This window comes from Nostoc sp. PCC 9305 (assembly GCF_963920915.1).
Taxonomy (GTDB): Bacteria; Cyanobacteriota; Cyanobacteriia; order Cyanobacteriales; family Nostocaceae; genus Nostoc.
In genome coordinates this window covers 1-115,343 of sequence record NZ_CAWUDN010000002.1, presented here as the reverse complement: position 1 = coordinate 115,343, position 115,343 = coordinate 1, and the positions used below count along the sequence as shown (strand labels likewise).

At 41.6% G+C, this 115,343-nt stretch carries 84 protein-coding genes, 1 tRNA gene and 5 pseudogenes (1 of these 90 running past the window's edge); 36 read left to right on the top strand and 54 right to left on the bottom strand.

Going from position 1 to position 115,343, the window contains the following annotated elements; all coding sequences use genetic code 11:
- The 4 genes from ACM0OX_RS01290 to ACM0OX_RS01275 form a co-directional block, all read left to right on the top strand.
- Positions 1-225 carry the end of an HAS-barrel domain-containing protein gene (locus ACM0OX_RS01290; protein ID WP_292735362.1) on the top strand. It extends 432 nt beyond the left edge of the window, so the window shows 225 of its 657 coding nt (coding positions 433-657); the start codon falls outside the window, past its left edge; the stop codon is at positions 223-225.
- Positions 226-374: 149 nt separating this feature from the next.
- Positions 375-2,513 (top strand): cation:proton antiporter, encoded by a 2,139-nt coding sequence (locus ACM0OX_RS01285; protein WP_414512408.1) that lies wholly within the window; start codon positions 375-377, stop codon positions 2,511-2,513.
- 534 nt (positions 2,514-3,047) lie between these two features.
- Complete coding sequence (locus tag ACM0OX_RS01280) at positions 3,048-3,998, top strand: UDP-glucuronic acid decarboxylase family protein (protein ID WP_414512406.1); 951 nt, start codon at positions 3,048-3,050, stop codon at positions 3,996-3,998.
- Positions 3,999-4,146: 148 nt separating this feature from the next.
- Positions 4,147-5,538: a UDP-glucose/GDP-mannose dehydrogenase family protein gene (locus ACM0OX_RS01275; protein WP_334895845.1), complete on the top strand. Its 1,392-nt coding sequence runs from the start codon at positions 4,147-4,149 to the stop codon at positions 5,536-5,538.
- A 324-nt stretch (positions 5,539-5,862) separates the two neighbouring features.
- On the opposite strand, the gene ACM0OX_RS01270 is transcribed toward ACM0OX_RS01275, so the two are convergent.
- The gene (locus ACM0OX_RS01270) at positions 5,863-6,657 is read right to left on the bottom strand and encodes a DUF2993 domain-containing protein (protein WP_334720526.1); all 795 of its coding nucleotides are present in this window, start codon (positions 6,655-6,657) and stop codon (positions 5,863-5,865) included.
- Between the two features lie 148 nt (positions 6,658-6,805).
- Between ACM0OX_RS01270 and ACM0OX_RS01265 the strand changes: the two genes are divergently transcribed.
- Positions 6,806-7,204: a hypothetical protein gene (locus ACM0OX_RS01265; RefSeq protein WP_414512404.1), complete on the top strand. Its 399-nt coding sequence runs from the start codon at positions 6,806-6,808 to the stop codon at positions 7,202-7,204.
- Positions 7,205-7,284: 80 nt separating this feature from the next.
- Positions 7,285-7,500 carry a hypothetical protein gene (locus tag ACM0OX_RS01260; RefSeq protein ID WP_414512403.1) on the top strand — a complete coding sequence of 72 codons (216 nt, stop codon included), beginning with the start codon at positions 7,285-7,287 and terminating at the stop codon, positions 7,498-7,500.
- Positions 7,501-7,539: 39 nt separating this feature from the next.
- Here the strand turns inward: ACM0OX_RS01260 and ACM0OX_RS01255 are convergent, their stop codons facing one another.
- The gene (locus ACM0OX_RS01255) at positions 7,540-8,043 is read right to left on the bottom strand and encodes an N-acetyltransferase family protein (protein WP_414512401.1); all 504 of its coding nucleotides are present in this window, start codon (positions 8,041-8,043) and stop codon (positions 7,540-7,542) included.
- Positions 8,044-8,612: 569 nt separating this feature from the next.
- On the opposite strand from ACM0OX_RS01255, the gene ACM0OX_RS01250 reads away from it, so the two are divergent.
- Positions 8,613-9,557: a hypothetical protein gene (locus ACM0OX_RS01250; RefSeq protein WP_414512489.1), complete on the top strand. Its 945-nt coding sequence runs from the start codon at positions 8,613-8,615 to the stop codon at positions 9,555-9,557.
- Between the two features lie 34 nt (positions 9,558-9,591).
- Here ACM0OX_RS01250 and ACM0OX_RS01245 read toward each other — a convergent pair whose 3' ends face one another.
- Complete coding sequence (locus ACM0OX_RS01245; RefSeq protein ID WP_414512399.1) at positions 9,592-11,262, bottom strand: dipeptide ABC transporter ATP-binding protein; 1,671 nt, start codon at positions 11,260-11,262, stop codon at positions 9,592-9,594.
- Between the two features lie 181 nt (positions 11,263-11,443).
- Between ACM0OX_RS01245 and ACM0OX_RS01240 the strand changes: the two genes are divergently transcribed.
- A complete protein-coding gene (locus ACM0OX_RS01240; RefSeq protein WP_414512398.1) occupies positions 11,444-11,815 on the top strand; it encodes a hypothetical protein in 372 nt (123 codons plus the stop codon).
- A 13-nt stretch (positions 11,816-11,828) separates the two neighbouring features.
- Here ACM0OX_RS01240 and ACM0OX_RS01235 read toward each other — a convergent pair whose 3' ends face one another.
- Entirely contained in the window at positions 11,829-12,611 is a 783-nt protein-coding gene (locus ACM0OX_RS01235) for a TrmH family RNA methyltransferase (protein WP_414512396.1), read from the bottom strand.
- A 94-nt stretch (positions 12,612-12,705) separates the two neighbouring features.
- Positions 12,706-12,786, bottom strand: a tRNA-Leu gene (locus ACM0OX_RS01230).
- Between the two features lie 406 nt (positions 12,787-13,192).
- Here ACM0OX_RS01230 and murA point away from each other — a divergent pair.
- On the top strand, positions 13,193-14,560 hold the full coding sequence (murA, locus tag ACM0OX_RS01225; RefSeq protein WP_414512487.1) for a UDP-N-acetylglucosamine 1-carboxyvinyltransferase: 1,368 nt from the start codon (positions 13,193-13,195) through the stop codon (positions 14,558-14,560).
- Between the two features lie 409 nt (positions 14,561-14,969).
- Here the strand turns inward: murA and ACM0OX_RS01220 are convergent.
- From ACM0OX_RS01220 to ACM0OX_RS01180, 9 genes and pseudogenes are all read right to left on the bottom strand, one after another.
- A pseudogene (locus tag ACM0OX_RS01220) lies at positions 14,970-15,131 on the bottom strand (Uma2 family endonuclease); the annotation flags it as partial.
- Between the two features lie 516 nt (positions 15,132-15,647).
- Positions 15,648-15,983 (bottom strand): type II toxin-antitoxin system HicB family antitoxin, encoded by a 336-nt coding sequence (locus ACM0OX_RS01215; protein ID WP_414512485.1) that lies wholly within the window; start codon positions 15,981-15,983, stop codon positions 15,648-15,650.
- Positions 15,983-16,204 (bottom strand): hypothetical protein, encoded by a 222-nt coding sequence (locus tag ACM0OX_RS01210; RefSeq protein WP_414512395.1) that lies wholly within the window; start codon positions 16,202-16,204, stop codon positions 15,983-15,985. The genes ACM0OX_RS01215 and ACM0OX_RS01210 overlap by 1 nt, the downstream gene beginning before the upstream one ends.
- A gap of 157 nt (positions 16,205-16,361) precedes the next feature.
- Entirely contained in the window at positions 16,362-16,622 is a 261-nt protein-coding gene (locus ACM0OX_RS01205) for a hypothetical protein (protein WP_414512393.1), read from the bottom strand.
- Positions 16,622-16,822, bottom strand: a complete 201-nt coding sequence (locus ACM0OX_RS01200) for a hypothetical protein (RefSeq protein WP_414512391.1) — start codon at positions 16,820-16,822, stop codon at positions 16,622-16,624. Before ACM0OX_RS01200 ends, ACM0OX_RS01205 begins: the two co-directional genes overlap by 1 nt.
- Before the next feature lie 309 nt (positions 16,823-17,131).
- On the bottom strand, positions 17,132-17,428 hold the full coding sequence (locus tag ACM0OX_RS01195; RefSeq protein WP_414512389.1) for a type II toxin-antitoxin system RelE/ParE family toxin: 297 nt from the start codon (positions 17,426-17,428) through the stop codon (positions 17,132-17,134).
- Positions 17,428-17,649 carry an addiction module protein gene (locus ACM0OX_RS01190; protein WP_414512387.1) on the bottom strand — a complete coding sequence of 74 codons (222 nt, stop codon included), beginning with the start codon at positions 17,647-17,649 and terminating at the stop codon, positions 17,428-17,430. Before ACM0OX_RS01190 ends, ACM0OX_RS01195 begins: the two co-directional genes overlap by 1 nt.
- Before the next feature lie 66 nt (positions 17,650-17,715).
- Positions 17,716-18,045 (bottom strand): type II toxin-antitoxin system PemK/MazF family toxin, encoded by a 330-nt coding sequence (locus ACM0OX_RS01185; protein WP_414512385.1) that lies wholly within the window; start codon positions 18,043-18,045, stop codon positions 17,716-17,718.
- Positions 18,029-18,247, bottom strand: coding sequence for a hypothetical protein (locus tag ACM0OX_RS01180; protein WP_414512383.1), 219 nt, complete (start codon positions 18,245-18,247; stop codon positions 18,029-18,031). Before ACM0OX_RS01180 ends, ACM0OX_RS01185 begins: the two co-directional genes overlap by 17 nt.
- Before the next feature lie 245 nt (positions 18,248-18,492).
- Between ACM0OX_RS01180 and ACM0OX_RS01175 the strand changes: the two genes are divergently transcribed.
- From ACM0OX_RS01175 to ACM0OX_RS01165, 3 genes are read left to right on the top strand one after another with little or no spacing between them, the layout of a single operon-like run.
- Positions 18,493-18,714 carry a hypothetical protein gene (locus ACM0OX_RS01175; protein ID WP_414512381.1) on the top strand — a complete coding sequence of 74 codons (222 nt, stop codon included), beginning with the start codon at positions 18,493-18,495 and terminating at the stop codon, positions 18,712-18,714.
- A complete protein-coding gene (locus tag ACM0OX_RS01170; RefSeq protein ID WP_414512379.1) occupies positions 18,702-19,145 on the top strand; it encodes a type II toxin-antitoxin system VapC family toxin in 444 nt (147 codons plus the stop codon). Before ACM0OX_RS01175 ends, ACM0OX_RS01170 begins: the two co-directional genes overlap by 13 nt.
- A gap of 26 nt (positions 19,146-19,171) precedes the next feature.
- Positions 19,172-19,327, top strand: coding sequence for a hypothetical protein (locus tag ACM0OX_RS01165; protein WP_414512377.1), 156 nt, complete (start codon positions 19,172-19,174; stop codon positions 19,325-19,327).
- An 82-nt stretch (positions 19,328-19,409) separates the two neighbouring features.
- On the opposite strand, the gene ACM0OX_RS01160 is transcribed toward ACM0OX_RS01165, so the two are convergent.
- From ACM0OX_RS01160 to ACM0OX_RS01130, 7 genes and pseudogenes are all read right to left on the bottom strand, one after another.
- Entirely contained in the window at positions 19,410-19,985 is a 576-nt protein-coding gene (locus tag ACM0OX_RS01160; RefSeq protein WP_414512375.1) for a Uma2 family endonuclease, read from the bottom strand.
- A 33-nt stretch (positions 19,986-20,018) separates the two neighbouring features.
- Complete coding sequence (locus ACM0OX_RS01155; protein WP_414512373.1) at positions 20,019-20,150, bottom strand: hypothetical protein; 132 nt, start codon at positions 20,148-20,150, stop codon at positions 20,019-20,021.
- Between the two features lie 149 nt (positions 20,151-20,299).
- On the bottom strand, positions 20,300-21,865 hold the full coding sequence (locus tag ACM0OX_RS01150) for a hypothetical protein (RefSeq protein ID WP_414512371.1): 1,566 nt from the start codon (positions 21,863-21,865) through the stop codon (positions 20,300-20,302).
- A gap of 244 nt (positions 21,866-22,109) precedes the next feature.
- The gene (locus ACM0OX_RS01145; protein ID WP_414512369.1) at positions 22,110-26,096 is read right to left on the bottom strand and encodes a magnesium chelatase subunit H; all 3,987 of its coding nucleotides are present in this window, start codon (positions 26,094-26,096) and stop codon (positions 22,110-22,112) included.
- A gap of 665 nt (positions 26,097-26,761) precedes the next feature.
- Positions 26,762-27,619, bottom strand: a complete 858-nt coding sequence (locus ACM0OX_RS01140; protein ID WP_414512483.1) for a sensor histidine kinase — start codon at positions 27,617-27,619, stop codon at positions 26,762-26,764.
- Between the two features lie 24 nt (positions 27,620-27,643).
- Positions 27,644-28,054: pseudogene (locus ACM0OX_RS01135) on the bottom strand (response regulator); the annotation flags it as partial.
- A 119-nt stretch (positions 28,055-28,173) separates the two neighbouring features.
- Complete coding sequence (locus ACM0OX_RS01130) at positions 28,174-30,564, bottom strand: ATP-binding protein (RefSeq protein ID WP_414512367.1); 2,391 nt, start codon at positions 30,562-30,564, stop codon at positions 28,174-28,176.
- A 566-nt stretch (positions 30,565-31,130) separates the two neighbouring features.
- On the opposite strand from ACM0OX_RS01130, the gene ACM0OX_RS01125 reads away from it, so the two are divergent.
- Complete coding sequence (locus tag ACM0OX_RS01125; RefSeq protein ID WP_414512365.1) at positions 31,131-32,411, top strand: lipid-A-disaccharide synthase; 1,281 nt, start codon at positions 31,131-31,133, stop codon at positions 32,409-32,411.
- Positions 32,412-32,696: 285 nt separating this feature from the next.
- Complete coding sequence (locus ACM0OX_RS01120) at positions 32,697-33,581, top strand: ankyrin repeat domain-containing protein (RefSeq protein ID WP_414512363.1); 885 nt, start codon at positions 32,697-32,699, stop codon at positions 33,579-33,581.
- A gap of 71 nt (positions 33,582-33,652) precedes the next feature.
- Here ACM0OX_RS01120 and ACM0OX_RS01115 read toward each other — a convergent pair whose 3' ends face one another.
- Both ACM0OX_RS01115 and ACM0OX_RS01110 read right to left on the bottom strand, forming a co-directional pair.
- Positions 33,653-34,039: a hypothetical protein gene (locus ACM0OX_RS01115; RefSeq protein WP_414512361.1), complete on the bottom strand. Its 387-nt coding sequence runs from the start codon at positions 34,037-34,039 to the stop codon at positions 33,653-33,655.
- 141 nt (positions 34,040-34,180) lie between these two features.
- A complete protein-coding gene (locus ACM0OX_RS01110; protein ID WP_414512481.1) occupies positions 34,181-34,870 on the bottom strand; it encodes a Uma2 family endonuclease in 690 nt (229 codons plus the stop codon).
- A 205-nt stretch (positions 34,871-35,075) separates the two neighbouring features.
- Here ACM0OX_RS01110 and ACM0OX_RS01105 point away from each other — a divergent pair, with 205 nt between their 5' ends.
- Positions 35,076-35,309, top strand: coding sequence for a hypothetical protein (locus ACM0OX_RS01105; protein WP_414512359.1), 234 nt, complete (start codon positions 35,076-35,078; stop codon positions 35,307-35,309).
- A 47-nt stretch (positions 35,310-35,356) separates the two neighbouring features.
- Here the strand turns inward: ACM0OX_RS01105 and ACM0OX_RS01100 are convergent, their stop codons facing one another.
- The 20 genes and pseudogenes from ACM0OX_RS01100 to psb34 (ACM0OX_RS01005) form a co-directional block, all read right to left on the bottom strand.
- A complete protein-coding gene (locus ACM0OX_RS01100; RefSeq protein ID WP_414512479.1) occupies positions 35,357-35,854 on the bottom strand; it encodes a DUF427 domain-containing protein in 498 nt (165 codons plus the stop codon).
- Positions 35,855-35,963: 109 nt separating this feature from the next.
- Entirely contained in the window at positions 35,964-37,547 is a 1,584-nt protein-coding gene (locus ACM0OX_RS01095) for an HlyD family efflux transporter periplasmic adaptor subunit (RefSeq protein WP_414512357.1), read from the bottom strand.
- A gap of 87 nt (positions 37,548-37,634) precedes the next feature.
- Positions 37,635-40,646: a peptidase domain-containing ABC transporter gene (locus ACM0OX_RS01090; RefSeq protein WP_414512356.1), complete on the bottom strand. Its 3,012-nt coding sequence runs from the start codon at positions 40,644-40,646 to the stop codon at positions 37,635-37,637.
- Between the two features lie 825 nt (positions 40,647-41,471).
- A complete protein-coding gene (locus tag ACM0OX_RS01085; protein WP_414512354.1) occupies positions 41,472-43,949 on the bottom strand; it encodes a putative Ig domain-containing protein in 2,478 nt (825 codons plus the stop codon).
- A gap of 156 nt (positions 43,950-44,105) precedes the next feature.
- Positions 44,106-44,234 (bottom strand): hypothetical protein, encoded by a 129-nt coding sequence (locus ACM0OX_RS01080; RefSeq protein WP_414512352.1) that lies wholly within the window; start codon positions 44,232-44,234, stop codon positions 44,106-44,108.
- 159 nt (positions 44,235-44,393) lie between these two features.
- The gene (locus tag ACM0OX_RS01075; RefSeq protein ID WP_414512350.1) at positions 44,394-46,832 is read right to left on the bottom strand and encodes a beta-propeller fold lactonase family protein; all 2,439 of its coding nucleotides are present in this window, start codon (positions 46,830-46,832) and stop codon (positions 44,394-44,396) included.
- Between the two features lie 267 nt (positions 46,833-47,099).
- Entirely contained in the window at positions 47,100-51,416 is a 4,317-nt protein-coding gene (locus ACM0OX_RS01070) for an amino acid adenylation domain-containing protein (protein ID WP_414512348.1), read from the bottom strand.
- On the bottom strand, positions 51,413-54,679 hold the full coding sequence (locus ACM0OX_RS01065) for a non-ribosomal peptide synthetase (RefSeq protein WP_414512346.1): 3,267 nt from the start codon (positions 54,677-54,679) through the stop codon (positions 51,413-51,415). The genes ACM0OX_RS01070 and ACM0OX_RS01065 overlap by 4 nt, the downstream gene beginning before the upstream one ends.
- A 66-nt stretch (positions 54,680-54,745) precedes the next feature.
- Positions 54,746-55,888, bottom strand: a complete 1,143-nt coding sequence (locus ACM0OX_RS01060; RefSeq protein ID WP_414512344.1) for an acyltransferase family protein — start codon at positions 55,886-55,888, stop codon at positions 54,746-54,748.
- Between the two features lie 240 nt (positions 55,889-56,128).
- Complete coding sequence (locus ACM0OX_RS01055; RefSeq protein ID WP_414512343.1) at positions 56,129-57,127, bottom strand: cupin-like domain-containing protein; 999 nt, start codon at positions 57,125-57,127, stop codon at positions 56,129-56,131.
- An 82-nt stretch (positions 57,128-57,209) separates the two neighbouring features.
- Positions 57,210-62,141 carry an aminotransferase class III-fold pyridoxal phosphate-dependent enzyme gene (locus tag ACM0OX_RS01050; protein ID WP_414512341.1) on the bottom strand — a complete coding sequence of 1,644 codons (4,932 nt, stop codon included), beginning with the start codon at positions 62,139-62,141 and terminating at the stop codon, positions 57,210-57,212.
- Positions 62,142-62,144: 3 nt separating this feature from the next.
- Positions 62,145-64,172, bottom strand: coding sequence for a non-ribosomal peptide synthetase (locus ACM0OX_RS01045; RefSeq protein ID WP_414512339.1), 2,028 nt, complete (start codon positions 64,170-64,172; stop codon positions 62,145-62,147).
- Positions 64,173-64,786: 614 nt separating this feature from the next.
- Positions 64,787-67,462, bottom strand: a complete 2,676-nt coding sequence (locus tag ACM0OX_RS01040; RefSeq protein WP_414512338.1) for an alkaline phosphatase family protein — start codon at positions 67,460-67,462, stop codon at positions 64,787-64,789.
- Between the two features lie 387 nt (positions 67,463-67,849).
- On the bottom strand, positions 67,850-72,622 hold the full coding sequence (locus tag ACM0OX_RS01035; RefSeq protein ID WP_414512336.1) for an esterase-like activity of phytase family protein: 4,773 nt from the start codon (positions 72,620-72,622) through the stop codon (positions 67,850-67,852).
- A gap of 608 nt (positions 72,623-73,230) precedes the next feature.
- Positions 73,231-78,645, bottom strand: coding sequence for a phytase (locus ACM0OX_RS01030; RefSeq protein ID WP_414512334.1), 5,415 nt, complete (start codon positions 78,643-78,645; stop codon positions 73,231-73,233).
- A gap of 111 nt (positions 78,646-78,756) precedes the next feature.
- Positions 78,757-82,863, bottom strand: coding sequence for a choice-of-anchor I family protein (locus ACM0OX_RS01025; protein ID WP_414512332.1), 4,107 nt, complete (start codon positions 82,861-82,863; stop codon positions 78,757-78,759).
- Positions 82,864-83,254: 391 nt separating this feature from the next.
- Complete coding sequence (locus ACM0OX_RS01020) at positions 83,255-84,037, bottom strand: COP23 domain-containing protein (RefSeq protein ID WP_414512330.1); 783 nt, start codon at positions 84,035-84,037, stop codon at positions 83,255-83,257.
- A gap of 409 nt (positions 84,038-84,446) precedes the next feature.
- Positions 84,447-84,820: pseudogene (locus tag ACM0OX_RS01015) on the bottom strand (hypothetical protein).
- Between the two features lie 205 nt (positions 84,821-85,025).
- Complete coding sequence (gene psb34 / locus ACM0OX_RS01010; RefSeq protein WP_143873969.1) at positions 85,026-85,196, bottom strand: photosystem II assembly protein Psb34; 171 nt, start codon at positions 85,194-85,196, stop codon at positions 85,026-85,028.
- 233 nt (positions 85,197-85,429) lie between these two features.
- Complete coding sequence (gene psb34 / locus ACM0OX_RS01005) at positions 85,430-85,600, bottom strand: photosystem II assembly protein Psb34 (protein WP_334842080.1); 171 nt, start codon at positions 85,598-85,600, stop codon at positions 85,430-85,432.
- 420 nt (positions 85,601-86,020) lie between these two features.
- Here psb34 (ACM0OX_RS01005) and ACM0OX_RS01000 point away from each other — a divergent pair, with 420 nt between their 5' ends.
- Entirely contained in the window at positions 86,021-86,731 is a 711-nt protein-coding gene (locus ACM0OX_RS01000) for a pYEATS domain-containing protein (protein ID WP_414512328.1), read from the top strand.
- A gap of 46 nt (positions 86,732-86,777) precedes the next feature.
- On the opposite strand, the gene ACM0OX_RS00995 is transcribed toward ACM0OX_RS01000, so the two are convergent.
- The 9 genes and pseudogenes from ACM0OX_RS00995 to ACM0OX_RS00955 all read right to left on the bottom strand — a co-directional run bounded on the left by ACM0OX_RS00995 (position 86,778) and on the right by ACM0OX_RS00955 (position 94,678).
- A complete protein-coding gene (locus ACM0OX_RS00995) occupies positions 86,778-88,409 on the bottom strand; it encodes a mucoidy inhibitor MuiA family protein (RefSeq protein ID WP_414512326.1) in 1,632 nt (543 codons plus the stop codon).
- Between the two features lie 121 nt (positions 88,410-88,530).
- Entirely contained in the window at positions 88,531-89,472 is a 942-nt protein-coding gene (locus tag ACM0OX_RS00990) for a LysR substrate-binding domain-containing protein (RefSeq protein ID WP_414512325.1), read from the bottom strand.
- A gap of 246 nt (positions 89,473-89,718) precedes the next feature.
- Complete coding sequence (locus tag ACM0OX_RS00985) at positions 89,719-90,507, bottom strand: BMC domain-containing protein (protein ID WP_414512323.1); 789 nt, start codon at positions 90,505-90,507, stop codon at positions 89,719-89,721.
- Positions 90,508-90,564: 57 nt separating this feature from the next.
- The gene (locus tag ACM0OX_RS00980) at positions 90,565-91,344 is read right to left on the bottom strand and encodes a transferase (RefSeq protein WP_414512321.1); all 780 of its coding nucleotides are present in this window, start codon (positions 91,342-91,344) and stop codon (positions 90,565-90,567) included.
- A 169-nt stretch (positions 91,345-91,513) separates the two neighbouring features.
- Positions 91,514-91,759 (bottom strand): annotated as a pseudogene (locus tag ACM0OX_RS00975) (ribulose bisphosphate carboxylase small subunit); the annotation flags it as partial.
- Positions 91,760-91,864: 105 nt separating this feature from the next.
- A pseudogene (locus ACM0OX_RS00970) lies at positions 91,865-93,520 on the bottom strand (ribulose bisphosphate carboxylase small subunit); the annotation flags it as partial.
- 102 nt (positions 93,521-93,622) lie between these two features.
- Positions 93,623-93,925: a EutN/CcmL family microcompartment protein gene (locus ACM0OX_RS00965; protein ID WP_094327600.1), complete on the bottom strand. Its 303-nt coding sequence runs from the start codon at positions 93,923-93,925 to the stop codon at positions 93,623-93,625.
- 6 nt (positions 93,926-93,931) lie between these two features.
- Complete coding sequence (locus ACM0OX_RS00960) at positions 93,932-94,276, bottom strand: carbon dioxide-concentrating mechanism protein CcmK (protein ID WP_010995041.1); 345 nt, start codon at positions 94,274-94,276, stop codon at positions 93,932-93,934.
- 93 nt (positions 94,277-94,369) lie between these two features.
- Positions 94,370-94,678 (bottom strand): carbon dioxide-concentrating mechanism protein CcmK, encoded by a 309-nt coding sequence (locus tag ACM0OX_RS00955; protein ID WP_012410633.1) that lies wholly within the window; start codon positions 94,676-94,678, stop codon positions 94,370-94,372.
- 657 nt (positions 94,679-95,335) lie between these two features.
- Here ACM0OX_RS00955 and ACM0OX_RS00950 point away from each other — a divergent pair.
- The 4 genes from ACM0OX_RS00950 (at position 95,336) to ACM0OX_RS00935 (ending at position 100,925) form a co-directional block, all read left to right on the top strand.
- On the top strand, positions 95,336-97,192 hold the full coding sequence (locus tag ACM0OX_RS00950; protein WP_414512318.1) for an NAD(P)H-quinone oxidoreductase subunit F: 1,857 nt from the start codon (positions 95,336-95,338) through the stop codon (positions 97,190-97,192).
- A 132-nt stretch (positions 97,193-97,324) separates the two neighbouring features.
- A complete protein-coding gene (locus ACM0OX_RS00945) occupies positions 97,325-98,830 on the top strand; it encodes an NADH-quinone oxidoreductase subunit M (protein WP_414512316.1) in 1,506 nt (501 codons plus the stop codon).
- Between the two features lie 137 nt (positions 98,831-98,967).
- A complete protein-coding gene (locus ACM0OX_RS00940) occupies positions 98,968-100,098 on the top strand; it encodes a CO2 hydration protein (protein ID WP_414512314.1) in 1,131 nt (376 codons plus the stop codon).
- Positions 100,095-100,925, top strand: coding sequence for a class I SAM-dependent methyltransferase (locus tag ACM0OX_RS00935; protein WP_414512312.1), 831 nt, complete (start codon positions 100,095-100,097; stop codon positions 100,923-100,925). Before ACM0OX_RS00940 ends, ACM0OX_RS00935 begins: the two co-directional genes overlap by 4 nt.
- Positions 100,926-100,965: 40 nt before the next feature.
- On the opposite strand, the gene ACM0OX_RS00930 is transcribed toward ACM0OX_RS00935, so the two are convergent.
- The gene (locus ACM0OX_RS00930) at positions 100,966-101,436 is read right to left on the bottom strand and encodes a GNAT family N-acetyltransferase (protein WP_414512310.1); all 471 of its coding nucleotides are present in this window, start codon (positions 101,434-101,436) and stop codon (positions 100,966-100,968) included.
- Positions 101,437-102,082: 646 nt separating this feature from the next.
- Between ACM0OX_RS00930 and ACM0OX_RS00925 the strand changes: the two genes are divergently transcribed.
- The 7 genes from ACM0OX_RS00925 to ACM0OX_RS00895 all read left to right on the top strand — a co-directional run bounded on the left by ACM0OX_RS00925 (position 102,083) and on the right by ACM0OX_RS00895 (position 108,097).
- Positions 102,083-102,586, top strand: coding sequence for a hypothetical protein (locus ACM0OX_RS00925; RefSeq protein WP_414512308.1), 504 nt, complete (start codon positions 102,083-102,085; stop codon positions 102,584-102,586).
- Between the two features lie 228 nt (positions 102,587-102,814).
- Positions 102,815-103,138: a DUF6464 family protein gene (locus ACM0OX_RS00920; protein WP_335182658.1), complete on the top strand. Its 324-nt coding sequence runs from the start codon at positions 102,815-102,817 to the stop codon at positions 103,136-103,138.
- A gap of 291 nt (positions 103,139-103,429) precedes the next feature.
- Entirely contained in the window at positions 103,430-104,692 is a 1,263-nt protein-coding gene (locus ACM0OX_RS00915) for an ABC transporter substrate-binding protein (RefSeq protein ID WP_414512306.1), read from the top strand.
- Positions 104,693-104,699: 7 nt separating this feature from the next.
- A complete protein-coding gene (locus ACM0OX_RS00910; RefSeq protein WP_414512304.1) occupies positions 104,700-105,650 on the top strand; it encodes a branched-chain amino acid ABC transporter permease in 951 nt (316 codons plus the stop codon).
- A 14-nt stretch (positions 105,651-105,664) separates the two neighbouring features.
- Positions 105,665-106,267 carry a Uma2 family endonuclease gene (locus ACM0OX_RS00905; RefSeq protein ID WP_414512302.1) on the top strand — a complete coding sequence of 201 codons (603 nt, stop codon included), beginning with the start codon at positions 105,665-105,667 and terminating at the stop codon, positions 106,265-106,267.
- Between the two features lie 53 nt (positions 106,268-106,320).
- Positions 106,321-107,253, top strand: coding sequence for a branched-chain amino acid ABC transporter permease (locus tag ACM0OX_RS00900; RefSeq protein ID WP_414512300.1), 933 nt, complete (start codon positions 106,321-106,323; stop codon positions 107,251-107,253).
- A gap of 52 nt (positions 107,254-107,305) precedes the next feature.
- Positions 107,306-108,097, top strand: coding sequence for an ABC transporter ATP-binding protein (locus ACM0OX_RS00895; RefSeq protein WP_414512298.1), 792 nt, complete (start codon positions 107,306-107,308; stop codon positions 108,095-108,097).
- A gap of 2 nt (positions 108,098-108,099) precedes the next feature.
- On the opposite strand, the gene ACM0OX_RS00890 is transcribed toward ACM0OX_RS00895, so the two are convergent.
- On the bottom strand, positions 108,100-108,951 hold the full coding sequence (locus ACM0OX_RS00890; RefSeq protein ID WP_414512296.1) for an Rpn family recombination-promoting nuclease/putative transposase: 852 nt from the start codon (positions 108,949-108,951) through the stop codon (positions 108,100-108,102).
- A 161-nt stretch (positions 108,952-109,112) separates the two neighbouring features.
- Here ACM0OX_RS00890 and ACM0OX_RS00885 point away from each other — a divergent pair, with 161 nt between their 5' ends.
- The 9 genes from ACM0OX_RS00885 (at position 109,113) to ACM0OX_RS00845 (ending at position 115,193) form a co-directional block, all read left to right on the top strand.
- Positions 109,113-109,844 (top strand): ABC transporter ATP-binding protein, encoded by a 732-nt coding sequence (locus ACM0OX_RS00885; RefSeq protein ID WP_414512294.1) that lies wholly within the window; start codon positions 109,113-109,115, stop codon positions 109,842-109,844.
- 11 nt (positions 109,845-109,855) lie between these two features.
- Positions 109,856-110,176 carry a hypothetical protein gene (locus ACM0OX_RS00880; RefSeq protein ID WP_414512292.1) on the top strand — a complete coding sequence of 107 codons (321 nt, stop codon included), beginning with the start codon at positions 109,856-109,858 and terminating at the stop codon, positions 110,174-110,176.
- Between the two features lie 103 nt (positions 110,177-110,279).
- Positions 110,280-110,519 carry a type II toxin-antitoxin system Phd/YefM family antitoxin gene (locus ACM0OX_RS00875; RefSeq protein ID WP_414512290.1) on the top strand — a complete coding sequence of 80 codons (240 nt, stop codon included), beginning with the start codon at positions 110,280-110,282 and terminating at the stop codon, positions 110,517-110,519.
- A 53-nt stretch (positions 110,520-110,572) separates the two neighbouring features.
- On the top strand, positions 110,573-110,908 hold the full coding sequence (locus ACM0OX_RS00870) for a type II toxin-antitoxin system VapC family toxin (protein WP_414512288.1): 336 nt from the start codon (positions 110,573-110,575) through the stop codon (positions 110,906-110,908).
- A 34-nt stretch (positions 110,909-110,942) separates the two neighbouring features.
- Complete coding sequence (locus ACM0OX_RS00865; protein WP_414512286.1) at positions 110,943-111,506, top strand: Uma2 family endonuclease; 564 nt, start codon at positions 110,943-110,945, stop codon at positions 111,504-111,506.
- Positions 111,507-111,587: 81 nt separating this feature from the next.
- Positions 111,588-112,631 (top strand): endonuclease NucS domain-containing protein, encoded by a 1,044-nt coding sequence (locus tag ACM0OX_RS00860; protein ID WP_414512284.1) that lies wholly within the window; start codon positions 111,588-111,590, stop codon positions 112,629-112,631.
- 156 nt (positions 112,632-112,787) lie between these two features.
- Positions 112,788-113,435 (top strand): histidine phosphatase family protein, encoded by a 648-nt coding sequence (locus tag ACM0OX_RS00855; protein ID WP_414512282.1) that lies wholly within the window; start codon positions 112,788-112,790, stop codon positions 113,433-113,435.
- 84 nt (positions 113,436-113,519) lie between these two features.
- Positions 113,520-114,545, top strand: coding sequence for a glucokinase (locus ACM0OX_RS00850; RefSeq protein ID WP_414512280.1), 1,026 nt, complete (start codon positions 113,520-113,522; stop codon positions 114,543-114,545).
- Positions 114,546-114,590: 45 nt separating this feature from the next.
- Positions 114,591-115,193 (top strand): hypothetical protein, encoded by a 603-nt coding sequence (locus ACM0OX_RS00845; RefSeq protein ID WP_414512278.1) that lies wholly within the window; start codon positions 114,591-114,593, stop codon positions 115,191-115,193.
- The last annotated feature ends 150 nt before the right edge of the window (positions 115,194-115,343 follow it).

Here is a 115,343-nt window from a genome sequence, read left to right as displayed (position 1 = left end):
CCAGAAGCTATCATTAAATTTACTGAAGAACTAGATTTTTTACGGACACTGCTGTGTATAAATGGTGCGCCAATAGAGTCTTTAACCGCAGCTGCCATTCGAGATGTATACCAGTTACGCAAAGCTGACCGACAATGGCTAATTAAAGCTGGACGTAGCTTAAGTGTGCTACTTAAAGACGACTACGATCGCTTACGGTTCATTTTGAGTCAAATCCACCCGTAGGTAGTTAATTCTTGAATAATTGCCTAGTTAGTGTAAATTAAGAAGATTTTTGATTTTTCGTCAGGTGGCTTCTCTATTTATTCATATTGATCGGGCGATCGCCCCCAAGGTAATCGCTGTTTTACCATAGCCCCTTCAATTCCTAATATATGGAACTAATATCACAAGTTCTTGTTCTGGAACCAACTTCCCAAGTTCTTGGCAAAGAACCAATTGTTCCCTTTGCTATTTTACTGGTGGTCATCTTAGTTATACCCATCATGTTTGAGCGGCTAAGATTACCAGGATTAGTGGGTTTGGTTTTCTCAGGGCTAGTACTTGGGCCTTCAGGTTGGAATCTTTTTCAGTCTGACTCACCGATGATTAACCTACTATCAGACATTGGGTTAATTTATTTGCTGTTTGTCGCTGGGCTAGAAATTGATTTAGAACAGTTTCGCCGAAAAAAAAGTCGTGCTTTTGGGTTTGCTAGCTTTACTTTCTGTGTACCTCTACTCATGGGAACCTTAGTAGGGCTGATTTTAGGCTATGGCTGGAATACTTCAATCTTAATTGGCTCTTTATTTGCTTCCTATACCCTTTTGGCATACCCCATAATCAGCCGTTTGGGAGTAATAAACAACGAAGCTGTTACTGTCACCATTGGAGCTACGATTTTTACAAACATTGGCGCAGTACTAATATTAGCTATTTGTGTAGCTGTCTCTCATACTGAAGCATTCAGCTTTGCGAAACTACTCACTTTGTCGGGTTGGTTAATTATTTACTCTGTGGCCGTTGTGACAGGCTTTGATTGGGCAGGCAAAGAATTTTTCAAACGGTCTGGAGACGATGAAGGAAACAAGTTTTTATTTGTGTTGCTTTCTGTGTTTCTGGCAGCTGTGGGCGCTCAATTGATTGGAGTAGAAAAAATTGTTGGTGCTTTTTTAGCGGGTTTAGCAGTGAATGAAGCTGTGGGTGAAGGCCCAGTCAAAGAAAAGGTGGTATTTATTGGCAGTGTGCTGTTCATTCCCATTTTCTTTGTTGACCTTGGCTTACTGATCGATCTACCCGCTTTTGCGAACAATCTGAACACGCTCAAGTTAACGCTGTTAATCGTAGTTGGTTTGATTATCAGTAAATTGATCGCCGCTTTGTTGACAAAACTGGTTTACCGCTATAAATGGCAAGAAATGCTAACGATGTGGTCGCTGTCACTTCCCCAGGTTGGTACAACGTTAGCAGCAACGTTAGTGGGATATCAGGCTGGTTTGCTGCCACTGGAAGTATTACACAGTGTGATTATTTTAATGCTTGTCACATCAACCTTGGGGCCGTTGATAACCAGTCGAATAGCTGTTGGTTTGAATTCTCCACCAGATGAAGATCCAGCACCACTCTTAGCTGAGGAGAACACATCAGAAGCAGACAGTGCTTTTACTATAGTCGTGCCTATATATAATCCTCAGACCCAGCAGTATTTGATTGAAATGGCAGCGTTATTAGCACGTCAGTCTCATGGCAAAATTATACCCCTGGCGATCGCTACTGCTGCTGCTCACATGGATGCGCCCCAGTTAGAAGCGTCTCTACAACGGAGTGAGTGGTTATTGAGTAAAGCCACGACACAAAGTCGAACCTTGGGCGTAGCCGCAGAACCAATGCTGCGAATCGATGATGCTTTTGCTCAAGGAATTAGCAGAGCAGCTCGCGAACAAAAGGCTAATTTAATCGTTATGGGTTGGGGTAAACGGACTGGGTTACGAGCGCGTTTATTTGGGAATGTGATTGATGGTGTGCTTTGGGCATCTCATTGTCCAGTAGCAGTGACACGTCTAGTAGAATCACCGAAAAAAATTCAGCGGATCTTAGTACCAATAGAAAATTTAACAGCGCCGACATTACAGCCTGTACAGTTTGCCCAGATGTTGGCAGAGGCAAATCAGAGCCATATTACTGTGCTAAATGTGTGCGATCGCCGCACTAGTTCTAGTAAAATCGCTTGGAGGCGATCGCATCTTTCCCTATTGGTATCTAAATTGGCTTTGTCCAATGCCCCAGAAATTCAAATCATCGCTCACGAAAATGTTGCCCAAGCAATTTTGCAGGCAGCAAGATTATATGATTTAGTAATTTTACCTTTTATACGTAATCGTACCAGTCCTGGAGGGTTAGCTATTAGCGATGTCACAACCCAGTTAGCCAGACAACTCACCTGCTCAATTATCATGCTTGGAGAACCGCAACGCACTCAAAGCACAAATTTAATTATGTCTACCACGGTTAGCAGCATTACATCTGCTGTATGATGTAAGGCAGAATACAGTTCAAGTAAGTGGACTTGGGCTGCGTTAGCGTAGTCCGCACTTCTCTTACGAGACGCTGCGCGTAGCTTGCTTCCCCGGAGGGGTACGACAAGCTCAGTGACCGTCGGTGGCATCAAATTTCCAAAAATATTCGCAATAAATGAATCGGCTGTAGGGATTTACATGTGTATTATTTGCATATATCTGTAGCGCGAGTGTCAACCCGATCTCGACTAATTTTTAGTATCCAAGTAAAAACTCAATACCCGTAAAAATACTTTATATTTTTGAAGATTTGATAAAGATCGGCTGAACAACAAACAATTTTTAAACAATTTTTGTTATTTTGCTAATTGAATTCTTAAGAAAACAGGTAAAAATATAACAAAACTACAACTGTGAAAAAATAAGTAAGTTCAACAACAATTTTTGATTGAGCCTTGTTCTTTTTTTTGTTTTGTATTTTTGTACCCAAGCTGGGTAATCTAAAAGTAAGTGCAATAGCTACTGAAAATATTTGTAAGTAACTGGGAAACTATGAGAATTTTGGTGACGGGCGGTGCTGGGTTTATTGGTTCCCATCTCATCGACCGACTAATGGCTGCTGGGCATGAAATAATATGCTTGGATAATTTTTACACTGGTCATAAACGCAACATTTTGAAATGGTTAGGCCATCCGTACTTTGAATTGATCCGTCACGATATTACCGAACCAATTCGGTTAGAAGTGGATCAAATTTATCATTTAGCTTGTCCTGCTTCACCAGTACATTACCAGTACAACCCAGTTAAAACCGTTAAAACTAACGTGATGGGAACACTGAATATGTTGGGGCTAGCTAAACGTGTGAAAGCAAGGTTTTTCTTAGCTTCTACTAGTGAAGTATACGGAGATCCAGAAGTTCATCCCCAAACTGAAGAGTATAGAGGTAGCGTCAATCCCATTGGAATACGCTCATGCTATGACGAAGGTAAAAGAATTGCTGAAACTCTAGCATTTGATTACTACAGGCAAAATAAAGTTGATATTCGAGTTGTGCGGATATTCAACACCTACGGGCCGAGAATGTTAGAAAATGATGGTCGGGTAGTGAGCAACTTTATAGTTCAAGCCTTGCAGGGTAATCCTTTAACCGTGTACGGTGATGGTTCGCAAACTCGTAGTTTCTGCTACGTTTCCGATTTGGTAGAAGGATTCATCCGCCTAATGAATAGCGACTACATTGGCCCAATGAACCTGGGTAATCCTGGTGAATACACGATTTTACAATTGGCACAAACTGTGCAAAATATGATCAATCCAGGCGCGCAGATTAAGTTCGAGGCACTACCTTCGGACGATCCCCGACGTCGCCAGCCTGATATCACAAAGGCAAAAACTTGGTTAAATTGGGAACCTACCATTCCTCTGCAAGAGGGTTTAAAACTAACAATAGAAGATTTTCGCGATCGCATTCAAAGCGATGTCAATAATTCAACCACCTGAGTGGCGTCTAGCGTCGCTCTGAATTTTTATGCAGGCTAATACCATCGGTAGCTAGTATATTTAGTTGCTGAGTTTTCCCAAATGTGTAAGTGTAAAGTTGAGAACTTCTTTTTGAAGATTAAGCCCAAATAAGTGAGGAGTTAAATAAATGCGTGTTTGCGTTATTGGTACTGGTTACGTTGGTTTAGTTACAGGTGCTTGCTTGGCTCATATTGGGCATGATGTAATTTGCGTAGACAACAACGAAGAAAAAGTTAAGTTAATGAAGTCTGGGCAGTCTCCAATTTTTGAGCCGGGACTCTCAGAAATTATGCAGTCTGCCATTCAAACAGAGAAGATTCATTTTACTAGCGATCTTGCTGCTGGAGTTTCCCACGGAGAAATTCTGTTTATCGCTGTGGGAACGCCACCTTTACCCACTGGTGAAAGTGATACTCGTTACGTCGAAGCTGTAGCCCGTGGGATTGGGGAAAATCTCAACGGTGGTTATAAAGTCATAGTGAATAAATCTACAGTACCCATTGGCTCAGGTGACTGGGTACGGATGCTTGTTCTAGATGGTGTTGCAGAGCAGCAGAAAAAACTGATACCCGCAGGTGGAGTGCCAAGTGATGAGAAATTACCTGAATTTGTAGCCGAGTTTGATGTAGTCAGCAATCCAGAGTTTTTGCGCGAAGGTTCGGCAGTTCACGACACCTTTAACCCCGATCGCATCGTACTAGGAGGCAATAGCCAAAGAGCAGTAGCCTTAATGCAACAACTCTATGCCCCAATTGTGGAACGCAAGTACGCTGAAGATCAATCTTTACCCCCAGTGCCAATTTTGGCAACAGACCTGAGTTCGGCGGAGATGATTAAATACGCCGCTAATGCCTTTTTAGCCACTAAGATTAGTTTTATTAACGAAGTTGCTAATATTTGCGATCGCGTTGGTGCTGATGTCACCCAAGTAGCCAAAGGTATCGGCCTAGATTCACGCATTGGTAACAAGTTTTTACAAGCTGGTATTGGTTGGGGTGGTTCTTGTTTTCCCAAAGATGTCTCAGCTCTGATTCACACTGCTGATGACTATGGTTATGAAGCCCAGCTACTGAAATCCGCTGTTAGTGTCAACGAACGTCAGCGGTTGATTGCTTTGGAAAAACTCCAACAAGTTCTGAAAATTCTCAAAGGCAAAACAGTCGGACTACTCGGACTGACTTTCAAGCCAGATACCGACGACTTGCGAGACGCCCCAGCACTCATCCTAATTGAGCAGCTAAACAGACTGGGAGCCAAAGTCAAAGCCTACGACCCCATTATTTCCCAAACAGGTATGCGTCATGGTCTTTCTGGGGTGTTAGTAGAAACCGATGCTGAAAGACTAGCTGATGGCTGTGATGCTTTAGTACTCGTCACCGAATGGCAGCAGTTCAGCACTCTGGATTACGTGAAGATGGCGAAACTTATGGCCCACCCCGTTATCATCGATGGTCGTAACTTCCTCGACCCCGAAGCAATGATCCGCGCTGGATTTCAATATGTAGGTGTGGGAAGATAGAAAGTTAGGAGTTAGGAGTGACAAACAAAAATTAATTACAATCTATAGTTAACAACTCCTAACTCCTTTCCTTTCACAACCTAAAGATTTAAACTACCGCCTAGATGATTCTAGGCGGTATTTAATTTGTTTAAAGCTTCTTTTTACATTAACGTGAGTTCGATGAACCTCTCCCTCCCAGCCTCCCTCTCCGAAACGGAAAGGGAGGAGCAACGAAAAATTCAGCTTTTTGCTCCCCTCTCCGACACGGAGAGGGGTTGGGGGAAAGGTCAAATAAGACTTGTCGAACTCACGTTACATTAAATTTTTGTGTGTAATCTTGCATCAAGCGCTATGTGGAATACGTTCAATTTCAGCATATCCACTGAAAATAATTTTTTGACCTTCAGTTTCTAATCGATTGAGACGCATTTTCACTCCATCAAGGTCAAAACGATCCAAATCGACCATATTATCTAAAATTTCTACCAGCGCTACGCTCAAGGTTTGCGAGATTTCCCGTTGTGCTTCTGGCACTTGGTCAAGTTGAATTTTCGGATCTTTGAAAGAAACTCGCCGCCGTCTTTCAATACCTACAGTTAAAATCATGCTCAGGGGTACGAGTTCGCCATTATTTAAATCTGCTTTTGCTACAAGCTGTAAGCGATTTTCTGGCAATAGCTGTATCTGGACATCTGTAAACGAGACTGGTTCACCGCCAGATAATTCTGTCAGTGATGGTACGGTGAGGTTAAGCAGGCGCTTTTTCACCAGTTCCGCATTAAAGGCTTGGTTTATGCCTGCTTCTGATAATATGACTTGAGCGATCGCTTGAGTGGGCTGTTTCAGGCTGAGTTTGCCACTTAAAACCGAGCCGAAGTCAATGGCCACCGCGTCAGTTTCAAACGACATCTCCTCAACCGCGAAATCTCTCCGAATCACCAAGCCACGACCGCTCATTTTGAAGCTATCAATGCTGCCTTGCAAGAGCTTGCTGGAGGGGTAGCAGCGCACAAAGACTTCTACTGACTCGCTTTGGGTAAACAGGTGGCGAATCGTTTGGCTGGCGACTGTGTTGAGCATCCGCTCTCCCCAATCTGTGCCTTTAGGATCTTGTAAACCAGTAAGTCCGCCGAACATGTGGTTTTGGGTCTCTAGAAGTTCTTTGTACTTTTGTAACAAATCGTGAAGAATACAGCAAGCGATCCCGTGATTAATTGTGCTGATGGGTAGGAGTTGGATAACTGATGATTAGAAGTCAAATGTGTTAAATATTACTTTGTATCTCATGAGTGGGAATAATCAAACTAAGTTATTGCTAAAATTCTCACCAGTACTAAATATCATACAGCTAAATATTCTAGAACTTGCCAAGCAGGGTGATACAAATGCGATTAACACTCTGGTAAGTCAGTGGTTAAATTTACCCAGAATTACACCAAAAACTAGTTTAAAACAAAATTGTCTCCAGATAATGCTGGAATCAATTGAAGTTCCAGTACAACAGTTAGTAGTCCCAGTTATTTGTGATGGATTAATTAATTTAGGCATCCAATCTTTAAAAAATGCCAAAATATACGGTAGAGTCACAGGTGAAGATTTACCAGATTGGCAACAAGAAATTGAGTTAGAAGTGCTAGTAAATTTAGCTGTACTAACACCTGAAACAAATTACGATGTGAAATAAGAAGAGCGAGAAAAAAGCGATCGCTAACCCATCCTCTAAGAATTATCTGAGAATCATTGTAATGGTTACACAGTTACCAAATGGTTGGTTGGGTGAGTCCTCGATTGGGGGTGCGTTTTGAGTTGACTGAGGAAGAACTGCAAATTTATCGTCCTGATGGCGATCGCTTTCTGACCTTTTTGGAACTAGATCAACAACGACAGCAAGAAAGACAACGAGCAGAGCAAGCTGAGGCGCAGTTAGAAGCTCTCCGTGCTTTACTACAAGAACGAGGAATTAATCCAGACCAATTGTGAGCGAATTTAATTTACAAGTCTCAGAAAATAGCGATCGCTTTAAACAAAAGGTTTACTAATTCGCAGTCCCACGATCACTAAGTCCCGTTCAACGCTGTCAAGTTCGGCAATGTTAGGCAAATGTCCCCAGCGTTCAAAACCAAACGTTTCAAAGAGTTTTAGACTGGGCTGATTGTGGGCAAAAATGAAGCATACTAAGCTCTTTATACCTAAACTAGGACTTTCGCTAATTGCTTGTGCTAAGAGTTGCCGTCCCAAGCCGCACCGATGAAAGTTAGGGGCTATGTAAATACTAATTTCGGCAGTCTTACTATAGGCGGGTCGCCCATAAAAGGATTGGAAACTAAGCCATCCAGCGATTATTCCATCTATTTCAATTACCCAAAGTGGGCGTTGCGAAGGCGATCGCCCCTTAAACCAAGCAAGGCGACTTTCCACAGATACTGGTTCTAAGTCAGCAGTTGCCATGCGGCTGGGAATTGCAGTGTTGTAAATTGCCACAATTGCAGGCAAGTCAGTTTCAATCGCATGGCGAATAGTCATTGATACCGTCTCGGAAAAAATCTTCAGAAAATATTCAAAAATAATACAGTGTTAACAGTAGCAATTCTACGGATTCTATCGTGATTGTCACAGATACTTTACCAGGTAAGGGCCTTGTACCTTACATAAGATAATGGCTAAAGTATGCGATGGGCACTACGAAAGACACCACCGTTGCTATAACTAGAGGAAAATTCCAACGCACTACCTACTGTATTTCGTGTAACAGAGAGATTTTATAACTCCTTACTTTTAAAGTATAAGTTTTTATTCCTAACGCATTGTTCAGCATTCATCCTAAAGAAATAAGTAGTTTTATTATTTAATTTCGTATTAATTAGTACAAATTTTATATATAGCTAAAGATAGAGGTTGCTACCATATATAAGTCCTTAAAATTAATAAATATAAATATAAGCATACGCATAAGTATCAAATCTATATAGGACTCATATTTGATTTCTGAAAAACCAAATTTGTTAGAAGCTTGCCATACAAAAGTTTGTTTCTCAGTACACTTAGCAAGATTCAAGTACGATTCCTATAGATTAAAGTTAAGTGAAGTTATTATGTCTATTAATTGTTTCAAAAATAATGAGAATTTTACTACCCGTCAAGATAGTAATATTTCAAATATTGTCGAAATAGCACTTTTTATAGATCAAATCAAAAGTAGTATTTGGCTTTTTGGTATTCCATCTTGGCTTTTCGGAATAACTGATAGAAGCATAGCTGCATTTAGCGATGGGTATTTATCTCCTATAGAAATATTTCAGCTATTTACAGCCTCTTTCTTTTTTATGAGTTGGCTATATTTAAAGCCGGAAGAAAGCTTCAATAGCAATGATTTAGAGCCTAGACAATATCAAGAATATCTTGCCCGTACTCAAGCTAACAAGCTTCAATTAAGAAAGCTACACATGATTAGCCAGGAGTATATTTTACCTTTCCCCTATATTTGCCAAATTTATCATCTATTGAACTTAAAACATTTAGAAACAGTTCATAGATTTAGCCTTAATAATCTTAAAATTCTTAATATCAGCCAGTTTCAAACTACAAATGTTGGTGGTAAAATCACATTTCAAACAATATTGGATTCACCAGCTAATCCTTTGAGAATTTGGCGACAGCCAACTGTGGAGGTAGATTTAATATTACATACTCCCTACACTGTTGAACTGAGCATTCCAGTTTATAATCACAAAAGGATAATTGTTATATTTCATGCTTTCCCTTTAAATGACTCAGAACATCAGTTGTTTATAGATATTTATAGTGACTTAGAGTGGCCAAAGCCATTATTACAAATAATATTGCATTTTGCTTCTTGTTTGACACTTTTTGAAGATTTGCCGTATCTAAGAGTTTTAGCTGAGAAAAAAATAGAACGTTTATTCAACTTAAGTAGGACTTCAAATCACGAGAGTGCGTTGCTGTTTAAAAGGTTTGTTGAGCTATATGGACTGAGTGGAGAAGCAACTAAATTACTTGAGGGAAAGGAAGAGAATTAGGAGTTTAAAACTTCTAACTCCTAATTTTATTTGGTTAAGCGCGTGCTAGTAAGGGAGCAGCAGCTAGTAAGGTTTTGGTATAAGGGTGCTGAGGATTGGCAAAAATCTTTTTTGTAAGACCAAGTTCAACAATTTTACCGCCATTCATTACGGCAATACGATCGCACAAAAATCGAGCTAACCAAAGATCGTGAGTGATGAATAGATAAGTTAACTCAAACTCTTCCTTTAATTGCAACATCAAATCCAGTACTTGCGACTGCACGCTGGCGTCTAACATACTCACTGGTTCATCGCAGATTAAGAGTTTAGGGTGAGTAATCAAAGCACGAGCGATCGCTACTCTTTGCTGTTGTCCACCAGACAAATCCGACGGATAACGCTCATAATACACTTCTGGCGGTGTTAAGCCAACTTTATTCAACATCCACAAAACCTGTTCTTTTGCTTTGGCAGGATTGGCTAAATTGTGGATAAATAAAGGATCTGCAATACTTTGTCCCACTGTCATAGCTGGATTGAGACAAGCATGAGGATCTTGAAAGACCATTTGTATTTGTCGCCGCGAGGAACGAATTTCTTGACGTGATAGTTTAGTTAAATCCTGTCCTAAAAACTCAACTTTGCCACTAGTGGGACGAATTAGTTGCAATATTGTTCGTGATAGTGTGCTTTTACCACAACCTGATTCCCCGACTAAGCCAAGAATTTCTCCTGAATAAAGATCCAGGTTGATTCCATCTACTGCTTTAATTGTCTGCACTTGTGTGTTAAGCAGTCGTTCGATAAAGTTAGGTTCTATAGTGTAGTGTTGCTTGAGTTCTGTAACACTCAAAATTGGAGATTGATGATTAATAATGGGTAATTGCTTTTCTTCGTCATTGGCAATTATCAATTCTCCACTATCAGTTACTGCTTGAATATGTAATGCTGCTTTTAAAAGCGATCGCGTGTATTCGTGTTGAGGTTGCCTAAATACGGTTTCTGTAGAACCCATTTCGACCATCTTGCCGTTGTACATCACGCCAATGCGATCGCAATACTCAGCCACCATTGCTAAATCGTGAGAAATCAGCAACAATCCCATATTTTCTTCACCGCACAGGCGAGTTAATTCTTGCAATATCTGCGCGGAAACGGTGACATCTAAACTGGTAGTGGGTTCATCGGCAACAATTAATTTAGGGTTGAGAAGTAAAGCTAAGGCGATCGCTACCCGTTGGCGCATTCCACCACTAAACTCGTGAGGATACTGATGCCAACGACTAGCAGGAATATTCACCTTTGCTAAGGTAGCAAGTGCTTTTTCTTTAGCTTCCCGCGTTGATAATTCTGGTGAGTGCGCCTGGAGAGTTTCGATACAATGCTTGCCAATGGTCATCAACGGATCGAGGCGTGTCATAGGATCTTGAAAAATTAAGGCGATCGCCTCTCCCCGAAATTTCCGCAACTGGTTAGGTGTCAAGTCAAACACTGACTGTCCTTGAAATGTCACCCGTCCCTCAATCCCACTAGAGGCTGGTAGTAAACGCATTACTGCCCGTCCAATAGTTGATTTACCACAACCCGACTCTCCCACCAATCCCATTCTTTCACCTGGTTGCAAGGTGAAAGATACATCATCAACCGCCCAGGTTGCTTCTTCTCCACTCCTAGCAGGATAGGCAACTCGCAGATTTTCGATACAGAATAAGGCTTCACTCATAGTTTAGTTATCAGCCCTGAGCTACCAGTTTTTATAATTTCAAATTTAGGATAGTCTATCAAATTAAGTATTAGACCTGTTTTATAAAACTTACCTAAACCTAGCCAAACTTGATTTAGTGTACCCGTAGCGATCGCCATAAATCTCCAGTCTTAGCAATTGGAGATAGCTATCGATATTCTTGATAACCATTGCTAAAGTTGATACAGCACACAACTATGATGTTATAAGTGCAAAATTTAAATCTGTAGGAACTAGAATCAAAATTAAGTCAGTAAATCAGGATTTCCAAGTTAATATTATGGAGCAAAATCAGCCAGAACAGCGCCGTGCTGCCGATCGAGTATTTCAACAATCCCTGGAACAGTTGGAAGATATCTTACAAGAAAGTTCGACTGAGGAGGAAGAAGAGATCCCCCAACTGCATACTAGTACTTTCACTGAAGTCGAACTCGCTCAAGACTTGATAGATATTGATTTAGCAGCTCTTGAGGACGCAGTTGCTGATATTGAACAATATCTCGAAAAAATAACAAAAACCCAATTGGGGTAAAAATTAAAATTTATTACTGACAAATTAGTTGCCGTTGAGCTTCGTACAACATTAAAGCGGCTGCGATCGCCACATTCAAGGATTCCACCCCAGGACTCAAAGGAATTCTGACTTGCCGATCTGCGATCGCTGCTAAATCTGCCGACAATCCAGCACCTTCATTTCCCAGTAAAATCATACTGGGTTTTCGCCAGTCCACTTCCCAATAAGTTAAAGTCGCATCGGGTAAGGTTGCCACTACCTGCATTCCTGCCTGCTGACTTTGTTGGACTGTCGCTTTTAAATCTTCGGTTACGGCTGTTGCTAGGCGAAACCATTGCCCTGCGGAAGCACGTAGAACTTTAGGACTATCTAAATCTACACTATCTCCACTGACCCACAACCCTGATGCTCCAGCGGCGGCGGCGGTGCGAATCATTGTACCCAGGTTGCCGGGATCTTGCACGGTTTCTAAAGCTAGCACTAAACCAGTCGATGGTAGTTGAGTTTGGCATTCCTTTCGTTTTGCCGTTGCCACCACACCATCTGGTTGGACTGTGGTAGCGATCGCATCCAAGACTTCTTGACTGACAATTTCGGCGCGATCGCATCGGCTACAAGCTTCTTCCCATAGCGAAGAATGGCCTGTTTGCCAACCTGGGGTACAACACACTGTTTCTAGTGGGTAATTGACCGCACAAGCTTCTTCTAATAGGTGTGTACCTTCTAGTAAAAATAACTGCTGCTTGTGCCGCTCCTTGGTGGAGTGCAGCTTGCGAATTTGTTTGACTAGGGAATTCTGTAGGCTGGTCAACATCAAAAAGTTAAGAGTTAGAAATTAATAGTTAGGAGTTAATTTAGTTGTCTTTCAACTCATAACTTTTGACTTCTAACTCCTAACTTAGATAGTATGCGGAACCCGGGACTTGAACCCGGAAGCCTTGCGGCACTAGAACCTGAATCTAGCGCGTCTGCCATTCCGCCAGTTCCGCTGGCATTTGTGCTTATCGACAATTTCTTATTATTGCGTTATGTTTTACCTTTGTCAAGTAAAAGCATAATGCCTCGTTAAAAGTCTCTAACTGGAAACGAGTTTTTCAGGCACAACGTCGAATCAAAATATTAACTGAACAGTACAGCATTGATTTTTAGAGAATACTTAAGTTATTTTACTGAGTATTTAATTTTGCTTAAAACTACTGCTTATTGATTCTTTTTTTAAATTTTTAAAAAATCTCAAAAAGCCTGCTATTGCTTGTTTACAGCCTGAATTTTCACCCAAAAAGCAATTTTTTTATACAAAACAGTGCTTTAAAACGTGGACATTTTGAATCTTTACTGTAGAATCAAAACCAACTTCAAACATATAAAATACGTATTACTTTTGGAGGTAGGCTTATTAATCCTTCTACCAGCTTACCAGATGCCAAAATTGCTCCAGAAGCAGACTCCTCAGTCTTGCAAATTTGGGGTGGGCATCCTTTGCGGGGTCATGTAAAAATTAGCGGGGCAAAAAATGCAGCACTGGTAATCATGGCTGGAGCCTTGCTGTGTCCGGGCGATTGTCGTATCCGTAATGTCCCCTTATTAGCGGACGTAGAGCGGATGGGTCAGGTGTTATCAGCTTTGGGTGTGCAATTAACACGACAAGGTGACATTTTAGACATCAACGCCAGCGAGATTAAAACATCAAAAGCTCCCTACGAATTAGTTACCCAGTTGAGAGCGAGTTTTTTCGCCATTGGAGCCATTTTGGCAAGACTGGGAGTAGCACAGATGCCATTACCAGGCGGTTGTGCGATTGGGGCAAGACCAGTTGACTTGCATGTTCGAGGACTGCAAGCAATGGGAGCGGAAGTACAAATTGAGCATGGCATTTGTAATGCCTACGTCCCTGGCAGCAGCCGGAGATTAAAAGGTGCGAAGATTTACTTAGACATTGCCAGCGTTGGAGCGACGGAAAATTTGATGATGGCGGCTACCCTAGCAGAGGGTGAAACAATCATCGAAAATGCTGCCAGAGAACCCGAAGTAGTCGATCTAGCTAACTTCTGTAACGCGATGGGAGCGAAGATTAAGGGCGCGGGGACTAGCAGGATTATTATCGAAGGAGTCCCCAAGTTGCATTCTGTTGACTACAGCATTATTCCCGATCGCATTGAGGCCGGGACGTTTTTGCTGGCAGCTGCAATTACCCGCTCAGAACTTCTTCTCTCGCCAGTGGCTCCAGAACATCTCATCCCAGTAATTGCCAAGCTGCGGGATATTGGAGTGACAATAATTGATGAAAAGCCTGACCACTTGCACATTCTGCCAGCGGAAAGCCTTAAGGCAACGGATATTGAAACTCAATACCATCCAGGTTTTCCCACAGATATGCAAGCGCCATTCATGGCTTTGCTGGCAGTGGCAGAAGGCGACAGCGTAATTAACGAATCCGTCTTTGAAAATCGCTTGCGTCATGCCTCAGAGTTGAATCGCTTGGGGGCAGATATTCGTGTCAAAGGCAATGCTGCTTTCGTTCGGGGAGTACCAAAATTATCTGGCGCACCAGTATTAGGTACAGACTTACGAGCATCGGCAGCATTAGTCATCGCCGGACTAGCAGCAGAAGGACAAACCACAATTCAAGGTTTACAGCACCTCGATCGCGGCTACGATCGACTTGATATGAAGTTGCAGCAATTGGGGGCTAAAATCCTCCGCGTAGGCGAAACAGCAACAGATGCAGAAATCGCTCCCAGCATTAGTAGCCTATCAAGTTAAAATTTCTCGGTTGAGACTGACGCGAGGATAAGAAGAATAAGGTAGATAAGGTAAAATTTTCTCCCTTGCCTGCCTTTCTCTCCCATCTATACCTTGCGAACTGCTGAATTATCCTGATAGATAGAGGCTTTTAAGTTTTGCCCATATCTTTTTTTGATGAATATTCTGGAAAAATCTGTGTTGGCTGTTACAATATTGTTAAGAAAAGTTGCCCGTTGCATTTTGGGAACGCGTAATTGGGTTTTAACTCTCTTGAGAAGACAACGCAAAAACATTTTTTAGACCAGCTGTGGGAGGCTGGTCTTTTTGTATTGAAATTCCATCACAAATTATACTTGTACCTTTAAGTATAATACTTATAGTGTTTTATTAATTACTTTTATTGCTTTGTAATACATTGGTTATTTAGTTACCAAATCGCCTCAAGGTTTAAAATAAACCCCTGTAGAACATCTTCTCCTGACAAAGTAATAGGCGATTCTAAAAACTCAACCTCTTGGTCTTGACGATAAATCTCTACTTGCCGAGATTTGCGGTTAATTAACCAACCCAAACGCACACCATTATCTATGACCGTTAAAGCATTCATGAGATATTTCAGATGGAAAGATTAAGGCAGGAAAGATGCCCAGCCTACAAACTATTCTATCCTTTTCATCTATTTTTCTTACTTACTAGTGATACCTAACACACACAATCACTATAGGTGCTATCTACGGTGAGCTACGCGATCGCACCTCTCCACATTTCCAAAAGCGATCGCTGACTCTATAATTGCACTGTAGCAGAGCATCTGTATAGAAAAATGAGCGATGTCTACGACTGGCTCGTCTACGCCTTACAGAAAACCTTAAAAACAAAGCGATCGCCTGTTAAGGCATTAGTAGCAATGTGCCATCAGCATTACGCTCAAATCTGATTAATTCATTTATCTGACATAACTGGAAGAATTGTTCATTTGTTATTTGAAGAACAGGAGCAAAGTTGATAGTTAACGCATCCATAGAAAAAATTAAATTTGAATATTCCCATAAAAATGCCAAAAGCGAATGCACTTTAGCGAAAAAAATATTTAGAATGATTGACTTTAAGTATTGATTATTTTATCCGCAGCACCAGTTAAGATTTCATCCATCCAAGCATTTATACTTTTGCCAGCCTTTTTAGCAGCAATAAACATTTTGCGGTGGTGTTCTGGAGTTGTGCGGAATGGAAGTTTACCAGAGAACGGTTTATCAGGCTCCTCTCCTAGTTCTTCACAGAAAGCAAGATAATCATCAACAGAAATTTGAAATTCTTGACGCGCTTCCTCTACAGTTTTTGCCTTAAAGGTAATTACGTCATTAATATCTAGGACTTGACCAAGAAGTATTCCCGCGTCTACATCTACTTCTATACTAGCTGTGTATCCTTTATAATTCATCATATTTCAATTCCGGCATAGACATCATCCTCAGCGTTATCCCAAACTGATGAGAGTGATGTTTGACTGGTTTGAAGCCAAAATTCAGTTTCATCATCAGGAAGCAGCGTCACTAACACTCTTGTCCCTTCCGCTAATTCCTCTGACTCCAGCAATTCGATTTTTACTTCCCGAACAGTAGCCCAAAGCGTTTTTAGCATATCTGTTTTATGAATAGTCATGCTTTAATTTTATGCTTTGATAGTTGATCAGGAGCGATGTCTACGACGGACTGCGGCTACGCACATCCCTACATTCTCAAAAGTAATCGCCCCTCACGGAGTCTACCTTCTATGCCTCAGCCGAAAATTTGGCAGTAAAAGAGTTTATTATCCATAGTTACAACTTATCAATCAACTTGTCATATTCTGCGTGTGTACCGATCCAAAACCACGAAATTCCACCTTCTACCTCGACACCTAAAGCTCGGTAATTTAGTCCTGCTCGAACTGACCAATACTTGTTGCCAATCTTTTTGAAATGGAGTGATAAATGCGACGGATTTGTTTTCAGTAACTCATAGCATTGATCGGCAGTCTGTTGCACATTTTCAGGCAGAGCATTGTAACATTGCCAGAAACGTCGCGTTGTATAGTGCATCAGATTTCCCGACAGTGACCCGCCTTGAATTCAGCGATCGCTTCCTGTGCTAAAGCTTCCAATTTTCCATCAGCAATGTCTTTCTCTAATTCCTTATCCCAGCGTTGATAGTCCAAATCAGCAAACCACTCTATGAGTTTTTTATACTCATCAGGTGACAGTTGAAGAATGGCGGACTCAATTTGCTCAAGCGTTAACATAAAGGGATATAAGTTTCACTTTGAATAAATTATAGCTTGCCTGGCGATTTTCCTTGTGTTGTAACTAATGTAGCGATCGCTTTACAGAAAACCTCAAAAATAAAGCGATCGCCTGTTGTCCAAGAATGAGCGATGTCTACGACGGGCTACGCCTACGCCTTGCAGAAAACCTCAAAAATTAAGCGATTGCCTGTTGTGGAAGAGTGAGCGATGTCTACGACGGGCTACGCCTACGCCTTACAGAAAACCTCAAAAATAAGGCGTAGATGCGTAGCGGCTTGTCGTTAGACATCGCCCGTAATTATAGTATTAGGTTCGCGTCTGCCACGATTTTGGATCTCTGCGACCATGAAAAATTGCCGTCACTATTACTCGACTCGACACAATCCGATAGTACACAGCATAGGGAAATCGCCGCACTACTGCTCGTCGAATATCACCGTAGACAATTACATAGGATTCTGGCATTTGAGAAATTCGATTCACCGTTTCGTCTACACAGTCTAAAAACTCGTCACCCAGACCGGGTTTTTGACTCTCGTACCAACTGTGCGCCTCATTGAGTTCTTCTCGAACCTCTGGGCGAAACACCAGGACATAATTCATTACTGCCCCTTAATTGATGCTTTGATTTCCTCCCAAGTCAGCACATTATCTGGATTTGAATCATAGTCAGCAGTTCGACGATCGAGTTCTTGCTTTTGTGCATCGGTTAAATCAGGGTAAACTTGCTCTGCTGCGATGCTATCCCAAATTGCCTGTACAATACGGATTCTATCTTCAACACTAAGAGTTGCGATTTCGTTCAAAGTAGCTGTGATATCCATGCTGATTAACTTGGAGTGAGGAAGCAACTGGTACACCTTAAATATAGCGGACAAGATTTTGTCCATTCACAACCCTAACCAATACCGCAAAGATTGCTCTAACAGTTCAGCATCAGTATCAGCTAACTTGCCAATCACTTTGACAACTAAGCTTTTATGCACTGTGTATAAACCTCTCTTGACTGCTGTAGCCACGTTTAGCCCTGCTGCTGCCCATTCAGACAAGACAAACTCACCTTCTAGCAATGCTCCAGTTTTGCTCGTCAAGGGCGTGATTAAAATGTCTTGAGAAACGTGTGGCGCACTTACAACAACAGCAGGTCTAACTTTTGAACTGGACAAATCTGAAAAGGGATACTGAACCAAAATGATGTCATTTTTAGAGTAGTTCGGCATAGACATCATCCTCAGCGTTATCCCAAACTGATGAGAGTGATGTTTGACTGGTTTGAAGCCAAAATTCAGTTTCATCATCAGGAAGCAGCGTCACTAACACTCTTGTCCCTTCCGCTAATTCCTCTGACTCCAGCAATTCGATTTTTACTTCCCGAACAGTAGCCCAAAGCGTTTTTAGCATATCTGTTTTATGAATAGTCATGCTTTAATTTTATGCTTTGATAGTTTATGAGGAGCGATGCCTTACAGAAAACCTCAAATACAAGGCGTAGACACGTAATAGCTTGTTGTTAGACATCGCCTGTTGTGGAAGGGTGAGCGATCGCAATAGTTATTCTGATAAACAAGCAGATATCAAACCTATCTACATTTATTTGTAAAATGAAGAAATGCAGTCCGTCTGTGTATATTTGATTTAAAATCCAGAGAAGTGGAAGTGTAAATTTTATGTCTAATTATCAAGAAGTACTACTGCAAGCTCAAAGCCTAGCTCCTGAAGAGCAAATACGCTTAATTGAAGACTTATCAAGCTTAATTCGTCACCAGGTGACGATGACACCTAAGCCAAAGCGTAGTATCCTCGAATTACGTGGGTTAGGTAAAGAAATCTGGAATGGCATTGATGCTCAAGAATACGTTAATCAGGAACGTGATTCATGGAATGGCTAGTCCAGTTACAAGGGCAAATTGTTGGTTTGGATACTGCTCCACTGATTTACTTTATTGAAGAAAATCCTAATTATTTAGATGTTACAGATGCTTTTTTTGAAGCTATGTTTCGTGGTGAGTTTAGCGTTGTAACATCAGTTTTGACTATCACGGAAGTATTAGTCTATCCCTTGCGACAAAGAAACACAGCATTAGCTCAACAATATCGTGAAATTCTATTTAATTCCCAAGGTTTGACTACTATTGAAATTTTTCCCGACATCGCTGAAAATGCGGCACAATTAAGGGCAGATTATAATTTAAGAACCCCAGATGCTATTCAGATGGCTACTGCTATTCGTGGAGGTGCATCATTTTTCTTGACAAATGATGCGCGGTTGCCGTCTTTACCAGCATTATCAGTGTTAGTGTTGGATACACTCATAGTTTGAGTCTTTTTGTATGTTGCGATCGCTGATTGTATGATGGCATTGTAGGCGATCGCCTTGTAGAAAACATCAAAAATAATGCGATCGCCTGTTGTGGAAGGGTGAGTGCGATGTCTACGACGGGCTACGCCTACGCCTTGCAGAAAATCTCAAAAACAATGCGATCGCCTGTTGTCCAAGAGTGAGTGCGTTAGCGTAGCTCACCGTAGGTATCGCCTTACAGAAAACCTCAAAAATAAAGCGATCGCATTTCGTATGTTAATCATTTCACCAGATATCTTCAAAATCAAGCACAAATCCAGGCAGTATATCTTCTCCTGATAAACTAGCAGGAGATTGCAGCACTTCAACATCTTTACCAGAGCGGTAAATTTCTACTTGCCGAGTTTCTAAATCAATTAACCAACCTAATCTAGCACCATTGTCTCGGTACTCTTGCATTTTATTTTGTAGCCTTTTTAAACAATCAGTATCAGAACGCAATTCCACTACAAAATCAGGACATACAGGTGGAAATCTCTCTTTTTGCTCCTGTGTGAGAGAATCCCATCTGTCATGTCTTAACCAAGATGCGTCAGGAGAACGAACTGCCCCATTTAGTAAAATAAACCCAACCGAAGAAACAAAAGCTATACCTAGTGACTCATCACGATTCCACACTCCAAGTTGAGCAGTTAAATTAGCATTGCGGTTGCTGGTTAAACCTCCGACTAAAGGCATTAGTAGCAATGTGCCATCAGCATTACGCTCAAATCTGATTAATTCATTTATCTGACATAACTGGAAGAATTGCTCATCTGTTATTTGAAGAACAGGAGCAAAGTTGATAGTTAACGCATCCATAGAAAAATTTCAACTTGAATATTCCCATAAAATTTAATATAGAAGCGATCGCTGATTCCATGATGGCATTGCAGGTGATCGCCTTGCAGAAAACCTCAAAGATAAAGCGATTACCTGTTGTGGAAGAGTGAGTGCGATCGCTTGATGTAGGTATTGTATTTTCACTTTTGCATTTTGCTATTGCTCTACTTTTAGCATACTAGCTCATAGTCTGTTGTTTGTTTTCAGCATTCAATTTTTAAGCGTGCAAATGCCAATTTATATTACTATTGTTATAGTAGCATTTTTCAGTATTTTTATTGCCTTAATTATCATTAATGAATATTATTTAACCAGACCCAGATATTAGTGAATAAGTGTTGTCGAATCTCTTCTGGAATTAGAGTAACAATAGTGAGAAAAGCAACTGCTATTGAAAGCCAGAAGGTAGCTTGTTGAAGCCTATAATTTAATGTGATTGTTTTATAAGTTAAAATCTGTTCGTAAGATAACTTCAAAATACTAAGTTGCTGTTCACAGAATTTTCTGATTCTATCAATACGAAACTTTATGTCATCTCTTAAAAGACCTGAATCATTTTCATTATGTTTTTTCCTCGACATTACTGCTGCTTCTTGACATACATAACTCAAGAATAATTCTTCATTTATCCCTGTCCAAATTCTTGAATGTTGAAAATATAAACCGTTAATTTTTACCATTTTAGATATTGCTGATTTTAACCTTGTGAGTGTAATTTTCCCTTGCATTTGACTACTTAAATCTGGTTCTATCTCAGTTTTTAAATCTATAATTATATCCTCGAAAACTTCATAAAAATGTTCTAATGCTAGCAACGATAGTAAATCATGAAGTGTAGAATTAATTCTTCCAGATGGTGAATCTTTATGGAATGCACACTTCGATTTATCATAATCGGCTAAACTGATTAATACCTGGTAGGAGTGAGAATTTTGATAAAACAGTTCGCTTCTATCTACTTCATAAAAAATCCACCAATTACTGTCTCTATAAATTGGATTTTGTTTGAAAGGATATCCTAAGCTTTCAAAAAAATTACAGCAGGCCCTAAATTTGTTAGAGGTTTTTAATAGATGTTGTTTTTCAGGAATTTCACGCAAAGAAATATTTGTCTTAATAACTTCAATACACGGCAAATAACCAAAAGCCGAAAGACCAACACCGAAGTTTTTCCTAAACATAACTACAATACTTCTGTTTATCTCTAAGAAAAGTTCCTCAAGCTCAACCTTCCTAACACCCCAAGGTGGAAGTGTAGATAAGGAAGTAATTCCATACTTAAAGCTAAAGTCTAAAATTTCATTTTGAGGGGATGGAACGCTTTTAATTAAGGTAATAAATTTACGAATAAATTCGTTTGATGGTTTAACAATAATTGATAGAACAATGAAAGAAGGAGCAATATAATTTAGATGAATATTGGCACTTTGTATCAACGTTAGTGATTTATCATTTTTTCTATTTTTAAATGAAAGTGTGCCGACATTAATGGATGAAGCGCCTCCAGCCCCAGAGTTATATATATCGTTAAACCACTGATTAAGGTTTTCTTTATCACCGACGGAAAATGAAGGGTAGTTGGAGAGTAAGTTATTTAAACCTTGTTGAAGCTTGGGAAAATCTTCCGAAAAGAATAAGTCAGAGAAGCCAACTCGATCTAACTCAACTTCTAACTCACTTGGAGAAGCTATTAATTCATAATCGTGAGGGTGTAACTTATACTCTGCGTGGTGTTTTAAAGACTCCAAGAATTTCAGTTTGGGATTTTCAAGCTTCTCTGAAAATTCAAGTATTCTTTTCGTTGCCTTTATTCGTAATGATTGCCAAAATGTTCTCTTTGGTTTAGACCGATTTCGCATACATACAACTCTAAATCTATTGCAAGAAACATAAAAAGTGCTATATCTACACAAATTACCTTGAGACTTTACTGTTTATTGAATTTCTATGTATCTTTTTTCATAATAACCAGTATCCTAAAGACTAGGTAAACAATCTAGGAATACTTGCCGCTAAACTGGCTTTCTATATCCAGTAAAAAGTCAAATAAATGCAGAAAGCACGGTATCACCGTGCCTCCTACCTTATTGGTTAGGTATAAACCTAGTCTATCCCTTCAATCCGGTCTTCAACCTCTTGGTACAACTCGCGCAGACGATCTAAATTATCCTCGCTAGTTTCCCAATAACCGCGTCCATTCACTTCCAACAAAGTTGATACAATCTTGCGGAAAGAATGGGGATTAAGATTTAGCAACCGTTTCTGCATTTCTTCATCTTTGATGAAGGTTTCGTTAGTATCCTCATAAATCCAGTTATCCACAGCGCCAGCTGTCGCACTCCAACCTGTTGTATTCACTAACCGCTTGGATAGTTCGCGCACACCTTCGTAACCGTGAGACAGCATCCCCTCGTACCATTTGGGATTTAACAATTTGGTACGCGCATCCAAACGCACGGTTTCTGATAATGTCCGCACTTGGGCGTTAGCTGTGGTTGTATCTGCAATATAAGATGCTGGTTTTTTACCATCACCCCGCAGACTTGCCACCAACTTAGTAGGATCGGAATCAAAGTAATGGGAAACGTCCGTTAAGCTAATCTCGGAAGAATCGAGATTTTGGAAAGTTGCATCAGCAGTTTTCAATGTACTTTCAAAAATCTGCCGGGATTCGTCCATGATTCCGGGGTTATCGGAATTGAAGGAGAAGGATTTCCGGTTGAGATACATTTCCTGCAACTCGGCTTCGCTATCCCAAGTGCTGTTTTCTACCGCCAAGTTGATATTTGACGAGTAGGAACCAGAAGCATTGGAGAAAACGCGCGTCGCTGCTTGACGCAGATTAATTCCCATTTCTTCAGCTTGTTGCAAAGCGTGTTTGCGAACAAAGTTCATTTCTAAGGGTTCATCCGCTTCAGCCGCCATCTTCACCCCTTGATCTAGCAGGTTCATTTGGTTGATGAACAAGTCGCGGAATACACCAGAACAGTTGATTACCACATCAATTCTGGGGCGTCCCAACTCTTCTAGAGATATCAATTCCAACTTGTTCACCCGTCCCAAGGCATCGGGAACTGGACGCACGCCTACCATCCACATAATTTGGGCTAGGGATTCACCGTAAGTTTTGATGTTATCGGTTCCCCAGAGGACGCAGGCGATGGTTTCTGGCCATTTTCCTTCGTTTTCAGCCTTGTTACGGATCAAAAGCCTGTCTACGACGATTTTAGCTGATTGGACTGCTGCTGTTGTTGGGATGGATTGCGGATCGAGTGCATGGATATTCTTACCTGTGGGCAATACATCCGGGTTGCGGATGGGATCGCCACCAGGGCCGGGTAGGATGTATTCACCTTCCAAGCCTCTGAGTAATGCTCCGAGTTCGTTGTCGGCACAAACTTGTTGCAGACAGAATTCCAAATACTCAAGTAGGGGTTTTAGGGCGGCGGTGTCAACTTTGGGATAACCTGCTTTATGCAATGCTTCTACCCAAGGTTCTTTTTTGCCCATGTTAAAGAAATTCAAGCGGGAAACCAGAGAAACTCTTCCTTCCGCGTCGATTTGCTCTTGGACAAGGGCGGTAACTGCTGCACGGGTTGCCAAGGTAATATCTTGCAATAACTGGACATCTTCTAAAATGCCTCTGTCATTATTTTGATAAATATCGTCAATGTTACGCCCAATGCTGTTAGCGATAATTCCCGGTAAGCCTTGAAGTCCTTCTTCCTGACGATCTAGACTAGCAATATTTACCAGAGTTGCGATCGCTTCTTCTGCACTTGGCGGTTTACCAATGACGTGCAAACCACAAGGCAACAACCGAGACTCGATTTCCATCAACTTGCGGTAGACGTTGCCAACAATATTATCCCGCTCGTCGGTACTCATGTCTCTGGCATCGGTTTCTGGCAGGTTAATATCCTTATCCAGATTCACGATCCGGCATTTATCCATGATGCTGTTGACAATGGAAACACCGCGTCCACTATCTTTCAAGGTTTGGTAGGAAGCAATTAATTCGCTGAGTTCCTTCAAACCTTTATACAAACCAGCATTTTCTGCCGGCGGTGTCAAGTAAGAAATTGTTTCGGCATAACTCCGGCGTTTGGCAATTGTCGCTTCACTCGGATTATTGGCTGCGTAGTAATACAAGTTGGGAATTGAGCCAATCAAGTTATCTGGATAACAATCACCAGACATCCCCATCTGTTTACCTGGCATGAATTCTAAGGAACCGTGTGTACCAAAGTGCAGTACAGCATCAGCTTTCCAAACTTGCTCTAGGTAAGTGTAGTAGGCTGCAAAACCGTGGTGAGGACTAGCTGAACGGGAGAATAACAGCCGCATCGGGTCGCCTTCGTAACCAAATGTAGGTTGTACACCGATGAAAACGTTACCAAATTGCTTACCATAAATCAGCAGGTTTTGCCCGTCGCTGTTGAGATGTCCGGGAGGTGGGCCCCAGTTTTCCTCTAGGCGTTGAGAGTAGGGGGTAAGTGCCTCATACTCAGGAACCGACATTTTGTAAGCAACGTTCAGTTCTGGGCTGTTGTACTGCGCTTGGGCATCATGGATGACTTCTTGCATCAACGCTTCGGCGGATTCTGGCAATTCTGGTAAGTCGTAGCCGTTATTTTTGAGGGCTTTCATCACCTCGTAGATGGAACCGAAAACATCTAAGTAAGCGGCGGTTCCCACGTTGCCTTTATCTGGCGGGAAGCTAAAAACGGTGATGGCGACTTTTTTATCTAGCTTCGGTTTGCGGCGGAGGTTAGCCCATTTTAAGGCGCGTTCGGCTACAGCTTCAACGCGATCGCGCAGTGCGATCGCTTTCCCTGTAGTGCCATCTCTACCCGATAATATAATCGGCTCAATTGCTCCATCCAATTCAGGAATTGCAATTTGCAAAGCTACTTGAATTGGATGTAACCCTAAATCGCTATCCATCCACTCTTCTGTGGTTTGGAATACTAAGGGTAACGCCACCATATAAGGACGGTTTAAGCGTTTGAGTGATTCAATTGCCTTGGGATGATCTTGTCTAGCTGGGCCACCCACTAAAGCAAAACCAGTCAGCGATATCACTGCATCTACCAACTGGATGTTAGTAGTTGGTTCATAGAAGTAAGCATCCACAGGCTTGGAGAAGTCCAAACCACCAGCAAACACAGGTAGAACCCGTGCGCCTAATGCTTCCAACTCCTGCACCATCGCTACATAATGGGCATCATCCCCTGTAACTAGGTGAGTGCGTTGCAATACTAACCCGACACAAGGAGCTAGGGGATCTTTTAGATCGCTAGAAATATCCTTACGAGCTGTATACCAATTGAGGTACTCTCTGACATCTTCAAACATACTGGGAGCCAAAGGATGCCAAATCCCTAAGTCGGGATAAACCACCGGCTGTTCGTATGTAGAAGGTTCAAAATTTTGTTTGTCTAAACCTTTAAATACATATTTATCAGCTAGCATCAGCAAGAAGTTTTCCAGATTTTCTGGAGAACCACCTAGCCAATACTGAAAACTGAGCATGAAATTTCGGGCATCCTGTGCCTTATCCATTGGTAAAAACTTCAGCACTTGCGGCAGCGTTCGCAAAAGCTTCAGCATCCCATCTTGGAATCCCGCACCGGATTTTTCTTTGCGTTTCCGCATGAATTGCGCGATCGCACTTTTTGACTGACCCAATTGTGCCAAGGAGAAGCTGCCCATTTTACTCAGGCGCATTACCTCTGGCATGGAGGGAAAGACAACGGAAACGTCCAGGCGATCGCGGTGTGGTTCTACTGCTGCTACTACTTTCTGTGCTAAGTCTTCGATGAAAATGAGGGAAGCGATGAAGATATTCGCACCCTCAATTTCTCGTTTAAACTCCTCGTAATTCTCTGGGTCGCGGAGTTCCTCAATCAAGTACCCGCTGATTTCAATCGCCAAGTTGGGATTGTTCGCGTTAATCGTGCGAACTGCTTGCGACAAAGCACTCTGGTACTGGGACTCAAGCACGACATAGACCACCTTGATTAAACTACGTCCGCGTAAGTTATCAGGCGCAATGTGTCTAATGGTGGACTTGACGTGTGTGAACATGCTTCTTCGGCTCCTTTGATGCGTGTTCTCTGAAGGAAGTTCCTAGCGGCATCATCAGCCACAGGTAACTTGTGATCTTTTTAGGCAATATCTGTTTTTTATCAGAAAACGCTTGCCCAGTAGGCATTTTATCGCCTATATGACACAAATCGATATAAAAAACGAAATATTTCTTCGTAATTGTTGACTTTATATAAAAGTAGTAGCTCACATCAATGTAAATATTTTGTAATATTTTTTAATCGCTAAATAGTTATTTAAAGATATTATCCTATTTACAAAACAAAACCCGCTTGTGCGGGTTGATTAAGTATTTTTTAAAGTGTATGTAGAGCTTACTTACTTTCTAGCTCTTTTTGAGATAGAGCTTCTTTTAACTGCTGGCTAATTTTTTCCCTTGTATGTGGAGATAAATCATCTGATTGCAAAACATTAATTCTTCTTTGACTTTTGACAGTGAGAAGTCACTATAAGACATTATAAATATGATATTAATCTACGAGTATTGATCCTATCGTGTTTATAGGTGTTTTCTTGGGGATGGGAGCGACAAGAGCGATCGCCTTGTCCAAATGCTGTGTCAAAGAGGCCGCGATCGCTCTTTTTACTTAGAAGTCGATAGAGTTCAGGGAAATGCGATCGCAATTAGGATTTGGGATTCTAATTTATCGAATAGGTAATTCAATCACAAACTCTGTACCTTCACCTTGTGTTGAATGGCAACTTAGCTTACCGCGATGATTGTTAACTACAATTTGGTAAGCAATAGATAAACCTAACCCTGTTCCTTTACCGATGACTTTTGTTGTGTAGAAAGCATCGAATATCTTTGTCCGATTTGCTTCGCTAATTCCTGAGCCATTGTCTGCAATTCTGAGAATAACTCGCTCTCCAATGGCTTCACTTTTAATCCAAATCATGCCAATATGTCTAAAGTTTTCATCAAAATATTGATCTTTTTGTATTTCTTCAATTGCATCTATTGCATTACCAATTAAATTCATAAATACCTGATTTAGTTCGCCTGGATAGCACTCAATAAGCGGTAATTCTCCATATTCTTTACTTAGTTGGATTGCCGGACGATGAGCATTTGCTTTGAGTCGATGTCCAAGAATGAGTAGCGTAGTTTCTAACCCCTCATGCAGATTAGCACGTTTCTTTCCTGCTTCTCCGTGTCGAGAGAACTTGTTCAATGATGACACAATTTCTATAACGCGATCTGTACCCAGTTGCATGGATTGAATAACTTTGGAAAAATCATTTAACAAATAGCTGATATCTTTTGTTTTAATAGCATTTTGAATTTCCAGAGGTGGATCGGGTAGATATTTTTGATATAGTTCAAGCAAATTAACAACTTCTTGGAAATATTGCTCAATAAAATTCAAATTGCCAGCAATAAAATTGATAGGATTATTGACTTCATGGGCAATTCCTGCTGTCATTTGACCCAAGGTTGCTACCTTTTCTGCTTGAACCAGTTGGGTTTGTGCCTGTTGTAATTCGGCGTTTTTGTCCATCAAGGTTTTCGTCAAATTTCTCAGCTTAAGTTGATGCTCTACTCGCACCAAGACCTCTTCATACTGAAAAGGTTTAGTAATATAATCTACGGCTCCCAATCGCAATCCTTTAATCTTATCAGCAGTATCTGAAAGAGCAGTCATAAAAATGATTGGAATATCCTGAACACGAGGATTGCTATCACTTTTGAGGTATTTACAAGTTTCAAACCCATCGATACCCGGCATCATTACATCAAGCAAGATTAAATCAGGTAAATTATCATTTTCTAATCTCTGAATTGCTTTTTCACCACTGCGAGCTGCCCAAACTTCAAAGCTAGACTGATCCAAAAAGCTTGATAAAACTTGTAAGTTGGCAGGGTTATCGTCAACAACTAAAATAATTCCTCTAGCAGGATCGCGATTTAGGGAATTTTTTTGATCGCCTATCATTGCTGTCATGCTGTTTCTACCCCATATTGAGTCATGTTGCTTCTGTGGAAGACGCCAAAGGCGAACACTCCGAATTCAAAATGCACGCATTACAATCCCCATAAATAAATTTAGGGGAATTAATCCTTTTCGTTTTCGATCAAAAAGTTGAGGATTAAATCTTCGTCAAACTGCCTTGCTAGTTGCCGCAATTGGTTAGCAAAGGGAGTAAATTTTGTGTCTACTTCCTCTAGTTTATCTGCCCATTTGAGAATGTCATTGAAGTTACCTTTACTCGCTAAATTCATCAGTTCCCGCAAGACATCAAGGGAAGGTGGAGTCAATTTATCTGATGAGCTATCAAGTGTTGTAGTGGAAGAGTTGATTTTTTGTTCTTCAGGTTGAGACTGCTGGTAAATCCATGTCAAAACTAAATGGCACTCTAATTGATGCAGTAATTCATCTGCCTGTATAGGTTTACTCAAAAAGGTGTCACCTCCTGCTTGCAGACTGCGATGTTGGTCGGCTTCAAAGACACTAGCAGAAGAGACGATAATCTTGACATCCTGGATATCTGGGGTATGACGCAGGTGTTTAATCAATTCAAACCCATCCATTTCTGGCATCAGCAAATCTGTAATCACCAGGTCTGGTTTAAGGGCGATCGCTTTTTCTAAACCTTCTTTACCGTTACTGGCTTCAACCACTTTGAAACCCAATGGTTGCAATAAGTTTGTAATTACTGTGCGATTCTCCCAGCGATCGTCCACCATCAGGATGGTGCGGGGACTACCTGTAAAGCCAATGATTTGTCCTTTGGATGCAGCCATAGCAGACTTTACCCATTCGCTGGCTTGGGCGATCGCAATTTCAAACCAGAAAGTACTACCCTGACCGATCTCACTTTTAACCTGGATATCGCTACCCATCATCTGCACTAACTGCCGAGTAATAGCTAAACCCAGCCCTGTCCCTTCTATCTGATGCTTTTTTTCACCTACTTGTTCAAATGGCAAAAAAATGTTGCCCAATTGGGTTGGAGTTATGCCAATTCCTGTGTCTTTTACACTAAAGTGAATGCGATATTTCTCTGTCTGCCCATCAGCAGGAAGTCGCTCGATTACTTCAACCTTGAAGCTAACCTTACCCTCATCGGTAAATTTAATGGCATTTCCCAGCAGATTCAAGAGAATCTGACGTAACCTTTTGACATCGACATTAACCCCTGTGGGTAAGTTGCTGGCGGGTTCATAGACAAACAAAATGCCTTTTTGTTCTGCCCGAATCTGACAAATTTCTACAAGACCTTGTAAAAAAGACGGAAAATGAACATCTTGAGGATGTAGTTCTAGTTTTCGCGCTTCAATTTTGGAAAGATCCAAAATGTCATTAATTAAAGTCAGCAGATGAGAGCCACACCGTTCAATAATGTTTACATGATATTGTTCTGACTCTGGCAAACCTTTGGAACGCAGCAAAATTTGAGCGCAACCTAAAATACCATTCAAAGGCGTTCGCAGTTCATGGCTCATATTGGCTAAAAATTCGCTCTTAGCCCGGTTTGCAGTATCAGCCGCTACTTTAGATTTTTTCAGTTGAGCTTGTTCAAACGCTTGCACCTGCCACAATACAGCAATCATCGTCACTGTCAATCCGCCTACAATTAGGGCGATCAGATCGAGGAATTGTAGCCGAGATTCAATATTTTGGCGCGGAATTACCAAAGCTACAGACCAATTAGCTTCTTGTAACGGCACATAAGCAACATACTTTTTAGTGCCGTCAATTTCCATCAACTGAATTCCCTGTTGTTTTTTTACCATCTGCTGCGCGATCGCATTTAAATTGCGATCTGGAATTTTCAGCAGACTAGGTGCAGGTTTTTCTACCGTTGACATTAACGTTGAGTTGGGATGGACGATCGCTTCTCCTTGGGAATTGAGGGCGAACGCATAGCTGTTCTTGCCGTAGTGCAAAGAGTTGACCACCTTTGCAATACGATCGACTTTAACATTGCCGTGGAAAACCCCAATCGGTGAACGATTGGTAGGAGAATCAGACCAGATTGGAGTGGCGATCGCAATTAATGGAATGCCTGTGGAACGGCTGATAAAGGGATCGGAAATGTTGCTTTTTCCGGCTAGTGCTTTTTGAAAGTAGTCTCGATCCTTAATATTCTTATTTGAGCGACCAACCTTAGTATTAAAATACGAACCATCTGGGGTAACTATTTGGAAAAAGAAAAATTCATCGATTCTTTCAACTTCTGACTTTAAATAAGGTTCTGCCACAGACCATTCTAAGGAGCGTACAGTTGAAGTATGAGCAAGGGTTTGCACTTCTACTTTACGAACATGTAACCACTCCTCAATTTCATCAACCCCTCTCTGTACCTCTAAAAAAGCCTTTACTCTCAAGTCTTCTAGGGTTATTTTCCGAGCAGCCTGATAGCTAAAATAAGCAGAAATACTCACAATAAGAGTAGTGCCGCCAAGAATAAATCGAATCAGTAAATTGCGTGAGGAATGCATTTTAGTATCAGACGCCTTTTATCAAAGTTTTCACCCTCTAAACAATGAGTTTAGTAAGCAAAAAAGGGCTATATTTAGATTGCCCAAAAAATTATTGATAATCGCAGTTTTAATGTTTACCTATAGTAAAATAATCAATATATTTATATAGCGATTAGATTTTATTTTTTAATAAAGACTACGAAATAATACGTAGAAGGAAACCTATCTAATCTGTCTGGCAAACACTGCAAGTATGTTTTTGCCCATTTATCAGTGGTGAGATTTCCGTGGTGTTGTCACCTTGCTAAAATGCCAGTGTTAAAGAAACAGCAATTAGTAACAGACCAAATGCCGATCGCTCAGTGTAAACACAAAACCACTGTAATTACAATGTGGACGCACTGCAACGATCTAAATTGTGCCAAATTCAAAATTTAAAATCTAGGATTGGAATGCATCCTGACTGTCGACTCTATGCAAATTAAATATAGAGTAGGTTATAAAATCGCACTAACAAGGTACTGGCACGCATTTATTAATATTCGTCTCTTGATTAATGACCTCTAACTTCTAACCATTAACTAATGACTCAAGTAGATATTCTCATCTTATCAAATGGCCCTGGTGAGGTAACAACCTGGGTGCGTCCAGTAGTAAAGGCGTTGCGGCAAGAATTAGGGGATGACCGTTCTTTAGCGAGGATTTCTGTGGTATTATCGCCTTGCTCAAATGCTAGTGGTAAAGAAGCAGCGATCGCTCTTTCTTTCCCCGAAGTAGATAGAGTTCAGGGAGCAGAACATTTTTGGCAATTTTTGCTTTGGGGCAAAACATTTGAAAATTGGGATTGGAGAAGTCGCGGTATTATCATTTTTTTGGGCGGCGATCAAATTTTTCCAGTGATTATAGGCAAAAAGCTCGGATATCGCACAGTAGTTTACGCCGAATGGGAAGCCAGATGGCATAACTGGATCGATCGCTTTGGAATCATGAAACTCGAAGTTGCAGCCCGTGTCTCCCAGAAATATGCTCACAAATTCACTGTTGTTGGTGATTTGATGCTAGAAGCAGCAGGACAAAGCCTAGATACAAATTCTCCTTTGCCTATCATTCCATCACTCAAAACTGACTTGATTGGTTTACTCCCTGGTTCAAAAGCAGCAAAATTAGCCCAAGGAGTACCATTAACTCTAGTAATTGCCGAATACGTTTATGCAAAAAGACCGCAAATCAGATTTGTGATTCCTGTAGCCCCAACTTTGGATTTACAAACTTTAGCTAATTTTGCCGATCCCCAAAAGAACTCTATTGCTGAGACATTTGGCTTTAGCGGTGCTTCCTTAATTATCCCAGAGGATGCTAAAGGCAAAGCATTGCTCAAAACAGCAACGGGCTTAACTGTGGAACTGTGGCAAGAAAACCCTGCATATCACTTATTATCCCAGTGCTGCATCTGCTTAACTACGGTGGGGGCAAACACTGCCGAACTTGGTGCTTTAGGAGTGCCAATGATTGTTTTACTACCAACCCAGCAACTTGATGCCATGCGTTCTTGGGACGGTTTACCTGGATTGTTAGCAAATCTGCCAGTAGTCGGTACGCTATGCGCTAAGGTGATTAATTGGTCATTTTTGAGATTTGTGAGACGCAAAGGTTTATTAGCATGGCCAAATATCTGGGCACAGGAAGAGATAGTCCCAGAACTTATGGGTAAACTTCAACCGCAAGAAGTTGGGGAAATGGTTTTAGACTTTTTGGCGAATCCAGAAAAATTGGATGATATGCGCGCTAAACTCCATAATATTCGCGGTGAAAGCGGTGCAGCCCAGAAGATAGCACAGATTGTTGGTGAGGAAATTGGGAAGTAGGAACAGATCGGCAGAATTTAATTTGAATTTTGAATAGTGGGACTTAGATAAAAATTAAGCCCAAATGTAGCCCAAACTGGCTTTATAAGTAACAAACACATCACGATAGATGATCAACCAATCGAAAAATCGAAAAGGTATAGCCGTGTTGGCTGACGCTTTCGGTTGGGAATTATAAAAAGTAATACTTTAAATACAATTATCCTGATGCGGTTTTTTTTAGTACCCACTTATACAAGTATTTTATTGGTAACTCTTTTAGCTGGGTGTTCATCACCACAAAAAGTGCAATTAACAGTACAATCACCCATTTCCTCGCCAAACGCTGAATCATCTTTGCCTCTAAATAATTCTAAAATTTCCTCAGAATCGCCTAAAAATACTTTTCAAGATGCACTAGATGCAGCTGTTAGCGCTACTACTATAAGTCAATCATCTGTATCTAAGGATGATTGGAATTTAGTTTATAGTAAATGGCAAGAAGCAATAAATTTGATGAGAACTATACCAGATAATAGCGAAAATTATGTGATGGCTCAGAAGAAAATTACTGAATATAGTAAGAATTTAAGTTATGCAAAACAGCAAGCTAGAAAAAAAGAAATTATCAAAGAAGAAAAGGTATTAATATTAATTCCTCCTATAAGAAGAGAAACTTGTCGAGAGAAGGAAATAATAGAGTCTTTATTTAAAGATGTTGAAAAAGATCCTGAGATGATTAATGAGCCGATACCTAAATATGCCCCAGGTGCTTGGGGTTCGCCATTTCCTTTATTGCATACAGCAGTTGGATTTGGTTGTAAAGTATACGTCGAACTACTAATTTCCATGAACGCAGATGTTAACAATGTGAGTTCTGAGGGCTTAAGACCACTTGATTTTGCATACAGAAAAGATATTGCTGCACTTCTCATTACAAAAGGTGCAAATATAAATGCAACAAACGATAAAGGTTTAACTGCACTACACTATAAAGCACAAATTAATACTAAAGAAGGTAAGGCACGTATTCATTTAAAAGATATTTTAGAAACATCTGAATTTTTGATATCTAAGGGTGCAAATATAAATGCTAAAGATCATAATGGTAAAACTCCTCTTGCTTATGCAAAATCAATCAATTTTCAAGAAATGATTAGGCTACTGAAAAGCTATGGAGGACAAGAATAGGTATTATGATATCAAGCCACCCTTAAAAAAGCTTCTCGAACAATCTTGGTAAACTTATAATCGGCCAGCACTTAGTCCGAAGATTCACCATTCCGGCGTCCCAGTTCAAAAATGCCACAACTAATACACGCAAGTATACCTAAGCTGATTCCCCAACTAGGCCCTAAACTGATTTCTACACCCCAGTTAACTAAAGCGCCAACTACCAAAAAGGGGAAAATGCTAAACAGTGAGGCGTAGAAAGCATTTTGGGATTCTCTAGCTTTACGAGTCTTTTCAAATTCTGACTGGCTGGTATAAAGCGATCGCTCGGCAAAGTTAAACCAGCGATTGAGTTGCTCGATTACCCATTCATTAACTCTGGAAAAACCTAGATATAGCGCCAATGACCACAAACTCGCTCCAGCGATCGCGATCGTGTCTAACTCAAAACGGAAAGGTAAAATTTCAGTCAGCATTGCTTAGGTGAGTCCTGCAAAGGGTTAACTTTAGCTGTCAGTAGATGCTAAATAAACCTCTTGTGCAATTTTAAGCATAAAAGCTAACAAGATTTCAACTACTTGACAACTTCCCGCTTTTTAGCTTGAAGCAAACCTAATTTACGGATTGCTGGGTAAATTATCGGGGTCGATACCAAGAGAACGTAAATGCTGTGCAAACTTTTCTGCTTTTTCTTCTGCCGTTAAATACCGATTTCCTTGTTCGTCATACCAAGATAGAAATTCCTGACCAATTCCACCAATAACACCTTGATGTCGTCCAATTCCTAAACCAACCTCTGGCATCCAACGAGGTTCGCCAATTTGTAATTGATAATTTTTATCTACCAATTTGTAAATTTCAAATGGTTGGTGTCGATCGCGTTGCCAATATTCGGGGTTGTAAATAATGTAGTAAAGTACGCCAAGTTTCCGATAAATTTCTAACTTTTCATCGTATTCACTTCCTGGAGAATGGGATACCATCTCCAATGTTAGTATCGGTACTACCTCATTTTCTTCCCAGACAGCGTAACTTCTACGCGATTTACCACCTTTTTTGCGATCGACTCCCAAACTCAGAAACCCATCTGGTACTATGGGGACTCTCGCATTAGCTCCTGTCGTGTGGTAGATTGCCATGTCTACGCCGAAAAACCAATCGGTGCGGGTTGCCCAAATCGAGGTTAATAGGAACAGTAGAATATTGGGCAGAAAATTTTGATCCTCATTATCCACGGGTATATCGTCCGAGCAGGCTAGTTCGTCAGTGCTTGGAAGCCCAACGACTTTAAGGTTTTCTGACAGCATGACTATTACCGCGGTGGCTTCGGTTTCTTTGATTATAGATAAATTCAACTTGCCAAGGGTGCAGGATCTTTTGAAGAAGTAGAAAAATACGAAGCAAAACTTATTCAGAAGTATCCCAAATTATCGCCCATCACTTCAAGCGCTGCGCGAGCGAGCGCTTGAAGTGATGGGCGAGCAATCGCTCGTGAAATGACAAAAAGGGAATATGACTCATAGATTTGATGACGATGGTGGCGATGAATACGACGACTGGAGCGGGGAATGGTCGCCTGGGTCAGCCAACAATCCTAGCTTATTGGCTGATAGCAAGACTTGTTACTGCTGCCAGGGTACAGGCCGATGGTTTAGGTGGATTGACTCAAAAAAGGAGTCCATTTTGGAGAAGTGCGACTTTTGTAATGGTTCTGGTTTGTCCCCTGCTCCTAAATTACTAGAGTGAACACTCACGACAAGTCCAAAATCTAAAATCTAAAATCTAAAATTGACTCACCATCCCCAAGTACCAGGAGCGCCTTTAAATGGCCCAACAATATCACTGGTTATCCAACCACCGTAGAAGTTACCTGGTTGTGGTTGCACCTCTTCGCCATTAACGTAGCATTTATCCATTAAATGAGCATAAAAAGCTACATAGTCCTTAATAGATTCAAAGGCTGGTGTAGGTTTGGGGTAGAACCAGGCAGCATTATGGACTTCTTTATCACCAACTCGGATTGTGTAGTAACCAGCACTTCCCTTCCACTCACAAAAGCTAGATTGCGGAGTCATCTGTAGATATTCCATTTTGATATCCGCTGGGGGAATGTAGTAAGAAGGAGGATGACTAGTTTCTAAAACACGTTTGGCGCTGTGAGTATCTACAATTACTACTCCGTTAAAGATTATTTGGATATGTTTGGTTGTGTCCTTCAAAAGAGGAGGACGGGGATAATCCCAAACTGATTCTTGTCCAGGAGCGGGTTCGATGCGTTGAAAATTAACCATCATCAAGAGTGTGGAGTTCTGAGAGAGAAAAAAGTAATCAGCACTGATGTACTTAGTGAAGCAACAACTCTCCTTGTGGAGTCACTGCGGTCTTTTAACTCAACCCTCTTTATCGTACCTGTTTAAGAGCATCAACTTGCTTGGTAAACAACTCCGTGAATAAACTAAGCACAGTCCGTTCTTCGCGTACTTTTATATTGGCACTGATAGACATACCTGATTGCAAGTTAACTTTTTTGCCCTTAATCACTAAGGATTGTTTATCTAATGAGACTTTTGCCGGAAATCTGTAAAACTGATGGGTTTGGTCTGGCGGTAATGCGTCTGAACCTATCTCATCCACTTTTCCCTTAATATCGCCAAACTCGCTGTAAGGAAAGGAGTCAATTCTGACATCTACTTTCATACCTTTTCGCACAAACCCAATATCTTTGTTAGTGATGAAAACTTCAGCGATATAGTTTTCTTTGGGGACAATTTGCAACAGTTTTGTCGTTGGAGTTGCAACAAATCCAGGGTTTTTTGCTTGCAAATCGAAAACTGTTCCTGCTACAGGTGCGCGGAGTTCTTGATATTTAACGTTTAGCTGTGATTGAGATATTTTACTATTGACATCTGCCAAACGCTGCTCATTTTCCAGCACAACTTTCATGAATTGGCTATCGATTGTGGCAATCTGCTGTTTGTTCTGGGCTATCTTATCCAAAATGTTTTTATCAGAAACAGCCACTGTATTGCTTAACTCTTGTTGTCCTTTTTCTATATCAAACTGGAGGCGTTGCAGTTCTTCACCTAGTTGCGCTACTTCTGCGGTGCGATTTTGTACTTCTTGTTGCTGATTGAGATACTGAAGTTGGGAAATCCCACCTTCTTCTGCTAATATCTTCAGCTTATTTAAAATCCCCTCTTGAATAGCTAAACTTGATTTACTATCTTCCAACTTAATTTGATTTTGAATCAGTTGTTTTTTGGTCTTTTCTACTTCTAATCGTGCTGCGGAAGACCGAGAGTCTAATTCCTGTTTGGCAACTCGTAGAAGTTGTTGTTCATCAATTCCTACTCCAGAATCTTGACCAGAATTTTTTAATTGAGTGCGGAATAATTCATTTTCTGCTACTAATGCTGCCCGACTTTTCAACAGAAAAGCAGTTTCTTGTGGCAAGTTACCGCGCAAATATAACGCTTCAGATCCATTGGCAGTACTTGCATTCATCAATCGGCGATAAATCTGATTTTCTTTCATTAATGCAAGGCGAATTTTATTCAAAGAATTTAATTCGGCAACAGAGGCAATGGAATCAAAAGTTAGCAGTAAATCACCTGGCTTCACTTCTTGTCCATCTTTTACATTAACTGTTTCCACCACTCCACTCACAGGAGCCTGAACTTCTTTGACTGTTCCTTGGGGTTTTAGTTGCCCAGTTGCTGGCACTACTTGTTCAATTTTTGCAAAATAAGTCCAAGCAATACCAAAGCAGGCTAGCCCCACTAGTGTAATCATGATTGTACGCGACCAAATTGGAGATTGGCGCAAGACAATAGATTGCTCAAATTCCAGGTTGTTTAAGTTATTTAAAGACTCTTGAGCAGCTTTTTGTTGTTTTGTCAGTACCTGTGAATCGTGCTTAACTCCATTTTTGTGATTGCCGTTTTTCTGATTGCCGTTGAGGTGATTCCCATTAAGTTGAGTCATAACGATTTTGGATTTTGGATTTTGACTTTTTTGTGGATTGGGCAATGTTTCCCGATGCCAAAAACCTTTGCCCTCAAGAATGACTAATTACAAGTTTACATCTTGTTGCTGATACAGGTAATAATAATGACCTTTAGTAGCCATTAATTCTTGATGGCTCCCTTGTTCTATAACCCTGCTATTATCCATCACAACAATCATATCTGCATTACTGACGGTGTTCAGTCGGTGGGTAATAAAAAATACTGTATCGCCCTTGAATGCTTTGGCTAAATTGAGACATATTTGCCGTTCTGTGGGATAATCCAATGCGCTAGTTGCTTCATCTAAAACTAATAATTTTGGTCGTTGTAAAACTGAACGAGCGATCGCAATTCTTTGTCGTTGTCCACCTGAAAGTGCAGAACCCCGTTCTCCCACCCGCGTGTTGTAACCGTTTGGTAAGTTCATGATAAATTCGTGGGCGCAGGCAACCTGAGCCGCTTCGATAATTTCTTCGGTTGTGGCGTCGGGATTGGTTAGGGCAATATTTTCCTGAACGCTGCCGTCAAACAATAATGTCTCTTGGGGAACTACGCCAATTTGTCGTCGCAGGGAATAAAGTTCTACTTTGGCAATATCATAACCATCAATCAAAATTCTGCCGGACTCAGTTTCGTAAAGTCTCAGCAGTAATTTCATCATCGTACTTTTACCAGATCCACTTTGTCCGACAATGCCGACAAATTTCCCTGGCTCAAATTCGAGGTTGACATTAGAAAGTTGCAGAGGGCCACTTGTGCCAAAACGGAAGGAAACATTTTCATATTTCACTGCTCCCTTAATCGTCGGTAAGGGTATATTGTAGCGGTCTGTTTCTCCTTCTTGTGGCGTATCGACAATATCGCTTAAACGCTCTAGAGACAAGGCAGTTTCTTGGAAGCTTTGCCAGAGTTGAGCTAAACGTAATATTGGGCTGGTGACGTAACCCGATATAATCCTAAAGGCAATTAATTCACCTAAAGTTAATTGTTGTTGCAATACTAAATAAGCTCCTACCCACAAAACTAGTAAGCTGCTGAGTTTGTTGAGAAAGTTGCTGGTAGAGTTAGCGAGGGTAGAAGTCACAACTGTTTTAAAGCCAGCGGCGACAAACCGGGCATAACGCTCTTGCCAGGAAAAGCGCGATCGCAATTCGATATTTTGCGCTTTTACCGTTTGAATGCCTGACATCACTTCCACTAAATAAGATTGAGTTTCGGCGTTGCGTTCGGCTTTGGCACGTAACTGTCTGCTAATAGTGGGAGAAGCAACTAAGGTGATAATCACAAATATTGGAATTGTACTTAAGCCGACTAACGTGAGTTGCCAACTGTAAATCAGCATCACACCGATATAGACCAGCGAAAATAAAGCATCTAATCCGACTGTTAAGGCAGTACCAGTTAAGAATTGGCGGATATTTTCTAGTTCGTTGATGCGAGTGGAAAGTTCACCCACAGGTCGGCGTTCAAAATAGCGTAGCGGTAGACGTAGTAAGTGATCAATGATTTGCGACCCTAAACCCATATCGATCCGGTTCGTGGTATCGACAAATAAATAGGTTCGTAAGGTAGTCAACACTGCTTCAAATAGTCCGACTACTAAGAGCAAAACTCCCAAAATATGTAGTGTACCAATACTATTTTGAGTGATAACTTTGTCGATAATTAACTGAACGACTAGGGGATTTGCCAACGCTGCCAACTGCACGAAAAAGGAAGCGATAAAGACCTCGATCAGGACTCGACGGTGCTTTGACAAATAGGGCAGAAACCACCGTAAACTAAAGCGTTCTTGCGGCGTTTGATTGGTAGCAGTCAGCAGTAATACCCTAACTTTGGGCGGAAAGTCAGTTGGATCGACATCTAATTGTTCAACCAATTGAGCGGGTTTACAGCGCACAATTCCTTTGGATGGAACACCTACAACCACGGTATTGGCATCTACTTCGTATAAAACGGCAAAATTATCACCGTAGCGAATCAGCGCTGGTGTCGGAATGCGCGTGACTGAAGCGACTGGTAACTCTATCAACTGCGCCTTCAGCCCAATTAACTCTGCCAGGTAAGCAGTAACTTGAAACGATATAGTGCCCTGACGTTTGATTTGCTCAGTCAAGATGCGGCGAACCACCTCTCGACGAAACGGCATTTCTAGGTGCTTCGCGATCATTTGGAAGCAGGCGAAAGCTGAATTTAGTTCTCCTTTTCCGCCAAAGAATGGGTATTTTTGTTTTGACGAATTCTTTGAATTTTGGGGGGCTGTCTGTGGAACTATTTCGTCTGATGCGTAGGGAATAATATCTAGGTCGTCAGCGCTATCTCTATCTACTCTGGTTTCAGTTACCGCAAGTTCTATCTCATGACTATCTTCTAAGATCAAATCTGACGGATGTATGCCAAGCAACCGTGCGGGGTTTTGACCGATAACCTGAATCTTGTCTCTGTCATCGTCTGATTCTAGGCGATCGCCAGGTGAGAAATTCGTGACTGTACCACCGCCACTCACAAACCAAACGCTTTTACTATCCAGTTGGTTGAATGAAGTTTTTCCAGAAGGGAGATAATGTACTTTCGCCTGGGGTAAGGCTTTTTCTGCCAGTTCTCTGAGATTTAAAGTGGCGATCGCTTGCTTTTGCCAATAAGAACCGAGAATATCGAAAACTTCTACCAAATAACTGCGGTTCTTGCGAGCTTCCGCAAAGGCTGGGTATAAAGCTAGAAAGCTAAAATATGCTGATGCGCTCAAGGTTAAACATACTACTTCGGTGGAAGCGATCGCTGTTTCACAGGCGACATCGCGCAACAAACCAATTTCGCCAATAATTTCCCCAGGTTGTAGTAATTTTAGGGTAATTGGCATTTGCGTCTGGGGGTCATATCCTAACAGCCGCACTTGTCCCTCATAAATGATGGTGATGCGTTCCGGGAGACTTTCTTTACCAATGATTTTCTGACCTATGCGATAGCGCCAGGCTTGCAGCTGTTCTGATAGATTAGCGATCGCTCCATCTGGCAACTGCTCAAACCCCTCTAGGGTGGTGAGAAATTCGGGAAAAGTGTTCTTAATATAAGTCATATAAAACTAGTTAAAGTGAGTAATTAAGTCGAAAATATTAGGGAATATCTCTTTTACTAACAGTGGGAGTGTTTGGTTTTATGCCAGCAGTGACAAGACTTATGTGGAATTTAGGTGTTTAAATGTGTAACAGCACAGAGGGAAATTTAGTCTAATTGCAGACCTGTATTTATATAACACGGTTACGATTGTTACGCGTTTTTCAAAATAAAGCATACTGTAAATAGATCGAGGACAAGTTATCACTTGGTTAACGCTACATAATTTATACAAAATTAAAATCAATATCAATCAATATTTAGTATTACAACTATGCAATATGGATACTTATCATCAAACCAAAACACATAAACGTAGTTGTTAAATTTAGCGCTACATACTTTACTTTATAATAGTCAACCTGAAAATATCACAGATGCTTTCCTAAGTAAATATCCTAGTTAAGAATTATGTAATAAAAAAAACTTTAAATTTCTGAATTATTTTTGACAAAATCTTGAATACAGGGATTGACAATATCACTAATGGCGAAAAACAGGAGCTTTCCTCGTTAAACATCACCTATACGCTAATTATGAAATAATTATCCATCACTTTTTTTGCTAGCTTAATTTAATAAAATTTAACTTGAAAAGTAAAGCGGAAGATTTTTTCACCCTAGAGGAATCAACTATTAAATTTATGAAGGAAAGACAATAAGTGCCTTCAGTAAATTTACTAATTTAATTAATGGCTAGTCCATCTCATCACTATGCACAAAACAACCTCACCCTGCAACTAGGATGAGGTTGATCGATTTTACTAAGTAATTACTCGTATTTAATACTAAGCAAGATTAACATTCAAATTGACCTGCACAATCACATCGTTGTAATCTTTATCACCACCATTGGCTAAATCTTCAAAACCAAAGGTGTTATTTCCCAATAACCGAATGTGATCTACCTTATCTAAATTAGCACCCAAGAATGTGAAGTAAACATTTTTATTGGCATTACCATTGAGAATTGCATCGGGTCTGCCATCCACAATAATAAATGGTGCAAATAAAGAATTCGGCTCGAAAGTGCCAGTGTAATTTGCAGTGCCTTGGTTGCCCACCGCCAAGTCAATGCCTGCAACACGCCCACGCACAGCAGCTTCGGCGTAGCCAGCCTGCCCAACGAGAATATCTGCTGTGCCATCACCGTTGGTGTCAATACCACCATTTTCATCAGCTACCTGATAGAAGCCGACAAAGTTATTGTAAGCTGCCTCTCTGTTGACTGCAAACTCAGCTGTTACCGATTGTGTCACACTCCGTAAATCAATCAGTTCGCCTTGATATTTGCCTTGCAGACCAGTACCGAAAGATACTTCTTGATTGGTTGGCTGAATATTCACTACCAAATTCTGAAAATTAAGAGAAAACCCTTCATCTTCTATGTCGTTATTTGTAGCTGAGGAAAAAAGCACACTTGAGAAGGGGGTTTTTCCAGACAGTACAGACTGAGTAGTACTGTTGGATACCAGATAAAATCTGAGTTTGGTATCAGAGTCGAATTCTAAAATGTTTTTCAGGTCGGCAGGATTAAAACCATTAGGCAGGTTGGCAAGAGCGGAGAAAACCACCTTTGAACGCAAAAGAGCCGCTTGCGTATAGCCTTCTGCACCAGGGGCTATGCCGTTAATCCTACCTTGTTCATCGTCAACAGTAAATACATTTAGTTCGTTCACCTCTTTAGAGGTGTTGTTTCTAATCTTGATTGAGAGTTTTCCTTTATCACCTTTAATGTTCAGCTTAGTCTTGACACTAAAGATATCGCCTGTAATTTGTGTCACTACAGCAGTATTATCAGTAACCGCAAGTTTAAACACATCACTGGCTTGCTCTCCAGCAACATCCTTAGCTGTGACTTTGATGTTTAAACTACCTACGTCCTCATTCTCAGGAGTACCACTGAAGGTAAGGGTAGTAGGATTGAAGTTCAACCAAGTAGGTAGTAGGTCATTATTTTCCAGCGTTGCAGTATAGGTGAGGATGTCTCCAACATCCACATCGCTAAAGGTGTCAGTTGGGACGGTGAAATTGAAAAGTGTGTCTTCAGTGACTTGCTGATCTGCAATTTCTTTTACTAAAACTGGAGGATCGTTGACATTATTAATCTTGATTTTAAACACATCACTGGCTTGCTCTCCAGCAACATCTTTAGCGGTAACTTTGATGTTTATACTACCTACGTCCCCATTATCGGGAGTGCCACTGAAGATACGGGTAGTAGGATTGAACTTCAACCCCATTGGCAGAGGATCATCGTTTTCTAGGGTTGCAGTGTAGGTGAGAATGTCTCCAACATCCACATCGCTAAAGGTGTCATCTGGGACTGTGAAGTTGAAAAGTGTGTTCTGGGTGGCTTCTTGGTCTGCAATTTCTTTTACCAAGACTGGAGGATCGTTGACATTATTAACCGTGAGTTTAAACACATCACTGGCTGTTTCTCCACCAACATCCTGAGCGGTAACTTTGATGTTTAGACTACCTACGTCCCCATTATCGGGAGTACCACTGAAAGTCCTGGTAGCAACATTGAACTTCAACCCATTCGGCAAAGGCGTATCGTCGTCCAGAGTTGCAGTGTAGGTAAGGGTATCTCCGACATCTGGATCGGTGAAAGTGTCATCTGGTACAGTGAAGCTGAAGAAAATATCTTCAGTGGCTTGTTGGTCTGCAATTTCTTTTCCCAAGGCTGGAGCAGTTAGTACTGAAGCGTAGGCTGCCATTACTTTTGGCTGAAACGCCAGAGTAGGAACACTTGCCCCCGTAGAAACTTTTAGTTTCCAGTTACCACCTAATGCAGTACTCCCCGTTAAATCATCAGACGCCGCTACTACTGCACCTGTCAATTCACTCAGACGCTGTACAAATGCTTTACCTTGCTCTGTTTGCCCGACTTCGCAACCATACAATAGCAGTTGTGCATCTGCACTCAAAACATTTGCCCAGTCCATGAGTTGCCAAGCATAATGGTTGAGGGTTTCGTAGCTGAGTTGACTGTTCCCCAGATAAACTTGCCCTGGTGCACCGTGAGAAACAATGTGTAAGGTATTGATTTCCCGATGAGTTGCCAGCACTTGGCTAATTTGTTCAATGCCATTCTGGTCAGGGTCTAAGACTACAACAGAGGTGTTCGGCAATACACCTGCTACCAGACTTTGGTAGTTCTCAACCTGTGAGTCGATGAAAACTAAGTGAGTAGCAGGTATTTGCTCATATAAGTCTTGAGTTGGCTCTTTTGCGATCGCTATCGGGATGGTGTCTGACATAATTACTCTTAATTAATAATTAATGGTTTTTTTGTGACAGCCATTACGTGCCATAACCTGTAAATCACGTAGAAACAGGATTTTTTTGGTATCGTAAAGGAGTCAATTATTAAACTTATATAAAAGGCTAATAGTTAACTCCAGTAAATTTACTGCCTAAACCTGCGGATCAATATTACCATTGCCATCGCAAATAGCATCATATTTGCCATCAACAATAATAAATGGCGCAAGCAGCGAAGCAGCTTTGTGAAAGTCGCGGTATAATTTTCTATCCTTATTCACCGTAAAAAAATGCCTGTAACATGCCTATAAATAGCTTTAGACTGATGCAAAGACTATTTATACATGTATGAGTCCATATAATCGTTATGCAGAAAACAACCTCACCCCGCAACCGGGATGAGGTTGTATTATTTTTCTAAGTAATTCCTCGCCTTCGATCTAGGCAAGATTGACACTCAAATTGATCTGCACAATCATATCGTTATAATCTTTATCACCACCATTGGCTAAATCTTCAAAACCAAAGGTGTTATTTCCCAACAGTCGAATGTGATCTACCTTATCTGAGTTAGCACCCAAAAATGAAAAGTAAATCTTTGGATCGTTATTGGCATTATTATCGAGAAACTTATCTGCTTTACCATTGATAATAATAAAGGGTGCAAATAACGAATCAGTTCCGAAAGTGCTGGTAGATGTTGCCGAACCTTGATTGCTCACCGTCAAGTCAACGCCTGTAACACGCCCACGCACAGCGGCTTCGGCATAACCTGCTTGTCCAACAAGAATATCTGCTTTACCATCGCTATTGGTGTCAATGCCACCATTTTCATCAGCCACCCGATAAAAACCGACAAAGTTGTTCAATGCAGCTTCTCTATAAACCTTAAAGTCAGCTTTTACCGATTGTCCTACACCCCGTAAATCAATCAGTTCGCCTTCCTTTTTGCCTTGTAAATTTGTACCCAAAGATATTTCTTGATTTGTTGCCTGAACCGTTACAGCAAAATTTTGGAAGTTGAGAGAAAAGCCTTCCTCTCCTGTGTTGGTATTTGTGGCTGAGGAAAAAACGACACTTGAAAAAGATGCTTTTCCAGACAGTACAGCCTGAGTAGTACTGTTGGATACGCTATAGAATCGGAGTTTGGTATCAGAGTCAAATTCTAAGACGTTATTCACATCTTCATGCTTGAAACCCTTGGGCATATTAGCAAGGGAGAAGAAAATCACCTTGGAGCGTAAAAGAGCAGCTTGTGTATAGCCTTCTGCACCAGGGGCTATGCCATCAATCTTACCTTCATCATCATCAACATTAAATACACACAGCTCATTCACCTCTTTAAAAGTGCTGGTTTTAATTTTGATGGAGATTTTTGCTTTATTGCCTTTAGTCTTCAGCTTAGTCTTGACACTAAAGATATCGCCTGTAATTAATGTGAATAAAGTAGTAGGAGTCTTTTTATCGGCAACCCCAAGCGTAAATATATCACTAGCTTGCTCTCCAGCAATATCTTTAGCAGTGACTTTGATGTTTAGATTACCTACATCCTTATGTGTGGGAGTCCCACTAAAGGTAAGAGTAGCAGGATCGAACTTCAACCAAGTAGGCAGTAGGTCATCATTTTCTAGAGTTGCAGTGTAAGTCAGGGTATCTTCAACATCTACATCGCTGAAGGTGTCAACTGGAAGGGTGAAGTTGAAGACACTATCTTCGGTGGTTTCTTGGTCAAGAATTTCATTTGCCACCTCTGGCGTATGATTGAAAGGCGCACTAAACAACGCCACCGCCGAGTCATCATATCCAGCAGTATAGAGGTATTTGCCATCGGAGCTGAGAGTTACAGAAACCGCACCACCAAGTCCATCGACACCATCTGCATCATCTTTTTGAACTTCTACAAAACTTAGTTTGCCTGTGGTTGTATCCCGCTCAAACACCGCCACCGCCGAGTCATCATATCCAGCAGCATAGAGGTATTTTCCATCGGGGCTGACAGTAATGGAAGAGACACCACCAAGCCCATCGACACTACTGATACCATCTTTTTGAACTTCCACAAAACTTAGTTTGCCTGTGGTTGTATCCCGCTCAAACACAGCTACAGCTGAGTCATCATATCCAGCAGCATACAGGAATTTTCCATCAGGGCTGACGGTGAGGGATTTAGCACCAGCAAGTCCATCGACACCATTTGTATCATCTTTTTGAACTTCTACAAAACTCAGTGCGCCTGTGGTTGTATCCCGCTCAAACACAGCTATAGCCGAGTCATCATATCCAGCAGCATATAGGAATTTACCATCGGGGCTGACGGTGAGGGATTCAGCACCAGCAAGCCCATCGACACCATTTGTATCATCTTGTTGAACTTCTACAAAACTCAGTGCGCCTGTGGTTGTATCCCGCTTAAATACCGCTACAGCTGAGTCACTATATCCAGCAGCATAGAGGAATTTTCCATCAGGGCTGACGGTGAGGGATTTAGCACCAGCAAGTCCATCGACACCATTTGTATCATCTTTTTGAACTTCTACAAAACTCAGTGCGCCTGTGGTTGTATCCCGCTTAAATACCGCTACAGCTGAGTCACTATATCCAGATGCATACAGGAATTTTCCATCGGGACTGACTGTGAGAGATTCAGCACCAGCAAGCCCATCGACACCATTTGTATCATCTTTTTGAACTTCTACAAAACTCAGTGCGCCTGTGATTGTATCCCGCTCAAATACCGCTACAGCCGAGTCATCATATCCAGTAGCATAGAGGAATTTTCCATCGGAGCTAACTGTGAGGGATTTAGCACCAGCAAGTCCATCGACACCATTTGTATCATCTTTTTGAACTTCTACAAAATTCAGGATTTTCTGCGTCATATTTCCCTTGAGATTGCAAAATAGTTTGTAAAAGTAATATTCTTTTCTAGCAAAGATAAGAATGTACTATATAGCTTATTGTCTGATTTTTATTAAAGCCTCAGTAGATATACTAAGTAATTTTCAGCTTATCCCTTATGTTAGAGCTTTCTTTACGATCGAATTTATACATACATAGTTGAAGTTATTACGCGCAAATAAAACAACCCCATCCCGGAAGCGAGATGAGGTTGAAAGCTATAACTATTTCTGCAAATTAGACGAATTTTAGATGTCTACAATAGCTCGATCTATGCAAGCTCTCATCTTTTCAGATAGAGTTCGGACATGGGGTTCTCTAAAAATAGAGTCGTGGTTTCCTGGGACATTTTGAATATCCAAACCTCCTAAGACCATTTCACTCCAACCCATTTGGGGGTCAACCTCCCGTTTTTCCAATGCAACGCGCTCTTCTGCTCGGAATACAGTGACTCGACCTGGATAAGCTTTTAGAACGTATTCTCTGGCTGCCTGTTTATTGGCCTCTTCTATTGTTAATTTCCGGTAGTTATAAGGTACAGTCCGCCAGATTCTTAAGGAAAATTTAAAGAGCAATTTTCGGAACTTTTCTTGAAGTTTATACTTCAGCCAAGAGCTTTTGTTCCTGATTTGCTCAAGCACGTAATTAGTCCCAAGTTTTGTCAGGTTGTCCCAATGTTGAGAAACTCGCTTTTCTAACGGCGCTTGTTTAATATAATTTGGGCCAGTAGTATCAAATAAAGCTAACAGAGCTACTTTTTGACCTTGCCTTACGAGTTGTTGAGCCATTTCCCAAGCTACTAGTCCACCAAAGGAGGAACCACCCAAAAAATAAGGGCCTTCAGGTTGAATAGTTTGTATCTCTTTGATGTAATGAGCCGCCATTTGTGTAAGCTTGGTAAAGGGAGCTTCTTTCCCATTTAATCCTCGTGCTTGTAGTGCATAAAATGGCTGATTTTCACCCAAATGAAGTGATAAATCTCGGTAATAGAGAACACTTAAACCAATTGCATGGATGCAAAAGAGAGGTGGCTTAGAACCGTTGGGCTGCATTGGTACTAGTGATGACCAAGGCATCGATTTTTCTGAGTTGTTACTAATACTACTCTCAACCTGATTATGGCTTTCTGGCAAAAACCCTTGCTGGCGAATAATATTAGTTAATTGCTCAATGGTTGAAGATTGCAAGAGAATAGCTAAGGGCAGATTTAAGCCAAATGTCTTTTCAATCTGAGAAAACAGATGTACTGCAAGTAGTGAGTTTCCACCCAAATCAAAAAAGTTGTCTTTTATGCCAATGGGATGAATACCTAAAAGGTTTTCCCAAATTTTAGTTAACTGAAGTTGTAATGGATCTTCTGCTGTGGCAAATATTTTTTCTATTTTAGAATTAGTTGGATTCAGCCTAGATAAGGCTTGGCGATCGACTTGGCCATGAGCATTCAATGGCAGAGAATCGACTATGAAAAAGGCAGAAGGCAACAAATGTTCAGGTAACTTTTGCTGGAGAAAACTCAGCATTTGCTCGCTCCCAAAACTTTCTCCTTGTTTGGGAACAACATAAGCAACTAAACTTTTATCCCCAGGAACATCTTCTTTGGCAATCACCACAGTTTTTTGTACGCCTGGATATTGACCCAAAATTGTTTCAATTTCAGCCAACTCAATGCGAAAGCCGCGAATTTTTACCTGATTATCTAAGCGGCCTAAAAACTCAATATTGCCGTCACTTAAGTAGCGTCCTAAGTCACCAGTTCTGTAAAGGTATGCCCCAGATTCGCTGCTAAAGGGATTGGGGATAAATTTCTCAGATGTTAGTTCGGGACGATTAAAGTAGCCTTGGGTAACACCGATACCGCTGATGTAGATTTCACCACTTACACCAATAGGGAGGAGTTGCGATCGCCGATCGAGGATGTAGATTTGAGTATTGGCGATCGCTCTTCCTATAGGAATTTCTGACCGAGTGTTACTGGCTTCAGTTGCAGTCTCTGGATCGTAAACCGTTGCAGTTAAAGTTGTTTCTAGCGATCCATAAGCATTCAGCCAGCGTACTTGCTTGCCAACTTTTTCTACCCAAGTTAGATAAGCCTGCCGTGAGACTTTTTCGCCACCAACCATGACTAAGCGCAAGCTAGCTGGTAAGCTTTGGGGAGATACAGATAGCTCCTTGACTAACTCATACCAAAAAGACGTGGCTAGATTAACAACAGTAATTTGTTGTTGAGCAATGAACGGGAAAAACTGCCTCGTTGATTGCATCTCCTGAGATTGGAGAATTGCAGTAGCACCAGTAATCCAAGTGGGAAAGAGTGATTCAATGAAGGTATCGCAGCTAATACTAGGTATGAGTAGTAAGCGATCGCTCTGAGTCAACTCCCAAGTTTCGCTAATTGCCAAGCTGTGGCTGACAAGATTATGGTGGGTAATAGCTATACCGTTGGGTTTTCCATTGCAGCCGGACACATACATTACACAGGCGAGAGTCCGATCTGTGCCATAACTTTCTGGATTTTCAGTCACGTGTACGGCAATAACTTCCCAATCACTATCCAAACAGATAGCTTGTGCTTGATGCTCAGAGAGTTTCTCAACTAATGAGCTTTGGGTTAACACCAAAGATATTTGGGCATCTTCTAAAATGACAGCCAGACCATCTTGCCCAGATGTCGGAGCGATGGGTACGTAAGTTCCACCGACTTTCAAAATACCCAACAGCCCCACAATCATCTCCAGGGAAGGCTCTAGATAAAGACCGATGAGTACCCCCGATTCTACCCCTAAAGTTTGCAAATAGTAGGCTAGTTGATTTGCCCGCTGGTTAAGTTCCTGATAAGTTAATTGCTGATTTTTAAAACTTACTGCAATATTATTTGGAGTTCTTTTAGCTTGAGTTTCAAACCAGTGATGGATACAAGTATTCTGGGGATAATCAGCTTGTTTGCTATTCCACTCAATTAACAATTGATGTTGTTCGGGTGCTGTCAACAGGGGTAACTCAGCAATCGGGCGATCGGGATTAGCAACAATACCTTCGAGTAAAGTTTTGAAGTGTGCCAACATCCGCTCTATTGTACTGGCATCAAACATCTCGGCATTGTAATCGAATACCATACCCAGACCATTATCCTGTTCCCGCAAGACCAATGTCAGATCGTATTTGGTCTTGCCATGATAGATATAGCCAAATAGAGAAGTGATAGTCAAATCAGGTAGTTGCACTGATGCCATGCCACGGCCATTCGACCAAGGAGGATTGAGGGAGAATTTTACCTGGAACAGGGGCGAACTATTGCGACTTCGCTGTTCTGGTCTAAGTTCTTCAATTAGCTTTTCAAAGGGTAGGTCTTGATGGGTATAAGCCTCTAAACAATCCTTACGCACTCGGTCTAATAATTCTCGGAAAGTTGGGTTGCCTGCAAAGTTACTCCGCAGTACAAGAGTATTAGAAAAAAATCCAATCAGCCCCTCGGTTTCAACTTGTCCTCGACCTGCACTTGCAAAGTTAATTAGTAGGTCTTCTTGTCCAGAATAACGGTAGAGCAATAGCTCGAATGCTGCTAGTAGAGTCATGAACAGGGTGACACCCCATTTTTGACTCATGTCTGTCAGGGCATGGTTCAGCGACTTTGATAGCAGCAGGGCAGCGCGATCGCCTCGATAGGTTTGCACACTTTGAGGACGGGGGCGATCGTAAGGTAACTCAATGATCGGTAAATTGCCTTCTAGCTTTTGCTTCCAGTAGTTTACCTGTGACTCTAAAACCTCTCCCTGGAGCCATTGATATTGCCAATTGGTAAAATCAGCATACTGCACTGGTAAGGGAGTTAAAGGAGAAACCTGACCTGCTGATAATGCTTTATAGATGGTAATCAGGTCTTGATAGAACAGATCGGATGAAGCACCATCACAAACTATGCAGTGCATATTCCAAATTAGCAGATGTTCGCGATCGCTTAATCGCAGCAGTAACACCCGCAAAATTGGCCCGTTGCCTAAATCAAAGGGTTGATGAGCTTCTTTAGTTGCCAGTAGGTGAGCTTCCGCCTCTCGTTGTTCATCTGGTACTTGCCGCAAGTCAATTATTGGCAGTGTCAAGGAAACATCGGTGGCGATGACTTGAGTGGGCTTTCCATTGACTGCTGGAAAAGTTGTCCGCAGAACTTCATGGCGACGGACGACTTCTCTTAAACTTTCCTCTAAGACAGCAACATTCAGATTCCCTGTAAAACGCACGACAACTGGCATATTATTTGAGGAACTATCAGGTTCAAACTGATGGAGGAACCATATCCGTTGCTGACCAAAGGAAAGCGGCAAGTTGCCATTCCGTTCACAAGCGACAATTGGGGGAATCTGTGAACTGGCGGCTGTGTTAATTTGTCGGAGAAAGTTGATGATTTCGGCTTTTTGAGTTTTTAACTCGGTTAGCAATTCCGGTGTGAGACTATCTTTTGCGGCCCGATAGCGTAAGCGTTGGCTATGCCCGCCGCAGGCATCGCCTTCTAGCCAAAGTTTGACATCGCGCTGACGTAGCTCAGATAGTAGTTCATCTAATGTTTTCATAGCTCACCTTCCTCGTAATCATCAGCTGTTTCACTCTCAGCAGCCTGAACACCTTGGGCTGCCCACCGCAGAGTCTCCACTCGTTCAGCCAAATCTGCTACTGTTGGTAATTCAAATAAATTGGACATCAAAATTTCTGCTTGCAAGGCTTGGCGAACTCGAGAAACCACTTGAATCCCTAGTAGAGAATATCCACCCAATTCAAAAAAGTTGTCGTTAATCCCAACCTGCTTGACATTAAGAACCTGCGCCCATATATCTGCAATCTGCTGTTCAATGGGAGTGCGAGGCGCTACATAATTCGCCTCTAGTTCTGGGCGGGAAGCATCAGGCTGTGGCAATGCCTTGCGATCGACTTTGCCATTGGGGGTTAACGGCATAGCTTCTAGTGCCATAAAGATTGTTGGCACCATAAAGTCAGGAAGTTGTTGTTTCAAGAATCGACGCAATTGCGAAATCACTTCCAAGCTATCTTGACCAGTTTCGGCAACAATATAACCGACTAAACTAGTCTCATTAGGAATGTCTTCTCGAACAATTACAACAGCTTCTTTTACTCCTGGATGTTGCAGGAGTGCGGTTTCAATTTCACCCAATTCTATGCGGAAACCACGCAATTTTACCTGATAGTCGATACGACCCAAGTATTCAATATGTCCATCTGGTAAATAGCGAGCTAAATCCCCAGTTTTGTATAAGCGCGATTCAGGGTTTGGGCTGAAGGGATTAGAAATAAATCTTTGAGCAGTCAGTTCGGGACGATTCAGATATCCCCTTGCTAGTCCTTCGCCACCAATATACAACTCACCTGATATACCAATGGGAACGGGTTGTAAATGGGAGTCTAAAATGTAGATTTGCGTATTAGCTAGAGGGCAACCAATGCCTATTGCTTTATTTGCCGTTGTCACCTTGTAGCCTGTTGACCAAATCGTTGTTTCTGTAGGCCCGTAAAGGTTCCACAGACAAGCTCCCTTCGGTAATAATTGATTGGCGAGGTCTCTAGGTAAGGCTTCGCCTGTGGAAATCATCTTCAGTTGAGGACTACCTTGCCATCCGGCTGCCAGTAATAACCGCCAAGTAACTGGTGTCGGTTGCATAAAGGTTGCCCCGGAGGTGGTTAGCGCTTTTAACAGTTGTGTTCCGTCAGCCGCAACTTCACGGCTTACCAATACCAACTTCGCACCTACAGATAGGGGTAGAAAAATTTCTGAAACGGCAATATCAAAGGATAGGCTAGTAACAGAGAGGAGAGTATCTTCAGCAGTTAAACCGGGTTCTTTAGCGATCGCACTTAAAAGATTAACAGCATTCTGATGTTGAATTTGAACGCCTTTCGGTTGACCTGTCGAGCCAGATGTATAGATGACGTAGGCTAAGTTATTGGAAGTAATGTTATGTGTTGGGTTATCTGACCCATAATCTATGGATTGCCAGTTGCTATCAAGGCAAACAATCTCTGCTTGATGGTTTGGTAGCCCCGACTTTAGCTTCTCTTGCGTTAGTAGCACTGACACCTGAGCATCTTGCAGCATGAAAGCTAAACGTTCTTGAGGATAAGCATAATCTAATGGTACGTATGCTCCTCCGGCTTTGAGAATGCCTAAAACTCCTACAACCATTTCCAAGCTGCGCTCGACACACAGACCAACCAGAACTTCTGACCCGACTCCTAAGCTTTGGAGATAATGGGCTAGTTGATTGGCTCGCTGATTCAGTTCGCGGTAGCTAATTTGTTCATTTTCAAAAACTACAGCGATCGCATCTGGAGTCTTCTCCACTTGAGTTTCAAACAGCTGGTGAATGCAGATATCTTGGGGATAAGCTGTTTGAGTATTGTTCCATGTTGCTAATAACTGTTGCTCAACTGCTGGCAAAATTGGCAATTTAGCAATAATTTGATTAGGGTTAGCAACTATGCCTAATAACAAAGTTTCAAATTCTGCCATCCTGCGGCGGATAGTATCAGCGTCAAATAAATTAGTGTTGTACTGGCATTCCAGAATAAGTTCACCATGCGATTCCGTAGCATTGATAAACAGTTCAAAATTCTCGAATGCGCGGGGATTGGAGAAAAATTCTACCTCTAAATCAATAAAGGGAAGTCGATCGCTGTCTAAGGCTTGATCGACATTAAATATAATTGGTACTAAGGGAATGCGGCTGGAATCCCGTGGTAATACTAATTTTTTGACTAGACTACCAAAGGTAAATTGTTGATGTTCATAAGCATCTAAGACAGCCGATCGCCGCGATTGCAAGTAGTCGCTGAACGATTTTTCGCCATTAATCTGGCTACGCAATGGTAGTAAATTTACACAGTGACCTACAAGATTATATTGCCCTAAAGCAGCTTGTCCGGCGGCTGGAATACCTACAACTAAGTCGTTTTGTCCTGTTAGTCGGTGCAGCCAGACCTCGAATCCTCCCAGGATCGTAGTCATAAAGCTACAACCGAGTTTTGTTCCTAGTTGTTTCAGGTTGGCAACTAATTCCGGATTTAAATGCCAATCTTCACGAGCGGCGTTAAAGGTTCTGAGTGGGGGACGGGGGCGATCGCTAGGGAAATCTAGTACAGGTACAGAGTCAGCGAATTGTTGTAACCAGTATTGTTCTGTGGCGATCGCTTCTGGACTATCCGCCTCTTCTTCCTGCAAAATCGCATATTCACTTAAATAGTCTGGTTCTTCTAATTCAGGAACAATACCCTGTTGCAAGCTAGAATAAAGTTTACCCAAATCTGGCATCAGCACTGCCCAAGACCAACCATCACATATAATATGATGAACTGTCAAAATAGCTAGATGCTCTTGCGGTTGCAATTTAATAATCTTTGCCCGAAATAGAGGGCCATGTTCCAAATCAAAAGGTTGCTCTACCTCTTGTCGCCAGATACTAGCTAATTTTTCCTGTTGTTCCTGTGGTTCTAGGTTAGACAGTTCAATAATAGGAATTTCAATTTGCCGAGAAGCAACAATGCAGAGTGTATTGCCATCGGTGCTAAAAGTTGTCCGTAGTGCTTCATGACGTTGTACTAACTTTTCCACCGCAGATTGGAAAAGTTTGACATCAAGTTCGCCTTTTAGTCGCAGAGATTGAGACTCATTATAAGCACAATTAGCAGCATCGCCCATTTGCACAGAAGCCCAAATTTCTTTTTGTGATTCTGTGGCGGGGGCGGTTAGAAGTAATTCTCCATTTGCAAATGGATCAAAATCAACCGCAGTTAATGTCGATTGGTAATCTACAGGTGATAAGGTCATAAAACTCTATTATTTTCTCAGTTTATTGAATGTGGATAAATTTCAATCTTTTTTAAATTACTGACTTCAAATACATTGTTTAGCCAAGATTGTAGATTTTAAGTAATTACGCGCAGGGACTTCTACAAATCTATATGTCAATGATGCAACCAATAAAACAATCATAAGAAATACTCCTAAAGATGTCAACGATTGATATTCTGTGAATTCTTTACCAAAAACATCGTGAAATTTATAAATCCAGAAAGATTTTAACAATTCTTGAACAAACCAATGAACCATATAAGTTGAGTAAGAGATAGTGCCGACATATAGCATTAACCGTGAATTGAGAAACTTTGATATTACACTTTTGTTGTTGATAGATACAGCTAAAATCAGTAGAGAAAAAGCTGGTAAAATTAGCCAATCATGAATGTTACGAAAATGATGCCAGTAGTAATGCATAATCAAAATTATCCAAGTTATAGCTATAATTGCCAGGAAATTAAGATTAAAATACTTTTTATAATTCCCTCTCTGATAAATTTTGTAAGTTATAATACCAAGGATGCATTCTAGCCCACATCTAGCTATCGAAGGTATGCCAATAATAGTATCTAAATTGCCACGGTTAAAGGTGATTAGTAGTAATATGCAAAAGAGAGTAAAACTATAAATTATCAAATCAATTTTGGATTTATTTCTTAATAAGAGTAATAATAAAAATGGAAATAGACAGTAAATAAAAAACTCTACACTTATTGACCAAGCTGGCTCATTCCAATAGGTATTACACCAAAATAAAGGTGGACACTTTAGGTCAAATGCTTGGAGAAGAAAAATATTGGAAAAAAGAGCAGTTAAGTTAAATTTACCAGTAAAAGCAGAAGTGTTTAGGAAAAGTAATTTTACAACCTCTAATCCAACAAATAAAGAAATAATAAATATATGCAGAGGATAAATTCTAGCAAAACGCGAGAATAAATACGAACGATAGTTTTTTAAACTGACTTTTAAACAAAAAGTCTCTGCATAAACGTGGGTCATGATAAAACCACTCAGAATAAAGAAAAAATCAACCCATAAATATCCATTTTGAAAAAAATTAGTATAGGCTGATAAAGTTGAACCTGTTTTCGGTAAACCGTAATAAGAAAAATGGTGTATAACAACAACCAAGGCTGCAATACCACGTAAAGAAGTGAGCGATTTGATGTGTTTATACATTGACAAATTTGGTTTTATTTTCTACCTATAGCAATCCTTTTTGAGTTGTGAAAATTCTTTTTTAAATTAGACGCGTAGTTACTTTCTGTCGGCTACTATGAAGGATATAATAAGTGCTTAATCTTGCATAGAAGCAACCTACGCGGAGTGTCTAAAAGAAAAGATTTCACAAATGATTTAGAATTGCTATAACACCGATTCAGTATTCAGACCAATTAATAATCAGTCATTTGAGAAAAATTAGATTTTTTTGACAATCTTGTTGATAAATTGCTTTAACTTTCCCTCAATAGATTTTAGTTTTAATACACCAGAGCGCAGGATCATAAATTTACTTTTCGGTTTGCGATCGGATAGAAGACCCAGAGCAAAAATTTTGAGCCGATCTTTCAAAGCAGATTTATCTGGTGGAGTGGGTTTTAATCCCAGTCTGCGTAAGTAGCTGTTGACTTGATATATTCTGGCTTTGAGATCGTAAGGTCGCAGATAAAAGAGGATACTCAAAGCTACAGAGACATTATTACCATTTTTAGCCCAATGGGGTGCCAATATCGGATGATGGAGTCCCTTGCCTGGTTGTAAATGGTAAACCCTTGCTTTACTCTGATTCTCCTCTTTATAATTTGCTACATTCAGGTCGCCTACATAAAATTTTTCAATCTCCTCTTCGCTCAGTACAGAACGATCGCTTTGATTGAAGAGGCTCATATCTTTCTCGCCCTGAATTTGAAACAGGAAATTCAACTCACTATCGATATGGTAAGGTGTAATAGAATTTGGGGAACCAATAAAAATGTAAGCACCTAGCCACGTCATCTGCTTCCGAAGGGGTTTACCTGTAAGAGTTTCGAGTTCAGTGATAATCTGGTTAACCAAGGCAGCATATTCTGGGTCTACTTGAACATCTTCAAGCATCACCCAAGAATCCGATTCACCAATATGTGCGATCGCCTCGTTAATTTGCTTGATTCCAGGTCGCTGATTCCACTTTTGCTCAACAGGAACTTTGCTGATATAAGACTGAATTTTATTTGCTCTACCCTGACTTAGCATGGTATTTGCAAGCTCAACTAAGCGGGGGATCTCAAATAAAGGATGTCCTGCAAGGTTATGCGAAAACATGAAGTGAGAAGAGTTGAAGTTTTCCCGGAAGTTTGAAACATCAGTTTCAATGATTTGTTCAGGAAGCTTCGGATCGGACTTAATAGAACTTGGTTCAAGTAAATTATCAACTGACATACAAAAATGGATGAGTATTTACTATTTGCAAAAATTACTAACGCTTACTACACTTTCTATGCACTTGATTTTTGAAAGCACTTCAAGAAACACTTGCGACTTGTAAATATTTCCCAGGACGCTCGATATCCGGGATATACCAGGCGGGGTTTCCTTGGGGATCTCGTCCTAATTTGGCATCAGGTTGCGGAGGACGATTACGTAAACTGTTATTGGTTTCGCGGTTTGTTACTTCTATGGGCGGTGCAGACAAAAAGCCAGCAGACTGCATTTCGGCAATACTTTCTTTAAAGGCTGCCATTACGAAAGCCAGATCGGCTTCGGAATGGGCTGTCGTCAAGAAGCAAGGACGGTGATCCCAAGTATGCACTCCCTTATCCCGCAGCAAGTAAAACAGTAAATCTCCGTAGGGAAACTCTGGTAAAGACTTCACCATGAACAGGGAGCCGAAATTATAAGCTGTAAACGGAGCCTGAACTTGCTGGAAATAGCCCATAAGTTCCGCTACAAACTTATCAGTTCTGGCATTGAGATTTTGCTGCAAGCTGGGGCCACTCTGTTTTAAATGCTGAAGTACTGCTTTGGCGGCTGCTAGTGCTAAAGGATGGCGGACGAAAGTGCCGGCGAAGTAAGTCACGCCTACTTCTGGAACGGAGTCATCGCCAAACTGCCAAAACCCACCATCCAAAGCATCCATATATTGTGATTTGCCAGCAATGACCCCAATTGGTAGCCCACCGCCCACAATCTTACCGTAGGTTGCTATGTCTGCCTTGATACCGAAATGCGCTTGAGCGCCACCTGGATGAATTCTAAATCCGGTAACGATTTCATCAAAAATCAGAGCAATACCAGCTTCTTCCGTGAAATCACGCAATTGCTGGAGGAATTCCTTGGGCTGGTATTCAGGGCGACGGCTTTGCACAGATTCCACCATCACTGCTGCTAACTCATCAGCCCGACTTCTGAGTATTTCTAGAGACTCAGGCGAATCATAGTCCACCACCAAAATGTTCTCCACCATTTCCGGTGGGATACCAGGAGCAGCCGGAATTGACCGGAGTTTTTTTGTACCCCGAACAATTACTTCATCCAAAATACCGTGATAAGCTCCAGAAAAGATGGCAATTAAGTTACGCCCTGTGATGGTACGTGCCATCCGCATCGCTCCCAGAACCGCTTCGGAACCTGTGTTGCAAAAGGCTGCTCGTTCAAAGTTGGTCAACTCACACATCAGCTTTGCCACTTCTCCAACAAAGGGAGTTTGCGGGCCAATTTCCATGCCGAGTTTGAGTTGGGCTTCAATTGCTTCAGTAATGAAAGGTGGCGACCAACCAAACAAATTCAACCCAAAGCCATTGCTTAAATCGACATATTCATTACCATCAACATCCCAAAGTTTAGAACCTGAAGAACGAGACGCCACGATGGGATAAACCATCTCTTTCATCGTCGGGTTAAACCCGGAAACAGTTCTGGGATCTGCTAAGTAAGGGCGATGAGTTTGAGTATATTCTTTGGATTTTTGAGTCCGTTTTGTATATCTTTGGATAATTTTGTCTAGATGAGTGCGTTGTTGTGCTGTCAGAGTTTTAGTCTGAGTCTTTTCAATTCGAGCAGCCGCACCAAATGCCTTTTTAGCACCATTTGACTCTGTTTCTACTGATGCTGATTCTTTGCTGGTTTGGGTTGGGGGGACAGATACAGCATTTTGTGGCTTGACACCATTATTTTGAGATGTTGCCGCAGGTACAACTGGGATTGTTACAGATTGACTGCTATTCCCCAATAGCGCCAATTGCTGGCTCATAATTTGTAGCTGCTGATTAATCACACCTTCTAGGATGCTACTAGATGCAGCCGGTTGAAGGGAAATCTTAGGTGCAGCTCCATTTGATCCATTTGTATGAACTTCATGAACTACCAAGGTGGGTGATGTGGTTACAGTTGCGGGTTCTGGCAATGAAGTTTCTGGAACGATATCTGCAACGGTTTCTGTTAATCCTAATGCGGATAAAGTTTCGGGAGACAAGGCTGAATTGATAAAGTCGGCCAGTGTTCCTAAATTGGGGTAAATTTCTAGTAACTGCCTAAGTGTTACTTTGACTTTAAATTTTTTCTTTAACGCTAGCCCGACTTGTGTCAAAGATAAGGAATCTAATCCCATTTCTAAAAATGTTGTCGAGTCGTCAACACTTGCGATTTCCAATCCTGAAGTTTCTTCGATAATTTCTTTGAGCAGGAGAATAAGCTTTTGCTGAGTGGATGTTGTCATAGTTTGGGTCTTTTCTAATAATTGGGAATTTAAAAGTTTGGGAGTTGCTGCGCGATTGGGATGAGGTGGAGGATCGATCCAGAAGCGTTGGCGTTCAAAGGGATAAGTAGGCAGGGGAATTCGTTGTCGCGTTTCCCTTTGATAGAAGTTGCTCCAGTCAATAGATACTCCTGCTAACCACAGTTGTCCTACTGCCTTGAGTAATGCCGTCCATTCAGCTTCGTTCTCGGCGTTATCACCCAAAGAAGGAATGGCTATCTGTTGTTTAATATCTTTTGCTTGTTGGCGGGCTAAGGTCGTAGTTGTGATTCGCGGCCCCACCTCTAAAAGTAAGCGTTCTGGCTGCTGCCATAGAGTTTGTACGCCCTCGGCAAACCGCACAGTCTGACGCAGATGTGTAGCCCAATACATCGGATCTGTTGCTTGCTGGACTGTAATCCAGTCGGCGGTAACTGTAGATACAAAGGGAATTTGGGGAGGTGATAATTTAACCTTCCCAACTACCTCAGCAAAGGGGGCTATGATGCCATCCATCATCGGGGAGTGGAAAGCGTGGGAAGTGTGTAAATGGCGACAGATAACTTCTTCGCTTTCTAGCTGTTTTTGCAGAGATGCGATTGCCTCTGTGGGGCCAGAAACTACACACAGGGAAGGGCCATTAATTGCAGCGATCGCTAGTTCTGCATTCAATCGCGGCTCTACCTCTTTGGCTGGTAGGCGCACTGAAAGCATAGCTCCTGCCGGTAACTCCCACATTAAGCGACCGCGAGTTGCAACCAACATCAGCGCATCTTCTAAGGTGAATACACCTGCTATACAGGCGGCGACAAATTCGCCAATACTGTGGCCAATCATGGCTTGGGGCTTGACTCCCCAACTTTGCCACAGTTGCGCTAAAGCGTATTCAATGACGAATAGTGCTGGTTGGGTAAAGCAGGTTTGTCGCAAAGAGATAGCCGCAGTTTCGCGCTCGCTCGCTGCTGGATAGATGATTTCTCGCAAATCCCTGCCCAGCAAAGGCTTAAGCATTTCAGCACATTCATCTACTGCTTCCTGGAATACAGGTTCGCGGTTGTAGAGATTCAGTCCCATGTTCACATATTGCGATCCTTGTCCGGGGAACATGAAGACAACGGCTGGATTGCGGATTTCTATGTGACGGGTATTTACTTGATTTGGATCTAAAGATTGGAGAGCTGCGATCGCATCTGTAATATCGTGACAAACTATACTGCGTCGGTAGTTAAAAGCTTTGCGCCCTCGCTGTAGGGTATAAGCTACATCAGCTAAGTTAATTTCGGCATTGTATTGTAAATGTTGCTGTAAATTCGCGGTTGCAGCCTCTAAAGCTTTACTAGTTTTTGCCGAGAGTAACAATAGCTGCTGTGGGCGAGAAGATCCGGAACTTTGGATTTGTGGCGCTTCTTCTAGCACAATATGAGCATTAGTCCCGCCGACACCAAAAGAACTCACACCGGCTCGTCGCGGAGTTTCACCCTCCGACCATTCAGCTAGTTTGGTATTTACATAGAAGGGGCTGTTGGCAAGGTCAATCTTGGGATTGGGAGCCTCAAAATTTAAACTAGGTGGAATCTTTTTATAATGCAGGGCGAGAGCGGTTTTAATTAACCCTGCTACTCCAGCCGCCGCAACTAAATGTCCGACATTGCTTTTAAGAGAGCCGATCGCACAAAATTGTTTAGCATTTGTATGCACCCGGAATGCTTGTGTCAGCGCTTCAATTTCAATCGGGTCGCCTAAAGGTGTAGCTGTGCCGTGAGCTTCAATATAAGAGATGGTTTCTGGGTGAAAGTTAGCATAAGCTTGCGCCATTGCAATGGCTTCTGCTTGTCCGTCTACGCTGGGAGCGGTAAAGCTCACCTTATCAGCGCCGTCATTATTGATACCAGAACCTCGAATTACAGCATAGATGCGATCGCCATCATGGAGTGCATCTTCTAAACGTTTGAGGACAACTACTCCTGCGCCATTATTGAACATTGTGCCCTGAGCGCTGGCATCAAAGGGACGACAATGCCCATCTCCAGAAAGCATACTGCCTTCTTGAGCTATGTAACCGCTGTTTTGGGGTGTAGTCATGGATACACCACCAGACAAAGCCAAATCGCACTGATAGCTGGTTAAAGCTTGACAAGCCTGAATGACTGCTACCAAAGAAGTAGAACAGGCTGTATTGACGCTGACAGCTGGGCCTTTGAGGTTGAGTTTGTAAGCAGCACGGGTGGTTAAAAAGTCTTTTTCATTGGCTAACATCGTTTGGAATTCACCGATGCGATCGACAATTTCCATACGACCAGCAATATGGTTAGCAAAATAAGTATTTTGACCGCAACCAGCATACAAACCAATCAAACCCTCAAAAGACTCTGATTCATAACCAGCATTTTCTAGGGCTTCATAAACCAACTCAAGGAATACTCTAGCCTGTGGGTCCATAACCACAGCTTCAAGTGGATTAATGCCAAAGAAAGCGGCATCAAAGGTTTCGCCCCCAGGAATTATCCCTCTAGCTTTTACATAGCTAGGATCTTTGCAAAGGTTCGGATCGATACTAGGGTCTAGTTCTTCTTCTTGAAAGAAAGTCGTTGATTCTAATCCTTCACAGAGATTGCGCCAAAATTCATCGACATTTCCAGCGCCAGGAAATCTTCCTACCATGCCAATAATGGCAACACCATCACTAGGATCTTGGTTATCGGATGCTTGCATATTTACCATTGCTTAAACACCTTGTTGATGATTACGGCGACGAGCACGAGCTGCTTGCTGGCGTTGGGCGCGATTTTGCAGCTTGTCAGAAGACGGTTGGCTATTCTGGTTTGAATCCAAATAGTTTGCTAAAGAGCCAATTGTTGAATACTGAAATAGCTTCACAGCAGGTAGCTCAATACCAATTTCCTGTTTTATTCGCGCAGCAACTTGGAGAATTGAGATTGAAGTTGCTCCCAAATCAAAGAAATTATCATCAATCCCAACGCGATCGATTTTCAGCAGTTCGGATAAAATACCTGCAAGCAGACGTTCTAAATCGGTTTGGGGAGCAATATACGCTTGTTCCAGTTGCGGACGTTCTCTACTTGGTGCTGGCAATTTATGTCTATCTACTTTGCCATTTGCAGTCAAAGGCAATGACTCTAACATCACAAATGCCGATGGCACCATGTAATTAGGTAGTCGCTGTTGTAAGAAACTGCGTAATTTATTGTGCGTATATCCACTGTTATAGTGAGGAACAATATAAGCCGTTAACTGTTTTTCACCTGCTTCATCTTGACGAGCTAAGACGGCAATTTCCCGAACGTCAGGATGTTGTGCAATTTCTCGCTCAATTTCCCCTAGTTCAATTCGGAAACCGCGAATTTTTACCTGATTGTCAATCCGGCCTAAGAACTCGATATTGCCATCTGGAAGATAACGAGCTAAATCCCCAGTTTTGTAAAGGCGCGTTGCTAAATTGCCATCAAATGAGTGAGAAATGAATTTTTCAGCAGTTAAGTCTGGGCGATTTAAATAGCCTCTAGCTAATCCATCACCACCAATGTATAATTCACCAACTTCTCCAATTGATACTGATTGGAGGTTTTGATCTAATATATAAACTTGGGTGTTAGCAATTGGACGACCAATAGGAATCGAAACATCTGGTTGTAGTGGTGCTGTTATCGGATGGCAGCAGGTAAAAGTTGTATTCTCAGTTGGGCCATAACCGTTAATTAGTTGACAGTTCTGTACTGTTTGGAGAAACTTCTGTGCATGGGGAACAGATAAAACATCACCACCCGCTAAAAGTTGACGTAAGGATTTTAAAGCATCAATTTTTTCATCTACTATCAGGTGAAATAAACCGGCTGTCAGCCAAAGAGTTGTAACTTGGTATTGCTGAATAATCTGCCCTAATTCTTCTAAAGATGGTGTATTAGGAGGGTAAATTACTAGTCGTCCACCATTAAGTAAACAACCCCAAATTTCAAAAGTGGAAGCATCGAAGGAAATAGGAGCAAGTTGCAGAATTACTTCTTCAGGTGTGAGTTGAGCATAATTAGTTTCTTTGACTAACCTAACTACACCACGATGTATAACGCTAACACCTTTGGGTGTCCCTGTAGAGCCTGATGTATACATGACATAAGCCAAGTTATCAGCAGTAACACTAGTACTTAAGTTGTCTTTTTTATTTTGGGCAATTGTATTCCAATCTGCATCTAGACAAATTACAAGTGCTGTGTGAGTAGGTAATTTGGTAACTAGTTCTTTTTGAGTTAGTAGTACAGATACCTGGGTATCTGACAGCATAAAAGCTAAACGTTCTTGTGGATACCCTGGATCTAATGGTACATAAGCTCCACCTGCTTTAAGGATAGCTAAGAGTGCTACAACCATTTCTAAGGAGCGCTCTATGCAGATTCCTACAAGGATTTCTGTTCCTACTCCTAGTGATTGTAGATGTTTTGCTAGTTGATTAGCACGATGATTCAAATCTCTATAAGTAAGATGCTGATTATTAAAAATTAGTGCTACAGCATCAGGTGTTTTCTCGACTTGTGCTTCAAACAACTGATGAATAGACGCTTGTTGAGGATAATCAGTTTGAGTATTATTCCACTCTATTAGTAGGTTGTTTTCAGATTTTTTCAAAATAGGTAATGTCAAATTATCTCGTTCTAAGTTGTTTTCTGATGATGAAATTTGAACATTATTCATCAGTAATTCATTTTTATTTTGAGCCAATGAATTAGTTATTAGTTTCATTTTTAAGTTGAAGGAAAAATACTTATATCAATGAAGAACAAGGAATTGGGTGTATTTAAATTTAAGATGAGATGTTTATTTTCTGTATTTAGAGAAACAGATAAAATCAAAAGTGTGAAAGCATTCTTATATATTTGTTTATTAGTGTTTCCACGTAGGGTTTATGGTTACATTGTTAGCTTTTAAATTATATTAAAAGATTAATTTGACAAAAAATTATGCCGCAATCCTACAATATTTGTGTGAAAGGGCACTGACTCTAAGATTTAGTTCTCTTATTCTGACCTATTTCCTCCAAATCGTAGTTATTTCCAATACATCTTCATTGAAAATTAAAACTTTAGAGATGTTTGCAATGAGAATATTAACTGTACGCAGGCTTATTTTGAGATAACAAGAAGAATTAATACCTTGAGGAACAAGGAATACTGCAATTTTAGCAACTGATAAGTAATGTAAACTCTTCGAGGTAGGTTGGACTCCAGCAAAACGAGAATAGGGTGAGCATTACAATGCCCACCCCACAATAACCAACTATTTGCTGTAGTCTACGTAATTAAAAACCGCTGTTTCAACTGATAGTTATTTCTGCCGTACTGCACTAGGCCAACAGACTAAGCCACAACACTAGCAGAGAAAACGAAGTCATTTGTTGTCAGGTTAGTTGAAGTAATTTGTAGTAATGAAGCCAACTCTGTATTTCCGATTTTTACGATAGTGTCAGCACCCTGTTGCAATAGGGTTAGAGCACTAAACTGAGTGACACCAATCCCGCCCAGCCCGATTTTATCAATACCGATCGCAAAATCAGTCACGATGTTCTTGCTAATTGGCAGACTAGCGTTAGCAATCCAGAATTGGTCAATACCAGCACCACCACTGAGGCGATTGCCACCTCCTTGACCGGCAAATAGCACATCATCGCCATCACCACCAAACAGCGAATCATTCACACTGGAGAAGAGTTTGTCATCTCCAGAACCACCATATAGACGGTTATTGCTACCGTTACTCTTGAGGGTATCGTTACCTGAGCCACCGAAGGACAATTGACGCGAACCTTCAACTACTGTGAGAGTATCAGCACCTGCGCCTCCGAACAAATTATTACTACCATTGGCTTCCACTACGGTAACTTCGTCATTACCATTGCCACCATCGGCACTAGTGTTACTAGCAGGGCTATTTACGCCAATAAAAACTTGATCGTTACCATCTCCTGTGGACACAGAGGAGTTACTACCAACTACCAACGTGTCATCACCCTTTCCAGTCAGAATTTTGTTACCTTTATTACCTGCTACAAAGTCTGCTCCGTCACCTGTTAATAAGGTTTGATTTGGCTTAAGGGTGACATCATCACTACTGGTTGAACCAAATTGAAGGTCTAGTGTTGTTAGTCCAACAGTGCGACCATCAAACCCTGCGGCTGTAAAGTAATGAGTATTGCCTACACTTTCAGAATCGAGAATTGTTGCTTGACCATTAGTAGTTTCTTCCGAAGTCAAGACTTTTTTTGTGGAGGAAACTGTATCCGGGCCTCCCACCAATGCTTCTGTAATGGCACGACCTTTCAAATCGCCATTACTAGGAATATCTAACCCCAGAATCCGAGCAAGTGTAGGCGTTACATCAGCATTACTGACGGGCGCATAGTCCACATAGCCTTGTTTAAAATCAGGGCCAATAGCCTCCATATTATTGAAGGTATCACCTCGACCAAAGCTGCCATGCATCCCCTGCCCTTGCTGCAAAGTTGTATCAGCAATTTCTACTTGAGCTTGAGGGTTGTTTGGGTTACTTGGGTCGGTGCTAAAGCTTTTGAAGTTGATAACTATAGATGGAACTGGTGTTTTAGCATCACCTTTTAGCCCGATCGCACTCAGTGGTAAAGCACCTGGAATGTTTCCATAGGCATCGTCTACAAAAATACCACTGATGTAGTCTTTTTGTGAAAGCAAATCCACGACCTGTTTAGCAAAGTTAGCATTGCCATTGGGCAGATAAATCAAGTCAGATCCACCATTAGCAGCTACAACTATCTTTGTACCTGGATCAAGTTGGCCATTAATTACCTCACCTGTACCACCAATTACACCATTCCCAGAAATAGGACGTTGACCTTTTGTGGCATCAACAGTTGCATACTGGATCTGGTTGAGGTTTGGGGGAAGGGTTGTAGGGTTAGGATCGTATAAGGGTAAACCTAGATCGTGAGCCAAATCAATTGCAACAAAACCTGCTGGTAGAAATCCCGGATTTACACCAGCATAAGTTTGAGTGGCAGCATAACTTGTAGTTTTTGTGCCTTGGCTATCAATAGCTTGTTTGCTGATGGTAGAAAAACCGTGGTCGGAAGTAATAAAGACATCAGTAGTCTTGTCTAAGCCAGTGCTTTTAAGATAGTCAAGAAGCTGCTTTAAATTATCATCAGCATTTTTAACCCCAGCTTTGGAAGTAGGGCCATTAATACCTGGTGTCAAAGTGTTTAAGCTATCACCTTGATTGTGTTGACTACCATCAGGATCTCTTGACCAGTAAACCAATGCGAATGGTTTACCATCTTCTTGAAACTTGGGTAAAATTACTTTGGTAGTGGCATCTGCAAAGTATTGTTGTTGAGCCACATTGGCATCCAGTGTGCCTGGAGTTGTATTGTTACCAGCTGGCTGGACTCGCGGTGTCGGTTTTACATCTAAACCAGCGGCTTGTAAACGAGCAACAATATCAGGATCGAGTGGAACAGCAGAAGGTGAACCGGCGGCTGTAGGCGGCGGGGTTGCACCATTTGTAGTGTCATCAATAATTATTGTATCGGGAGTAGGAATAGTACCTGTAGTACCACCTTCTCGATTAACTTGGGTAACATCTTGGATGGCAACAGGCCCTAATTTACCAACTGCTGCTGTGTTGAAACCCTGCGATCGCGCGTAAGCTAGAAGTGACTCTTCATCTAAAAAGTTGTTACCTGGGAATTTTTCATCGATATCCCCCAAAACCGCATCATTTTCGATGAATGGTGTGACACTACCATTGGCATTAGCACTCGGAAAACCAGTGTAGATAGTGTTGCTAAAGTCCCCTGTATCACCAAGATAATGCCCCGTTGCGATCGCAGAAGCATTCGGGGTGGTAAATGTCGGAAATAGCGAATGACTATTGGCGAAACTAACTCCTTGCTGACGGATGCTATATAAAGTCGGGGTATCAGTGGGGTTTACAGAACCGTTACGCAATCCATCTGCAACAAAAATAATGACATTTCTACCGTTGCCATTTGTATCAGCCATGTCGACTACTCCTTAAGTATTGTGAGTACAATTAATCACAGCAATTGTGTGTCTATGGACTGAGCGATTAATTACACTCAACCTCAGCAAAAATTATTGGCTACAGAAACATAAGTAGTATTTGGCGACAAAATGCTTAGTGTCCACACAAAATAGTGCAGATAATTAAATGAATTTAACTTTGGTTACTGTCTCAAAAGATAGTTGTTCAATGTTTAAGGAAAGTTATAAACAAGTTAAGATTTAGGACAAAAAGGAGAAGGATTTTTAAAGACAAAATTACTAATAGATATAAAAAGCGAGGGAATATCATTCCCCCGCATTAGCAAAATCGCTACAGCTTAACTAATGAATGAATGTTGAATCTAAGCTGTAATCATCTTTTGGTTAAACGACACTAGCAGAAAAAACGAAATCATTTGCTGTAAGGCTAGTTACTGCAATTCCCAGCAATGAAACCAACTCTGTATTTCCGGTTTTCACGATAGTGTCACTACCCTGTTGCAACAGTGTTAAAGCACTAAATTGTGCGATCCCAACACCGCCAAGCCCGATTTTATCAATGGCGATCGCAAAATCAGTCACAATATTCTTGCTAGTTGGCAAACTGGCGTTAGCAATCCAGAATTGATCGACACCAGTACCACCACTGAGGCGATTACCGCCCTGTTGACCAGCAAATAGCACATCATCGCCATCGCCACCAAACAGGGAATCATTAACATTAGAGAAGAGTTTATCATCGCCAGAACCACCGTTGAGACGGTTATTGCTACCGCTACTGCTAAGGGTATCGTTACCTGAGCCACCAAATAATGATTGACGAGAACCTTCAACTACAAAGAGAGTATCATCACCTGCCGCCCCAAGTAAATTATTACTTCCACTGGCTTCCACTACGGTAATAACATCATTACCATTGCCACCATCAGCAGTAATATTTTGAACCGGGCCGTTTTGACCAATAAATATCCGATCGTTACCCTCTCCTGTGGACACTGAAGAGTCACTGCCGACTAACACCGTGTCTTCACCGTTTCCAGTCTGGATTGTGTTACCTTTGCTACCCTCTACAAAGTCTGCTCCATCACCTGTAAATAAGGTTTGATTTGGCTGAACGGTAATATCATCGCTGGTAGTGGAGCCAAAATTAATTTCTTCAGCTTGAGGTTGACCTAAGCCAGGAGCAAGATTAAGAGGCTTCTCTAACTTCAGTTGTAGAATCTCATTGTTGTCTATAACTGGATTTTGAGGATCGTTTCCAGGACGACCTGTAGAGAAGGGATAATTGTTGTCATTAGCTACCAAAATGGTATTTTTGTCAACAACCAGAACATTTTCAATGGTTTGGAATGGGAAGTCGAAGGTCGTCTTACCATCCCCATTCAGGTCGTTGGGGTCTTGGATATTTAACAAGTCTGCAACTTCTTCTTTAGCGACATAGCCATTAGAATCTGTTTTAGACAAGTCTATTTTGTAGATCCTCTTAAATTTAGCCGCAGCCCCTTGATTGTTATCCCGTTCAATGACTAGGTATTCATTATCATTAATGACTGCTAAATCCCCGATCGCATTTGCTGGATTATCCAATCTGTAGTACAGCTTTTTATCAGTGTACTTGTGGCTAGCAAGGTCAAATTCGTTAATCCGCAAAGCACCAGGAGTATCGCCTTGAACCGTACCCTCTAGGAGGAAATAAAGCTTGGTTTTGCTGGCATTAATTGCTCCACCTTCAAAACCTTTGGAACCACCCAAGTTAGCAAAGGCATTACCTGAAAGCACATCTGGGTTTTGTGGCGATCGCACCACATTATACTGAGGATCGTCTCTGAGTCGATCCCGTACTTCATCCGCGATATCTGGGAAATCACTAAATAGTGCATCTACCCCTAATTGATAGAACTGCTGAATTTCTAGTGCTAGCTGGCCCTTGTAATCTGCCGCTAAGTATTGATCTTCCGCCCGGAAGGTGTAAGGATGAACCTGCAACCCTGCGTTGTGAGCATCTTGAATTAAGGTTGAAGGAGGTAATGTTGTTTTATCAGCATCATTGACTGCTCCATCCCCATTCACATCATCGGCTTTGCCATCACCATTGGCATCAGTACCTTTGACGCTAACAATCATCCGCTTCCAAGGGCCAATGCCATCAGCATAAGTGGCAACTTCAGCCAAGCCTTCTGGAGTTCGTAAGTCGCCATAGGTGCGAGTATCACCACTGACTTTCAAATCATAAGGCTGACTCTCGATGATTTTACCGTTGATGTCAATGTCACTGGCATCTAGTAATTGAACAAGTGGAATATCTACCCCTGCCGCAGGCATAATGCGATCGTGCAGTTCTTTGAGGTTGCCCACTTCAAAGGACTGGATGAAGATGCGACTGGGGTCAGTGAAGTTATTTGCCTTCAGCGTATCAATTAGTAACTGACTGATGTTTCTGTTGATTTTGTCCGTGGTGCCTACATAAGTAGCTTCATCGGCCAAATAGGTTGGATGCTTAGTTTCAGGATAGATGCCAATCTTTTTACCTGTGTCGGCTTCTACTTGCTTAACTAAATCGATGATTTCTGTGAGGGTAGGAATTTCAAATTGACCGTCAAAGGAGTGATCTCTAAAAGGTAGACGTTCTTCTGCGCGTAAAGTCTTGATTTCAGCTAAAGTAAAGTCTTCTGCAAACCAACCTGTAATTGTGTTTCCATCCAAACTTACTGTTTTTTTGCGATCGGCAAACTCTGGATGCTTGTAAACATCTGTGGTTGTGTTGCTGAAATTGACAGTACCATCAGCATTCAAAACTGCTAAAGCTGGCTCATGACGAGCAATTAGCACACCATCTTTTGTAACTACCAAGTCAGGCTCAATAAAGTCAGCGCCTCTTGCAATTGCTTGCTTATAAGACTCTAAGGTGTGTTCTGGACGATAGCCACTTGCACCTCTATGACCAATTACTTTAGGTGCTTCTCCATCTAAAGTTTTGAATCGGTCGGGTGTAGCGATGGGAGCTTCTAATAACTTACCAGTGGCATCAAAATGCAGCAGGTAGGGGCCAAACTCTTCTCCAACCCAAATTGTCCCGTCTTTATCAAAGACGAATGACTCTACATCAAAGTCTGCACCAGTCAGTAATCTTCCAGTAGTTCCCTCATTCACAATTTCAAAAGGAACTTTGTTGTTAGGGTCAGACAGTTGAATGTAGTCTAAAACTTTAACGCTGCCGTCTCCATTCTCTGTTCCCTTAAAATTCGGGTCGAGACGATTGATCCGCAATAAAAAGTCTTCACTATTATCTTTGCTACCGTAACCGTTATCTGACAGGAAATACAAAGAGTTGCTGTTAGCAAATTGAACACCGCTAAAGCCTTGTATTGGCTGTCCTGGGAAAGGCCCGGTTCTACCATTGGCTGAAATGTCTGCACCAGAAGCTGGCCCATTACTAAAGGTATCAGCAGGTAAAGAGGCAAAACCTACTAACTCAACTTTTGGCACTATTGAAGCAAACATCGTTTGGTAGATGTGGGTTTGATCGTTTAAACCCGCAATTCCTGGAATCTCAGAACCGTAGGCGTTATAACCTTTACCTACCAAGCTATTTAACACTTCAGAACCAGCACCTTGGTAGTAAACAGGTACGGGACGGTTGGTGTGAGTTCCCCAACCATACTTGACATTGGGATCAGACCCCCAGTAATGTCCAACTTCTGCTGGAGTATCCATATTGGTTAATGTTTCAGCACCTAGATTTTGTACTAAAGTTGGAAAATCACCGTCGAGAGTCAGATAGTGATCGTGGTCAGCTGTAACAATTAGTAGGTTTTCATCCCAACCACCATTGTTATCGATCCAGTCAATCGTAGATCCAATTGCTTTATCGAAGTCCAAGGTGGTGCCGATCAAGTTATCTATATTGTTATCATGGGCAGACCAATCAATATCGCCACCCTCAACCATTAACCAGAAACCATCGGGGTCTTTACCCAATACATCTAATGCAGCATTTGTCAAGTCATTGAGGGTTGGGTTTTCGTTAACCTCTTTGGCAATGAAAGATGCATCCGTCTCTCCGGGAAGCAGGGGACGTGTGGTGTCTACTTTGGCGTTATCACCTTGGTTAGTGAAAACGCTGAACATATCTAAACCAGTAGTGCTGTAGTCGCCGTTAGCAGAACTTACAGGCAAATTACCATTTTGACCGCGCGCACCGTACAGACCGAAGAGGCGATCGCCTTTTTCTGGATCGATTGTCGCCGCAGTTTCAGCGAGTTTCTGGGCGGCATTCTCACCCCGCTCTAAAAAGGTGTAATCGTAGAGGTTGTTTGTTGGTTTAGTGCTAAGTTCTGTGTAGGTAGATTGACTAATGTATTCATTGCTCGTATTCGGCTCAACCCCTGCTGGTAATAAGTCTCCAGGAGCAGAGAGTGGGTGTCCACCACCAAGTAATACTGTTGGTTGATAGACACGGAGTTGCTGTTGCAGGATGTTGTCTAATGCCGGATAGTCAGCATCATACTTGCTGCGACGGTTAACGTTGGCAGCAGCAGCAGCAGGTGTCGCGTGGTCAATGGGAACTGAAGTTACTAAACCAGTAGATTTACCAACTTCATTTGCAGTTTTGAGAATTGTTTCTAGAGGATTCTCGAAAATATCAACGCCAACAGCGTTGTTGTAGCTCTTAACGCCAGTGTAGAGAGTTGTTGCGGTGTTTGCAGAATCAGGATAGCTGTACTTAATATATTCAGGATCGTTACCGGAAGTCCAAGGGTTAACACCACCTTTGGTAGGGTCATAACCTACTAGGTTTCCAACAGTACCATCACTGACTTTTGCACCACCTGTTGGGGTATTACCTTGGTTAAAAGTTGGATCGAAGGTGAAACCAGGGCGAACTGGGCTTTCTCCTGTGATCGGATTAGTCCCGTCAAGGGCGGAATTAGCAGTACTAAAAACTCCATTACTATCGGCGATCGTTGTCCCGTAGGTAGTTGCCAAACCGTAGCCTTGGAGTGTTTGAAAGTTGAGTCCTTGACCCTTACCCTGTGTATAAAAATCACTCAGATTAGCGCCTGTCTTACCATTTTGAATCTCTTTGTAGATGGACGCAGCACGAGCCATTTCCCAGCCCATACCATCCCCAATCATTATGATGACGTTCTTAGCCATGAAAGAGAATCTCCCTGTGTTTAATTGTTGAGATGGTCTTCGCTCTAGTGCAATCAAAAAAATAATATGGTAAGGAAAAACTAATAGTTTTAGGCTGCAAAGATGTAATTGATTTGTCAGCTTTTTAAATCTGAACTATTAAATGTCAACCACCACTACAATTGCCATTACCCTAGAGCTGTTTGGTATTTTAATTAACAATGTAAATTGCATATTAATTAAGGTACATAGCAAAAGTTGTGAATAAATTGTGGACTGGTTAAGAAATCTTGTATTGCAATCTTGTACTTAATATGCAATTAACAATTTTGTGCATATTTTTGATGATGTTAAAAATTATTTTTTATACATTGAGATAATGTCTCTTTTGTAACTTTTGTCAGATAATAAGTTCTTTATAACCCAATACAGTTCAGTTAAGGGCTACTTGTACAAGATCGTGGGTTTTAAGACGCGATAAATCGCCGTCTCTACAAGTATTTTGGTCTTATCTGAACTGTATTGCTTTATAAACCTTCTATTTAATTGCTTTTGCAATAATGATTGAGTACAGATTCATGAACTTTGGTTGTTTAATGAAGATGTAACAATCACGCTAGGCGAACAAATTAAGCCACAAGACTGGCAGAGAAAACAAAGTCATTTGCTGTGAGAGTATTTGATGTAATTCCTGTCAATGAAACTAACTCGGTATTTCCTGTTTTCACTAGGGTGTCACTACCTTGTTGTAATAGTGTTAAAGCACTAAACTGAGTTACAGCAATACCGCCCAGCCCAATTTTATCAATGCCAACTGTAAAATCAGTCACAATGTTCTTGCTAGTTGGCAGACTGGCGTTAGCAATCCAAAATTGGTCAGCACCAGTACCACCACTGAGGCGATCGCCACCCTGTTGACCAGCAAATAGGACATCATCACCATCGCCACCAAATAGGGAATCACTGGCATTTGAGAAGAGTTTGTCATCTCCAGAACCACCGTAGAGACGGTTATTGCTACCGTTACTCGTGAGAGTGTCGTTACCTGAGCCACCAAATAATGATTGACGAGAACCTTCAATTACTGTGAGAGTATCATCACCTGCTGCTCCAAACAAATTATTACTACCACTGGCTTCCACCACGGTAATAGCATCATCACCACTGCCACCATCAGCACTGGTATTTTGAACTGGGCCATTTTGGCCGATAAATATGCGATCGCTACCATCTTCCCCGAAAACTGAAGAGTTATTCCCTGCAAGCACTGTGTCATCTCCGTTTCCAGCCAGGATTGTGTTACCTTCAGCACCTTCTACAAAGTCTGCTCCATCACCAGCATTAAAGAATTGCCCTGGCTCAAGATTGACAGTATCGCTGTTGCTAGAACCAAAACCGTTCGGGAAAGTAGGCTGTACAGTTTTCAAATTATTGGGTAATTCGAGAATACCGAGTTTTTCCGCAGGCGTATTACCTGTAATGTTGAAGTCGTTATCGTTAATCAAGGCTAGAGTATTGGGTGCTACTAATGCTAGACCTTCTAATTTTTCCACTCCGGTATAACCCAACTGAGCAGCATTAGCAATTAAACTCTTGCTGACAGGGGTAATATTGGCAGTAGCTAACTCCGCAGAGGTCAATTGTTCAATAGTTTTACCAACTGGCAAGGTAAAGTTAGCAGGGTTGTTGATGTTGGTCGCGCCACCTAAATCAATTTGGTAAATTAGTTTATTGCCAGCAGATGTACCATTATCATCTCGTTCAACTACTGCAAATTTGCCGTTACCCAAAGAAACTGCATCGCCAAGCTTATCGGTTCCTGGTAAACCTTCTAGGCGATATAAATATTCTCCTGTTACCTGCTTGCTGACAATATCAAACTCTAGAATTCGGAGATTGAGAGAAGCTTTGGAAGTCGCATCATTGGCGACATCTGGATTATCAATTGGACTCTGAATAAAGGCATATAATTTGTTACCTTCTAGGGCGACAGCTTCAAATCCTCGGTTATTGCGGCGTTGGGCATAAACTGCTGGCAATACCTCAGTGCCAAAAGTTCCAGCTGATTGATCTGGGTTGGGTGCGGCAGTTCCTTGAGGGATAAAGCGGTCAATCAGCTTACCATTAGTGTCAAAATGGTAAATTGCCGGACGGTACTCATCTACTAGCCAGTAATCTCCATTTTCCGCAACGACAATACCCTCTAAGTCAGCACCTAAAGGATCGTTAGCTAAAACATTGTTGTCTAAGTCAACAGCAATTTCATCTGTGTAGGCTAAACCGTTTCCTACAGCTTGCAAATTGGGCAATCCCGTTAATGGCGTTGTTCCATCTTGGCGAAATAGTTCTGTTCTGTTGGTAATGCTGATTTCACCTGTGGTGCGGTTGAGTTCAAAACTGACTATTTCTGGCTGGAAATCGGGTAATAAAAATGGTCTTTTGACACCATCAGGTTCTCCATTGGGGCCACGATCTGTGTTGGTGACAAATTTCAGGTTGCCATTTGCTGCAAAACCTTGGAAATATAACCCAGAAAAACCACCCAAGAAAATATCTTGATTTTCAGAGGTTGTGCCTAGTTTGGGTAGGTTTTCAAATTCATAGATAGTCAGTTTGGGTTGGGCGACAGGATTGCGAGGATCGTAACTAGTGGTGTCGATATTTAAAGAATTGGGGAAAGAATTGGCTATATTCTCCCAAGGCACCAGCTTAAAGTTAGAACTGACGTTTTCGCCATCGATGGTCTTGGCAGGTTCATTGGAGCCATCTTGGGTGACAAATAAACCAAATGGGAAGTTAGGCCCCAGTGGCACGTTAATCACATCAGCACCATCTGACTCTTGTACGCTGTCAATTGGCCCATTGTTACCAATGGCAAAGTTACCCACGTATTCGTTGTTACCTTCACGGGTGTAAGCAACAAAGGTATTGTCACCTTGGCTGGATGCTAGCAAGTAACCTGTGCCATTTTTGCCGTAGTAAATGGTTAACCCTTCGGCATCATCGGTGAGGTGAGAACCACCCTCAAAACGAACGCGATCGATCAGCTTGCCTGTTGTACCACCGTCCGGTTCTGCCTGGAATTTCCAGATGCCCACATCTTCTTGGGCTATGTAGAGAAAGCCTGTTTCTTGGTCAACCACCATACCCTCTGTTTGGGGAGAACGCCCTGCTGTAGTGGGCGAAGGGATGGTGAACTCCCGCACCAGTTCCGCGCCAATTTGGCCATTACCTTTGTCGATTAATTTGAATTGAGCTATATCTCCAGTTTGGCGGCGACTGGTAAAGACATAGTAATCATTAGTTACGGGGCTACGGTATAAGGTAAGTCCGTAAGAACTGCGAGTTGATGCGGAATAGGGAGGTTCAAAAGGTGATGCTTGAAAGATTGTACCAATATTGCTATCGGTGATATCTTCCAAATATTGTCCGGCGGTGTTGGGGTTGGGGTTAATTTTGAAGATTGCTAGTTTATCATTTTGGCGATCGCTAGCGATCGCAATATCAATAGATTGATTGCCTAATTTAAAACCGTATTGCAGGTCAATGTTATTGTAGCGAATGCCACCGGGATTAACTGTCTCTAACAAATTACCAGACAAGTCATAAATCCGCAGTCCGCCATTTTTCACTGAGGTTAATACTAGGCTATCAGCAGAATTTGTAGCATTAACATAGATCGCAGGATCATCAGCATCGGCACGTTGATCTACTGGCAGTGTTTCATCATCCAACAAATCGGGACGGGTTTCTAGTGTGGGTGCAGCAGTTGGAACTAAGTCTGCATCCAAAGTCAGGATTTGGGTAAATTGGCTTTGGTTGAAGTTGTTATCACTTACTAGTAGAATCGACTGGCTACCATCTGCTAGTTTGGGGCCAAAGGTAATACCCTCAATGTTATCTGTACCGTTAGGCAGGTTTAAGTCATTTAAATTCAACAGTAAGCGCTTTTGAGCAGGTTTGATAGCTGCTAGTTGTTCAGTACTCAGATTGTTGAGAGAATCGTAGAAGCTAATATCTGTTGCACCTTGCAAAGAAACTTCATAGATTTTGATGGTGTTGCCTATACCTTGGGCAAAGGAACGTTCTAACGCTAAGAAAGTGCCACGATTATCGATCGCAAGTAAATCTGCCAAACCATTGTCAGCTGAACCTGTGCTAGGGTTGGGCGCTTCGGGAATCGCATCGGTAATGTAGAGATATTCTTTTTCTGGTTGTCCAGTAACCAGATTGTATTGCAGAATCCGGGAAGGGCTGCCACTGGTGAGTGAAGCCTTTAATCCATCTTGAGACAGTGCGTTTTCAGTCGCAGTGAATAGGGTTTTCTGGTCGGGTGTAATAGTGAGGCTTTCAAAGGCTAAGTTATTGTAAACACCTGATATCTGCGTATCACCCGCATCGACGATACCGTTGCTGTTGGTATCTTCAACTACTGGTAAGAATTTGCTGGGAACAGGTAGCGATGCCACTTCTTGCCCTGTAGTCAGCGAAAACTCTTTAATAAAGGGATTGGTAACGCGACCAGCAGTAGGATTAACTTCGCCTTCTGAAGAGATGAAGACTGTGCCATTGTTAGTTAAAGCAATGCCTTCTGTGTCGAGGCTGTTGGTTGCAAAAAAATTGCCGTTGGTATCTTTTAGGGGAGTAACATTAGTAAAAGTCACTCCAGAATCGGCAGTGAAGGTATAAAAGCGGGCAGGTGCAACTTGGGAGCGATCGTCTGAGATGGCGTAATAGCAGTTATTCAAAGCATCGTAAGTGACACCAGATAGTCCGCCTAGTGGAGTTTGTACCCCATTCACCGTTCCCGCTACACCAGCAGGAATAAAGCCTGTGGTAAAAGTACTCTGCCCCACAAATCTTACATTGGGAATGGTTTTACCTGGTTCCGTTGCTCCGGTTTGTACATCTGCGAACACCAAGTGATGGTCAGAACTGGGGAAGGGAAAAGTACCTACCAAAGGAAACGTTGAATCAGTATTTAGAGGCCAAAATACTCCTGAGTTGGCAATTGTCAGGTTAGCTGAGGGTAGCACATAGTCAGTCCGCAGGTTTCCGGGAGTGTTATCAGCAAAGTCTGCGGTGTCAAAACTAGGATTACCCTTTTGGCTAGCGTTTGCACCAGCTTGTAAGTCTGCTTGTTGGCGTGCACCCAGACTGGTAGGGATGACATTAGTATTGATGTTGGGATTTTGCAAGAGTTGGCGAATAGCGTTGTCAAAACTATCACCATCTAACGGATCTGCATTTTGATCGCCCACAATCACAAAGCTTGACCCAGCAGCAATACCGCCAGTTTTACCCTCATCATCGTAAATGTAATTACTATTACCAGGGGTAATATAGTCTGCCCAAAAACGGATCTCGTCGTGGTTGCGCTTACCGTTGCGGTCTTCCACACCATCAAAGGTTGGGGGTGTGGGGTGGCTGGCGAGGACATGAATTGTCTCACCGTTTACTTGTATAGGTATATCCCAGTGACTTTTAGAAGAAAGGCGTAGAACTGCCAATTCCTCCTGAGAATACCAATCATTTGGCTGTGGTGTTGTCGGATCGTCAGGAAGCAAAGCATTGGGCATATCCTTCCATAGAAAGTTTTGGAAGGTGCGGATGTTGGCAGTGTCGATGGGATATTTGGACAACAGCAACATCCCGTATTGACCAGGGAAATTCCCGAATCCGAAAGCGTCATCGCCATATCCACCTGCACCTAGGGTTGTAACTGCTGTGCCATTGTTGTTTAAGTCAAACCCAGAGGCAATACCTGTATTGGAAGGAGCGATGTAGAAGTAGGGGTAGTCAACGGGTGTTGTACCATTCTGGCTGACGGCTAGGTAATTTTGCTGGAATAGTTGAACTGCCTCCGGGGAGTAGTCAAACTCGTTAATTAGCAACACATCCGGGTTATTACGCTGGATGATTTCTGCAACTGCCTTTGCTTGAGCGTTGTCGGGGGTAGACAAATCGCTGACTAACTGACCTTTGGCATTACGATTTAAAGAAGCGTTGAATTGAGAAAAGCGAATTGTATTAGTAGTTACCATGTTTAATTCTGAGATAGATTCTAGACATGAGACTGCTTTGAAAATTGGGAATAGGGAACCGCAGAGGCGCAGAGTACACAGAGAAAAAATCGGAGTTCGATTAAATCTGCGTTAAATAAAGACGAAACGAGTATCTGTTGCCAAATTTGTATTGCGGTTTAACCCGTTTTCCACAACAGCAATTAATTCCGTTCCATTGTTGGTGAAAATGCCTACAGCCGATCTCACTGATCCTAGTAAGTAATTGTTAGCAACTCCCTTAAGCTGAATTAGATCGCTTGCTTGAAAGTTGAGAATATCGGCATAATCATTGTTGCGAGAACTGGTATAGAAAGCTGAAGTGGCATCACCTAAAACGTAAGTATCTGCATCTTGTTCGCCGTTGAGGAGGTCGATTTCGTTTGTGCCACCGCCCCAACCTATCAGGCGGTCGTTGCCATTGCCCCCAGAAAGTGCATCACTGGCAAGTCCACCAAAGATTGTGTCGTTGCCATCGCCACCAAGGAGTACATCTATGCCTCCCTTGCCATCCAGGTAATCATTGCCTGCTCCACCGTCGATTAGTTCACTGGTATTAGTGCCGATGACGCGATCGCTCCCTGCTAGAGCATTGACTATATATCTGTTCAAACCAGTAAGTTCGTTGACAAAGATGATATCGTTGCCAGATGTCGCCTTGTTATTGGCAACAGTCAGGTCAAAGGTATCGCTAACATTAGCGCCTTTAGGATCAGCAGCGGTAACTGTGACTGCAAAAATGCCGATTTGGGAGATAGTGCCGGATATCACACCTGTGTTGGCAACGATACTAGAACCAGTGGGTAAACCTGTTGCACTGTAAGTCAGGGTGTCACCTGGATCTACATCAGCAAATTTGTTATTGATATTGAAAGAAAAAGCTTTATTGGTAGAAATGATTTGGTCGTCAATTGGCTGTACTACCGTGGGAGCATTGTTTTTAGGGAGATTAAACCGAGCTACGCTAGGGTCATGATCGCTATCTTGATCGGCAAACTCTGAGTTGATGTGAACTACATCATAACCATCCAGCTTGTTGAGCAAGTTGTTACTAACTAAAACGTGGTCAAGGGTTTGGGCGTTACCTTCAAAGTTGTAGGTGTAACGCTCATTTTGCGGCAAAGTTTCAATTAAGGAAGTCAGTCCAGCGCTTTCTAGGGTGTTGACGGGGTTGGAAAACTCAAAGTCATTTAAGTCACCCGCCACTATTACATTGGCATTGGGAGCGATCGCTAAAATACTCTCAACAAAATTTTTCACCAGGGTAGCTTGTTGCTGGCGCTGGGTTTCACTACTGAGAGTTGGTGGTTGATTCGGCCCAAATAATGGTTGGTCGCCACCTTTAGAATTAAAGTGGTTGCCAATTACATAAACAGTTTCACCGTTGAAAGTAAATTCACCTACTAACGGCTTACGACTGCTGGTAAAGGCGGAATTGGTGGGGTCAATTAAACCAGGACTATTAGAAATTGTAGGAACACCAGAAACATTGGTAACTGTGGTGTTGGTGGTGGAAGTACCGCCAGGGCGATCTACAAAGTTGACACGATTGGGATTAAACAAGAAACCTACCCGGATATTTCCACCAGGTTCACCGCCGTTCGTATCGTCTACTGGGTTAATTTGGCGATATTGATACGTGGGGCCACCAGCAGCAGTAATTGTATCAATTAACTTTTGGAAGGTAGTGCTGGCATCAACGACGCTATCATTGGTTGCACCGTTATTGTCCTGAATTTCTTCGAGACTAATGATATCTGGTGATTTGAGATTATTAACAATGCGATTAGCGAGGTTGTTAAATTTGGTTGGATCGTCACTTGGATCGAGGTTTTCGACGTTGTAGGTAGCGATCGCCAGTTGGTTGGTGGTAGAAGTTAGGTTAGTGACTTCTTTTTGAATGTTACTGTTCTGTACTACTGTGGGAGCAGCCGATACTAGAACTTCATAGTTGTTGAAGCTGTAGTCAACGACACCAACAATATTGCTAAGTTGCGTACCAACATTAACTTCAGGCAGCACTAAGGCATTGTTGAGATCGTCAATTTGAATCCGCTCAGGATTGAAGTCTGAAGCACTAATCAGGCTCCCACCGCGAACCGTTCTACCTGTAGCATTTGCGCCATTGTCTGCTAATACCCAAATTTCCTCTGATGTGCCAAAGCTTGCAGTGGGTGAAGTAGTAATTGGGTTATTCACCTGTACCAGCATTCCTTCTAAGCTTTCATAGAAGTCGATGCCATCCTGGACAGGATCGAAGGTGGTTGTTCCAGTTTCGATATTAGCGATCGTGTCGTTATCGATTACCGTTGTCGGGATAGTTCTGCCACCATTACCAAGGATTGTAGCAGTGGGTAGATCGTTGCCACTAGAAACGGTAACAATTGTGGGAGTAGTGATTTGTGTTTTGGTTAAATTATTGGCATCGTTACCGGGACGAAATTCTGTAACTGTTCCACTGACTAATACCGAATCGCCGACGGATACGGTTGGCGCTGATGAGGTGAAAACAAAAATACCTTCAGAAGTGCGCTCGTCGCTGTCTGGAGTGGGGTCTTGCAAGTAAAAACCGTTACTTGCTTTAACTGTGACAATTCCCGCTACATTGCTGACAGTCTGATTTCTAAAGGATGAGATATGCCCCGTTCCCTGAATGTCGCTAATCCGAACGGATGGAGTTACTTCAAATACCGCAACCGTCTTGCTGACTTCGGCTGTAGTAACTAACAAAGGCTTGCCTGTGGGACTGTCAGCCGCCGAGACAAAGGTTAGCCCTTCGATCGCAATATCTTCAGGAGTGTTAATATATTGAACAAAACTTGGTTTGTTGGGATTTGTCACTTCGTAAACGATGACATCGCCAGTGCGTTCTAAACCAATAAAAGCATAGGTGCGGTTGTTGATGACTCCGATCGCCACGCCTTCGGGTTCTGGCCCTTTGTTATCGCTACGAGTGTCAAAGGTATCAGCCGCACCATCTGAGTTAAACAGAGTTGGTACTTTGGTTGCGGTGATTTGTTCAAATTGGTCGCCACTGTCGAATATCTGATTGCCGCTGGCGTCCCAAATCGAAAAGGAACGTCCCCCAAATGCTTCGATGCGGTCAAAATCTCCGTCTCCGTCGGTGTCTCCTGTGGCATTTGTAACGGTTAACCGTCCCAGGTTGGTATTTTGCTTCAGGGTAGCCGCATTGGGAAAAACAGTTGGATCTAAAACATATCCGGCTGCGCCAACCCGGATTTCCTCGCTAAAACCAGCGTAGTCGCGGGAATCTCCTTCGTTGGCGGTGATGTAGTAAGTCTGTCCGTTGGCACTGAAGCTAGCGATCGCATCGGGTTGATATAACCCAAATACTGGCCAATTCTGAATATTAATTTTACCACTACTGCTGGTTAGGTCGCGATCGCTAGCATCCAATCCATTACCTGGAAGATTGTAATTTTTCGTACCCAGAGGCAAAATATCGGTGATGGTGGCGCTGGCAATATCCAGAATGGCGATCGCATTATTTTCTTGCAAGGTAATCCGTGCAGTTTGACCGTCTGGAGATACAGCAATATACTCTGGTTCTAAGTCTTGTGCCACCGTCGAGCCGGGGCCAGTAATCCGTACACCTGCGGCTTTGAGTGTTGCAATCTGGTTATTGAAGCTCGTAAATGAGGCTTGAGCAACGGTTGCATTCGCCACGCCACCAGCAATGTTAATAATACTGACTGAACCTTCAGGATCTACCGAATTTACTTGCCCGTAGCTGTTGGGTTCTCCCTCATTTGCTACTAATACCTTCGTGCCATCAGGCGTAAAGGTGAGCATATCGGGTAATGCACCCACCGCCACCGAGTTCAAGAATGTGCCGGCGGCATTGTAGAAACTCACCTGTCCCGTCTGCTGGGCATTTGTACTGGTGTTTTGGATGGCGTAGGCGACTGCGACAATACCATTTTTCACCGCAACGCTGTTGGGAATAGCTTGTGTCCCTGCGGGAGGCGTAAATCCTGTTGTCAAAGAACCAGCAGAGGTTAGCGTGCCTGTATTGCTGACATTATAAATTTCAACTATGCTGCCAGCAACGACAAATAAGCGATCGCTTCCAGAATCAAAGGCGGATATTTCGGCTCCATTAGTACTGGTGAAGCTGCCAACTTTCTGCAAAATGCTGGAGTTATTGTTGGTCGCAATATCGCCTTGTGTCAAAGCCATTAATAACGTCTCCTTCAATTTATTTTGTATTGTTTGAAAATTGCCTGAAAAGCTGATGTTCAGCAATAATTTGCCTACATAATCAAGTTAAATTGACAATCGCAATATCACTATCAAAAAAAACTATTTTGTAGTTAAGAAAGCTACTGGTTTTACTAGTATTAATCCATATTCAGCAACCTCAACTTATCTCGGCAACGTTAAGAAACTGCTAGCAAAAGGTTAAAAGAATAAATAATATACAGCTGGATTTAGATCCCCGACATCTCGAAGAAGTCCGAGAGACAGCAATTTTACGCCCATAAAAAAAGGCGGACATCTTGTCCGCCCCACAATAGGTAGTTGGATATTTTTTATTTGAAAATCATTTTGTATTAAAAGCCACTCTTGCTTATCGGAATTTACCAGGGCTGAGACGAACACTGTTAGGTTGAGACTGACGACGAATTGCTACTCCACTGCGCAAATTGTTTCCAGTACCACCATCTTGACGATCGAGGAAAGGTTTCAGATTAATCCCACTTCTAGATGAACTAACCCGATTATTGCCACCGCCTAGAAGTGTGCGTCCTAAATTATATAATTCGTTGCCTCCACTACTGCGATCGCCATAAGTGTTAACAGCTATAGTTTGTTGTCCACTGTCAGCAGTAGTCAAGTTCTGAAAAATGCTATTGCGGATAACAACAGGATCTTTTCCACGGGGGACTGTCAGCACAATTCTACAGGTTGGATTAGCTTCAGTTGTAACGCAGACAGTATTTTCGTTATTTTCTACGGATGTCTGAAGTTCTTGTAAGCCATCTGGGCGATAAAGTTCCAAGCGACTGGCAATTGCTATACAACGCCTTTGTGCGTCCCAACCACCACCTAAAGCCGCAGGTGCTGCCCAAGCAAAAAATTGTCCTGGTTGACTTTGTGGCTGATACATGACAGTATACTGTCCATTATAAGTCTGACAGGTAAACCGAGTGGTACCATCAGCAGAGGGTGAAGGTGGTACACCTGTCGATGTGTCTATTGGGACTGGTGCTGATGTGCCACCTGATGGTACTGTTGGTACTACTACACCATCGCCAGTAGAATCATATTGCGCCATTGCTGCCGAATTGCCCAGACACAAAGATAAGCCAAGACTACCCAAAGATATCAACCGCAGCATTTGTGATGACATAAATCATCCTCCAGGAGAATTAAGTAGGGAATTGATAGTTTAAGTGACGAATAATTCTGGCTTTTGATTCAGCAAAAACCTATTTTTTTCCTCTCGTGCTTTTTTCTGTGCGAGTAGCTTTTTCACCGGTGCTTGAATTTCTGTATGATGCCCCACTTCTTGATAGACGTAACGGTTGTAGGACTTATTTGCTTAAACTGAGTCACTCAAATACTTTAGAATTAGCCCTTTCAAGGTCACTGATAAAATCTCTGCTTTCCTCTCTGCGTTCTCCGTGCCTCTGCGGTTTAAAAGTTATTTATTGAACTACAGAGGCGCAGAGAACACAGAGAAAAGAGGAATTATTATCCAAAAATTGTACCCACCTTGAAAGGGCTAGTCCTATACTTGAAAATTTTATTTGTATATGCTAAGACAAATTATTTGGATCGATACCTTGAGATTGTAAATAGGCAATTAGCCGTTCTTTTTGCTGGCGTTCCTGTTCAATTTGTTCCACTGCCCAAAGTAACAAATTACCTGCCTCATCCCACAAGCGGAACCAGTAACCAGTTCTGGCTTCTTTTGTTCCTTGCCAAGTTCCCAGAAATAAACCCATTGAATCAATCCAATGACAACCATTTTCATCAGGTTGCTTTAACTCGTTTCGCGCAAAGCACCAGCCAATAATGGCTGACCTGTATTTTCCACTGGTTCATCCTCTAGGTGAAAATCTGCGGGCAATGCTTCCCAAGATATTACCAGTTCTATTGAAGATTTAGCTTCACCGATTTGGGTTGCCATAAACACCCCTTTTTATTGATTTGTCTTTATTTTATGGCTGACCAGTAGTTTGTTGTGAGGCGTAATGCTGTTATTTTAAAACGCAATACACAACTCACACTTTGGAATGCATCAAACACACACAAAAAACCCCGGCTAATTTGGCCGAGGTCAAGTCGAGAAGTGAGATTAACGATGAGATACAGCGATACCGAAATCTAAAATCTTAGCTGACGCTAAAACCAACCAAAACTAAAGCAGTGACGATTAAAGTTGCAAAAAGACTCTGTAAAACATATTTACGTTGTTCCCAAATTGCTGGGTACTCAGCGTAGTACATCTTGGGTTCTGCTGCGTAGTTGTTGAGAATGCCTTCTTCGTTAGTGGTGGTGTACATAGTTTTTTCTTTTCTTTGTTTTGTTATCTTATGTAACTAAATATAACAGTTTCGTTACAAATCGTCAACAGGACTTGACAAAAAAAGACTGATGGTAAGTATAAAAATGACTTATCAGCACACCACTGCCGTTTGGGATATGTAAAAAACAAAAAACCCCGGCGAAACTAACCGAGGTGACAGAGAGAAGTATGAATGACGATGAGATACAGCGATACTGAAATCAAAAAATCTTAGCTAACACTCAAACCAACCAAAACTAAAGCGGTGACGATTAAAGTTGCAAAAAGACCCTGTAAAACGTATTTACGTTGTTCCCAAATTGCTGGGTACTCAGCGTAGTACATCTTGGGTTCTGCTGCGTAGTTGTTGAGAATGCCTTCTTCGTTAGTGGTGGTGTACATAGTTTTTTCTTTGTTTTGTTATCTTATGTAACTAAATATAACAGTTTCGTTACAAATTGTCAATAAGACTTGACAAAAAAAGACTGATGCCAGCGATAAAGCTAACTTATGAGCGATCGCAGATTCCAGCAAAGCAGTTCTAGGCAATGAAAGTAGCTTGTCTGTAGGTCTCTTTTACCACTCTAGACAGAGAAAAAATGGCGATCGCATTGTAGTGACAGGTAAAAAATGGTGAATTAGAAAATAGAACTGATACGTTAAATCGTTTTCTATATATGAAAAAAGAGAGTACTAAAATGTTTGAGAATTTGAGCTAAAACTAAAAATATTAGGTGAAGAAGGTTTATTCCCCTGTCCAACATCTAACTGACTATTATTAGTGATAAGCTTGACTTTGGATATATCTGGTTTAACAACATAATGAAAATTAGTAATTTTCAGACTATTTATATCGCACAAACCTCTGAGCCATCGCCATCCCCAATTCTAAAAAAGGAACAGGAAGGAGTAAACCTACTAGGTGCGAGTTGGGTTCCTTTCTGGCAAACCATAGTCTGGTTAGTGTTTTGGGTTTTTATAATCAGATATATTAATAAAAATTTTAGCGCGCAAATTAGTAGCTTATTCAATGCTTTTATCGCAAGAATCCAAGATGGTTCTCCAGTTAAATTCGGAAATTTTGTGGAGCTAGATGCTCCACTAGCGATCAAAAATGCACAGGTAAGGACTGCAACTTCGGAAGGTGTGAGTGGTATAACTATCCCTGAAGATATTAATGAAAAAGTTCTGAATTATCAGAAACATTCTACAGGAATTGATGAGAGTGTTTATTTAATTCATACATCTGAGGTGATTGTACCCAAAACTTTAGAAAAACGTGGACTCTACCGGGTTAAGGTTTGGCTAGAGGCTTATTCAGAAGTTGATTTTAATAATTGTATTCGCGTTACCTATCGCTTACATAACTCTTTTAAAAAGCAAATTATTGCTACTGAGTCACATAATAATCAGTTTGAACTATGGCTGAATATTTGGGGAGAGTTCACGGTAATTGCATACGTTGAACGAAAAAATCAAGAAGCGTTATGGCTGACTCGCTATCTCGATCTACCAGGACGCCCACCAGAGTAATTAACACACCCTAATAACTATTAGAGAATTTATTTTTTAGGATTTCTTAAATATCTAACCCGACTACCATTAAGTCAGGCGGATGTTCAAGATTAAACTGATAATATATCTCTCGTCGCTCTTGTGGTGGAAGACTTAACTGCCATTCTAAAATACCCATTTCACCAAGCTGAATTTGTGGATTGCTGCGACTGAGACGTACTTTTATTTGCTCGTTGCGGCTAACTGGCAATTGTTCAGTTAGTTTTAGATTTACTTCTTTGTCTAATAAATTAGTAACAATCAACCGATAACTATAAGTAATCCGGCGCTGGTTGCTAATTAATCTTTTATCTACCAGACGCTCAACTAAGTCGCGCTCAATTTTTAAACCTTCGTCAATTCCTAAGTTCAGTTTAAACTCTTGCCCTGGCGCAATATTTTCTAAATGAGTTGTCCCAATAAAAACGTTGTCGCGGAAAATATTTGCTTTGCCTGGTAACAAAGTCGCACCGTTGGGACTATTTTTCACATTCGCTTGTAGATAAGCAAAACTTACCAAGCGCGGCATTGCCACATAATCGAAGCTACAAGGATAATCATCGTTGAAAATCGTAGTTTTATGAGGTGCGCCATCGCTGGGAATATTACCACCGCCATTCAATTTAAAGGTAACTACACTACCTTCTTTGGATACTTCTGCTGTAACGGTTTCTGCTGCGATAAGACTATCCTCTGCAACTTCTTCTTGTTCTTGCCAATCAGCTCTGGCAGCAGCAGCAGGGGGTTCTGGTATGGTAGGTAGTAGGGGTGGCTGGGCAGTAAATCGGTGTCGTTGTAACAGTTGTGGACGTGGGGCATCAATATACCAAGGTTCAAGTTTAGGTGGAAGTGTACCTAATCCTGGTTTAGCGGTAGAAAGGGTGAGATTTGCACCAATCCAATCTTCACCAGTGCTTTGAGTGATTTCTGCAAGGTAGCTCAGATGCACAATATCGCTGGTAGTGCTAAAGCGCAAGTCATAAAGCGGATTCCAACTAGCACGATTTACTATGTAAGATACCTCTAATTCAAATTCACCTTCACCCGCGACTTCAACTGCTACGACTAAGCTAAAACTTTCTTTAGGATGGGGCGTTTGGATTATTTGCAATGAAGTGTGGAGTGCTTGCAGTTGTTTATCTAATTCCTGCTGTTGAGTTTTGCACTCTCCAGATGCGATCGCATATTCACTATACTGGCTTCCAAGAAAGTTCAAAAAATCCAATGTTTCGCTGAGGCTGAGATTTTTCCGAGACAAACTCTGTGAAAATGGTTCTTCTGTTTTTTCACGTAAGCCAGCGATAAAACTAGATTGTAATGCTAAAGCATCCACCTGAGCTTGGAGGTGGCGTTTTTCTGCTTCTAATTGCTGAATTTGCCTTGTCAAATGTGCTACTCGTTCTGCTACTGGTTCAGTAGTGTAGATGCGATCGCTACTAACTCCCATCAAGCACACCCCTACCGTACCTGTACCGCTAACCCTGACAGACTCAGTTTCTAGAGTCATTGGCACTGGGGTAATTACTAATTCCTGTTCAATTCCTGTTAAATCAACTACACCTCGCCGTGTAACTAATGCTCTGTCAGAATACACGGTAACAGCTACAATCTCGCTTTGTACTGTTTTGCGCCAAGACGGTATTTCCGGGTTAACCACTGCCAGTTTTCCCCCATTTTTAATGATTCTGCTGGTTAATTGTCAATGTTTACCAGTCTAACAGTCAACCCCTTTAGAGAATTCGTAATTCATAATTACGAACTACGAATTACGAATTCTCTTATCCGTGAATTGGTTCAAACGTGCTATGAACAGTATCAGCTTTTTGCTCAACAATATTTTTTGCCGCCGCTAGTAGATACTCATAATAGGCGCGAGCGACGATAGATAGCTGCTTGCCAGATGGGTAAACCATGTACCAATGCCGCTGAATGGGGAAGTGTTGCACATCTAAAATGCTGAACTCTGAAGCGTCTGATAGTAAGGTATGACGGGATAAAACAGAAATTCCTAAACCACCTGCGATCGCTTGTTTAATTGCTTCGTTACTTCCCAATTCTAGCTTGACTTTTACTACTACCCCTTCTTCTTCAAAGAGCTTTTGGACGGCGCGACGAGTTCCTGAACCTGGTTCCCGCATAATAAAAGGTTCGTTAGACAGGCGTTGTATAGGAATATTTTTTTCTTTGGATAAAGGATGATTAGTCGGTGCAAAGACTATCAAAGGATTTTCTAGAAATGGTTCACAAGTCACATCGATATTGTCTGGAATTTGACTCATAATATATAAGTCATCCAAATTTTGACTCATCCGTTCCAAAATTTGTTCGTGATTTGTGACTTGTAGCGAGATATCAATCCCTGGATAAAGTTCGCAAAATGGCCCTAACAAACGTGGGATAAAATATTTTGCTGTTGTAATCACTGCCAAACGTAATTGTCCCTGCTTTAGCCCTTTTAAATCTGCCACCTTCATTTCATACTGGGCTATATTGTGAAAAATCTGCCGACAAGTAGCAAACAACTCCCGTCCTGCCTCCGTCAGATACAATCGCTTCCCCACTTGCTCAAATAATGGCAAACCTACCGATTTTGTTAGTTGCTTGATCTGCATAGAAACGGTAGGTTGGGTGAGAAACAATTCCTCAGCAGCACGAGTAAAGCTACTGTGCCGTGCCGCCGCCTCGAACACCTTTAACTGGTGCAGCGTCGCTTGGTTCAAGGGTGATTCTCCTATATATAGCGATTAATAGATATAAAACTAGTATTGCTGAACACTGGCAAATGATATAGTGATGCTCACAGAAAGTTACGAGTTTTATCATAGATAAAACTCTATTGGTGTTATTAGAATAAAGGTATTTTATTTATAGATTGAAAAAGCTATTATTCAGAATAGCTTAAGCGTAAGATGCCTTCCATCTAAACGATGAATGCTGAATGATGATTTGACAAAATTCATCTATCATCATTCATCATTCCATAATTCTTCTTGAACTTTTGTAGGTAACTTGGTTAAGTCTGGTAATCTTAGTACCTCGATTTCCGCAACTTGTTCTTTAATATTCACTGGCAAGTTTAAAGGTTCGCGTTCTTCTATCCAGCAGCTTGCTAACGGTAAAGTTAACTCCATTTCGTCCAGCGGTCGAGGAATTACCATTACCGCATTCAATTCTCCAATGCGTTCTGCTTCAAACATCCCCGCTTCTACTGCTACCGCTACATTGGCTACGGAACCCCGAATAATAGCTGTACACAAACCCGCACCAATTTTTTCATAAGCTGCTAAATAAACATCAGCAGCTTTGAGCATAGCATCACACGCTCCTACCATCGCGGGAAATCCTCGCGTTTCTACCAAACCAATTGCTTGATTACTCAGACGGCTGTAATTGCCCTCTTCCATCAATTTAGTGAAACGGGTTGTGATGGGAAGCACTATATCTAGGTTGGGATAAGGTCGGGGAATCACCAAACTAGAAACCAACTGACCAAACTGTTCAGCCGTTTGCACACCAGATTCTACCGCCAGACGTACGTCAGCAATTCCACCCCGGACGATCGCAGTACAATGACCACTACCAGTTTTTTCATACCCAACCAAGTGAACTCCTGCCGATTTCAGCATCATATCCGCCGTCCCAACGATCGCCGGAAAGCTACGGGTAGAAACTAAACCCAAAGCAGTATCTTGAAAGGTTTCTTGACTACTCGCTCCCTGGATGGTGCGAATAGACCGTTGATTATATGTTTCCATGATGAATTCTCCAAAATACGGAAAAAGACGACACCTTACAATTAACACTTACTCTGACTAATCGTCAGGGTTTGGGTCATTCAAGGATTGTCTGTGAGGAAACAGTGTAGTCAACAGTCTGCTTATGCTCCCTTGTCCATAAATTTGAGTCCCAAAACCGTTAGGGGATTCTGTGGTTGGCTGACTGGGGTCTGAATGATGTTGATGTTCTGTTGACTCTTGGGAGACTTCCCCCAAGGTGGAGTCAGTATCATTGTCCGGTTCCTCCACAGGAGGAGACTGACTTTCGGGAGTGGCGGGAGATTTAAAATAAGAAATCGACTTGTTTTGTTTGAAATCTACAAAAGCCGAAGCTGAGAAATTAGTTGAGGAAACTACCTTTTCCTTAACTCCACCTGAGCTATTTTCCTCTTCCTTCGGTGGTGTATTTGTAGTAGAAGTTGGGTTATTTGTAGATGCTTCTAGCTGCTTTGTTGGCTCAATCTGCCGACTGGTGTCTCCTAAAATTGAACCAGGCGGTACTACTTGTTCGGGTTCAACCGAATAGTTAAAAACTGTAGTAGCCGAACCAATACAAGCATTTGCGCCAATTTTACCTTTGCCAATCATCAAAAAACCGGCTCCCAGGTTTGCACCTGCTTCTACTTCTAGAGTGCCTTCATGGACTTGGAGAATTGCTCCCATACCAATACAGACCCCTGGCCCAATAACGATCTTGCTGTTTACAGCCGCTTGGAGGATTACCCCAGGTGCAAGTACCGCGCTTGGATGAATAGTCACCTCACCACTAATATAAGTATCAAAGTTATTGCTGAGGCGCAGTAGCGGCACAGACATGGAAATTTTAACCTCGGCAGCCGGAAGAAGATAGAGAGTTAGAAGTTAAAAGTGAGGAGTGAGGAGTTAGTTAAAAGTGGGGAGTTATAAATTTTAAGTTTGGAGTTATGAATTAACAATCTTTTTTAACTCCTAACTCCTAACTCCCAACTCCTAACTCCCTAACTCCTTAAGGTCGTTGAATAATCGTTTCTAATACGCGACGCTTGGCTTTGGGGTCTACACCAATTAAGCGCACATATTCCCCTTGGTATTCGCCGAGCTGTCTTTCTACGGCGGCGATCGCTTCTCTTTCTGAAGAGGCTTGAATTTGACCAGTACTAGTCCAGGAACCTGTACGGAACCGTCGTTGATCTACGTGTTCAATGCTAATTTTTGAGCCGCTAGCCAATAATTGCCGGAGTTGGTCTACTACTTCACTACTCAAGCGAGTAGCAGTAGCTGTTGCTGTTGCTGTAGCAGAGGGTGCTGCACTAGTAGTAAATGATTTCTGACCACCAGAGGAGGCTACTTGACCATTTGGACGTTGGATAATGGTCTCTAATACCCGCCGTTTCGCTTTTGGATCGATACCAATTAAGCGTACATATTCCCCTTCGTATTCGCCGAGGTGTGCTTCTATGGCTGCGATCGCTTCTCTTTCTGAGGAGGCTTTAATTTGACCAGTACTAGTCCAGGAACCTGTACGGAACCGCCGTTGATCTACGTGTTCAATGCTAATTTTTGAGCCACCAGCTAATAAATGCCGGAGTTGGTCTACTACTTCACTACTCAAGCGGTTGCTGCTAGTCGTTCCCGTACCAGAGGGTGCTGCACTAGTAGTAAATGATTTCTGACCACCAGAGGAAGTTACTTGACCATTTGGACGTTGAATAATGGTCTCTAACACCCGCCGTTTGGCTTTGGTGTCAATACCGATTAAACGTACATACTCGCCTTGATGGCTTGCTATACATTCTTCCAAAGCGGAGATGACTTGATTTGTGGAAGTTGCATCAATTGGCTTACAACTAGTCCAGGAACCAGTGCGGAAACGACGCTCATCTACGTGTTCCATACCAATTTTGTAACCACCTGCCAAAAGTTGGCGGATTTGCTCTAGAGTTTCGCCACCGACTTTGCCACTGCTAGAACCGTTACCGTTGCCGTTACCATTACTACTGCTGTAACTGCTATTGCTACGACCAGTCGGCGCTTTAAAGCTGGTAGCTGGTTTTGCATCATCATCGGGACGTTGGATGACGCTCTCTAGCACACGTCGTCTATCTTTGTCAATCCCAAACAGTCGGACATACTCGCCGCTATGGTCATTTAGACAGCTTTCTAATGCTGCGATCGCTTCACCGAGGGATCTCGGTTCGATTGGTTGGCAACTAGTCCAAGAACCCGTGCGGAAACGTCTTTGGTCTACATGTTCCGTACCAATTTTATACCCTTGCCCCAATAGATACCGCAACTGATCTATTGTTTCTGCACCCAAGCTATTGCTCGACACTTCACTACTCCTTTCCAACTCTAAAACAGTAATACCATTACCTGTATAAGATTTAGCATTCTCATCCCGGATGGGTGCTATACATTTGCTATCCGCAGCACAGAGATAACCAGCTCGTAAGGCCTGATTAATTCCAACCACATGATGAGCAAATTCTTTATCCTGATCTTGCACATCTGGCAAGCGATCGGCTTGCTGTTGGCTGGTAATTATCGCTCCCGAAGGTACATACTTACCAGAGGGAATCTCTACATCTTGAATCAAAGCGTGCATCATCACGATGCAACCTGCACCCACCCTGGCATTAAACACCGTAGAGCGAAAGCCAATGAAGGAATTATCACCTACATAAGCTGGCCCGTGAATTAGAGCCATGTGGGTAATGCAAGCGTTTTTACCAATCCATACTGAGTATTTATTTTGGTCATCGCCAATTACTCGGCCTTGCTCCAACCCATGAATGACAACACCATCTTGAATATTAGTGTTTTCACCCAGATAAAAAGGTGTGCCTTCATCCGCTCTAATCGTAGTCCCCGGAGCAACGATTACATTTGCACCTATTCGTACATCCCCAATCAGATTGGAGAATGAATGTACAAAAGCAGTTTCATGGATTTCGGGTTCAGCTAAATTCCTTGACCACGGGGTTGGGGGTGCCGCTGTGCTGCGGACTGCCATCGCGAGATTCCTCCTGAAATTAAGTTATGAGTTATGAGTTATGAGTTATGAGTTTTAACTCCTCACTCCTCACTCTTAACTCCTAACTTTTTTAACTGTTGACTATCGATATTGATCTTTTTTGCTGTAAATGAGGCGATCTTCAACGTAAATAGTATCTATGATCGCCACCACTGCTGCATCCAATGGACGCTGTTCATTGCCAACAACTTGACGAGCGGCACTACCACGAGTGATGAGTACCCACTCATCTACTCCTGCTCCCACAATATCTGCTGCTACTTCATACTCTGGTAGGATATTGCCGTTTTCATCTACTAATTGTAACAATAGTAGTTTCACACCTCTAAGAGTTGGATCTTTTTGGGTGCTAACTACTGTGCCGCGAACTTTGGCAATTTGCATTACAAATTACGGTCTTCTACCAAAAGGACGAATTGCGTTCACATTTTCCCGGAACTGCTCTACGTCTTCGGTATAACGAATTGGGAGGACGTATTCCAAGTTTTCGTGAGGACGAGCAATGATATGAGTAGACAGCACTTGTCCACCATTAACTCGCTTTACAGATTCAACTCCTGCGGCCACAGAAGCTTGCACTTCCGAAACGTCACCCCGAACAATTACCGTCACCCGACCACTACCGATTTTTTCATAACCTACTAAAGTGACGCGAGCCGCTTTCACCATCGCATCAGCGGCTTCCACCACTGCTGGAAAGCCTAGCGTTTCAACCATTCCCACTGCAATTGACATTAGTTTTAATCCCTATTTCAAAGTTTTTAGCCTTGGACAAAAGTGATGCTCTTTTCAGACAAAGAGCGTTAATTACTTTGTTTAAACAGCTTTTTAAGTACGGAATTGTTCCACCGCTTCTGTGTAACGTATCGGCAAGACGTATTCCAGGTTTTCGTGAGGACGAGCAATGATGTGAGTGGATAACACTTCACCACCAAATACTCTTTTTGCCGCTTCAACCCCAGCTGCTACAGAAGCTTGTACTTCCGATACATCTCCCCGAACTATCACGGTGACGCGAGCGCTACCAATTTTTTCATACCCTACTAAGGTGACACGGGCGGCTTTCACCATCGCATCAGCAGCTTCCACCACTGCTGGAAAGCCCTTCGTTTCAATCATTCCAACTGCAATTGGCATCGCAGAACTCCTACAAAATTAATGCAATCTGTACTGTCGTTTGAATTTTTTGACGGGGAGAGCCTGATCTTATAGCTAAGAAAACACTTCCAAATTAAGCATAGGAAAGCTTGGCGTTCCTGGCAATATAAATTACTATAATAGTTTATGATAAGAAAGTTTTAAAAAACTTAACAAAAAGTTATCTGGGTATATGAGCAATTAAAGTTTACAGATTCCTTGAGCTGGCACTTATGCTTTATAATTTCTTTATCACATTTACAAAACGACATTCATAACCAAGGCTAATCCTATCTGATGAGAGGTAAGCAGCGGCTGTATCTTTTGCTGTATCTATCTTTCCTCAAATATTTCTAAGTGTACAATGACTAGGTGAAACATATATAATTTTTTCAAATATATCGTATAAATTACTTTGGTTAAAGTAGAAATACAAATGTAAAAAGGTCGGTGATATTAAGGCAAGTAAATGCTTTTGCTTATGTAAAGTTATATTTTACTTATATTTAATAGGGTAGCGTTAAGTAAAAGTACTTCTAGAAGTTTAGTTAAAATAATAGTAAAGAAACATCGATATTTTGGTAAATTAATTTTATTAAATAAATAATTGGTTGGAATTTTTTTTAAATCAAGGCTGAGTCATCAAGGAAAATTTAAATGGATCAATTTCTATTTTCAACAAGTTGGTTTGTGCCTTTGTATAGCTTATTGGGTGCAATTTTGACCTTGCCGTGGGGAATAGGAATAATTCAGCGAACAGGGCCAAGACCTGCGGCATACATCAACTTGTTGACGACCGTTTTAGCTTTTGTCCATAGCCTGTTTGTATTTAAAAATATCTGGGATAGAGAGCCAGAAAACTTACTAATCAATTGGTTCAAAGCAGCAGATTTAGACTTATCTTTTTCCTTAGAACTATCGCCAGTCAGCATTGGAGCAACAGTTTTAATTACAGGGTTAAGCTTACTGGCACAAGTTTACGCTCTGGGTTATATGGAAAAAGACTGGTCGTTAGCGCGTTTTTTTGCGCTACTGGGATTCTTTGAAGCGGCGCTCACTGGTCTAGCGATTAGCGATTCTTTGTTTCTTAGCTATGCCCTATTGGAAGTCCTGACGCTTTCGACTTACTTACTGGTAGGGTTCTGGTACGCTCAACCACTAGTAGTAACGGCGGCGCGGGATGCGTTTTGGACTAAACGGGTAGGAGACTTGTTGTTGCTGATGGCTGTAGTGACGCTTTCTACCTTAGCCGGGAGTTTGAACTTTTCGGATTTATATGAGTGGGCACAAACAGCTAATTTAAGTCCCATGACATCGACGCTGCTAGGGTTGGCACTAATTGCTGGGCCTGCTGGTAAATGTGCCCAATTTCCACTACACCTGTGGTTAGATGAGGCAATGGAAGGGCCCAACCCCGCCTCGGTAATGCGGAACTCTCTGGTAGTAGCGGGTGGTGCTTATTTACTGTATAGATTTCAACCATTATTAGCACTGTCGCCAATTGCCTTGAATGCTTTGGTAATCATGGGTACAGTAACGGCGATTGGGGCCACATTAGTATCCATAGCTCAAATTGACATTAAGCGATCGCTGTCTCATTCCACCAGTGCATACATGGGGTTAGTGTTTTTAGCAGTGGGGTTACAGCAAGGGGGTGTAGCCTTGATGTTGCTGTTAGCTCATGCGATCGCTAAAGCATTATTATTCATGAGTTCAGGTTCAGTCATCTTGACTACCCAAAGCCAAGACTTAACAGAAATGGGCGGTTTGTGGTCGCGGATGCCAGCCACCACCACAGCCTTTGTAGTCGGTTCAGCCGGGATGGTAACACTGCTTCCCTTGGGAAGTTTCTGGGCAATGTTAGCATGGGCTGACGGTTTTGTGAGTATTAGCCCTTGGGTAATTGGGGTTCTAATATTAGTCAATGGTTTGACAGCATTCAATTTGACGAGAGTATTTAGATTAGTCTTCTGGGGTAAACCGCAACAAAAAACCCGTCGCACCCCAGAAGTTGGTTGGCAGATGGCCTTACCAATGGTGTTTCTGACAGTGCTGACTCTGCTTCTACCTCTGATGCTACAGCAATGGTACTTACTACCAGATTGGGAAAGTATTAATTGGTATGTGGTGTTAGCCTTGTTTAGTTCTACCGTAGCAGGGGTAGGTTTAGGGTGTACAGTTTATCTGCACAAAGCTTGGTCAAGATCCAGAATCTTGGCGTGGAGATTTCTGCAAGACCTGTTAGGTTATGATTTTTATATTGACCGAGTTTATTTTGTAACCGTGGTAAGTGTAGTAGGACTGCTATCTAAAATTTCTGCTTGGAGCGATCGCTACTTGGTTGACGGTTTTGTAAACTTGGTTGGGTTTGCGACAATTTTCGGCGGACAAACCTTAAAGTACAGCATTTCTGGGCAATCTCAGGGCTATATGTTGACCATCCTAGCAGTTGTCAGCGTCCTGGGTTTTTTCATCAGTTGGTCATTGGGTTTATTAGATAAATTGCCTTTTTAAGCGAGTTAGGAGTGAAAAGTTAAGAGTTAGGAGTTAGGAGTTAGGAGTTATTATTCTCCCCCTGCTCCCCTGCTCCCCTGCTCCCCTGCTCCCCTGCTCCCCTGCTTCCCCTGCTCCCCTTACCTAAAGTCTATGCTTAGTGTTTTAATTCTAGTGCCGTTAATCGGCGCAGCTTTAATTGGTTTCTCCCCTTCAAGCATTAGTGGAAAATTCGCCCGTGGGGTGGCTTTGGTTTTTGCCATTATCGCTTTCTTGTGGACAATCGTATTAGTAAGTCAATTCCATCCAGGAGAAATTACTCAACAGTTTGCTGAGTCTGTCCCTTGGGTAGATGCTTTAGGGTTAAACTATAACCTTGGGATAGATGGTTTATCTTTGCCATTGCTGGTTTTAAATGGATTGTTAACTGCCATTGCCATCTACAGCAGCGATGAATCGCTACAGCGCCCTAAATTTTATTACTCTTTAATCCTATTATTGAGCGCTGGGGTGACAGGAGCCTTTCTAGCACAGGATTTACTGTTATTTTTCCTGTTTTACGAATTGGAACTAATTCCACTGTATTTGTTGATCGCCATTTGGGGTGGCGCCAAACGGGGTTATGCTGCGACTAAATTTCTTATTTATACAGCCGTTTCCGGAATCCTGCTTTTAGCAAGTTTCCTCGGTATGGTTTGGCTGAGTGGTTCCTCTAACTTTGCACTAGCAACCTTGAACGCGACAACTTTACCTCTAGGAACACAGCTTTTATTGCTAGCGGGTATTTTGATCGGTTTTGGAATTAAAATTCCCTTGGTTCCCTTCCATACTTGGTTGCCAGATGCTCACGTTGAAGCTTCCACACCGATTTCCGTGCTATTGGCTGGGGTGCTGTTGAAGTTGGGAACCTACGGCTTACTGCGCTTTGGCATGAACTTGTTACCAGAAGCTTGGGCTTATCTAGCTCCTTGGTTGGCGACTTGGGCAGTAGTGAGTGTACTGTATGGTTCATCTTGCGCGATCGCCCAAACCGATATGAAAAAAATGGTAGCATACAGCTCCATTGGGCACATGGGTTATGTGCTTTTAGCGGCGGCGGCGGCCACACCTTTAAGTGTATTGGGTGCTGTGATGCAAATGATTAGCCACGGTTTGATTTCGGCAATGCTGTTTTTGTTGGTAGGGGTTGTGTATAAAAAAGCCGGAAGCCGTGATTTAGCAATTATTCAAGGATTACTGAACCCAGAACGAGGTATGCCAGTAATCGGTAGCTTGATGATTGTCGGAGTCATGGCCAGCGCTGGTATACCGGGAATGCTAGGGTTTATTTCCGAATTCGTAGTTTATCGGGGAAGTTTTCCAGTTTTTCCAGTGCAAACCCTGTTATGTATGCTTGGTACTGGTTTAACAGCAGTTTACTTCTTAATTCTCGTCAACCGCGCCTTTTTTGGACGTTTATCTGCACAAGTTACCAACTTACCACGTGTGTATTGGAGCGATCGCATCCCAGCTGCAATTTTAGCTGTGCTGATTGTGATTTTTGGCATTCAACCTGGTTGGTTAGTGCGTTGGACTGAACCAACAATTACAGCAATGGTAAATACCCAAAACGTCGTATTAGCAGTGTCCTTGGATAAAGCAATGGGGAATAGGGAATAGGGAATGGGGAGATGAGGGAGATAGGGGGACAAGGGGACAAGGGGGTAAACAAAACTCCTAACTCCTAACTCCTAACTCAGCACTCCTAATGCCCAATGCCCAATGCCCCAATCCTTAAACTTTTTGGAGAAATGGCAATGGTAACTATTAAAAAAAAAGCTACTCACAATCCCTTAGCTGAGTATATTGAACGTCTACAAAAAGGAGATGCATTACTCCCCGATAGTCCAGAAAATGTGCTGGAAGTGGTGGGTATTCTTAAAAGCTATGGGGTAGTTTTAGATGCTTACTCAAAAAATCTTAACTATATTGCTGAATATCAGTTTTTAGTATTTTTCCCATTTTTTAAATACTTTAATGGAGAGGTTTTTTTACAAAAATTACTCCGTCACTGGTGGCATGACCGAATCAATTTTGAATATGCTGAATATTGCATGAAAGCCATGATGTGGCACGGTGGCGGCGGACTAGATACGTATTTAGATACACAAGAATTTCAAGAAAGAGCGCAAGCCGTTATTAACGCAAAATTTAAAAATAATCCTTTAATTCTAGGTATTAACCAACTGTTTCCAGATTTCTTAACAGAACAGTTGCGTGTCTCTGCTTATTACACCGGTTTAGGTCAATTCTGGCGAGTCATGGCTGATATGTTCCTCAATTTATCAGACCGCTATGACCGAGGCGAAATTAAATCGATTTCTCAAGTTGTAGAACACATTAAAGCAGGGTTAGTCGCAAATGCATCAAACCCAATTACCTACGCTGTCAAAATTCGAGGTAAGGTCTATGAAATCATTCCCAAAAGCGTTGGTTTGACCTTCTTAGCAGATACAGCAATACCTTATGTAGAAGCAGTATTCTTCCGAGGAACTCCTTTCCACGGTACTGTTTCATACAATGCCCAAGGATATCAAATTCCCCCAGATCAAAGTCGATTTCAATATGGCGCATTGTATGCCGATCCTTTACCCATCGGCGGCGCGGGTATTCCTCCTACCTTGTTGATGCAAGATATGCGTCATTATCTTCCAGAGTATTTGCATGAAATTTATCGTCGCAGTCTTCGGGGTGAAGATGATTTGCGAGTCCAAATTTGTATAAGTTTCCAAAAATCGATGTTTTGCGTGACGACAGCAACGATTTTGGGACTGATGCCTCATCCTTTAGATACTAAAGATCCAAATGAGCAAAAAAATAATCAAGTTTATTTAGAGAAGTGGATGAGTCGTTTACAAACTTCGCGGTTGCTGGATGTGAATCAATGACAGATGATTCCACCATTACTCACGAGGCATTCAAGCAATTTGAGCGCGACAAATTTTCTCTTGTAGCTCAAGAATACGATCGCGCGATCGCTGTTGTGACTTCTCAGGTTGATGAAGCCATATTGGATGCCGTCGAAGCTAAGTCTGGTATTCGATTGCTGGATGTGGCTTGCGGAACTGGCTGGCTTAGTGCCGCAGCACTACAGCGGCAGGCTATAGTCACAGGATTAGACTTTGCAGAGAAGATGGTGGCCATTGCCAGAGTGCGATGTCCTCAAGGATCATTCCATCAAGGGGATGCTGAGAACCTAACTTTCGAGTCGGGCCAGTTTGAGGCGGTGGTTTGTAGCTTGGGTATCCTCCATTTCCCAAACCCAGAAAAAGCGATCGCTGAATCCTTTCGCGTACTCAAACCGGGAGGGCGCTATGCTTTCACCTGTTGGACACCACCAACGCGCAATCCGTTTATGGCTCTGATACTGGGTTCGGTGCAGACTTATGGCAGCATGGATGTGGATCTACCTTCTGGGCCACCCCTGTTTCGCTTTGGCGACCCCACTGAATGCGAAATGGTTTTAAGCACTCAGGGATTCACTCAGGTGTCTGTCGCAGAACTGCCCATCAAGTGGACTTTCTCTACACCTGAAGATGTGATGCCAAAAATTATTGTAAGTTCGGCGCGTCTGGGGTCGATGTTGGCAATGCAAAGCGATGAGCAACGGCGCAATATTGAAAACGCAATTATCGAGGGAGCCTCAAAGTATGTCACAGAAAATGGTGTGGAAATTCCCGCTTCTGTGGTGCTGGCTGTAGGTTACAAACCATAAGCTATAACAACTTTTTTTTAATTGCTGTAATCCGATGAATTTAGCAATTTTTGAAGTGTTTTTCCATGACAAAATTTATCAGTTTTTGCCCTCTACGCTCTACTTCTTGCTTTTTGATAACAATAAATCCCTGACTCTCAAAAAAAGGTTTAGCTGTAATACTGGCTTCTGTAAATAGCTTTTCCACCCCTAAAGAGTTTGCTTTTAATTCAATCTGTTCTAAGATTTTCTTCCCAACACCTTTCCTTTGAAAATCTTTATGACAATAGAAACGGTCAATATGACCATTAGCCTCTAATTCTCCAAAACCAATAATTTTATCTTGTTCTTCTGCTACATAAGTAAACTTACTTCCTAAACTTTTAATCCAAACTTCAATATCCATGTTTGCTGGTGCCCAAGCAGCTACTTGTTCTTGTGTGTAATCGTGAATATTCACTTCATGAATAGTGTCGTAGAACAATTTCATAATTTCTTTAGTATCAGCTATTTCGTATATTCTTATTTTCATAAAGTAATTAACGATCGCTAACTCTAATTAACAATATTATCAGTGTTGATGAGTCTGGATATTTCCACAGTGAAGCTCAGTTGGCTGCATTATTCTCGCTTCATCATAATAGACTTCTGGCATGAATCAATGAGCTTTCACCCTAAATCCCTCTCCCAAGCTTACACGGTGTATACACAAGTCTGAAATACCTGATGAATCTGGGTTTTACCCCACCCTAACCTCCCCTTATAAAGCAGGGCTGTTTCATTCGATCTCTTAAAGATTTTGTCAAGAGTATGAGTCAGAAATTTGCTTGATTGGGGAAAAGAAAAGCTACCACCTCAACGAGTAAATTTAAGTGCGATCGCGATTTTATTGCCCAATCAGATTTTTTAGTCACCTGACTTTTTTGCTTGAAACGCTTGTAAATCAGAGTCTTTTAGGGAATGAAACAGCCCTGCCTTATAAAGGGGAGGGAACTGGATTTCCGGTTTCCCTCAATATATCGGGGGGATTAAGGGGGGTAATTCGACTTGTGTGTACACCGTAGAGCTTGGGAGAGGGACTTTAAAATTCGCTGATGTTCAAGGTAAATTATTTTAGTACAAAAGTACTATTTACTGCTAAAATGCCTTACAAGTCAGCTAGCCTTGTTTGAGGTGGTATGAAAAAAATCCAAGACACGGACAAAAAGCCCATTTTGCGGAAAGTTTCGTTGTTGCAGCCTAAATCTGTAACTACTGCGATAGTGCCACTGCGACCCCAAAAGGAAAAAATCATCAGCGAAGGGGAGCGTTTGATTACACAAGTTGAACGTATCAATCGGATGGCAGGAGAGTTAGAAGCAGCGATATTCGAGTTGAAAGCGATCGCTAACACCCTGAATACTCAAAAAAGCTACCCAGTTCTAAATCAGGTGTCATGCAAAAATATTTGTCAGTATTTTACAGTTAGCGTTCCTTGGGTGAAACGAAAGCCTGACAACTCATTTATTCTGACGACGCGAAGAGTTGATTTATTCCGAGCCGAAAGGGAAGCCACACAGTTAGCACAGCAACTTCGTCAGCAAACCAAAAAAAGATTAGCATTGCAGCCGACAAAAAACAAGAATGGGGCTGAGGCTGACACAAAATGCTTGTTCAAAAAGGTGTTAGTCAACAAATCTTAAAATTATCAACATTCAACGGCATCTCACCCTTGAGGTTGTAACAGTTATGCTGATTGAAGTGGCAGAAGGAACTTATTCTTCAAAATTGTTAGATACCACACTGCCATTATTTCTTTGCAACCATAGTTGGCGACAAAGAAACAAAGCCGCCCTAATATTTGCACTTCCGTAAAACCAGAGTGTAACATCAGGGACAATCAATCAGCGCCCAGAAGAGGTAAAAAGAAGGTGTTAAAGACACTTTTAGTGATTGCCGTTGGTTTTTTACCGTCCCTGTTTTCCCTGTGGATGATCCGTAGAACCCAGCGATCGCGCTTGCGGATGAGGCAAGCAGCCATGAATTTTCCAGTGGTACAGGGACGGCACAACGTCAGACCTGTGTCAGGCGATCGCTATTATTTAGAAGGCGTGGGTTATTTAATTGGCGATATCAGCTGCAAGTTTAATGCTCGGTCTGGTTACATCCGCTGTGCGATCAATCCTGAAGGCCCATGTAACGGTTGCCGTCACTACGAACCTAGAGAATTAACTGGTAATGAAAAAAGCACTTAAGATTGCTTACTTAATACTCAACCGACCTAAAATTACCTGGTTAACACAGACGCTCTGACGCGGATAATTTTCCAGCGACTTCATAGCAGTAGAACCAGGGAATGATAAAATCATTACTAATTATAATAATTTGTATTTACAAGCACTTTGAATATTTCTCTTTGCATGGTGAAATAAGAATGATTTAATAGAATTCGTGCAAAAGTGTAAATCTGCATCATTTTGTTTGCAGATTATAAGCTTTACTATTAACTCTTGCCGAATATCTCATAACTAGATGATTATCTAACGATGAACAACGCGATCGCTCGGACAACAGCATTATTATCAACTTGCGCTTTGCTACTAACAGGCTGTGGTGGTGGCACTAATACAGTCACAAATTCTCCCACTAATACTCCAAATAGTACCCCAAATAACACTGCAACCAATACCCCAGCAACAACAGGTACATTATCAGGTGGTATTCCCATCGGTATTGGTGTTGCCCAAACTAGCAATGTGGCATTACTGGGTCAAGAGCAAGTCGCTGGAGCCAAACTTGCCCAGAAGTATTTCAATAGTAAAGGTGGTGTTAATGGCACACCAATTAAATTAGTTTTTCAAGATACTAGCGGTGATGAAGCAGGAGCAATTAACGCTTTTCAAACTCTAATTAATAAAGATAAAGTTATTGGAATTGTCGGGCCAACTTTGTCACAGCAAGCCTTTAGTGCCGATCCGATTGGCGAACGGGCAAAAGTACCAATTATTGGGCCATCAAATACTGCTAAAAATATTCCTGAAATTGGTGATTACGTTGCTCGTGTTTCTGCACCAGTTTCCATCGTTGCACCTAATTCGGTGAAAGCTGCACTGAAGCAAAATCCTCAACTTAAAAAAGTTGCAGTTTTCTACGCCCAAAATGATGCATTTAGCAAGTCAGAAACGGAAATCTTTCAGCAAACAGTTAAGGATCAAGGGCTGGAATTGGTTACAGTCCAAAAATTCCAAACCAGTGATACAGATTTTCAAAGCCAAGCTACCAATGCAATTAATCTCAAACCAGATTTGGTAATTATTTCTGGATTGGCTGCTGATGGCGGTAATTTAGTTAGGCAATTGCGTGAACTAGGTTATAAAGGCTTAATTGTCGGTGGAAATGGTCTAAATACATCAAATTTATTGCCAGTTTGTAAAGCACTTTGTGATGGCGTATTGATTGCTCAAGCCTACAGTCCAGAACATCCAGGTGAAATTAACGCAGCGTTTCGTAAAGCTTATATTGAAGAATATAAAAAAGAACCACCCCAATTTAGCGCCCAAGCTTTTGCAGCAGTGCAAGTTTATGTCGAAGCACTGCAATCTTTAGATAAAAAGAGCAAAATCAACAAACTACAGCTATCAGAATTACGGACGCAGTTAAACAAACAAATACTTGAAGGAGCATACAATACACCATTAGGTGAAATTGGTTTTACTCCCACAGGTGAAGTTGTGCAAAAAGATTTCTATGTTGCTCAAATCAAAATGGAAAAAGACGGAAGTCAAGGTAAATTCACATTTCTAAAATAGTTGCTCCATGAATATCAATATCTTTTTGCAGCAATTATTAAATGGGTTGTCCATTGGCAGCGTCTATGCGATTTTTGCCTTGGGATATACCTTGGTTTATTCTATTTTGGGCATTATTAATTTAGCTCATGGGGCGATTTTTACCTTGGGTGCATATTTCACTTATGCACTTATGGGTGGGAACTTTGGATTTAATGGCTTGCTGGCTAATGCAGTCTTGCCGATAAAATTACCATTTGCTATAGCCTTGATTTTAGGAAGCACCTTGGCGGGATTGGTAGGGGTAGTGATGGAACGCGTTGCTTTTCAACCTTTGCGGCGTCAAGGCTCCGATCCTTTGCTAACTGTTGTTTCCAGCTTGGGGGTAGCAGTGGTAATTGTGAATTTAATCCAGTATTTAATAGGCGCGGAAAGTTACACATACCCCGCAAATACTTACGGTAATTTGCCGCCTGCGATTAACTTTGGTAGTCCAGAAAACCCAATTCCGATTCGCAGTGTTCAGGTGGTAATTTTTACTGTGTCAGTTGTAATTGTGGCAATTCTTACCTATTTTATCAATCGAACTAAATATGGTAAGGCAATGCAAGCGATCGCAGAAGATCCAACTACAGCTAGTTTGTTAGGAATTAATAGCGATCGCTTTATTATCCTAACATTCTTCATCAGCAGTTTTTTAGCAGGATTAGCAGGAACTTTAGTTGCCTCTAGTGTTAGTATTGCAGGGCCATATTTCGGCATTGCTTTTGGTTTACGGGGTTTAGCGGTAATTGTCTTAGGTGGTTTAGGTAGTATTCCCGGTGCAGTGTTGGGAGGTTTGTTAATTGGATTAGTAGAGGCGTTTGTCCCTGCTGATTATTCTGGATATAAAGATGCAGTAGCGTTTGCAATTTTGTTTATCATGCTATTAGTTAGACCTCAAGGTTTGCTAGGACGGCGGTTTATTCAGAAAGTTTAAAGAGACGTAGCGCTATGAAAACATATACCAAACAAAAGTTACGTTTTGACCAATTTTTAGAACATTGTCCAGAGTCAGGTTTATATGAACTTGTGGATGAAGAAATTGTAGAAGTGCGTGCAACCAGAAATCATGATGATGTCGCTGACTTTACGGCTGACTCTTTCAAAGATGAAATTAAACGTCTAAATCTTAATTACGTAGTAAAAAACACAGCAGTCTTTAAAACTATAACTGCCAATGGCATAGAGCAAGGGCGCAAGCCTGATGTAAGTGTCATAGATAAAGATAAATGGCGCTCAAATTGTTCTGCTTATGCTGCACTTGAAGAACCTATCCAATTAGCTGTAGAAGTGACATCAACTAATTGGGAAGATGACTACATTGATAAATTAGATGAATATCAACGCTTAGGTATTACAGAATATTGGATTGTGGATTATTTAGCAATTGGGCTAAGAGAGTATTTGGGAAATCCAAAAGTTCCGGCTGTGTTTGTTTTTCTATTAGATGATGAGGGTAAATACCAATGCACACATTTTAGAGGTTCAGAACGAATTGGATCGATAACTTTTCCTGAACTGGCGCTGACAGCAGGGCAAATATTAACAGCTTAAGAGTTGATAAAAGCGATAGTTTGATTAAACTTAATCAAAATATATTAAATAAAATGGCTGATTTCTTCGCTACTTACGCTTCTTTGATTGTCTCTATGGTATTGGGGGCGCTATTAGGGTTATCGCTTTACTTACCGCTAATGACAGGACAATTGTCTTTAGCTAGCCCAGGATTTTATGCTTTAGGTGGGTATATTGCAGCAATTTTATCCACAAAAGTTTTGACATCTAGCAGTAGTTTATTTCCAATTCACTTGTTGTTATTGGAGATGTTAATTGCTGGTGTAATTTCTGGCTTATTGGGTATCTTAGTCGGAATTCCAGCATTGAGATTGCGAGGAATTTATTTAGCGATCGCAACTATTGCTTTTGTGGAAGTTCTGCGCGTCATCTCTCTCAATTTAGATATTACAGGCGGTGCTGTTGGGATTTTTGGTATTCCTCAACCTTTCCAAACACAACTTGAATATTTATGGATTGTTCTGCCTTTACTATTAATTAGTATGGTGCTACTTTATCGTTTAGAACGTATCCGCGTCGGCAGGGCTTTTATCGCGATCCGCGAAGATGAATTAGCTGCGGGTGCAATGGGAATCGATCCGACTTATTACAAAGTTTTGGCGTTTACATTAGGGGCTATGCTTGCAGGGGTTGTAGGTGCAATTAGCGCTCACTTCCTCAATACCTGGAATGCTCGTCAAGGTACTTTTGATGCCAGCATTATATATTTAACTTTTGTTTTAATTGGTGGTTCAAGAACTTTTTTAGGCCCAGTAATTGGAGGTATGGTATTTACAGCTTTACCAGAGATTCTGCGAAGCCTAGCTGATACTGGTGGTTTACCTAACTGGTTAGCACAGTTTTTGCGAGATGGTAGATTAATTATTTTTGGCTTACTAATAGTAATAGGTACAATCTTTTTTCCCCAAGGGCTAATTACTCCAGATATTTTTCAAAGAAAAAAACGAACCGCAAAGAAGGAATAATAGTTTCAGAGAGTGATTGTGTAAGTCTTATAATTCATAATAATATGCAAAAATGTCACATAGTATTCCAGCAGCTAACAGCAATATTGTCTTAGAAGCAAGAGCATTAACTCGCCGCTTTGGTGGTTTAGTGGCGGTAAATAATGTATCTTTTAGTGTAAATAAACATGAGATTTTTGGATTGATTGGCCCTAATGGTGCTGGCAAAACAACATTGTTTAATTTGATTACTGCCTTTATTCCACCTTCTAGCGGTAAATTAATTTATCAAGGTGCAGAAGTTTCTCAACTGCGTCCTCATCAAATTGCTGCTTTAGGTATCGCCCGTACCTTTCAAAATATCCGCTTATTTGGGGAATTATCGGCGTTAGAAAATGTGATAATCGCCCGACATTTACACACCAAAAGTAATATGATTACAGGTGTTTTAGGATTACCACCAGCGCCTCGTGAAGAATTAAAAACTAAGCAAAAAGCTTTAGATTTATTAGATTTGGTGGGATTGAGCGATCGCGCTGACGAAAAAGCCAAAAACTTTGCTTACGGCGATCAGCGACGGCTAGAAATTGCCCGCGCTTTGGCATTACAACCGCAAATTTTACTTCTCGACGAACCGGCGGCGGGAATGAATCCCAACGAGAAGCAGCAATTGAGTGAATTTATCCGTAGCTTGCGCGATCGCTTCAAGTTGACAATAGTTCTTATAGAACACCATGTACCATTAGTTATGGGTTTGTGCGATCGCATTGCTGTATTAGATTTTGGTCAATTAATTGCCTTGGGTGAACCATCTGTAGTCAGAAATGATCCGGCTGTAATTGAAGCTTATTTAGGAAATGAATGAATTTACGTAGACAAAATTACCACAAATTCGTCTAAAGAACTCACTGCGATCGCGCTATCCATTAAAGTTTCTAATTTTTCCACACTTTCACCCTCAAGCCTTGCTTCCACTTCATGAGGAATTTCACCAAAGCGTCGTCGCAATACTCGGATTAACTGCTGTCGCGCACCCTGTTGAACACCTTGCTGAATACCTCTTTGCTCAATTTCTTGATACCAAGGCGATTCTCGCAATACTGCCATATCCCACCTCATGATTTGTTGAACTAAAGGCGTGTCTAACACAAAGCTAGCAAAAAATGCCAGCAATGATTCTAATTGGTTCAACTGTACATCTGCTCGTAGCGCCTGTAATGCGCGTTGCACAACTGATACCTCTCCCCCTCCTCGCAGGATTGGCACAAAGGGTAACAACGATGGTAGCGGTTGCTGAAACACTATCTCAGCATCGATTTCCCACAAATTAATCACGCGATAATCTTGGATGGCACGTAATCCCAAAAATTCCTGCTCGTAACTACTGACAATCGTTAAGGTGGATGGGGGCGGTAAGATGTTAACCAGTACTGGGTAAGTTGGCAATCGGTAGCGTTCTTGTGCCAAGGCAGCATAGGCTCTCATCCGTAAAGGCATCTGTGCCGTGTAACGCAGTTGTAGTTCGTTGAGTACGAGAAAATCGCCGTGAGTAGCACTGTATGCCTTCACCAACACATCCGTTTCGCGGCTAATCCACTGAAATTCAGAGCCGAGAATTTCTTTCGCCACGACTTCAGGACGCTGTGTTACCCACTGTACCCATGCATCGGGAGCTAAATTAATTAGTCGTTTGCTACCAATATCTGCTGCTTTTGCCACAGGATGCTTGATATCTTTGTCAGTAATTAATAGTACATCATAAAGATTGCAGTATTCTGGCGTTGGTTTTTAAGTTGAAGCAATGTCTACGCACTGTTTTAAGAAATGTATGATTGATGTATCTTAGATTTTGAATCAACATTTCTGGATGTAAACCGCCAATGAATGCCGATAGTAAGCCAAACTATACAATTTTAGAAGTTCAAGAACTTGATGTTAATTATGGCGGTATTCAAGCTTTAAAAAAGATTAATTTAATTATTCAAAAAGGCGAGGTAGTTACTCTAATTGGTGCTAATGGTGCTGGAAAAACGACTACACTCCGTGCCATATCTAAAGTAGTTAATCCTAAGAGTGGCGTAATTATCTATAATGGACATAATATTACCCGCCGCCAAACTCACGAAGTTGTACAACTTGGTATCGCCCATTGTCCAGAAGGACGCAGAGTATTAGCGCGGCAAACAGTATTTGATAATTTACTTTTGGGTGCTTATATTCGCTCCAATCAAGCCGAGATCAAAGCAGATATTCAGCGCCAATTTGAGCTATTTCCGCGTTTATCACAAAGACGCAATCAACTAGCAGGAACTCTCAGCGGTGGCGAACAACAAATGTTAGCGATCGCTCGTGCTGTAATGAGTAAACCACAACTCTTACTTTTAGATGAGCCTAGCTTAGGTTTAGCACCTGCGATCGTCCGGGAAATCTTCTCAATTATTGAAAATCTCCGGGCTACAGGCGTGACTATTTTGTTAGTTGAACAAAACGCAAATCTGGCGCTGCAAATTGCCGATCGCGGTTATGTTTTAGAGGCTGGTTCTATAACTTTAACAGGTGCAGCATCAGAATTAATTAGTGATGAACGAGTTAAAAAAGCTTATTTAGGGTAAATACTATATTGATGTTTACATTATTTAAGGGTTCAACATTTGAAGATTTCCTTAATAAAGTGCGTTTGCGTCCTGGTCTGTATCTAGGTAAGAAATCTTTAACTGCGCTACAGGCTTTGCTACTTGGTTATAATATAGCAGTTGTTGAACACAATATCCCTGAAGTAGAGCAACTAAATTGCGATCTAGAAGAAAAGTTTGATAAATGGTTACGCAAAAATTATCACATGGGTAACGCTATAGGTTGGTATTTATTCATCATCAATTCAACTCAATCTGAGGTAGAAGCATTTCATAAGTTCTTTGAACTTTGGGATGAGTTTCGCAAATAAATTATTTAACAGGTACAGCAACAGAACTGATTAGTGATAAGCGAGTGAAAAAAGCTTATTTAGGGTGATGATTATAGTAGAGTAATAATCCAATGAATTTCTTATGGACTGGATTAATGTCGATGAAATAAAACGTGACTTATTAGGCTACCTTCAGCGCGTTGAAGCTGGGGAAACTCTTATAATTATACGTGGTGGAAAGCCAATTGCTGAAATTAAACCGACGGTAAAATCACCTGAACTCTCTAGACCATTCGGACTCTGTGCAGGAGAGTTTATTGTACCCGATGATTTTGATGAACCACTGCCAGACAATATTATAAGTGAGTTTGAGGGTAAATGAAACTCCTACTAGATACCCATATTTTTCTCTAGTTTATTAGTAGCGATCGCCGTTTGTCTAATACGTTTATAGAGATTATTCGTAATACTGATAATGATGTATATCTAAGTATAATTTCTATTTGGGAAGCAACCGTTAAGTATCAATTAGGCAAATTACCTTTACCTCAATCACCTGAGATTTATCTGCCGATACAGCGTGAGCGGCATTTGATTAATAGTCTTCCTTTAACAGAGGATAGTGTTGTACAACTTAGCAAGCTTCCTAATATCCATCGCGATCCGTTTGACCGAATGCTAATTTGTCAAGCTTTGCAGCATGACCTTACTATTGTGACTGTCGATGATGCAATTCGTGCTTACCCAGTTAAAATTTTAAACGATACATGATTGTTGTATGTAAAAAATTAGGAAGTACAAGCAGATGGTAAAATCACCAACTAAACCCCTAAGTTTAGAAGAGTTTTTGAAACTACCAGAAACAAAGCCTAGCTCAGAATACATTAACGGTCAAATTATTCAAAAGCCTATGCCACAAGGAAAACATAGTAAATTACAGGGGAAGTTAGTCACAGGGATCAATGAAGTAGTTGAAAGTCGAAAGATTGCCCTAGCTTTTCCAGAATTGCGATGTACTTTTGGCGGACGTTCAATTGTCCCTGATGTAGCTGTATTTGCTTGGGAACGGATTCCCTTAGATGAACGGGGAGAGGTGGCTAATGTTTTTCACACGCATCCAGACTGGACAATTGAGATTCTTTCACCCGATCAAAGCCAGACTAAAGTAACCGGAAATATACTACATTGTTTAAAACATGGTAGTCGTTTAGGTTGGTTAATTGATCCAGGCGATCGCTCTGTTTTAGTCTATCCACCAAAGCAGCAACCAGAACTTTTACAAGAAGAACATGAAATATTACCAGTTCCCGATTTAGTTAGCGGTTTTCAATTAACTGTAGGGCAACTATTTGGATGGTTGAAGTTATAAGCAATTATATAAATTAATATCTAGCTTTGGGAATACTAAAGGTAGGTAATTTACTCAAGTTAAAGCGAGATAATGGATTTCGTGAATTTAATAAAAACGGGTAATAGTTGGAAATTTGCGACTGAAGCTGATTTAGAAGATTTTGTCTGGGCTAATTTAAATGAACTTTTCGGATTAATACCACTAAAGCGACAATATTATGTTAATGGTCAAATTTGCGATATCTTAGCGTTGGGTGAGAAGAAACAGTTAGTAGTACTGGAATTGAAAAATGGTGAAGACAGATATATTGTTCAGCAACTAACTCGGTATTATGAAGCTTTACTTGAGAATAAACCCTTCCAGGAAGAGGTTGATTATGGACAACCTATTGGTTTAACAGCTATTACAGCCAGATTTCATAGAGATAATTTTATAGATAAAAAGTATAATTGTCTATCTATTCAATTTTTACGCTTTGAAGTTTTGACAGATGATGAAAGATTTTATCTACATTTAATAGATATTAATAATCAAAAAATTTTAGAGTTAGAAATTTTTTATCAAGAAAATAATATTTCCATTGAGGATCTTCCTCAGCAACCAAAAGCACTTAATAAAATTTTAAGTTTCTGTAATCCTCAGCAACAAGAAAAGTTAATCCATATCCGGCATAAAATTCTTATGTTTGATAGACGTATGCAAGAATTTTCTATGCCTGGAAGCATTAAATATGGAAAACCGACAAGTTGTTTTTGTGCTGAAATTTGTTCCGATAGTAAGGGACAGCCAGTATTATTTTTATGGTTGCCTTTAAACTATTCTGATGGTAAAAAGATTGGCAGAATGAAAATTTGGACAGATTGGGAAAATTATACTTTAATTGAAGGCCATGTACCAAAAGGAATCCGCACAAAATCAATTAGCAAAACTGAAAAACAACGTCAAAAAGAAGTTGAAATGAAAATCTTATGGAGTCATTCAGGAGGTATAAGGTACAAAATCGGTAGCAAGGAAGTGAGTGAAACGGAATACATCAACGAAGATAAAAGACGACATCAAGAGTATCAAAATGCTATTAAATCTCGAAAAACTTTGAATGAGCTAGTCGATATTGCTTTAGAGATTTGGCTAAAAAGGCTTTAAGAAAAGCTACATTGACAACACTTATAACTTTTCCTAATCACTAGTATTATTAAATATTATTACGATTTTTGTCCTATATTAATATTTGCAGGCCTCCTTGCAGATATCTATATATTTGTTTAGCGGCGAATTCTATTCACCGGAATGATTAAACTTATGAGTCAAATAGTCTGGATAGCAAGACACGCTAACCGCCTCGATTTTGTAAACCCCGATTGGTTTCTCACCGCCGAACGACGCTACGATCCACCCTTGTCTGATGATGGTATGCTTCAGGCACAGCAGTTAGCTAGACGATTGAAAAAAGAAAAGATTGGACATATTTTCGCTTCTCCTTTTCTGCGAACCGTACAAACAGCAAATGCAGTTGCAGAAATGCTCAACTTGCCGATTAAACTCGAAACAGGTTTGAGTGAATGGCTAAACCCAGTTTGGATGACGGAAGAACCCGAAAGACTCTCAACTCCAGCTTTAGCGAAGTTATTCCCCAGAATTGACACCAGCTATACCTCGCGTATCGCCGCCAAATTTCCTGAAACCCACGAAAAAGTGCGAGAACGTTCTGGGCAAACTGCTAGATGTTTAGCTACTGAGTTCTTCCCAGAGGATATACTGCTAGTGGCGCATGGTGCATCTGTGTTAGGCGGAGCAATGGGGCTAGTAGGGGACATTGCCAAAACAGAAGTTAAGGCTTCTTTGTGTTCTTTGGTAAAAGTGGTACGCCAGGAACCAGAATGGTTATTGGAACTAACGGGAGATACTTCCCATTTAACCCACATAGAAGAAGTTATTCGATTTGCTTAAACCTCTGATAGAGATTTGCGTTCATGCCTTCTGCTACGTTGGGTATATCCTACAAAAAAAGTAATTAATTCACGAATAAATTCTATGACTTTGTTACTAGCAGGAGACATCGGCGGGACGAAAACTATTCTGCGATTGGTTGAAACATCAGATTCACCAGCTTTACATACTATTTATCAGGAAAGTTACCACAGTGCTGATTTTTCTGATTTAGTACCTATAGTGCAGCAGTTTTTGGCCAAAGCTAATACACCCATACCAGAAAAGGCTTGTTTTGCGATCGCAGGCCCCATTGTCAAAAATACTGCCAAACTGACCAATTTAGTCTGGTTCCTAGATACCGAACGTCTACAAGAAGAATTGGGTATCCCGCACATTTCTTTGATTAACGACTTCGCCGCCGTTGGCTACGGCATTTTAGGTTTAGAAAAACAAGACTTGCTGACGTTGCAAGTTGGCAAATCTCAACCCGAAGCCCCGATTGCAATTATTGGTGCTGGTACTGGTTTAGGCCAAGGATTTTTAATTAGACAGGGAAACGACTATCAAGTTTTTTCTTCAGAAGGTGGACACGCTGACTTTGCCCCTCGCAACGAAATCGAGTTTCAACTGTTGAAATACCTGTTGGGTAAACATGATATCCAGCGCATTTCTGTAGAACGCGTAGTTTCTGGAATGGGTATTGTAGCAATTTACCAATTTCTGCGCGATCGCAAATTTGCTGCCGAATCACCAGATATCGCCCAAGTTGTGAGAACTTGGGAACAAGAAGCTGGACAAGAAGAGAAAAGTGTCGATCCCGGTGCTGTCATTGGTACGGCTGCACTAGAAAAACGCGATCGCCTCTCGGAACAAACTTTGCAATTATTTATAGAAGCTTACGGTGCAGAAGCCGGCAATCTTGCCCTGAAACTTCTACCTTACGGTGGCTTATACATTGCTGGTGGAATTGCGCCTAAAATCCTGCCTTTAATCCAAAACAGCGGTTTCTTATTAAATTTCACCCAAAAAGGTAGAATGCGCCGCCTCCTCGAAGAGATCCCCGTGTATATTATCCTCAACTCACAAGTCGGCCTAATTGGTGCTGCTTTATGTGCTGCTAGGTTATAACAGCTGGCATCATCAGTGAGATCGGCATCTCAAAGGGCAAAAAATATGACAGTTAAAAGTCTGTTGCCACTAATAGCCGCCACCTTTATCTGTGGTGGCTCTGTTCTTGTGGAAGCGCGTCAACCCAAATCTCCGGTAGCTGTTGTCAAACCAAAGGTTTCTCAACCCGTGCAGCCACAATGGAAGTTATTCACCGCTCCAGATGGACGTTTTACAATTTTGATGCCGGGAAGCCCCAGCAGAAACACCGAATACCAAAAAACTTATATGGGGGAAATTAACCTAGAAATATTTATCGCTCAACCACCAAAACAGCAAGTAGCATACATAGTTGCTTACAATGATTTCCCTTATAGTTACGGTCAAATGGCGGATCCTCAAGCTGTACTTAATAATGCACGGGATATGGCTTTAAAGACTACGAAAAGTAATTTAATTAGTCAACGAAACATTCGTAGTTACAATAATCATCCCGGCAAAGAAATTGAGTACATCAATTCTGGAGGGAAAATTACTATAAGTAGAATGTATCTTGCCGAAGGAAGACTATATCAAGTAATGGCAATAACTACAAAAAAACAGCAGAAGACACTAGCTAAAACCATTACTGGGTATTTAAATTCTTTCAATGTAGTTTTGAAAAAGTGAGATAAATAAAACTTCTACTATATTAGCCTTGTAATCAATTGCAGGGCTAAGATAGCGTTTTATAGTCATATAACATCAGATTAACTCCCTCGCGTGCGGGGCTACGGTGTACACACATCTTTCTAGAAAACCAAAATCGTCGTAGATCCC

Excerpts from the sequence above, each read along its gene's own strand:
- ACM0OX_RS00875 (WP_414512290.1), top strand. The coding sequence starts at position 110,280 with ATGGACTGGATTAATGTCGATGAAATAAAACGTGACTTATTAGGCTAC.
- ACM0OX_RS01280 (WP_414512406.1), top strand. The coding sequence starts at position 3,048 with ATGAGAATTTTGGTGACGGGCGGTGCTGGGTTTATTGGTTCCCATCTC.
- ACM0OX_RS01205 (WP_414512393.1), bottom strand. The coding sequence starts at position 16,622 with ATGCACTATACAACGCGACGTTTCTGGCAATGTTACAATGCTCTGCCT.
- ACM0OX_RS00885 (WP_414512294.1), top strand. The coding sequence starts at position 109,113 with ATGAATGCCGATAGTAAGCCAAACTATACAATTTTAGAAGTTCAAGAA.
- ACM0OX_RS01050 (WP_414512341.1), bottom strand. The coding sequence starts at position 62,141 with ATGGTAAATATGCAAGCATCCGATAACCAAGATCCTAGTGATGGTGTT.
- ACM0OX_RS01055 (WP_414512343.1), bottom strand. The coding sequence starts at position 57,127 with ATGTCAGTTGATAATTTACTTGAACCAAGTTCTATTAAGTCCGATCCG.
- ACM0OX_RS00910 (WP_414512304.1), top strand. The coding sequence starts at position 104,700 with ATGAATATCAATATCTTTTTGCAGCAATTATTAAATGGGTTGTCCATT.
- ACM0OX_RS00955 (WP_012410633.1), bottom strand. The coding sequence starts at position 94,678 with ATGCCAATTGCAGTTGGAATGATTGAAACGAAGGGCTTTCCAGCAGTG.
- ACM0OX_RS01195 (WP_414512389.1), bottom strand. The coding sequence starts at position 17,428 with ATGAATTATGTCCTGGTGTTTCGCCCAGAGGTTCGAGAAGAACTCAAT.
- ACM0OX_RS01170 (WP_414512379.1), top strand. The coding sequence starts at position 18,702 with ATGGAATGGCTAGTCCAGTTACAAGGGCAAATTGTTGGTTTGGATACT.
- ACM0OX_RS00925 (WP_414512308.1), top strand. The coding sequence starts at position 102,083 with ATGAAAAAAATCCAAGACACGGACAAAAAGCCCATTTTGCGGAAAGTT.
- ACM0OX_RS01115 (WP_414512361.1), bottom strand. The coding sequence starts at position 34,039 with ATGCTGACTGAAATTTTACCTTTCCGTTTTGAGTTAGACACGATCGCG.
- ACM0OX_RS01130 (WP_414512367.1), bottom strand. The coding sequence starts at position 30,564 with ATGCATTCCTCACGCAATTTACTGATTCGATTTATTCTTGGCGGCACT.
- ACM0OX_RS01175 (WP_414512381.1), top strand. The coding sequence starts at position 18,493 with ATGTCTAATTATCAAGAAGTACTACTGCAAGCTCAAAGCCTAGCTCCT.
- ACM0OX_RS01125 (WP_414512365.1), top strand. The coding sequence starts at position 31,131 with ATGACTCAAGTAGATATTCTCATCTTATCAAATGGCCCTGGTGAGGTA.
- ACM0OX_RS01020 (WP_414512330.1), bottom strand. The coding sequence starts at position 84,037 with ATGTCATCACAAATGCTGCGGTTGATATCTTTGGGTAGTCTTGGCTTA.
- ACM0OX_RS00935 (WP_414512312.1), top strand. The coding sequence starts at position 100,095 with ATGACAGATGATTCCACCATTACTCACGAGGCATTCAAGCAATTTGAG.
- ACM0OX_RS00945 (WP_414512316.1), top strand. The coding sequence starts at position 97,325 with ATGCTTAGTGTTTTAATTCTAGTGCCGTTAATCGGCGCAGCTTTAATT.
- ACM0OX_RS00965 (WP_094327600.1), bottom strand. The coding sequence starts at position 93,925 with ATGCAAATTGCCAAAGTTCGCGGCACAGTAGTTAGCACCCAAAAAGAT.
- ACM0OX_RS00900 (WP_414512300.1), top strand. The coding sequence starts at position 106,321 with ATGGCTGATTTCTTCGCTACTTACGCTTCTTTGATTGTCTCTATGGTA.
- ACM0OX_RS01085 (WP_414512354.1), bottom strand. The coding sequence starts at position 43,949 with ATGTCAGACACCATCCCGATAGCGATCGCAAAAGAGCCAACTCAAGAC.
- ACM0OX_RS01110 (WP_414512481.1), bottom strand. The coding sequence starts at position 34,870 with ATGCTGTCAGAAAACCTTAAAGTCGTTGGGCTTCCAAGCACTGACGAA.
- ACM0OX_RS01245 (WP_414512399.1), bottom strand. The coding sequence starts at position 11,262 with ATGAGTGAAGCCTTATTCTGTATCGAAAATCTGCGAGTTGCCTATCCT.
- ACM0OX_RS01030 (WP_414512334.1), bottom strand. The coding sequence starts at position 78,645 with ATGGTAACTACTAATACAATTCGCTTTTCTCAATTCAACGCTTCTTTA.
- ACM0OX_RS01070 (WP_414512348.1), bottom strand. The coding sequence starts at position 51,416 with ATGAAAACATTAGATGAACTACTATCTGAGCTACGTCAGCGCGATGTC.
- ACM0OX_RS00980 (WP_414512321.1), bottom strand. The coding sequence starts at position 91,344 with ATGTCTGTGCCGCTACTGCGCCTCAGCAATAACTTTGATACTTATATT.
- ACM0OX_RS01040 (WP_414512338.1), bottom strand. The coding sequence starts at position 67,462 with ATGGCTGATACAAATGGCAACGGTAGAAATGTCATTATTTTTGTTGCA.
- ACM0OX_RS00950 (WP_414512318.1), top strand. The coding sequence starts at position 95,336 with ATGGATCAATTTCTATTTTCAACAAGTTGGTTTGTGCCTTTGTATAGC.
- ACM0OX_RS01000 (WP_414512328.1), top strand. The coding sequence starts at position 86,021 with ATGAAAATTAGTAATTTTCAGACTATTTATATCGCACAAACCTCTGAG.
- ACM0OX_RS00850 (WP_414512280.1), top strand. The coding sequence starts at position 113,520 with ATGACTTTGTTACTAGCAGGAGACATCGGCGGGACGAAAACTATTCTG.
- ACM0OX_RS01150 (WP_414512371.1), bottom strand. The coding sequence starts at position 21,865 with ATGCGAAATCGGTCTAAACCAAAGAGAACATTTTGGCAATCATTACGA.
- ACM0OX_RS01250 (WP_414512489.1), top strand. The coding sequence starts at position 8,613 with ATGTCTATTAATTGTTTCAAAAATAATGAGAATTTTACTACCCGTCAA.
- psb34 (WP_334842080.1), bottom strand. The coding sequence starts at position 85,600 with ATGTACACCACCACTAACGAAGAAGGCATTCTCAACAACTACGCAGCA.
- ACM0OX_RS01275 (WP_334895845.1), top strand. The coding sequence starts at position 4,147 with ATGCGTGTTTGCGTTATTGGTACTGGTTACGTTGGTTTAGTTACAGGT.
- ACM0OX_RS01160 (WP_414512375.1), bottom strand. The coding sequence starts at position 19,985 with ATGGATGCGTTAACTATCAACTTTGCTCCTGTTCTTCAAATAACAGAT.
- ACM0OX_RS01215 (WP_414512485.1), bottom strand. The coding sequence starts at position 15,983 with ATGAATTATAAAGGATACACAGCTAGTATAGAAGTAGATGTAGACGCG.
- ACM0OX_RS00940 (WP_414512314.1), top strand. The coding sequence starts at position 98,968 with ATGGTAACTATTAAAAAAAAAGCTACTCACAATCCCTTAGCTGAGTAT.
- ACM0OX_RS00895 (WP_414512298.1), top strand. The coding sequence starts at position 107,306 with ATGTCACATAGTATTCCAGCAGCTAACAGCAATATTGTCTTAGAAGCA.
- ACM0OX_RS01075 (WP_414512350.1), bottom strand. The coding sequence starts at position 46,832 with ATGACGCAGAAAATCCTGAATTTTGTAGAAGTTCAAAAAGATGATACA.
- ACM0OX_RS01265 (WP_414512404.1), top strand. The coding sequence starts at position 6,806 with ATGAGTGGGAATAATCAAACTAAGTTATTGCTAAAATTCTCACCAGTA.
- ACM0OX_RS01200 (WP_414512391.1), bottom strand. The coding sequence starts at position 16,822 with ATGTTAACGCTTGAGCAAATTGAGTCCGCCATTCTTCAACTGTCACCT.
- ACM0OX_RS01035 (WP_414512336.1), bottom strand. The coding sequence starts at position 72,622 with ATGGCTAAGAACGTCATCATAATGATTGGGGATGGTATGGGCTGGGAA.
- ACM0OX_RS01180 (WP_414512383.1), bottom strand. The coding sequence starts at position 18,247 with ATGACTATTCATAAAACAGATATGCTAAAAACGCTTTGGGCTACTGTT.
- ACM0OX_RS01185 (WP_414512385.1), bottom strand. The coding sequence starts at position 18,045 with ATGCCGAACTACTCTAAAAATGACATCATTTTGGTTCAGTATCCCTTT.
- ACM0OX_RS00930 (WP_414512310.1), bottom strand. The coding sequence starts at position 101,436 with ATGAAAATAAGAATATACGAAATAGCTGATACTAAAGAAATTATGAAA.
- ACM0OX_RS01025 (WP_414512332.1), bottom strand. The coding sequence starts at position 82,863 with ATGGCTTTGACACAAGGCGATATTGCGACCAACAATAACTCCAGCATT.
- ACM0OX_RS01045 (WP_414512339.1), bottom strand. The coding sequence starts at position 64,172 with ATGAAACTAATAACTAATTCATTGGCTCAAAATAAAAATGAATTACTG.
- ACM0OX_RS01260 (WP_414512403.1), top strand. The coding sequence starts at position 7,285 with ATGGTTGGTTGGGTGAGTCCTCGATTGGGGGTGCGTTTTGAGTTGACT.
- ACM0OX_RS00905 (WP_414512302.1), top strand. The coding sequence starts at position 105,665 with ATGAAAACATATACCAAACAAAAGTTACGTTTTGACCAATTTTTAGAA.
- ACM0OX_RS00985 (WP_414512323.1), bottom strand. The coding sequence starts at position 90,507 with ATGGAAACATATAATCAACGGTCTATTCGCACCATCCAGGGAGCGAGT.
- ACM0OX_RS01060 (WP_414512344.1), bottom strand. The coding sequence starts at position 55,888 with ATGTATAAACACATCAAATCGCTCACTTCTTTACGTGGTATTGCAGCC.
- ACM0OX_RS00865 (WP_414512286.1), top strand. The coding sequence starts at position 110,943 with ATGGTAAAATCACCAACTAAACCCCTAAGTTTAGAAGAGTTTTTGAAA.
- ACM0OX_RS01095 (WP_414512357.1), bottom strand. The coding sequence starts at position 37,547 with ATGACTCAACTTAATGGGAATCACCTCAACGGCAATCAGAAAAACGGC.
- ACM0OX_RS01065 (WP_414512346.1), bottom strand. The coding sequence starts at position 54,679 with ATGACCTTATCACCTGTAGATTACCAATCGACATTAACTGCGGTTGAT.
- ACM0OX_RS00880 (WP_414512292.1), top strand. The coding sequence starts at position 109,856 with ATGTTTACATTATTTAAGGGTTCAACATTTGAAGATTTCCTTAATAAA.
- ACM0OX_RS00960 (WP_010995041.1), bottom strand. The coding sequence starts at position 94,276 with ATGTCAATTGCAGTGGGAATGGTTGAAACGCTAGGCTTTCCAGCAGTG.
- ACM0OX_RS01235 (WP_414512396.1), bottom strand. The coding sequence starts at position 12,611 with ATGTTGACCAGCCTACAGAATTCCCTAGTCAAACAAATTCGCAAGCTG.
- ACM0OX_RS01105 (WP_414512359.1), top strand. The coding sequence starts at position 35,076 with ATGACTCATAGATTTGATGACGATGGTGGCGATGAATACGACGACTGG.
- ACM0OX_RS00845 (WP_414512278.1), top strand. The coding sequence starts at position 114,591 with ATGACAGTTAAAAGTCTGTTGCCACTAATAGCCGCCACCTTTATCTGT.
- ACM0OX_RS01210 (WP_414512395.1), bottom strand. The coding sequence starts at position 16,204 with ATGACTATTCATAAAACAGATATGCTAAAAACGCTTTGGGCTACTGTT.
- ACM0OX_RS00915 (WP_414512306.1), top strand. The coding sequence starts at position 103,430 with ATGAACAACGCGATCGCTCGGACAACAGCATTATTATCAACTTGCGCT.
- ACM0OX_RS01255 (WP_414512401.1), bottom strand. The coding sequence starts at position 8,043 with ATGACTATTCGCCATGCGATTGAAACTGACTTGCCTGCAATTGTGGCA.
- ACM0OX_RS01140 (WP_414512483.1), bottom strand. The coding sequence starts at position 27,619 with ATGGACAAAAACGCCGAATTACAACAGGCACAAACCCAACTGGTTCAA.
- psb34 (WP_143873969.1), bottom strand. The coding sequence starts at position 85,196 with ATGTACACCACCACTAACGAAGAAGGCATTCTCAACAACTACGCAGCA.
- ACM0OX_RS01285 (WP_414512408.1), top strand. The coding sequence starts at position 375 with ATGGAACTAATATCACAAGTTCTTGTTCTGGAACCAACTTCCCAAGTT.
- ACM0OX_RS01090 (WP_414512356.1), bottom strand. The coding sequence starts at position 40,646 with ATGACTTATATTAAGAACACTTTTCCCGAATTTCTCACCACCCTAGAG.
- ACM0OX_RS01100 (WP_414512479.1), bottom strand. The coding sequence starts at position 35,854 with ATGGTTAATTTTCAACGCATCGAACCCGCTCCTGGACAAGAATCAGTT.
- ACM0OX_RS01270 (WP_334720526.1), bottom strand. The coding sequence starts at position 6,657 with ATGTTCGGCGGACTTACTGGTTTACAAGATCCTAAAGGCACAGATTGG.
- ACM0OX_RS01145 (WP_414512369.1), bottom strand. The coding sequence starts at position 26,096 with ATGTTCACACACGTCAAGTCCACCATTAGACACATTGCGCCTGATAAC.
- ACM0OX_RS00855 (WP_414512282.1), top strand. The coding sequence starts at position 112,788 with ATGAGTCAAATAGTCTGGATAGCAAGACACGCTAACCGCCTCGATTTT.
- ACM0OX_RS01190 (WP_414512387.1), bottom strand. The coding sequence starts at position 17,649 with ATGGATATCACAGCTACTTTGAACGAAATCGCAACTCTTAGTGTTGAA.